Below are 111,869 nucleotides of genomic sequence, written 5' to 3'. Positions count from 1 at the left end.
GGACCTGCGATCCGTGCGATAGCCGATCCCGCTTCGCGGCCCTGGTGATGTTTCACTTTCCTCAGGAAGTGGGCGCCGGAACAGTGCTGAAGATCGGTGGTCGCGCCGACGGGAGGCACGCCTGTGCCGTGATGACGGCCGAGTCGCCCTGGTAAGGCGTTCTATCCGATGACCACGTCGCTGGACGGCGATCTGGAGGACCACTACGCCGGCCGTCCCCATGCGACAGCGGAGCGTTTCCGGGTCGAGCTGTCAGAACAGTGACATCTGCCCCGGCGTAGGGTCACGCCGGCCGCTCATGCCGCCTCGGATCACCCACGGGCGCAGATCGGGAATGACATCTTCCTCACGCGGGTCCGGGTCGCGCTGCGGGGGCACACCACCGGTCAGGGCCCACAGCGAAGGCCCCAGGTTGATGCCGCGCGCCCGCAACGCCGTGCGCATCGTGGCCAAGCTCAACGGCAGCCGCGCCGATTCCAGATCGGGGATCGGCAGGTCGGTGCGCATCCGCATGAGTCTCTGGTTCCGCGCGACTTTTTCCCGTACGCCCGCAGCAGTCAACTGTTTCGCCGCAGCTTCACCGACTGCCTCACGCACCAGGTGGCCCTGTCCGGAATCGAGCGCCGTCCACACCGTCTCAACCGAGCCGAACGCGGCGAGAAGCTTCGCGGCGGTGGCCTCGCCGAAGCCGCGCACCCCGTGCAAGTTGTCCGACGGATCCCCGCGCAGTGCCGCGAAATCACGGTACTGCCAGGACTCGACGCCGCACAACTCGACCAGGCCGGCCGCGTCCACCAGCACGGCTTCGTCGAAGCCGCCGTTGCGCACGCGCAGCACCGATGTCGACTCGTCGATCAGGGCGAAGGCATCGCGGTCACTGGTCATGAGCACCGAACGCCAGCCGGCCCCCCGGGCCGCCGCGGCCGAACTGGCCAGCACGTCGTCGGCCTCGTACGCCGGCGGCACCAGCGTGCGCACCCCCGCTGCGGTCAGCAGCTCCGGCGCGCAGAGAATCTGCTCGACCAGGTCCGCCGCCTTGTCCGGGCGATGCGCCTTGTACCCGGCGTAGTCGGCTCGGCGCGCGGAGTCCAGGGGGCAGTCGAAGCCCACGAGGAGCGCGTCGGGCCGCAGGTACGCCGCCGCGCGGGCGATGAAGCCGACCAGGCCGCGCAACGCCCAGATCGGGCGCCCGTCCTGGTCGACCCATCCGTCCCCGGCCCCGGCATGGTAGGCCCGGTGCACGAGGCTGTTGCCGTCGAGCACGAGCAGCAGGGGCGAGTCAGGCACCCAGCTACCTTAGGCCGCCGGTCGCAGCAGCGGCGCGAGGGCGCCCCCGACGCTGGTGAGCACGCCCGGCACGTGACCGCTGAACACCAGGTTCATGGTCAGGCCGGTGACACCGCGGTCGATGACCTCGCGCTGCACCCCCTCGGCGAGCTGCTCGGGCGTACCCACGATCGCCCGCTTGCGGCGCTCCGGGGCGAGCTGTTCGAGCAGCTCCTTGCCCTCGGCCTCGGTCTCGGCGGCCAGCACCGTGGCGTGGTAGCTGACGGCCAGCGTCTGCGGGTCGCGCCCTGCCTCCTCACAACGCTGACGCAGCGCGGCGACCTTGCGCGGCAACTCGTCCAGGTCGCAGATGATGTTCAGGTGGTCGGCGAACTGGGCCGCCAGCCGGAACGTCTTCTTCTCCCCGCCACCGCCGAGCATCACCGGAATGGTGGACCGGATACGCGGATTGTTCATGGCGTTGCGGGCCTGATACCACTTGCCCTTGACCGTCGGCTCCTCGCCGCGCAGCATGGGCGTGATGATGGACAGCGCTTCTTCGAGGCGTTCGAAGCGCTCGGAGAACGTACCGAAGGCAAATCCGTAGTCGTGGTGCTCGCGTTCGAACCAGCCCGCGCCGATGCCCAGGATCGCACGTCCTTTCGAGACCACGTCGAGAGTGGTGACAGTCTTGGCCAGAAGAGCGGGATTACGGTACGTGTTGCCGGTGACCAGCGTGGACAGTTGCACCGACGAGGTGACCGTCGCGAGCGCGCCGAGCGTCGTGTAGGCCTCCAGCATCGGGTTGTCCGGCGTGTTGATGCCCGGCAATTGGTAGAAGTGGTCCATCACCAGCACGGTGTCGAAACCCGCCGCCTCGGCCTCTTTCGCCTGCGCGGCGACGGTGTCGAACAGTTTTTCGACCGGCACCCCGGGATAGGTGAAGTTCGGAATCTGGTATCCCAGCTTGATGCTCACAGGGGGCCTCCACGTCTCAGCGTCGTCCGGCAGGGCAGGGCCCTCATGTAAGAGAGCTATTACTTGTTAATGTAAGAGGCCTCTTATCGGCACGCAAGGCAGGAGGTCACCGTGTCCGCCGACCGCAAGTACCATCACGGTGACCTGCCCGCCGCCCTGATCCGGGCCGGCTTCGAGGTGCTCGCCGACTGTGGCCTGCAACGCTTCTCCGTCGCCGCGGTCGCACGCCGCCTCGGGGTGAGCACCGCCGCGCCTTACCGCCATTTCCCCGACCGCGATCATCTGCTCGCCGCCGTCTCGGCCGCCGCCGCCACTGCCCTCGCCGCCGATATCAGCACCGCCGCCGGCCAGGCCGGATCCGATCCCGGCGACCGCTTCGCCGCCGCTGGCGCCGCCTATGTCGCGTTCGTCTCCCGCACCGGCGCGGGCTTCGATGTGATCTTCGCCGCCGGCCTCAAGGAGCTCGCCGACAGGACGCGCTCCGACGCCACCCGAGCCTTGATGACTGTGCTGGTCGATCTGGCAGCCGCCACGGGTGCGCGCCCGGCTGCCGACTCCCTGCGCCTCGTCGAGGAGACAGTCGCGCTGGCGCACGGCTACACGGCGCTCTACCGCGACGGCTTCTTCCGCCGCCGGCCCGGCATGCTGGCCGAGCTCGCCCCCATGGTCACCCGGGCCGCGCGGAAACTGATCGACTGAAGTCGCTTCGCCGATCGACCAAGGTCGCTCCGTCATCGACCAAGGACGGTATCGGCACCGACGGATCCGATGGCACGATGGGCCTGCGCCAACCGATCCACTCATCAGGAGGCCGGATGTCCGCCAAAACCGTGCACAACGTCATCGCCGGGCAGAGCGTGGAGCCCGCGGACGGCCGCTATGCCGACCTGGTCGATCCCAGCACCGGAGAGGTCTTCGCCAGCGCCGCCGTGTCCGGAAAACATGATGTGGATCGCGCGGTACGCGCCGCCGAGAAGGCCTTCGAGGGCTGGCGGGACACCACACCCGCCGCGCGGCAGCTCGCCCTGCTCAAGTTCGCCGACGCCATCGAGGCCCGCGCCGGCGAGCTGGTCGCCGCGGAATCGCAGAACACCGGCAAGCCGATGGGCCTGACCGCCAGCGAGGAGTTACCCCCGTCGATCGACCAGATCCGTTTCTTCGCCGGAGCCGCGCGCTTGCTCGAAGGCCGCTCCGCCGGGCAATACCTGACCGGATACGAAAGCTATGTGCGCCGCGAGCCGGTCGGCGTCTGCGCCCAGGTCACCCCGTGGAACTACCCGCTGATGATGGCGATCTGGAAGATCGCACCGGCGCTCGCGGCCGGCAACACGGTGGTGCTCAAGCCCTCCGACACCACGCCGGTCACCTCGGTGCTGCTGGCCCAGCTCGCCACCGAGGTGTTCCCGCCGGGCGTGTTCAACGTCATCACCGGCGACCGGGACACCGGGCGGGCACTGGTCGCGCATCCGGTGCCGCAGATGGTGTCGATCACCGGGTCGGTGCGCGCGGGCAGGGAAGTCGCCGGGGCGGCCGGCGCCGCCCTCAAACGCACCCACCTGGAGCTGGGCGGCAAGGCGCCGGTCGTGGTGTTCGACGACGCCGACGTGGAAGCCGCGGCCGCCGGGATCGCCGAGGCCGGCTACTTCAACGCCGGCCAGGACTGCACCGCCGCGACCCGGGTGCTGGCCGGCCCCGGCGTGCACGACGACTTCGTGGCGGCGCTCGCCGAGCAGGCCAAGGGCACCCGCACCGGCGCGCCCGGCGACGAGGACGTGCTCTACGGCCCGCTCAACAACGCCGGGCAGCTGGAGCGCGTGACCGGGTTCCTCGACCGGCTACCCGATCACGCCACCGTCGAGGCCGGCGGATCCCGGCAGGGCGAGCGCGGCTACTTCTACACCCCGACCGTGGTGTCGGGCCTGCGCCAGCAGGACGAGATCATCCAGGAGGAGGTGTTCGGGCCGGTCATCACGGTGCAGCGCTTCAGCGACGAGGACGAGGCCGTGGCGTGGGCCAACGGCGTCGACTACGGATTGGCCTCCAGCGTGTGGACCCGTGATCACGCCCGGGCGATGCGGATGACCCGGCGGCTGGACTTCGGATGCGTGTGGGTCAACTGCCACATCCCGGTGGTCGCGGAAATGCCGCACGGCGGGTTCAAGCATTCCGGGCACGGCAAGGATCTCTCGGTGTACGGCCTGGAGGACTACACCCGCCTCAAGCACGTCATGCACTACACCGGCGATTGACCGCGACGTCGTCGCAAGAGGCCCACAAGCGCCGCCTGCTCCGAGGCGCGGCCGCATCCCGCGCCCGCCACGCAATCGCGGCCCGCCGTCGAGACAACCAAATCCCTGTTCACGTCCACCCTCGTCAACGGAAACACTTGTCAGAAGCCGCCGAAGGTGCGATAAACGTAGTCACCACCGGCAACGGCGCCGGCCCGTGGATGGCACAATCTTGACGTGACGGATCAAGCGCTCGACGACATCAACAAGCGGATCATCGAGCATCTTCAACGGGACGGGCGGATGTCGTACGCGACGCTGGCCAAGGTCATTGGGCTTTCCGAGGCTGCTGTGCGGCAGCGGGTGCAGCGGCTTCTCGACGGGGGGCTGATGCAGATCGTTGCGGTCACCGACCCGTTGACGCTGGGGTTCGCCCGGCAGGCGATGGTCGGGGTCAAGGTGCTCGGGGACATGCGGCGGGTGGCCGACGAGATCGCCGCCATCCCGGAGGTCGACTACGTCGTGATCTGCGCCGGGGGGTACGACATGCTCGTCGAGCTTGTCTGCACCGACGATGAGCATCTTCTTGCCCTGCTCAACGACAAGATCCGGGCCGTCGAGGGGGTGTCGGCCACCGAGACCTTCATGTACCTGAAGTTAGCCAAACAGACCTACGCCTGGGGAACAAGATGAGTCAGGATCTTTCCGCCGCGGCCCGCGACCACCTGTGGATGCACTTCACCAGGCTCTCGGCCTACACCGGGCCCGGCGCCGGCGAAGTGCCGGTCATCGTGCGCGGCTCCGGTCCGTACATCTTCGACCAGCACGGCAAGCGCTACCTGGACGGCCTGTCCGGGCTCTTCGTGGTGCAGACCGGGCACGGGCGCACCGAACTCGCCGAGGCCGAGGCCAAGCAGGCCGCCGAACTGGCCTACTTCCCGGTCTGGTCGTACGCGCATCCCACCGCCGTTGAGCTGGCCGAACGCCTCTCCACCCTGACCCCCGGCGAGCTCAACCGGGTGTTCTACACCACCGGCGGGTCGGAGGCGGTGGAGAGCGCGTGGAAGCTGGCTCGCAGCTACTTCAAGCTGACCGGCAAGCCGATGAAGACCAAGGCCATCTCCCGCTCGGTGGCGTACCACGGCACCACCATGGGCGCGTTGTCGATCACCGGGTTGCCCCTGCTCAAGCAGCAGTTCGAACCGCTCGTGCCGAGCACCTTCCGCGTGCCCAACACCAACTACTACCGCCGCCCGGACGAGTCGATGAGCCCGGAGCAGTTCGGCCGGTGGGCTGCCGACCGCATCGCCGAGGCCATCGAGTTCGAGGGACCCGACACGGTGGCCTGCGTATTCCTCGAACCGGTGCAGAACGCCGGCGGATGCTTCCCCCCGCCGCCGGGATACTTCCAGCGGGTTCGCGAGATCTGTGACCGTTACGACGTCCTGCTGGTCTCCGACGAGGTCATCTGCGCGTTCGGGCGGCTCGGCGAATACTTCGGCTCGCAGCGCTACGGCTTCACACCGGACATCATCACCTGCGCCAAGGGCCTGACGTCCGGGTACGTTCCCATGGGCGCGATGATCGCCTCGGAGCGCCTGGTCGAGCCCTTCCTCACCGGCGCCACCTCGTTCGCGCACGGCGTCACGTTCGGCGGGCACCCGGTGGCCGCCGCCGTTGCGCTGACCAATCTCGACATCTTCGAACGGGAAGACCTCAATTCCCATGTACGTTCCCAATCGCCGGTGCTGCGCTCGTACCTGGAAAAGCTCCTCGATCTTCCGATTGTCGGCGACGTGCGCGGGGACGGCTTCTTCTTCGGCATCGAGCTGGTCAAGGACAAGGCCGGCAAGAAGACGTTCACCGACGCCGAGGCCGATCGGCTGCTGCGCGGTTTCCTGTCGCCCGCGCTGTTCGACGCCGGGCTCTACTGCCGGGCCGACGACCGCGGTGACCCGGTCATCCAACTGGCCCCGCCGCTGATCTGCGAGGAACGGCATTTCGCGGAGATGGAACAGATCCTGCGCAGCGTGCTGAGCGAGGCATGGACCCACATCTGAGTTTCTGGCTGCAGTCCCTCGGCCCGATCGAGCATCGCGCACCTCTGCCCGGCGACACCAGCGTTGACGTCGCCGTTGTGGGCGGCGGCTACACCGGCTTGTGGACGGCGTACTACCTGGCCGTCGCGGCCCCGCACCTGCGCATCGTTGTGCTTGAAGCCGAGTTCTGCGGGTTCGGCGCCTCGGGACGCAACGGCGGCTGGTGTTCCGGGCTGTTCCCCGTGCCGGTGGACAAACTGGCCCGCCGCTACGGCGAGGACCGGGCCGAGGCCATGCTCGCGGCGCTGGCCGGCGCGGTCGACGAGGTGGGCCGGGTCGCCGCGGCCGAGGGCATCGACTGTGACTACGCCAAGGGCGGCACGATCAGCCTGGCGCGCCCCCGGGCCCAGTTGCGCCGCGCCGAGTCCTCGCCGGACTTCATCGACGCCGCCACCGCCGTGAAGATGTGCGGGGCCAGCGGTGTGCTCGGCGGCACGTACAGCGCGGACTGCGCGGCGTTGCACCCGGCCAAGCTGGTGCGGGGCCTGGCCGAAGCCGTCGAACGCCGCGGCGTCACGATCTTCGAGCAGACCCGGGTCCGCTCGTTGTCCCGCGGGCTCGTCGACACCGACCGCGGCACCGTGCGAGCCACCACAGTGGTCCGGGCCCTTGAGGGATACACGGCCAGCTTGCCGGGCCATCGGCGTACCCTCGCGCCGGTCTACTCACTCATGATCGCCACCGAGGTGCTGGACGCCGCGACCTGGGAACGTATCGGGTTGCGTCGGCGGGAGACCTTCACCGACGAACGACACCTGATCGTGTACGGCCAGCGCACCGCCGACGACCACCTCGCCTTCGGCGGACGCGGTGCGCCTTACCATTTCGGGTCGGCCGTGAAGCCCGCGTTCGACCGGGTTCCGCCGGTGTTCGCGGCGCTGCGGCGTACCCTCCGGGAGTTCTTCGGAATCGACCTGGAGATCGTCCATGAGTGGGGCGGGCCGCTGGCCGTGCCCCGCGACTGGATGCCCTCAGCCGGGATCCGCGACGGACTGGCCTGGTCCGGTGGCTACGTCGGCGACGGCGTCGCGGCGGCGAACCTGGGCGGGCGCACCCTGGCCGACCTGATCTCCGGGCAGCTCAGCGAGCGGGTGACGCTGCCGTGGGTGGGGCATCGCTCGCGGCGCTGGGAGCCCGAACCGATCCGCTGGCTCGGCATCAACGCCGCCCTGCACGCCACCACCGCCCAAGACGCCTGGGAGCGGCTCGTCTGAAACGCCTGCCGGCGCCCGGCTCTGAAAGCGCGCCCGGCTCTGAAAGCACCGGAGGGAACTCAGGAGCCGGTATGGGTCGGCGGCACGATGTGGGCGCGGAGGGTCTTCGCAGCCTCCCGCTCCTCGGCGGCCACACGCCTGTCCTTGGCGGCATGCTCAGCAGCGCCGGGCAGTGTTTCCCGCATCGCCTCATGCACCTCGGCGCTCTTCTCGATCGTCGCGGAGAGCGCCTCGGCGTTGCGCGCCGAGCGCTCGAACTGCTCGCTGAGTTCTTCCCGTCCCACAACCATGTCTGGTGAATGCCCGATTGAGACTGAGGTAAGCGTCACGCTTCTCCGTCTCGCACCCGGAGCTACTGTCAAGAAATCATGACTACGCCTCTCTCGCTCCTCGACCTCGCGCCCATCGCCCAGGGGCAGAGCGCGCGTGACAGTTTCCAGGCCAGCGTCGAGCTGGCCCGCTCCGCTGAGCGCTCCGGTTACCAGCGCGTCTGGTATGCCGAGCACCACAACATGGCCACCATCGCCTCCTCGGCGACCAGCGTGGTCATCGGCTACGTGGCGGCGCACACCGAGTCGATCCGCCTCGGTGCCGGCGGCATCATGCTGCCCAACCACTCGCCGCTGGTGATCGCCGAGCAGTTCGGCACCCTGGCCAGCATGTTCGGCGACCGCATCGACCTGGGCCTGGGCCGCGCCCCCGGCAGCGATCAGAACACCATGCTGGCCCTGCGCCGCGACAACTCCTCCGCCGAGTCGTTCCCGCAGGACGTGCAGGAGCTGCAGGGCTACCTGACCGGCCACTCGCGCATCCCGGGCGTGCAGGCCGTGCCGCGCGCCGAAGCCCCGGTCCCGCTGTACATCCTCGGCTCGTCGCTGTTCGGCGCGCAGCTAGCCGCCCTGCTCGGCTTGCCCTACGCGTTCGCCTCGCACTTCGCCCCGGACGCACTGCACCAGGCGATCACGGTTTATCGCGAGACGTTCAAACCGTCGCAGCAGTTGGCCGAGCCGTACGCCATCGCCGGGGTCAACGTGATCGCCGCCGAGGATCACGACGCCGCGGTCGCGCAGATGCAGTCGGCCTACCGCTCGCGCACTCGCAGCTTCCTCACCCGGGGCCCGGGCGCCCGCAACCTGACCGACGCCGAGCTGGACACGTTCCTGGCCTCGCCGTCCGGGCGCCAGCTCGCCTCGATGACCCGCTACACCGCGGTCGGCACCCCGGACGAGGTCCACGACTACCTGGAGTCCTTCGCCAAGGAAGCCGGCGTCGACGAGATCATCACCGCTCACCACGCCGAACGTCTGCAGGACCGGATCCGCTCGATCGAGCTGACCGCGCAGAAGTAGCGCGGTCGCGTGGCCGGCCTGACCCGGCACCGCGATGGAAGCGGCGGATGAGAATTTCCGCGACGATCAGGTTGATGATCCAGGCCGCAGTCTGCCCGACCGGGATGAGGTCACGGGCCAGGGCCGCCGGCTCGGCCCCCGACGACGCCGTCCCAGACAACCCGGCCCCGCCAGACGCGACCTGCACCAGCAGGAAGATCGGCACCAGCGCCCGAGCCGTCAACGCCAGCAGGGTCAGCGCGTAGTTGCGCATCATCCAAGCCCGATGCCCGGCGAAGTCGCGACTCCGAGCCGACCGGTAGGCCAGCACGGCAGTGACCACCCACAGCATCGCCGCCGTGCTCAGGCTGACCTGCGTCAGCAGCCGCCCCGACCACAGCGCCACCGGCACCGCAGTCACCGCAGCCGGCAGCACGCCGCCCAGCAGGTAGGTCCGGCCGGCCGCGCGGTGCAGGCGCCGCCGGGCCCGCACACCGGCCAGGAACTGCAGTGGCCCCAGCACCAGCGCCACGGCCGCCGTGAAAATGTGCACCACCAGCACGGTGTAGGGCAGCGAGCCGCTCACCTCGATGCGGCTCTGCTCCGGATTCAGGCTCAGGTACGGCTCGACCAGCACCGCGCCGGCGACGATCGTGATGATGAGGGCAGCAAGTCCGCGCTTGGTCACCGCAGCAGCATGTCCCCACAGGCCGGGCACCCGCGTCCCCCGCAAGCAGCAGCCCACCTACGCAAAGCCGCGTACACGAAAGCCAGGAGTCGAAGCCCAGCCCCAACCGGTCCAGCGCCCGCAGCCACACATTGCGCCCCGAGACCGCCCACCCCGCCGTCCCGGCCTCCACGACCACCACGTCGGGGCCGGGATCGCGCTCCTTGGCGCACAACGCCGTCCACAGTCCGGGATCGCGTCGGCCAGCGGGTCCACGGCTAGACCCGGTGACGGAGCCTGCTGCGCATACTCGTCGCGATCGCGATCACCACGCCGGCCGCGAAGATCAGCGTGCCCATCACGTTCACCTGCGGCGGCAGCCCGAGGCGGGTGGCTCCCCAGATCCACAGCGGGAACGTGGTGGTGGTTCCGGCGGTGAAGTTGGTGACCACGAAGTCGTCGATCGACAGCGCGAAGGCCAGCAGCATGCCCGAGCCCACCGCCGGGCGGATCAGCGGGAACGTCACCGTCCGGAACGTCGTCCAGGGGCCGGCGCCGAGGTCGGCTGCGGCTTCCTCCAGCGAGCGGTCCAGGGTCAGCACCCGGGCCCGCACGATCACCGCGACGAACGAGATCGAGAACATCACGTGCGCGATGGTGATCGTCACCGCGCCCAGGCCCGCGTCCAGCGACACGAACAGGGTCAGCAGCGAGGCGCCCATGACCAGTTCGGGTGAGGACATGGTGGCGAACATGACCAGGTTGAGCGCCCCCGACCCGCGGAAGCGGAAGCGGCCCAGCGCGTAGCCGATGCCGGTGCCCAGCGCGCCCGCGAGCAGCATCGTCACCAGGGCCACGACCAGCGACACGACCAGCGCCTGGGTCAGGTCGTCGAGGGCGAACACGCGGCCGTACCACTTGAGGGTGAAGCCGTCCCAGGTCTGGTTGTAGCGCCCCGGGGTGTCGTTGAACCCGAACACGATCATGACGAGCACGGGCAGCGTGAGCCAGGCGATGACCGCCCAGGTGTAGACGCGCAGCATCCTCATCGCTCGCTCACCCGCATGACGGCGTCGGTGCCCAGCGCCCGCGCGTAGGCGAACACCCCGATCAGCAGCACCGCCATCAGCGTGAACGACAACGCCGAGGCCGTGGGGTAGTTGGAGCTGACCAGGTACTGCGACTGGATGACCTGCCCGATCATGGTGGTCGACGAGCTGCCCAGCACCGCCGAGTTCACATAGTCCGAGCTGGCCGGCACGAAGGTCATCAGCACGCCGGCGAACACCCCGGGCAGGGCCAGCGGGAACACCACCTTGGCAAAGGTGACCAGCGGCGCGGCGTACAGGTCGCGGGCGGCTTCGACCACGCGCGGGTCGATGCGTTCCAGGGCCACATAGATGGGCAGCACCATGAACGGCAGGAAGTTGTAGATCAGCCCGCCGATCACCGCCACCGGCGTGCCGAGCACGTGAAAGCCCGGCGGCAGCAGCCCGGCGTCCTTCAGCGGCCCGAGCAGCAGGCCCTCGTCGGTGAGGATGTAGCGCCACGAGATCGTGCGCAGCACAAACGACACGAAGAACGGCAGGAGCAGCAGGAACAGGTACGTCGCCTTGCGCCGCCCGCCGTGGAAGGCAATCCAGTACGCGACGGGGAACGCCGCCGCGATCAGCACGAGCGTGGCGATCGCCCCGTAGATCAGCGAGCGGGCCAGCTGGGTGCGGTAAGCGGCGATGGCGTCGACGTAGGTCTGCCAGTGACCGGTGAGAACGTACCCGGAAACGACGTCGCCTTCCTGCAGTGACAGCGACAGCATGGTGACCATCGGCACCACGAAGAAAAGCAGGAGCCACAACCCGCCGGGCAGGATCAGCAGGTACGGCGTCAGTCGGCGACGCATCGGGTCAGCCCAGCACGATCGGTTCGAAGATGGCCTGATACTCCTGGTGTTCGGCGGTCGTGGCGAACTCGCGGTAGTAGTGCAGCTTGGCGTAGTCGGCGGGACCGGGGAACACCAGCGGACTCTGCGCGACCGCCCGCAGCGAGGCGTCCTTGGCTGCGTCCTGGGCGATCCGGTCCTGCGCGCCGGGCACCGGGCACACGAAGTTGATGTACTCGGCCAGCGACGCGGCCACGTCGACCTGGTAGAAGTAGTCGATCAGCTTGATGGCGTCGAGGGGGTTCCTGGCGGTCACCGGGATCGCGAAGTTGTCCGTCCAGATCGTGCCGCCGTCCTCGGGGATCACGAACGTGAGGTCCGTACCGTCCGAGACGTTTTTCTGGAAGATGTCACCGGACCACGCCTGGGTGATCCACACCTCGCCCTTGCCGAGCGCGTCGACGTAGTTCTGCTCGTAGTAGCTGCGCACCAGGCCCTTGTTCTTCTGCTCCTTGAGCTTGGCGGCGGCCTTCTTCCAGTCCTCGGGCGTCGAGCGTCCCGGGGCGATGCCCAGCGCCAGCATCGCGAAGTTGCCCAGCTCCTGGGTGTCGGCGAACATGCCGACCTTGCCCTTGAACGCCGGGTCCCACAGGTCGGCCAGCTTGGTGATGGGCCGCCCGGTCCTGGCTTGGTCGTAGGCGATCCCGGTGATGCCCGAGGTCCACGGCACCGAGTAGACGTTGCCCGGGTCGAAGGTCTCCTGGGTGTAGGCAGGCCCGGCGTTCGCCGCGTAGTTGCTCAGCTTCGAGTGATCCAGCGGGGCCAGGTAGCCGGCGTCCTTGAACTGCTTGAACTGGATGCCGTTGGTGATGACCATCAGGTCGTACCCGATGTCCTGCCCGGCCTTGAGCTGGGGCTGCACCTTGGCGAACCAGGGCCCCATCTCCTGGATGACCTCCTGGTAGCGCACCTGCACGCCGGTGGCCTCGGTGAACTTCTTGAGCTGGGGGTGACCGTCGGCCATGTACAGCGGCCAGTTGGCGAAGTTCACCGTGCCGTTGCTGGTGCGCCCGGCCCAGAACTTGGCCACCTCGCCGGCCGCGGGGGCGCTGGCGGCGGGGGAGCCCTGGCCCTTGACCCCGCAGGCGGACAGCGCCGCGCCGAGCCCGGAGAGCCCGGCCATCTGCAGGTAGGAACGCCGGTTCATCAGACTCCGATCGGGTACGAGTGCTGCGGTGCCCAGGTGAGGAACACGTGGTCGCCGGGTCCGGCCAGGTCCTCGGCGGAGAACGCGTTCTGGTCGAAGACCACCAGATCGGGTCCCGCCGTGGTCTTGACCGTGTAGTTGGTGGAAGTGCCGTGGTAGACGACGTCGGTGACGACTGCGCTGAGCACGCTGCAACCGGGGTCCGTGGGTTCTTCGCGGCGCAGGCCGATCTTCTCCGGACGTACCGAGATCTCCAGGTCCTGACCGGCCGTGACTCCCGCCGGGACCGGGACCAGCACGCGCTCGCCGGGTCCGAACGTGACCAGCGCGATTCCGTCGTCGATGCGCTGCACCGCTGCATCGAGCAGGTTGGAGGTGCCGATGAAACCGGCCACGAACCGTGTCGCCGGGCGTTCGTAGATCTCGCGGGGCGTGCCCAGTTGCTCGATGCGCCCGTCGCGCATCACCGCGATGCGATCGGACATGGTCAGCGCCTCACCCTGATCGTGGGTGACGTAGACGAACGTGATGCCGATCTCACGCTGGATGCGCTTGAGTTCCAGCTGCATCTGCTGGCGCAGCTTGAGGTCCAGCGCGCCCAGCGGCTCGTCGAGCAGCAGCGCCCGCGGGCGGTTGACCAGCGCCCGGGCCAGCGCGACCCGCTGCTGCTGACCGCCGGAGAGCTCGCGTGGCGAGCGTCTCTGCATCCCGTTCAGCGAGACGATCTCGAGCATCTCGCCCACCCGGCGGCGGATCTCGCTGCGGGCGACCTTCCTGCGCTGCAAGCCGAAGGCGACATTCTGGTACGCCGTCAGGTGCGGGAACAACGCGTAGGACTGGAACACCATGTTGACGTCGCGGTGATGGGCGCTCACGCCGGTCACGTCCGTGCCGTCGAGGCGCACCGTGCCGCCGGTCGGCTCCTCGAAACCGGCGATCATCCGCATCATCGTGGTCTTGCCGCAGCCCGACGGGCCGAGCAGGGAGAAGAACTCCCCCGGGCGGACCGCGAGGTCGGTGGGGCACACCGCGTGCACCGTCTCGCCGTGCGAGACGAAGTCCTTGTGGACGCCGGCAAGCTCGATCGCGGCCTGCTCAGTCATGGCGTTGTTCATTCAGCCGGGTCCTCATTCCGCCGCGTCTCAACCCCCATTCGTGACGGACCTTGACACATGAACGCTTATCAAAACAAGCCCGCCGGCGCTGATGCGCGCGGCGGGCTCGGTGGTACAGCGAGGAGCAGACTACAGGGCGCCCAGCGCCTTGCCGGCCTCGCGGGCCGACTGCTCGGCGCCGGCCTGCATCTCGGCGGCGAGGTCCTTGAACTGCTCAAGGTTGGGGTCCACGCCCACAAGGGTGAACTCGCGCTCGATCACCGTGAGGTCGGCGCCCCAGGAGTCGGCCAGGATGCGGGTCAGGAACGGCGTCGAGTGGTCCCAGCCCGCGCGGGGGGTGCCGGCGCCGTACGCGCCGCCGCGGACCGTGGCCAGCACGACCTTCTTGCCCTTGAGGAACTGCTGGCCGAAGGCGCGCCCGTCGGTGGCGACCAGGTCGATCCAGGTCTTGATGTGCTGCGACGGGCCGAAGTTGTACAGCGGCACGGCCAGCAGGATCGCGTCGGCGTTGGCGAGCTCGTCGAACAGCGTGGCGGCCAGGGCGATGGCCTCCTTCTGCTCGGGGGTGCGGTCGGCCTCGGGGGTGTACCCGGCGAACGCGGCGACGGCCCATACGTCGCTGGGCAGCGGCTCGGTGCCGATGTGGCGGCGCACGATGGCGTCGCCGGGGTGGGCGGCCAGCCATTCCTGCTCGACGATGTCCGCGATCTCGCGACTGGCGGAGCCTTCGACGCGGATGCTGGCGTCCAGACGGAACAGGGTCATGGAAAACGGTCCTCTCAGCGGGTCAAGCTTCCCAGTGGTTCAAGCTTGAAGCTAACCCTAGCACCAAAGCTTCAACCTTGAACCGCGGTGGGATATTGGTCACTTGAGCTGTGCGGATACGCCGTATCCTGGTCGCCATGGCGCAACCGCGGTGGCTCAACGACGACGAGGTCTCGGCCTGGATAGCACTGTCCGGGCTGATGTTCCGGCTGCCCGCCGCCCTGGACGCCCAACTGCTGCGCGACAACAACCTGACCTTCTTCGACTACATGGTGCTCAGCATGCTGTCGATGAAACCGGGCCGCACCGCGCGCCTGAGCGACCTGGCCGCGGCGGTCTACGGCTCGCTGTCGCGGCTGTCCAACGTCGTCAAGCGCCTCGAGCAGCGCGGGGTGCTGCGCCGCGAGCCCGACCCGGAGAACGCCCGCTACACCCAGGCCGTGCTCACCGACGCCGGCTGGGACCTGGTCGTGCGGGCGGCCCCCGGGCACGTCGAGGCCGTGCGGCACTACGTCATCGACGGGCTGGACAGCCAGCAGATAGACGTGCTCCGCCAGGTCGCCTGTCACGTCGCCCGCAAGGTCGAGGAACAGCCCCCCACCTGCCCCGAGGCCGGCTGCTAGAAGTTCGGCACCACCGGGCGCGCCCTCAGACCATCACCACCCGCGGCGGGGCGAAACCGTTGAAGCGGGAGGCGTACACGCTGGTGTAGGCGCCGGCCGAACCGACCAGCAGCTCGTCACCCTCGCGCAGGTCGGCTGAGAGCAACACGTTGCGGGCAAAGGTGTCCTGGCTGTCGCAGGTCGGGCCGGTCAAGTGGAACGCGCGCCGCAGCCGGGCGCCACGGGTGTCGTGGATCGGGTAGCGCAGGTTGCCGGCCGACTCGAGCACCTCCATCATGCCGTGGAAGACGCCCAGGTCGGTGTGCGCCCACCAGCCCGAAGGGCGCTCGGCGACGCCGATCACCCGGCAGCGGAACGTCCCGGCCTCGGCGACCAGCGCACGCCCGGGTTCGGCGACGACTTCCACGGGGTACGGCAACCGGGCGATCCCGGCGGCCGCGGCGCGCCCGAACTCGGCCAGATCGGGCACGGGCTCGTCGTAGCGGGCCGGGAACCCGCCGCCGATGTCGACCATCTGCAGCCTGATGCCCACCTGAGCCAGCCGGTGCATGGCCGCGCCGACGTCGGAAAGGGGTCGCTGCAGCGCCGCGGGTTCCAGCGACTGCGACCCCATGTGGAACGTGATGCCGTACGGGGTGAGCCCGAGTTCGCGCGCCTGCACCAGCAGGCTCACCGCCTGGTGTACGTCCACACCGAACTTGCCCTCGCTGGGCACCACGCTGTCCTCGGGGCCGGTGATCAGCCGGGCGTACACGCAGCTGCCCGGTGCCTCCTCGGCCACGCGCCGGACCTCCTCGAAGGAGTCCACGCTGAACCGGTAGACCCCGGCCGCCGCGGCCCGGGCGGTTTGCTCGCGGGCTCGTACGGGGTTGCTGAAGATCAGGTCGTAGGGTTGCACCCCGGTCTCGGCCAGCAGCTCCACCTCCTGCACGGAGGCGACCTCGAAACCGCAGGCCGCGGCGTGCAGGGTGCTGAGCACGCCGGGATGGGTGTTGCACTTGGTCGCGTAGTAGGCCCGGACGCCGGGAAAGGCGGCCCGGAAGTCTTCGAGCGCTTGCTCTATGCGGGCGGCGCGCATCTCGAGCACGGGTCCGGGGTGGACCTGGCGCACCGGAGCGGGCGTGGCAACGATCGCGGATGAAAGGCGCACAGAGGCCCCTTACGCTAAGTGGTCTCGTCAATGCGGAGAGTGCGCCAACAGTATGCCCCGAATCCCGGAAAAGGGCTATGAGCTGCGCGCATGGAGATCGATCCGTACATGATCACCTGCAAATTGCAGTTCGGGGCGCCCAACCGGACGCCCCGAATGCATTGTGCACCGGCCTGAACTGCACCTTTGCACCATCTTAAATTGGATCATGGAACAACGGGAAGTTGACGTTGCGTATCCACTTCCCGGCTGTGCGTGCCGATCGGTAGTGTCTCTCAGCGGTTGATATCAAACTCGCCGCTCTGAACCGAGTTCACGAACTCGGTCCAATGCGCCGGGTTGAAGATGAGAGCGGGACCCGAAGGGTTCTTGCTGTCACGCACGGCAACGGCTGTGTCGAGGAAGGCGACCTCGACACAGTTGTTGCCGCCGTTTCCATTGCTACGACTGCTTTTTTTCCATACGGCAGCTTCGAGATGGTGCGCTGGCATGCCCATGCACCTCCCTTCAATATGCGATTGTGCGAGCTGCTTAGGCGATCGAGCCTCCTACGACCGTAGGAGGCTTTCGATCATCTTAAGGGTCATCCGGGGATCCAGTGCCCTTGTGCTCAGTCGCTCGAACTCCGCACGGTAACGGGCGACCTCTGAATGTTGCTCTTCGTAGAGGTCACCCGCAAGTCCCTCCAAGTAAACTACATCCAAATGAGTGGTCTCGGGAAACTCCAAAAGCGCTGCTGAGCCACCCAGGAACTGATGCTCGCCGGCATCGAATGACAAGATCTGCAATGTCACGTTGGGTAATTTAGCCATATCGATGAGATGGCGAAGTTGATCGTCCATCACCTCGGCGCCGCCTACGGAGCGTCGCACCACCGACTCGTCGACGATCGCGGCGAGCTGCAGCGGGTTCGCTCCGGTCAGCCGGCTCTGCCGCTTGAGGCGCAGCGCGACGCGCCGGTCCATCAGTGCCGGCGGGTCCCAGGAGCGCCCGGTGCGCATCAATGCTCGGATATATGCCTCGGTCTGCAGCAATCCGGGCACGATGATGGGTTCCCAGGCGCGCAACATGACCGCCTCGGCCTCCAGGCCGACGTAGTTACCCGGCCGCATGATGTCGCGGTAGTCGGTCCACCACGTCTTCTGCTTGGACGAGCGGGCGAGCTCCAGCAGCGCCTCGCGGTACTGCTCGTCCTCCACGCCGTACAGGGTCAGCAGGTCCCGGACGTCACGGGGCGTGACGGCAACGCGGGCCGTCTCGATGCGGGTGACCTTCGCGGCGTGCCATTCGAAATGCCGCGAGACGTTTTCCTGGGTCAGCCCCGCCCGCTCCCGGCACCGTTTCAGTTCGGTGCCCAAACGTCGCCGGCGCAGCGTAGGACCCTCGTCCATGGACACCCTGACTCCCTCGTTAGCAAGCTTGTCGAAACTCGCGGGTGCATCTCGTCGTCAAATTGCTCAAGATCCACCGTGGACACCACCGATGGATTCGGAGTCTAGTACTTCTTGCGTTGACCTCAGAGTCGGGTACATGATGCTCTCGACAGCGAGTTATTGCCTTCTATACAGGTAGTTGCCCGTCGACTATTCGCGTCGATGTGTTTAAGGAGTGGCGGCGTGCTGGCTGACCAGTTCTTTCTGATCGCACACGAGGATCGGACCGGCCGATCCCGGCTGCACCCCCGGGCCACGGGCCTGGGTCTTGCCGCCGCCCTGCTGGGGGAGTTGGTACTCGAAGGGCGGTTGCGCATATTCGACGGTGACCTGCAGATCGAAAGCCGTCAACCACCACGGGACTCCCTGTCGCATTCTGTACTCGAGTTGCTGATCGCGCAGCCGCAACATCGTGATGTGCGAACCTGGCTCGCTTATCTGTCGCAGGATGCGGCCGAGCGGGTGGGCGAGCGGCTCATGCGATCGGGCGCCGTGGAATCGGTGACCCGGCGCCGGATGCTGAGCGTACAGACCTTCTACATGCCCAATAACGAGGCCCAGCGCAATGCCGCGGCCTGGGCCCCCATGCGACTGGCCAACATCATGGTCCGCGGGCTCGACATGTCGACCAGCGACCGGCTGCTGGCCGGGGTCGTGGTGGCGACCGGTCTCACCCGCTTCGTGCTGTGGGACTTCGAGGTCCACCGTCAGGCCCTCACCCAGCTACCGACCGCCATCGGCACGCTGCCCGAGGACTTCCGCCAGCTCATCGAGCACACCGAGGGGTCCGTCGGGTCCGTGCTCGCCGTCGGGAGGCGGTGAGAACTCATCGGCCGTCATCACCGCCGGCGGGACAACATCGATCAATGGGCTGGGAGGCTCTTGATGGCGCGTAAGGACATGTCCGAGCCGGACATCGTTTCCACTGCTCTAGCCCGGAACCGGCTCGGCGTTCCTTCGGTGGTCTTCTTCGGCGTCGCGGGTGCTGCCCCGCTCACGGTCATCATCGGCAGCATCACCACGATCTACGCCGTGGTCGGCAACACCGCCGTCCCGATCGTCTACCTGGTCGTCGCGGGCATCCTGTCGATCTTCACCGTCGGCTTCGTCGCGATGAGCCGGCACATCGTCAACTCGGGGGCCTTCTACTCCTACATCAGCCACGGCCTCGGCCGGATCCCGGGTGTCGGTGCGGCGTTCGTCGCACTGCCGGCGTACGCGCTGATGCAGATCGGTCTGTTCGGTCTGTTCGGGGTGGTGGCCTCGGGGATCCTCGAGGGTCTCGGGTTCACGGTCGGCTGGTTCACCTGTGCCATCGTGGCCTGGGCCCTGGTCGCCGTGCTCGGCCTGCTCTGGGTCGACCTCAGCGGCAAGGTGCTCGCCGTGCTGCTGGTCGCCGAGATCCTGATCGTGCTGATCTACGACGCGGTGATGGTGGCGAACCCGGCCACCGGCTCGGTCGACTTCTCCACGCTCAACCCGGTGCAGGTGTTCACCCCCGAGGTGGCCGCGATGATGGTGCTCGCCATCGCCGGCTTCGTCGGCTTCGAGGCCACCGTCGTGCTTTCCGAGGAGGCCAGGGACCCCAAGCGCACGATTGCCCGCGCCACCCACCTCGCGGTCATCCTCGCCGGGCTGCTGTGCGGGCTGTCCGCCTGGGCGATGTCGGTCGGTGCCGGCCCGCGCACCATTGTGGCCCAGGCCAAGACCGACCAGACCGACCTGGTGTTCAACCTGGTCAGCCCGCACGTGCCGGCCGCCCTGATCAACATCGGCTACCTGCTGTTCATGACCAGCATCTTCGCCGCGCTGCTGGCCTTCCACGCGGCGGTGTCGCGCTACCAGTTCGCGCTGGGCCGCGAAGGCGTGCTCGGCCGCGCCTGGGGCTACACCCACCCGCGCACCGGCGCCCCCGTCGTCGGCTCGATCACCCAGAGCCTGCTGGCCCTGGTCGTGCTGGTCATCTACCGGCTCACCGGCGCCGACCCGCTGGTCTACCTGTTCGCCTGGCTGACCGTCGTGGGCGGGCTCGGCGTCCTGATCCTGATGTGGAGCGCCTCGGCCGCGGTGGTCATGTTCTTCGTACGCCACCAGCACCAGGAGAACGCCTGGCGCGGCAAGATCGCTCCGATCGTGGCGTTCGTGCTGCTCAGCATCATCCTGGCGGCCACCGTGATCGGCCTCGGCGATCTGCTGCAGGTCGAGTCGGGCTCGATGTTCCACTGGCTCTTCCCGACCGGCTACGTCGTGTTCGCCCTGGCCGGCTTCCTGTGGGCGGTGATCATGCGCAGCCGCCGGCCCGACGTGTACGCGGCAATCGGCCGCGGCGCGGACGGGAGGTCCATCGCCGACGCCCCCCGAGTGAAGGGCGGCTCCAGCCCGGAGCCGCTGAGCGCCCGCGCGATGCTCGCCGCCGGCCGTGAGCGCGAACAACAGGCGCTGCCGATGGAGCAGGGCTGGGCGGCCCCGCCGGCGCCCGCCGGTCAGTACGGTGCGCCGCCTGCTTCCGCCGACCAATACGGTGCGCCGCCGGCTTCCGCCGGTCAGTACGGTGCGCCGTCCTGGGACGAACCGGGACGTCAGCCGCAGTGGAACGACCCCGACCCGGAATCGGCCTGGCACGGCTCGGGCCGCGAACCGCAATGGGACGGAGCCGACGCGGACACCCAGACCCAGCAGCAGGTGCCGCAGCAATGGGAGGGCCCGAGCGAGCCGTCGCGCTGGGAGGCCCCGCCGGAGCCGTCCCGCTGGAAGTGAGCAACCCGCAGTACACGCCGAACCGCCCGCCGGCCGCGCAGAAAGGAGGTGCCGCACCGATCGGGTCCACCAGCCCCCCAAGAGCTAGGACATCGATCGGATCCTGACCGAACTGGTCCGCCAGCCCCCCAAGAGCCCGGATCAGAACGAAGCGGCGGGCGGTAAGCGGCGGGTATCCGCCGGGAGCAGGTGAGAAGCGCGGCCGGCCCGGGATTCCCGGGCCGGCCGGCTCGTTCCCTCAGGGGGGGTGCGCTCCACCGCGACGGCTGGCGACTGGCTCACGCGGCCTGAGGGAACTGATAGATCCAGAACTGCTGCGCGTCCATCATCTCGGCTTCGCAGTTGCCGGAGAAGCGGTGCAGCATCAGCCGGATCACCCGGCTCATCTTGCGCGTCTCGTCGTTGTGCCCGCAGAAGTCGAGCCCGATGATCCCGTTCTGTGCCGCGGCGAACAGGTACATGGCCTCGACCAGGTCGGCGAACGACGCGTTGGCCCGGCCCGACGGCAGAACCGCGACGAACCCGCAGTACCAGATCTTGTGCTGGGCGTAGAGGTCGGGCCAGCGCCGCTCGAAGTACTGCGGCGAGATCAACGGCATCGCGTCCAGGTCGTTGGTGTACGTCGACAGCCCGACCAGGGTGCCCTCGTCATCGAGGCTGAGGTATTTCTGCACCCGGGCGTCGCGCATCACCTCTTCGAACTCATGCTGGAACATGAGGTGCCGCTGGACGGCGAGGGCATTGAGGCCGCGGAACGATTCCTCGTACATCTTCCATGCGGTTTCGATGAGCTCGTCGTCGTTGATCTGCTCGACAACCTTGATAACCATGCGATGCTCCCCGATGGGCTGATGGACGAGGCCACCACGGCATTGAAGACGCTCAACGGCCCGGCGCTCGACAGGCTTGAGAACTCAAGCCAATCGATGGGCTCTGGTCTTCAGAGTACGGAGAGTGATTCGTGGATTACAAGCAGTGATTTATGCCAAGGTCAACGTGTCCTTTTATGACCCTTGCGGCGATCACCGGCTCGGCTAATCCGCTGTTCACGGCGGCGAGCGCCCGGGCTGGCGATCGTGTCTCGAAAGGACGGTCACACAACCCCGGCGGCCAGGTCAAGCGTCCACGACTCGAAGTCCAGAACTTGTGACCGTTTTCGATCAGGTGAATCGATCTCCAGTCAGCGTCCGGGACGGCCCGGCGGACGTTTTGGATCTTCACGCGGGGCGGTCTCGGCGGCCTCCTCTGCGTCGTCGCGGTCCGTGCCGGCACCGCCGGCGGAGGCGCGTTCGGCGGGGGCGCGTTCGGTGGGGGCGCGTTTGGCGTAGTGATGGCGGCGGTCGCCGAAGAAGGCCACGGCGGTGAGCCAAATGCCGCCCAGGGCCAGGAATCCCAGCCACCCCGACAGCAGGATCATCCCGCGGATCTGGCCCTTGGCCCACTGCATGCCGCGCGGCCGGCACCCCGCCGGGCTGGTGTCGAGCACGTCGCAGGGCGGGTCGACCGGTTCGGCCGTCGCCTCGGTGACCGCCGCCTCCGCCGGGAAAGCTGTCAGCCGCGGTCGCAGCGCATCGAGATCCAGTGGCAGCCAGGTCTGGAACGCCTGCACCATCGCCGCGTGGCCGCGCTCGTTGGGGTGCAGGCTGCTGTGCGACCAGTTCTTCGGGTTGAACCGCTGTTCAGCGACCCCGCGCACGCTGCGGATGCCGATGAAGTTCAGCCCCGGGCGGCCCTGGTTGCGCGGGTCGCACAGCTGCAGGTGGGCATCGGCCAGCGCAGTCTGCATGCCGCTGAGATAGTAGAAGCCGAACTCGTTGGCGGTCTGCGCGATGATCCGGTTGAGCCCGTCGGTCACGAAGCGGTGCAGGAACAGCCGCTCGCGCCGGGTCAGCGAGACATCGGCACACCGGCCATCAAGATCAATGGGATCCGGGTAGGGAACCACGACCACCGGTGTGTGCGGAAAAAGACTGTCGAGTTGCCGATAGGTGTCCCGCAGATTCGCCTGAACCTGGGGGAGCGCGTCGGTCCACAGCTGCGATTCGTCGTCACAGTTCCCGGGGGCCAGGCACATCAGGCCGATCGTGGAGAACCCCGCGTCGTTGCCGCCCACTCCGGCCACCACGAGACTCGGCCGGTAGCCGGTGCCGTAGTCCTTGAGGTAGCGGTCGAGTTGGGTGCTGCCCTCACCCGTCTGTGGTGCGGGGGACGGGGACCGGGGACGTACCGGAAGCGTCGTTGTCTGAACGTTTTCGGTCTTCGCTCCCGAGCAGGCGAGGAATTCGGCGCGGCCGAACGGGCGTTGCTGACCGGCTATCGCCGCCCAGGCCGTGGGGGAGCGCCGGCACTGGTTGCCGCCACCCTCGTCGGTGCCGCGATAGTAGGTCGACGCGCCCTCGCCGGACATGTACGAGTCGCCGAGCGCTACCAGCAGCCGCCGCCCGTCGCGCTGCGGTTGCAACTGCTCGGGCTGGTCGGCGGGCAGCGGGGTGACACCGAGCAGGGCGATCACGCTCATGGCGAACGCGATGTCGGCCTGGGTCATCGACGTCATCGCGATCACCAGCAGTGACAGGACGATGACGGCGCCGAGCAGCCAGGGCGATCGGGTCCACCACCACAGCGCACTCACCGAGCCCAGGTGGACCACCGCGCCCGCGAGGCCCACCCGCAGCCGGTGCGGCGATGGTCCCGCGCACAGCCGGCGTACCGCAAACTCCGAGAAAATCGCCAGGCCGACGGGCACCAGAACAAGACCGGCGAGGCCGAGCAGGCCCAGTTCCACGATGACGCGTACGGTCCCCGCCCCGCCGCCCAGAAAGTTACCACCCAAGAGCAGGACGCCGGCCACGCCCAGGACCGCACCGCCGCCGAGCAGGCCCAAACCGAGCACCAGCCGGCGTTCCTCGGCCATCGGTCCCTGGCGCACCCACGTGATCGCCGACCCGCTGAGGAAGTAGAGCAGCAGAATGCCGAAGATCGCGGTCCCGGCGCTGTGCCACACCAGGTAAGAGGCCACCAGAACGACCGCCACGGCCAGCATGAAGGTGCCGGTGCGCCGCGAGATCAGCCACTGCTCGTCGTCCAGGCTGTCAAGATACTGACCGCGGATCCACAGTGTCGCCGCGATCACGAACAGCGTGAACACCGCCTGGATCGTCAGCGACGAGGACCCCGAGCGGGCCACCAGCAGAAGCCCGATCAGAGCCAGGGCGAACACGACGGTACGCCGCCCGCCCCACTGATCTCTTACGGTCACCGCCAGCCCCTCCCCGGTTCTCCACCATCCGGGCGCCGCAATCGACATTGGACGATAGGGTAGGGCATCGAACTCGACGGGGAGGCGCCACCGTGAAGCGACCACTCTCGATACTTGCGGCCATCGTGCTCGCCGTGACGTCCGGCGCGTTTTCCTCCGGATCCCCGGTGTCGGCTGCCACACCGGCGGCGGCGCAGTCGGCGGGCACGCAGCCGATCTATGACTACGCGCAGGCGATCCGTGAACAGGTGTGGGTGCAGACCCCCGTCGACAGCGACGCCGACGGCAGCCCCGATCGCGTCGCCGTGCGCATCATCCGCCCCCGCGAAAGCGACTCCGGCGTCAAGGTGCCGGTCATCTTCCAGCCCAGCCCCTACTACGCCGGGCTCAACGACGTACCGAATCACGACGACATCGACCGGGACGGCGCCGACGCCCGGCGCAGCGCGTCTTCCGGCAGCAACCGCGCGGCCGAATCGATCATCTTCTCCGGCTACCTGGACAACTATTTCGTGCCGCGCGGCTACGCCGTGGTGTTCGCCGACAGCCTCGGCACCGGCGGCTCCACCGGCTGCCCGACCTCCGGCGGCCGCAACGAGACGCTGGGCATGAAGGCCGTCGTCGACTGGCTCAACGGCCGCGCCCAGGCCGTGGACACCGCCGGAGCCCCCGCGCAGGCGAGCTGGTCCACCGGCCGCACCGGGATGATCGGCGTGTCCTACAACGCCACCCTGCCCAACGCCGTGGCCACCACCGGCGTGCGCGGGCTGGAAACGATCGTGCCCATCGCCGGCATCAGCAACTGGTACGACTACTACCGCGCGAACGGCGGCGTCGTGGCGCCGGGCGGTTTCCAGGGCGAGGATCTCGACGTGCTCGCCAAGGCCGTGCTCACCCGGGCGAACCCCGAGGTCTGCGCGAAGGTCATGGCCGGCATCGAGGCTCAGCAGGACCGGGTCACCGGCGACTACAGCCGCTTCTGGGACGAACGCAACTACGTCAAGGACGCCGGCAAGGTCCGGGCGAGTGTCCTGCTGGTGCACGGACTGCACGACGACAACGTCCGCACACAGCAGGCCGGCCAATGGTGGGACGCGCTCGCCCGCAACCACGTCCCCCGCAAGATCTGGCTGCACCAGGCCGCCCACACCGACCCGTTCAACGTGCGCCGCGACGTCTGGCTCGACACCCTGCACCGCTGGTTCGACCAATGGCTGTACAAGATGGACACCGGCATCATGCGCGACCCCATCGCCGACGTCGAAGTCGCGCCCACCGTCTGGCGCACCTCGCGCACCTGGCCGGTCCCCGGCACCCGGCCCACCACGTTCTCGCTGACGGCCTCCGGCGCCCTCAAGCCCGGCTTGGCGCTGCCCGGACCCCGCCGGACCTTCACCGACAACCCGGCGCGCACCGCCGAGGAGCTGGCCGCCGACGCAACCACCGCCGCCCCCAACCGCCTCGCCTACCTGTCGCAGCCGCTGACCCGCGAAACCCGGCTGTCCGGCACCCCGAAAATCACCGTGCGCGCCGACCTGACGGGCAAGTCGCCGTACCTGACCGCGCTGCTCGTTGACTACGGCCCCGCCGGGCGCTACGCCGGTCTGCGTTCCCTGCCGACCCAGGACTGTATCGGCCCCGGCATTCCCGAGGACCCCGGCTGCTTCGCCCAGCGCCAGTACGTCACCGTCACCACCCCGTCCGAGATCGTCACGCGCGGCTGGCTCGACGTCCGCAACCGCGTGTCCCGCTCGGTCACCACGCCCGTCAGGCCCGGCAAGCCGTACACGTTCACCTGGAACCTGCAGACCGAGGACCACGTGTTCGCCGCCGGCCACCGCATCGGCGTGGTCATCATCAGCACCGAACGCGACCACACCCTCAGATATCCCGCCGGCACCGAGGTGGGCGTCCGCTCCGGCATCTCCCGGGTGGTGCTGCCCCTGTCCTGACGCCTGTTTCTGCCACAACGGGAGCCATCGTGAGGGGGCCCGCGCGTTCGGGCATCACCGGCCCGACCGCCGGGTCCGAAGCCGCAAAAGCAGCGGGCCTCTAGGCAGCCACGTGGGTCCGGGCAGGTTCGGCGGCGGGCGGGGGAGCTGCGCCGTCGAGGCGAGCCGCGGCCACGGCTGCCAGGGGCAGCATCAGGGTGGCCGCGCCGGGAATGAACGACAGGCCGTCAAAGGAATATCCGCTGCCGTCGATGGCGAAGGTCAAGTCCGGTACGAAGGTGAGCAGCAGAGCGCCCGCGGCCGTGACGAGAATCGATGCCGGCACAGCGGCGATGGTCAGGGCGGTCCACACGGCGGCGGTGCGGCGGGAATGGCGTGGACGGTGTCTGCGCAGCAGGGCGAGGCAAACGACTGCTGTGGGGGCTCCGGCGAACGCGGCAATCTCGGCGGGTCCGCCGGTGTCCTCGGACAGCGGTGCCGGCATCAGGGCGGCGCTGACGGTCAGCGCGACCGGCGCCGCGATCAGCAGCACCGCTGCCCAGCCGGGAACCCGGTGACGGCCGAGTGCCAGCGCCGGGACGATCGCAAGCAGCAGGCCGGTTACCGCAAGGCCGGTCGTGGTGAGGATCAGGCCGGGCGGCAGGAACGGATGGTTGACGCCCGGGGTGCCCTGCAGCGTGATCATCGGCAGGACGCTGCCGGCGACCAGGACGCCGACGGTGGCGCGGCGCAGGGCCGTGCCGGGCAGCCGGTCGTGCAGGGAACGGCCCGCGATGATCCAGCCGATGACCACCGGGGCTGCGCCGGCCATCAGCGCGAGCCGCATCCCGCCTGCCCCGGCAACATCAAGACGGTGCAGCACCGCATTGGCCAGCGTCAGCCCGGCGCCGACGACCAAGGTGCCGGCCACCCCGAACCGGCGGTCCGCGGTGGCGATCAGCATGCCGAGCGTTGCCAGCAGGATCGTGGCTGCCCGCAGCTCAGCGGTCCACATGTACAGCTCGCCATCGCCGCCGGGCATGGGCGCCGACGCCGACACGTTCGACATGGCGGGGGTCAGGATTGCCAAGGTGTAAGCCCAGGCAATGACGGCAACGGTGAGCGCGGTTGCGCCGGAGACGACCACTGCGGCAGGCAGCGGGCGGGGAGCGCGGGAGGTCCGCGCCGTCAGTGGTGCCCGCTGTGCGGCGGGGCCCAGCGCCGCTAAGCCGTACGCCACGGTGAACGCCCCGAAACAGGCGAGGGTGAGCGCCCATGGACCCTGGTAGTAGAAGGCGCGGCTGCTCAGGCCGTCGACGATCACGTCGAACTCGGCGGGCGGCCCGGCCAGGGTGAGCGAGGCCAGCAGGGTGCCGCCCCGGTCGTGGGCGCTGAGGGCGAACGCGCCGGCGGACGTCACCGCGCCGAGCGCCCCGGCCAGCGGTAAGCCGAGCAGGACGAGGGACGCAGCCCGGCGGCGCGCTGCGGCGCGCACAGCGGCGACGCCGATGACGGCGGTGCCGGCCGCCCACACCGCCAGTCCGGCCAGGACACCGAGCAGGTATGGCAGGTCGTCGCCGGTGAGCAGAGCGGCGACAAGCACCATCGGCGCGAAGGCAACCGGCGCGAGCGCGGCGGGACCGGCGTCACCGAACCGGCCTTCGCGTGACAGAGCCAGGCGCCGGCCCAGCCATCGGCCCGCCGTGACGCACCAGGCGAGGGTGATGACAGCCGAGATCGCGGCGCCCGGCCAGCCGCCGCCGGGCCAGCCGGGTGTCACGCCGGTCAGGTCGAGCAGCCGAGCGGCGAGACCGTCGGCGAACGCGGACACTGACAGCGTGATGACCGCGGCGACCAGCAAGGCAACGGCGGGCGCACCGGGCGCCAGGGACTCGCCCCAGCCGCGCGGTGCGCCGGTCACGTCCCGCACCGGGGGCGCGGTGAGCAGGCTGACGGCAAAGCCCAGGCGGTCCTTGCGGGAGCCGCCGTCGGCCTCGAGGGCAGCCAGCTCGGCCAGCCACTCCGCGTGCATCTCGTCGCGCAGCGCGGCCGGCCAGCGGCGGGCTGCGCGCGTCAGGCACCAGCGGGTGAAGTGGTCGAGGGCTGTCACGACGTCCTCGCTTTCCGGGCACCGCCGGTGGTGAGCCGGTAGTAGCGGTCGACCTGCGGATCGTCAAGGAAGACCGCCAGCACCCTGGAAACGGCCGCGGTCACCCGCACGGAACCTGCCATGCCGGGAACAATAGCGGACCCACGCTCGGTTCTCTACATAGGGTGTGAGGTGTCGGGGAAACCGCCCGCGGTCAGAGCAAGCGACGTCTCCGGGTCATAGAACCGCAGCGTCGCATCCGCGAACGTCAAGCGGATCCGATCGCCCGCTGCCGCTCGGAAACCCGGTCCGGCCTGCACTTTCAGCTCGCCGCCGGCCCACCGTACCGTCAGAAGCATGGCCGCCCCCGTTGGCTCCGCAACCTCCACCTCGGCCGCAACGCCCGCCGGCCCCGCATGTGGATCCCCCGGAGAAGCCACCGCGGTGATGTTCTCGGCCCGCACCCCCACCAGCGCCTTCTTGTCCTGCCAGCCGGGCACCCGAACCGCCAGCGCCTCATCGCCGACCACCAGCCGCGAGCCTTCGACCGTACCCAGAAAGAAGTTCATCGGCGGCGCCCCCAGGAACCCACCCACGAACTGCTCGGCAGGCCGGTCGTAGACCTCCATCGGCGCGCCGGCCTGCGCGATGCGGCCGTCGCGCATCACCGCGACCCGGTCGCCCAGCGACATCGCCTCCGCCTGGTCGTGCGTCACGTACAGCGTCGTCGTGCCCAGCCGGGCCACGATCTTCTTCAGCTCGGCCCGGAACTGCAGGCGCAGCAACGCGTCCAGGTTGGACAGCGGCTCGTCCATCAGCAGCACGTCGGCGTCGACCGCAATGGCCCGGGCCACCGCCACCCGCTGACGCTGACCACCGGACAACTGGGCGGGGTAGCGGTCGAGGTAATCACTCAGGTCCAGCAGGTCGGCGGCGCGCTGCATGCGCGAGGTCTGCTCGGCCTTGGCGACTTTGCGCATGCGCAGACCGAAGCCGATGTTGTCGCGGACCTTCAGGTGCGGGAAGATGGCGTACGACTGGAAGACCATCGACAGGCCACGCTCGCGAGCCGGCAGGGCTGTCACGTCGCGCCCGCCGATCCTCACCGAGCCGCTGTCCGGGGTCTCAAGGCCGGCCACCATGCGCAGCAGCGTCGTCTTGCCGCAGCCGCTTGGCCCGACCAGCACCAGGAACTCGCCGTCGGCCACTTCCAGGGAGATGTCGTCGGTGGCCCGGCGGCTGCCCGACGGGTAGGTCTTGACGAGACGGTCAACCACGACTGCGGCCATGGCCCTCCTCCGATCAGCGCAGGGTCGTGCCCCACATGTTGAGCAGATAACGACGAGCAACAGCAATGAACAGCAGCGCCGGTACGACCAGAGCCAAGCCGCCGGCGAACCGGAACGCCAACGGCGAGTCGGCCAGCGTGGCCAGCACCTGCGCGGGTAGCGTGCGCCGGTTGAGGGTCAGGATGCTGGCCCCCAGCACCTCGTTCCAGGACAGCACGAAGGTGAACATCGCCGACGCCGCGATCCCGGGCAGCGCCTGGGGGACCACGATCCTGGCGAAGGCCGACAGTGCGGACGCGCCGAAGATCATGGCAGCTTCCTCCTGTTCGCGCGAGACCCCCAGAAAGATCGCCGACGTGATCAGGATCGTGGTCGGCAGAGCCAGAGCCGTGTGCAGGAGCATGACGCCGTACGTGGTGTCGTACAGCCCGGTGTCCAGAAAGATCCGCGCAAGCGGCACGCTCAGCACGACGATCGGCAGCGCCCGGGTCAGCAGCAACGCCAGCTGGTAGGGGTCGCGCCCGCGGAAGGCGAAGCGGGCGATGGCGTAGCCGGCGGGCAGGCCGATCAGCAGGCTCAGCGCCACCGTGGCCAGCCCGATGGTCAGCGAGTTGAGCAACCCGCCGAGGATGCCGGTGGACTGCAGGAACGTCGACATGGTCTCGCCGTTGACCGAGGCCGGCAGCAGCGGGAGCGGGAACTGGTTGAGCGAGTCGCGGCTGGAGAGCGCGGCCAGCGTGATCAGGTACAGCGGTACGCCCATGAACAGCGTGACCACGATGCAGGCAAGCTGCACCCAGGTCCGGTTCCTGCTCATCGGACCTCCGGGTGCCGGCGCATCAGCCGCAGGTAGCCAACCGCCGCGATGAGGCTCAGCGCCAGCACGACCAGGGCGATGGCGGTCGCGACGTTCGGGTTCTGCAGCGTGTAGTACCACTGGTAGGTCTCGCCGACCAGCAGCGGGAAGTTGCGCCCGGTCAGCGCCTGGGCCACCGCGAAGGCCTCCAGCGCCAGGATGGTCCGCAGGATCAGCGCCACCTGCAGACTCGGCCGCAGCTGGGGCAGGATCACGTAGCGCACCCGCTGCCAGTACGTGGCCCCGAACACCTCGGCGGCCTCGTCGTAGTCGCGGGGCACCCCCTGCAGCCCGGCGATGACGATCACGAAGACCAGCGACGTGGCCCGCCACAGCTCGGCCACCACCACGGCCAGGAACATGGTGCCCGGGTGCTCGAACGACAGCCACGAGTACGTGCCGATGCCCAGCGAGTCGAGCACCGAGTTCAGGTAGCCGCGGTCGGTGAAGATGGACAGCCAGACCAGCCCGGCGGCGAGGTCGCTGATGGCCAGCGGCACCACCCAGATGTAGAAGTGGAACCCGGCGAGGCGGGGGCGTTCGCGCAGCAGCAGGGCCATCAGGATGGCCAGCGCGAACTGCAACGGGATGAGCACGACGATGAGCAGCGCGGTGTTGCGGGTCGCCTCCCAGAAGTACGGGTCGTCGACCATGCGGCTCACGTAAGCCGTGGTCGGGCCGTCCGGGCCGGTGAACGCCTGGGTGATGCCGGCGATCAGTGGCCACAGGAACAGCGCGGTCATGAAGATGATGGATGGAACGATCAGCAGCAGCGCCGCCGGTGGCCGCCGGCGCCGGTGGGGCGGCGTCGCGGCGGGCCGGACCGGCTGGTCGGTGGCGCTGCGCGCGGTCTGCACCATTCAGGCCGCCCGGCAGGTCGCGCCGGCCGGGTCGGGCTGCCAGCAGGGAATCTTGAGCTCGTCCATGATCTTGTTGAGCTCGGTGGCCTGGGCGTCGAGGACCTGCTGGACCGGCTTGGCGTCGAGGCAGATCTCCTTGAAGCAGTTCTTGAAGATCTGGCCCACCTCGCCGTCTCGGGCCCCCAGGCCCACCGGCGGCAGCGACAGAATCGCGTTCGACGCCTCGCGCTGGGCTCGTACCGCCCGCTCAGCCAGCGCCACCGCGCCGGGCAGGTCCGTGGGCACCTTGGCGTTGGTCACCGGGAAAAACGCGTTCTGACGCAGCACGTCGACCTGAACCTCGGACGTGGTCAGCTGCTTGATCACGTCCTTGGCCTTGGCCAGCTCGGGGGCGCCCTTGGGGATGCCGAGCCCGGCCAGCACCAGCATGTAGCCCAGCCCCTTGGGCCCGCTGGGTGCCGGCACCATCAGCCAGTCATCGGGCTTGCTCGCGGGCGCGCCGACCAGCCGTGCCACGTGGTCGAAGCCGACCAGCACCTCCCCGCGCTGCAAGGGCTCCTGCAGGTTGTCGTAGTTGGTGGAGGCCCGCGCGGTCTGCGCCCACAGTTGCTTCATGTACTCCCACGCCGTTGCCGCTTCGGGGCTGCGGAACGTGGTGATCTGCCCGCCGGTGAAGCTGGGCAGCAGGAAACCCTGGAAGAAGCGGTGGTACAAACCCTTGACGCCGGCCGGGATGCCGAAGATCGGCTTGTTCCCGTTGGCCTGGCGTCCCGCGGTCATCCAGGCGAGCAACTGGTCGTAGGTCAGCTTCTGCACGTCGGCGCCGCTGGGCAACCATTGCAGGGCCTTCTTGTTGACCGCGAGCACGTAGCTGGCCTGCATCCACGGGATGTACTTGGTGGTCGTGCCGCCGAGCTTGGCCAGATCGGTCAGCTCGGCGGCGAACCCGCGATCACCCAAGCCACCGAGGACGTCGTCCAGGTCGATCAGCCGTGACGTGTGCTGCGCCAGGTCGCCGTGCAGTGCGCCGACCATGCTGACCTGCACCTTGCCCGCGTCCACCTGGGTCTGCAGCGTGGAGGAGAAGATGCCGGTCTCGACCTGGTTGAACGCGACCTTCTCGCCGGTGACATGGTCCTTGAGGATCTTCTCGAAGTGTTGCTTCTCCTCGACCGGGCTGAACTGGTTGGACATCAGGGTCACGCCGCCGTCGCCGGCGTCCGCGCCGCTTGTCGAAACGCCGCCGCACGCGCTCAGCAGAGGAGTGGCGGCCACCCCGGCGCCCAGGGCGAGAAGGGAGCGCCGGCTCAGCCGTGCCGCCGCGCCCGGGTAGTCATCGGATCCGATTCGGTGCGTCATCGTCGACCCCCTGTCGTCAAGACCACAATCTATGCGACAGGTACGGAATTTGGGTGCCCGCGCCCGGAGCTTTCCCGTATCGCGATGGACTGTCCCCATTGATCGGTCAGCTCATCGGCCTCAGCGCCTCCCCACCGGAAACGCCCCGCAGGCCGAACCCGGCCCACGGGGCGTTGACCAACCAACCGTCCTGCTACAGCGTGCCCTTACGCGCATCGGCCCACAGATCCACCGACGTCGTCCCCGACGACAGAATCCCGTCGATCGCGGCCAGCTCCTCCTGCGACAACGCCACATTCTCCAGCGCCGCCACGTTCTGCTCCAACTGCTCCACGCTGCTGGCCCCGATCACCAGTGACGTCACCCGCGGATCACGCAACGCCCACACGAGCGCGAGCTGCGCCAGACTCTGGCCGCGCGCCGCAGCGATGTCGTTGAGGCCGTTGAGCCGGCCCACCAGGTCCTTGTCGAGCCATTCGGGGTCCAGCGACTTGCCCTGCGTGGCCCGCGAGCCCTCCGGGATGCCGCCCAGGTACTTGCCGGTCAGCAGGCCCTGCGCCAGCGCGGTGAAGCCGATGACCCCGGCGCCCACCTCCTGGGTCGTCTCCAGCAGGCCCTCGGTTTCGATCCAGCGGTTGAGCATCGAGTACGACGGCTGGTGGATCAGCAGCGGGGTGCCCAGCTCGCGCAGCAGGCCGGCCATGGTGCGGGTGTGCTCGGCGTCGTAGGAGGAAATGCCCACGTACAGCGCCTTGCCCGCCCGCACCGCCGCGTCCAGGGCGGTGGCGGTCTCGTCGAGCGGGGTGCCGGGGTCGAAGCGGTGGGAGTAGAAGATGTCGACGTAGTCCAGGCCGAGCCGGGCAAGCGACTGGTCGAGGCTGGCCAGCACGTACTTGCGGCTGCCGCCACCCTGGCCGTAGGGGCCGGGCCACATGTCCCAGCCGGCCTTCGTGGAGATGATCAGCTCGTCGCGGTAGGGCTTGAGGTCCTCGGCGAGCAGGCGGCCGAAGTTGACTTCGGCGGCGCCGTAGGGCGGGCCGTAGTTGTTGGCCAGGTCGAAGTGGGTGATGCCGAGGTCGAAGGCGCGCCGGGTGATGGCCCGCTGGGTCTCGAACGGCTTGTCGTCGCCGAAGTTGTGCCAGTAGCCCAGCGACAGCAGAGGAAGCTGCAGACCCGAGCGCCCGGTCCGCCGGTACTGCATCGTGCTGGTGTAACGATCCGATGCCGCGACATAACTCATGGGCTCTATGATCGCCCATGGGCCGGGTTCGCGAAAATCCTGCAGAAGCCACGCTGAGCTGCCGATTCACCGGGCAGACCGGAAACTGTGGCGGAGGAGACACCCGTGGTGTTTGGCAGGAAGACTCAGAACGAGCAGGTCACCGCCGCCGCGGACGACGCTCCGCTGCGCGCGGAGATCGAGTCGCTGCGCCGCGAGCTGGAGGAGGCCCGCGCCGCGCACACCGCCGAGTCCGAGCGCCGCGAGCTGCTCGTCCAGGCCGCCGCGGGTGAGCTGTGGGAGACCGACGGGTCGGCGCACCCGGCATGGGTGGCCGATCTTCACCCCGATGACGCATCGCGTACGACCGAAGCCCTGCGCGCGTTGCTGACCAGCCGGGTCCCCTTCGACGTGGAGTTCCGGCTGCGCCCGGCCGGCGGCGACTACCGCTGGTTCCGGGCCGCCGCGGTCACCCACCGTGACTCCGCCGGGCGTACCGTCCGCGTGGCCGGTACGCTGCGTGACGTCGACAACGAGAAGCAGCTCCTCGAGCGCAACGAGCAACAGCTGCGCCAGGTCACTGAGGCCACCAGCCAGCTCGCCGGCGTGAGCACCGACCTGAGCAGCTCGGTCGACGCGGCAGTGGCCCGGGCGACGACCGCCGCGCAGACGATCGCCGCCCTCGACGCCAGCAGCGCCAAAATCGGCGAGGTGGTCAAGCTGATCACCGGCATCGCGTCGCAAACCAACCTGCTGGCCCTCAACGCCACCATCGAGGCCGCCCGCGCCGGTGAGTCGGGCCGCGGCTTCGCGGTCGTGGCGCACGAGGTCAAGGAACTGGCCACGGAGACGGGCCGGGCCACCGAGAGCATCTCGGAGCAGGTCGACGGCATCCGCGCGCAGACCAGCGACGCGGTGCGCAGCATCCAGGAGATCGAGGCAGCGATGCAGACGCTCACCTCGACCCAGCGCGCCATCGACTCGCTGGTCTCCGGAGCGGCCGCCTAGTCGCGGCTGTGGTAACCGCTCTTGGCGGCGGCCTGCACGGTGCTGACATCACGCTTGGTGCTGTCGACGGCCGCAGTGGGCGCCGGCGGCACGGCCTGTGTGACCTGCTTCTTGCCGAGCAGCGCGGCGACGCCGGCGATGGCGAACACAACCACGGCCACCACCAGGGCGGCCAGCCACGCCGGCCACACCAGGGCGAGCAGCGCGCCGATGGTCACCAGCAGCGCGCTCACGCCGTACAGGGCCAGCACACCTGCACCACCCAGAAGGCCGGCGCCGGTGCCGGCCTTCTTGCCTTTCTCCACCATTTCCGTGCGCGCCAGCTCCAGCTCCTCGCGCACGAGCGTGGACATCTGCTCGCTCATCCGGCTGACGAGGTCGCCGGTCGACGCCTGCTCGTCAAGCTTCATCTGTGTTTCCGACATCCTTCTGAGCTACCCACCCTGACCAGCGATAATCATGGGCCACCCGGACGGGGCCGGGCCGGCACGACCAGCAGGGCGGCCAGCGCGGGCGCGCAGCACCGCCGGGGATCTGGTTGGGCTATTTGGTGGCGCGCCCCGTCAGCTTGTCGCGGAGGCGATCCACCAGGCCGACGCCGGCGCCGACGGTCTTGTGGAACAGCTCGTTGTTCGGCGCGCCCGGGTGGGGCCGGGTCGGCGCGAGCTTCTTGGCCGTCTCCACCTTGGCGGCCAGCCCCACGAGTTCCTCACCCGGGATCCGCCGGCGCAGCTCCGGGAACTGCTCGGATTCCTCGTCCTGAATGTGGTCGGCCAGGATCTCATCGAGTTCTTGCAACGCGGAGGCGAACTCGGCGCTCGACACCTCGGCGCCTTCGAGCTTCTTCATCGTCACCTCGAGTTCCTTGTGCTCCCCGGTGTCGTGCTCCACGGCTTTCTCGCCGTCCGGCAGGTACTTCTTCATCGCCGGGTACACGTACATTTCCTCGGCAACGGCGTGGCGCACCAGCTCACTGATCATGGTGTCGGTCAGGTCACGCTTGATCATGGGATCGTTGACCGAGCGGATCTCCCCGATCAGGGCGGTGAAGTCGCGGTGGTCGCTGGTCAGCACGTCAACGACGTCTTTGTCGGTCATGGCGACGGTGTACCCGCCCACCGCCCCGGTACACCCGTCGATCCCGCTTGCGGGCCGTGCCGGCAACAGCTAGGCCCGTGGGCATTTGGAGTTGTGGCCAGGTCGGCTGCGGCGCGGGCGGCCCGGTCGAGTTTTCGGCGGGCGATGCCGGCAAACCCGCGAAAGGCCGGGCTTGCGGCCCAATGCTTGTATGCCGCGTCGAAAGCTGCGGTGCCGGCCAGCCCGGCCAGTTCAGCGGTAGCGGTGGTGACTCCCCGAGCCTGCGCACGCCCCCATCTCGAACTCCACCGCCCGAGGCCGGCCGCCGTCGAGCAGCCCCAGCTCGGGCAACAACACCGTCGGCCACTGCTGGATCCGCATCCCGCTCAGCAGCGCCCGCTCGCACGCCGCCCGGTTGCGATGCGGCCGCCAGCCCCGGAACCCCTCGTCCAACCCCTGCGCCGCCAGCCCGCTGGGCCTTCGGAGCGTTGGAAAAGAACAGGTACATCGGAACCCCGCGAGCGATCGACGACCATGAGACACGCAAATGTCTCTGGAGAACCACACCACCTCGGCTCGGGGCGGGTCGGTTTCGGCTCGTTTGACACCATCGGCCGTACCCGTCATTCCCGGGTGACCGCAACACCCGCCGCCTGATTGATGCCGGTAGCTTGTCCGCCATGCGCTCCATCGTGGAACCCGATCCGGCCTGGGACGCAAGTACGGACGAGAACGGTGTTCTCACGGTGGAATTGAGCTGGCCGCCCGACGCGCTCGCCGGGCGGCAGGAGGAACTCGTGATCAGCCCCGGACTGGCTCAGGCCTTGACCGGTGCGGGGCTGACCGGGTTCACAACCGCAGCGGCAGCGGGCGTCTATCTCGATCAGACCTTCGGTGTCGAGCCGGGCGATGTTCCGCCGCCGTTGCTGCGACTGGTGCCCGGTGACGATGCGTTGGCGGATCTTGCGTACGTACCCGGAAAAGGTTTCTCGGTCAGTGAAAAGGCTTTGCAGGTCCTGCAGGCGCACTGCAAGAGCTTGATGGTGGGGCCGCACTCCCAGTAGCGGTTTTGCCGGCGCTTTCAGCGGCGGCGCAGCAGCTTTCACCGGCGGCGCAGCAGGAAGCCGTGCTCGGTGAGCTGTGTGCATCGAGGAGGGTGGCGCGGTTGGTGAGGCCAAGTGGTGGCTGAGCTGGCGGCGAGGGCATGGTCTGGCGGGCGGGGTGGGTCAGGGGAACAGGCTGGCTGTGGCCAGCAGGGCCATGCCGATGCCTACCGCGAGGATGACGGAGGCGGTAGCGGCGGGCATGCGGGGGGTCAGCAGACGGTGCCAGCGGCCGGAGCCCAGGTTCTGCAGACGATGTCCCCAGCGAGCCAGGGCGAACCCGATGCCGGTCAGGGTGGCGGCCAGGCCGATGCCGTAGGCGATGACGAGGACAACGCCGTACCAGGCCCGGCCGAGGGCTGCGGCGCCCAGGAGGACGACGACGGCGGAGGGGCTGGGGGACAGGCCGCCGGCGAAGCCCATGGCGAGCAGGGTGCGCACCCGCAACGGTTCATCGGGGGCGGGGATGTAGTGGGTGTGTGGGCGGCCGTCGCCGTGGTCGTGGGTGTGCAGCGCGCCTTGACCGTCCGGCGCGTGACCGTGAGGCGCCTCGTGGAAGTGAGCTCCGTCATGAGAGTGAGGCTCTGCGTGAGTGTGAGGCGCGGCGTGAGTGTGAGGCGCGGCGTGAGTGTGAGGCGCGGCCTGGGCGTGCGAGGCCTCATGAGCGTGCGAGACGCTGGAAACCAGCGAGGCGTGGGTGTGCGACACGTCAGAGATCAGCGACGCATGGGCATGCGACACGTCAGCAACCCCCGAGTCGTGAGCGTGCGACACCTCCGCAACCCGGTGCGAGTGGCGGCGGTTGCGTAGGGCCCTGCGCAGGAGCTGCGCTCCGATCAGGGCCACCAGGAGGCCGCTGATCAGTTTCAGCCAGGTGTAGAGGGTGTCGGGGGCCAGCTCGACCGAGGTTGCCAGGATGACGCCCAGGGTGAGGACGCCCAGGGTGTGTGTGACGGCTACCGAGCCGGCGACGGTGAGGGCGGGGGCCAGCCTGCCCTTGGCTCCTACCAGGTACGCGGCCATGATGGTCTTGCCGTGGCCTGGGGCTACCGCGTGGGCGCTGCCGAGGACGATGGCGATCAGCACCGCCAGCAGGCCAACGCCCAGGGTGAGCGTGGGATGCCCCACCAGCTCGGTGAACCAGGTGGTGAGGCGATCCACGTCACGAGCCTGGGCGGCCGCGCCGGAGATGTCGAAGGTGGGAACGCCGGCGGGAGCCGGTGGGCCGCCGGGGCGAACGGTCAGGGTTGCGGTGCGCACGCCGGCAGTGGGGGCGCCCGCGGGGTAGGCGGTCAGGCGGTTGCTGATGCTGGTGGCGGGGACATCCGAGGACGTCAGCGTGTAGCGGTCGCCGATGGCGGTCACCTCACGCCAGCCGATGCGGTCGGGGTAGAAGTTGGTGGCGAAGGCGATCCCGGCCCCGGCACTCAGGCGGGCGGGGGCGTGCAGGACACATTGCAGGCGCAAGGTGGTCAGGCCGCCGGCGCCCGGGCGGAGTTGCAGGCCAGCGGTGCGGTTCTGGACGGGGACGCTGCTGCCGTTGATGGTCACGGTGGTGGCGGCGGCTGCTGCGGTGCAGGTTTTCTGGGCGTACGACATCTGCTCGGCATTGTCGGTTGCGCCGTTGTGATTGGCGTCGATCTCGTCGGTTGTCGCCTGGTACGCCGGCAGCTCGGCCAGATCCAGCACGTAGTCGACGTCCACGCCGGTGGCAGCGATGCGCAAACCGGCATAGACGTTGGTGGTGAAGTTGCCCAGCGGATGGGCCTGAGCGGGCAGCGGCAGCAGCAGGGCGACGGTCAGGCCGGCCAGGCCCGCGGTGACAAGGCGGCGGATCATGCGGGGCCTTCCAGGCTGGCGAGTTCGGTGCGGGCGCGAGGGGCATTGCGCAGCGAGAAGTACGGGTTGAGGGCGAGGGCTTCGCTCAGGTCGGCCCGTGCGCCACGGCGGTCTCCCAACGCCCGGCGGATCTGGGCCCGCTGGTAGTGGGCGCGGGCGTCCTTGGTGCCCAGCCGCAGACCACGGTCGGCGTGGGTGAGGGCCTCCCGGTCGCGGCCGGCTGCGTGCAGCGCCCAGGCGTACGCGGTTTCGACGCTGACGCTGGGGCGCGCGGCGAACAGGGCGCGGGCCTTGGCCACGGCGGTGCCGGGCTCACCGCGGTCGGCGTAGAAGAGCACGAGGTCGATGTCGGTGGTGGCGCCGGTGGCCCCGGGCAGCCGGGTGGTGGCCCGGATCAGCGTGTCGATGGTGGCCGCCTCGCCGGGGCGCCCGGCGGCGGTGAGCGTGTCGGACAGGGTGACCAGGTGGTCGACGGTGGGCAGGACAGCGGTGGCGGCGCGCAGGTCGTCCAGCGCGGAGGCGTAGTCACCGCGGGCGGCGCTGACCTTGGCGCGGTCGGCCAGCAGGGCGGGTTGGCCGGGCGTGCGGGCCAGGCCCCGAGCGAAGTAGCCGGCGGCTTTGTCGAGGTCACCCTCGTTGAAGGCCAGCTCGCCCAGGTGGGTCAGGGCGAACGTGGCGTCGGCGGGGCTGCCGGCCACATCCAGGGCGCGCTGCATCAGCTCGGTGGCCCGGTTGCGGTTGCCGCTGAGCTCGAAGACGTAGGAGGCGCGGCCGAAGGAGCCGGTGTCCGGGCGCAGGTCGAGCATGCGCTGCACGGCCGCGGTGGCTTCGGGGTAACGGCCGAGTTCGACGCAGGCGTCGGTGAGCACGCCGTACGCGTCGGCCGAGAACGCATCGGTGGCCACGGCGCTGTGGGCGTACCGGAAAGCCTCATGAAAGTTGTGGCGGGCCGCAGCCAATGCTCCCAGGCCGGTCAACGCGGCGGCATTGCCGTGGGGCTGGACCGTCAGCGAGCGGCGCAACGCGGTCTCGGCGGGCGGGTAGTGGCTCGGGTCGGCGGTGATGCGGGCCAGCTGGACCTGCGCCATGCCCAGCTGCGCCCAGCCCTGCCAGTCGCCCGGCACCTTCGTGAGGTGATCCGTGGTCCGGGTGACGTAGCGGTCGAGTTCGGAGGACGCGGGGGCGCTGGCCGGGGCGGGCTTGTCCGCATGCCGCGGCACCAGCAGGACCCCGGCTCCCAGCAGGGCGGCCGCGGCCGCGGTGATCACCAGAACCGGGCGGAGCCATCGTCTGTGCACCGGCAAATAGTGCATCACGGACGGTTCCTTTCAGAAAGGACACGAGTAATAAAAGTGGAATAACCGGCGATCCATCCGATTTACCGCTACGAAGTCACATGGGGCGGTGGCAACGGTGCCGACCGCCCATGTGATTCCGGGGGAATGATGAAAATTGCCGTAACCCGCCGGCGCCTGACCGCGCTGGCGGCCATCGGTGCGTCGGCGGCCTGCGTGGCGTCGCTCTCGCCGATGCAGGGCCACGCGTCCTCGCACCGCGAAGCTCCGCTGATCGCGCAGACGCCGAGCCTGGACAACACCGACCTGTACGCGTTCGTCAGCCCTGACCAGCCGGACACGGTCACCCTGGTGGCGAACTGGACGCCGTTCGAGGAGCCGAACGGCGGGCCCAACTTCTACCCGTTCGCCGAGAACACGGCGCACGACATCAACATCGACAACGATGGTGATGCCAAGGCCGACATCATCTACCGGTGGACGTTCAGCACCACGTACCAGAACGACGGAACGTTCCTGTACACCACCGGCCCGGTCACCAGCCTGGCCGACAAGGACCTGAACATCCGTCAGACCTACCAGCTGCAGCGGATCACCCCGGCGGGGGCCAAGACGATTCTCAAGGCGGCCCGGGTGGCGCCCTCGTTCACCGGCAAGGCTTCGATGCCGGACTACGAGACGCTGTCCAACGCGGCGATCACCTCGGCCGGCGCGGGCTCCAAGTCCTTCGCCGGGCAGGCCGACGACCCGTTCTTCGCTGACCTGCGGGTCTTCGACCTGCTGTACGGCGGTGACCTGTCCGAGGTCGGGCAGGACACGCTCAAGGGCTACAACGTCAACACGGTCGCGCTGCGGGTGCCCAAGACCCAGCTCGCGCTCAAGGGCGATGCGACCCGCAACCCGAACGTGGGCATCTGGACCACCACGTCGCGGCTGGGCGCCAGCATGAACGGCAAGCCGGCCACCGAACGCCAGGTGTCGCGGCTGGGCATGCCGCTGGTCAACGAGGCGGTCATCCCGCTGCGGGCGAAGAACGAGTTCAACGCCACGAAGGCCAACGACGACGCGAAGTTCCTCAATTACGTGACCAAGCCCGAGGTTCCGCGGCTGATGCAGGCCATCTACAACATCCCGGCCCCGGCCACCCCGCGCAACGACCTTGTCGAGGTGTTCCTGACCGGTGTGTGCAAGGCCTGTGGCCCGGTGAAGGCGGACCTGAACTCGCAGAAGCTCAACAAGGACGCCAACGCCAAGAAGTTCGCGCCGAGCGAGCAGCTGCGGCTCAACATGTCGGTGGCCCCGGCGGCCACGCCCAACCGTCTGGGTGTGGTCGGCGGCGACCTGGCCGGGTTCCCGAACGGGCGCCGGCTCACCGATGACGTGCTGGACGTGACCCTGCAGGCGGCTGAGGGAATTCTGCTGCCCAACCCGCCGGCTGCGGTGGCCACGCTGGGCGACGGGGTGGACGCCAACGACCACGCGTTCCGGTCGGCCTTCCCGTACGTGTCGCTGCCGAACATGGCCGCGGTGAACCAGAACTGAGGTGGTAAGCGGGAAACGGGGGTCGCCGGGCGGCCCCCGTTTCTCCTTCGCTGGCGGCCGAGTCCTGGCGTAGCAGCAAGTGCCCGCGGAGCTTGCGAGGCAGACGGCTTCCAGGCAGGGGCGCATTTGTTCTTCGCCTGGCCGGTGAACGTGGTGACGTCGAGGTTGCGTTTTCTGCGGTTGAACGCGATGGCCAGCGCCCATGACGGCCGGGGGCGGGACTCTGGGATCATCGGGGGATGCGACTGCTGACAGCCCTGCACGAGGACCCGGACGTCGAGCGCATGATCACCGCCCCGGCCGGGTCGGTGTCGCGGCACGACTTGCTGGCTCGCGCGGGGGCGCTGGCCGCCGAGCTGCGGGGCGTACCCGTGGTCGCGGTGCAGGCCACACCGGATCTGGCGACCATCGTGGCGGTGACGGCGGGGTTGCTGGCCGGGGTGCCGATCGTGCCGGTGCCGCCGGATGCCGGCGAGCTCGAACGGCTGCACGTGCTGCGCGACTCCGGCGCGGCGCTGGTGTTGTCCGACGATCCGGGCGCGGCCGGGACGAGCGGGGTGCCGGTGATCGCGATCAGCGGTGCCCGGCGCGCTGCGGGCGTACCGGATGAGCCACCTGAAGCGACGCCTGCCTTGATCCTCTACACCAGCGGGACCACCGGCCCGCCCAAGGGTGTTGTTCTGTCGCGCTCGGCGATCGCCGCCGACCTGGACGCCCTCGCCGAGGCGTGGCAATGGACCGCCGGGGACACGCTCGTGCATGGCTTGCCGCTCTATCACGTGCACGGACTCGTGCTGGGCGTGCTGGGCGCGCTGCGCATCGGATCACCGTTGGTGCACACCGGGAAACCCACCCCGCAGGGGTACGCCGAAGCACGTGGATCCTTGTACTTCGGTGTGCCGACCGTGTGGTCGCGGGTGTGTGCCGCCCCCGGCGCCGCGCGGGCCCTGCGATCGGCCCGGCTGCTCGTCTCCGGCAGCGCGCCGTTACCCGTTCCCGTCTTCGAGAACCTGACGGCCCTGACCGGGCAGGCCCCCGTCGAGCGGTACGGCATGACCGAAACCCTGATCACCGTGAGCACCCGCTACCACGGCGAGCGCCGCCCCGGTTCGGTAGGGCTCCCGCTGGCCGGCGTGCAAACCCGGCTCGTCGGCGAGGGTGGGCAGATCCCGCACGACGGCACCACCATCGGTCAGTTGCAGGTGCGCGGGCGCACCCTGTTCGACGGCTACCTCGGTGCCGGCTCGGCCCTGACCGCCGACGGCTGGTACCCCACCGGTGATGTCGCCACGATCGGGCCGGACGGCTTCCACCGCATCGTCGGGCGCGCCGCCACCGACCTGATCAAAACCGGCGGTTACCGGGTCGGGGCGGGCGAGGTGGAGGACGCGTTGCTGCTGCACCCGGGCGTGCGCGAGGCCGCCGTGATCGGCACCCCGCACCCCGACCTGGGTGAGCAGGTGAGCGCGTTCGTGGTGGCCGAGGGCTGCACCGGCGAGGAGCTGATCGGGTTCGTCGCCGAGCGGCTGGCCGCCCACAAACGCCCGCGCGTGGTGACCTTCGTGGCCGAGCTGCCGCGCAACGCCATGGGCAAGGTCCAGAAAGGCCGTCTCCCGTGAGCCTCACCCTTGATGACATCCGCGCCGCGGCGAAACGACTCGACGGCGTGGTGCACCGCACGCCGGTGCTGCGCTCGCGCACCCTGGACCGGGCCGTGGGTGCCGAGGTGCACATCAAGGCGGAGAACCTCCAGCGGATGGGGGCGTTCAAGTTCCGCGGCGCCTACCATGCGATGTGCCGGCTCGGCCCCGAGCAGCTGGCCCGGGGCATTGTCACGTTCTCCTCGGGGAACCACGGGCAGGCAGTGGCGCTCGCCGCCCGGGAGCTGGGCACCACCGCTGTGGTGCTCATGCCCGCCGACGCCCCGGCCTCCAAGCGCGCCGCGGTCGAGGGCTACGGCGCCGAGGTCATCGCGTTCGACCGCTACACCGACGACCGCGATGACCTGATGACGCGGCTGGCCGCCGAGCGGGGGCTGACCATGATTCCGCCGTACGAGCACTGGGACGTGATGGCCGGGCAGGGTACCGCGGCCCTGGAGTTGATCGAGGATGCCGGGGAGCTGGACGCGCTGCTCGTACCGGTCGGCGGCGGGGGGCTGCTGGCCGGCAGCGCGGTGGCGGCCAAGGGGCTGCTGCCGGGCGTCCGGGTGATCGGGGTGGAGCCGCGTGCCGGCAATGACACCGAGCAGTCGCTGCAAGCCGGGCGGCGGGTGCGGGTGGCCGTGCCGCGCACGATCGCCGACGGGCAGGCCGTGGCGACGCCGGGGGAGCTGACCTTCTCGGTGAACCGGCGGCTGACCGACGAGATCGCACTGGTGGACGACGACGAGATCCGCGACGCCATGCGGTTCGCCTTCGAACGCCTGCGGATCGTGATCGAACCCAGCGGGGCCACCGTGCTGGCCGCCCTGTTGTCCGGCCGGGTGACGCTCACCGGGCGGGCCGGCGTGATCATTTCGGGTGGGAACATCGACGTCGCGCGGTTCGTGTCGCTGTTCTGACCGGGCCCGTTGAAGAGCATCCCGCCGGTCCCTCCGGCGGCCAGTGGCGCGTGGCGATCCAACGTGCCGGCCGAGATTGCCTGCGCCTTCTCGTTTAGCACTCCGGGCCACTGAGTGCCAGTCTCTGCCCGAAACTTAGGTTGGGTTCATGGCGACACTCGTGGACCGTGCGGGCCGGCACTACCCCCTCGACGAGCCGCGCTGGCGAGGCGAAGACGGATCACCGCTGCTGGTCACGCCGTTGCCGGGGATCACGCGGGCAGACATCGATCTACCGGTACGTTCGCAGTGGCGCTACGCGGCTGCCCTGCCGGTGCCGATCGAGCACCCGGTGAGCCTCGGGGAGGGCCTGACGCCGCTGCTCCCCCTGGACGTGGACGGCTTGGCGCTGCACGTGAAGCCGGAATGGTTCAACCCCACGGCCAGCTTCAAGGACCGCGGCACCACGGTGATGATGTCGGTGCTGCGGCAGCAGGGCATCACCGCGATGCTCGAGGACAGCAGCGGCAACGGCGGCTCGTCGGTGGCGGCGTACGCGGCGGCGGCCGGGATCGCCGCCACCATCCTGGCCCCGCAGTCCACCTCCACCGCGAAGATCCAGCAGAGCCGGGTGCACGGAGCCGCGGTGCGGCTGGTGCCCGGCACCCGGCAGGCCACCGCGGACGAGGCGGTCCGGCGTTCGGCAACCACGTTCTACGCCAGCCACAACTGGCACCCCTTCTTCCTGCAGGGCACCAAGCTGCTGGCGTACGAGATCTGGGAGGACCTCGATTTCACCGCCCCCGAGGCTGTGGTCGTGCCGTGCGGCGCGGGCAGCCTGGTCCTGGGCCTGCACGCGGGTTTCGGCGAGCTGCTCGCCTCCGGTGCGATCACCCGGCGCCCGCGGCTGCTGGTTGCTCAGCCGGCCAACTGCAGCCCGGTGACCGCGGCTTTCAACGCCGGCGCCGCCCGGGTCAGCGCCGCCGCCTGGGCTCCCACCATGGCCGAGGGAACCGCGATCGCCCAGCCGGTGCGTGATCGCGAGGTGCTGGCGGCGATCCGTGAATCCGGGGGCTCGATGACGGCGGTCGCCGAGCAGGACATCGCCCCCGCCACTTTTGAGCTGGCCGCCCGGGGCCTGTACGCCGAACCGACCAGCTCGATCGTGTTGCCGGCGATCCGCACGTTTCGTGAGCAGGGAGTCATCGAGGCTGGTCAGGGGCCTGTGGTGGTGATTCTGACCGGCACGGCGCTCAAGGCCGCGGACACAGTGGGACGACTGCTGACCACGTCCGAGTGATATGTCGTCGTGTGCCCATGATGCATGGCACCCCACATGGCACGTCGTTTAGTCGCATCGGTCGTTGGGAATGGTGTGCAGCCCCCTTACCTCTTTGATCGATTCGATCCGGGCCAAGGCGAAGGCATTGCCGCCACCCTGGACGTGGAAAGCTCGGTGGTCACGCTCGCGGTGCACGGCTCCTGGGGGCCTCACCTGCGGCGTGATGTGCATACTGCCGTACACAAAACCATGAGTGAGCATCCCGCGGCGCTCATCCTCGACCTGCGGGCGCTGGCCGACCCGCGCGGGGTCAGCGTGCCCACCTGGACCACCGCCCGCCACCACGGCGCCGCGATGGACCCGCCGGTGCAGGTCATGGTCTGCGCCGCGGCGGACTCGGCGGTGGCCCTGCGGCTGACCCGGATGGGCGCCACCCGCTACATGCCGGTGATCTCCACGATGGCCCAGGCGCACGCCGCGGCCGCGGAGTGGCTCCCGCTGACCGGACGCCTGCAGGTGCGCCTGGCCCCCGAACCCAGCGCCGCCCGGGTGGCACGGGCCGTGATCTCCGACGTGTGCAGCGCCTGGAACCTCGGCGACCTGCGCGACCGGGGCCGGTTGGTCGCCTCCGAACTGGTCAGCAACGCAGTGGAGCATGCTGCCACCCAGCTGACCCTGACCCTGTCGCGCCGCGGCCAGGGGCTGCACCTGGTGGTCCGCGACGGTGACCCGCGGCTGCCCCGCATCCACCCGCTGGACGACCCCACCTGCGAGGTCCGCGGCCGTGGCCTGCACACCGTGCACGCCACGGCCACCGCGTGGGGGGCGATGCCATCGCGCACCGGGGGCAAGGTGGTCTGGGCGACGATCTGGTCGTGGCGCCGGTTCCCGGCCGAGGATCCGGTCGGTGCTGTCGACTTCCCCGCTGAGAGCGGGCCCGCCTTGGGTTTCCGGGGACGGCTGCGGCCCGGTCGCGGCTGACGCTCTTGCCGCTATCTGGCACGGCGGATCTTGGAGCGGACGACTCGGCGGGACAGCGGGCCCAGCTCCTCGACCAGCTCGACAAGCGTGCCGAGCTGGTCGATTGCATTCAACGCGGTGCTGCCGCCGGCCGGGTCCACGCCCTCGTACAACTCCAGACCGATGAACGCCGCGGAGATCGCGCGGCTCAGGCTCGGCGGGTCCACGATGTCGGCCAGCGGCGAGTCCCGCAGCAGCCTGACCAGCACCGCCTCGATCTCGTTCACCCACAGCGCGAGCCCGTCCGCAGTGACCTTGCCCAGCGCGGGGTCGGTCTGCCCGGCCGCGAGCAGCTGCGCCAGCACCGCGACGTTGCCCTCGGCCTGCTGACCGGCGTGCATCTCCCGGCCCACCGCGAGCAGCTCCCGCAGCGAGCCGGCGGTGGCGAACCGGTCCCGGTATTTGGCCACCTGCCGCTCGGTGGTGCGCCGGCACGCCTCGGCCAGCAGGTCCTCCATGCCGCCGAAGTGGTAGAAGATCAGCGCCTGGTTGGCCCCGGCCGCCGCGGCGATGGTGCGCGCGGAGGTGCCCGCGATGCCCCGGGTGCGCAACGTCTCGATGGCGCTGTCGATCAGGCGGTCGCGGGTGTCGGCCTTCGTGCGGGGCTTCGAGGGCTTGCGGTCCTGATCGTCATCGCTCATGCCTCAGGGTTTACCAGAGTCCACCGGGCACTGAGCGCGGCGCCCGCCCCGGCGAGTCCGGCGCGGACGTGGGTGCGCCGGGCGATAGGGGTGCGGGGGGTGATCCTTGACTTATTGACGCGGGTTGGTCACGAATTTATGATCATCTTCATTCGCGATGATCAACGCTGCGTATCCGGGCCGTCTCCTGTGGTGTCCGGGGTGGGACGGGGTGAGGCAACACGTGGGCACGCCCGGCTATCGGGATCATCCCGTACCTGAGTGGGATCCGGACGCAGCGGTGGACTGGGCCGAGGCCGAGGATTTCCTGCGCCAGTACCATGCCGAGAACCCCGGCACCGGCGCGGTCGAGCCCCGGCTTGCCGAGGTACGCGCCGAGATCGCAGCCACCGGCACCTACGAGCACACCGGCGACGAACTGACGTACGGGGCGAAGCTCGCATGGCGCAATGCCAGCCGGTGCATCGGACGGCTGTACTGGCGCAGCATGCTGGTGCTGGACCGGCGCTCCGCTCGCACCCCTCATGAGATCTGTGCCGAACTGATCCGCCACTTGGAACTCGCCGGCGGCACGGACGATCGTTCTGGCTCGCGCGTGGGCCGGCAGGGCGCCGTCCGGCCAGTGATCAGCGTGTTTGCGCCGGCCAAACCGGGGGAGCCGTTCGCGCGCGTGTGGAACGAGCAACTGGTGCGCTACGCCGGTCATCGGATGCCGGACGGCTCGGTGGTCGGCGATCCGGCGCAAGTGGACTTCACCGCGGCTCTGGAGCTGCTGGGCTGGAAGGGCAAGGGCACCGCGTTCGACGTGCTGCCGCTGATGATCGAGTCGCCGCACCACGGCGTGCACATGTTCGACCTGCCCGAGCGCGCGGTGCTCGAAGTGCCGCTGATCCACCCCGAGTACGGCTGGTTCGCCGAGCTCGACCTGCGCTGGTACGCCATCCCGGCGATCGCCAACCAGCGGCTCACCATCGGCGGTGTCAACTATCCACTGGCGCCGTTCAACGGGTGGTACATGGGCACCGAGATCGGCGCTCGCAACCTGGCCGACAAGGACCGGTACAACCTGCTGCCGGTGATGGCCGAGCGGCTCGCGCTGGACACCAGTTCGGAGGCCACGCTGTGGCGTGACCGGGCGCTGGTGGAGCTGAACCGGGCGGTGCTGCACTCGTACGCCCGAGCCGGGGTGAAGATCTCCGACCACCACACCGAGGCGGCCCGCTTCCTCGAGCACATCCGCCGCGAGGAGAAGGCCGGGCGTGAGGTGCCGGCCGACTGGAGCTGGATCGTGCCGCCGATCTCGGGCGCGGCCACGCCGGTCTTCCACCGCTACTACCACGAGGCCGACCAGCGACCGAACTTCTACCTCGATGAGGAGGCGCGGCAACTGGCCCGGACCGGACGGCCCTGGACCAGCCTGCCGCTCTAGTTCTTCTCGCCGAGCATGTGCGCGGCCATCCAGTCGTAGACCCAGATCCACGCCGAGCTGGTCGCCACGGTCCAGTCACCGGTGACGTCACGCACGGCCCGGACCAGAGCATGCCCCACGTACGGATAATGCGCCGGCACCACGGCATACCGGCGGGCGTGCTGCGCGCCGAGGCGGTAGAGCACCCGCTCCATGTCGACCGCATAGCGATCGGGTTCGACCAAGGCCCGGACGCTGTCGAGCAGGGCCCGGCACAGCTTCTCGTTCTGCGCCGTCATGTCGGCCGGGAACATGTCGCGCACGCTCGGCGCCAACTGGAACAGGTGGTCGTAGAACGCCTCGGCGAGAGCCACCGGGCGTTTGGCCACCACGGCGGCGGTGCGCTGCACGATCTCCAGGGCCTGCGGGTCGGGGCGCCGGTTCGGACCCGGCCCGCGTGACGCCTTGGGGGCGGCGGCCGGCGGCTCGACACGCTCGCCGTGGCGCTGCTCCGGAACGGCGTACTGGCTTTCCTGGTACTGGTTTTCCCGGGGAGGGTACTGCTCGTACTGCGGCTGCTGCGGGGGTTCGTACTGGTGGGCCGGGCGTCCGAACTGCTCGGCCGGGGGCTCGTAGCGGGGTTCGCCGGGGCGCTCGTACTGCCCCGGTCCGCGCGATTGCGCCGGCATGTTTCCCGACCCGTAGACGCCTTCGGGGAGGTACGCATCCCGCGACCCAGACTCGATCATGGGAGCTAACTTAGCGTTTGCGCCTCATGACTTAAAAAGCGGTACAAGGTGATTGTCCGCACAGCCGGACCCGGAGGTGCATTCGGGAAGGAATCCGGTCCGAACTCCCCCGGGGGCTAGGTGTCAGATGTCCTCGGAAACGGCGGTCGCGATCATCGGCCACAAAGGAAGCCGAGCCCCCAGCGTGGCCTGGAAAGCGTGGTACAGATCGGCTTTGCCGGGCCAGACGGTGTCGGTGGGCACGTTGGCGGCGTCGAGCTGGTGGAACCAGGAGCCGTGCTCGTGGTCGATGAGGTGCTGGGCGGTGTAATCCCACCAGACGCGGTAGAGCTCGGCGTACCTCTGCTCGCCGGTGCGCGCGTACAGGGCGGCCGCGGCGTTGATGCCTTCGGCGGCAACCCAGTGCATGCGGTCGCGGACCACCGGGCGCCCGGTCCAGTCGGTGGTGTAGACGAAGCCGGGCTTGCCATCGACGTCCCAGCCGTCGGCGACCGCGCGGTCGAAGAGCTGCACCGAGGCGGCAACCAGGTCGGGCTTCTTGGGCGCACCGGGGGCTGCGGCCGCGTGCAGCAGGAGCCGGGACCATTCCAAGCCGTGGCCGATTGTGGCGCCGTACGGCTTGAACTGATGATCCGGCTTGTCGGCGTTGAACTCCAGCACCGGGTTCCAGTCGCTGTCGTAGTGCTCGGGGATCCGCCAGTTGTGCGCCGAGGCGACGGACACCACGAAGTCGCAGATGCGCAGGGCGCGCCGGGTCCACTCCTGATCCCCGGTGACGCCGACAACCGAGAGCATCGCCTCCACGGTGTGCATGTTGGCGTTGATGCCGCGGTAGTCGTCGAGCTTGGTGAACGAGGAGTCCCAGGTGTCGACGCACATGCCGGCCTGCTCGTCCCAGAACTTGTCGAGGAAGAACGAACTGGCGTCCTCGAGCAGCTCGCCAGCGCCCGGCAGGCCCGCCTGGGTGGCGGTGGAGGCGGCGAGCACCACGAAGGCGTGGTCGTAGCAGGACTTGCCGGCCTCGGCGGTGCCGTCGTCGGCGATCGAGGAGAACCAGCCGCCGTGCTCGGTGTCGCGCAGCCGGCCGGTCAGCCCGGCCAGCGCCTGGCTCGCAATCAGCCCGGTGCCGGGAACGCCGAGCAGCGCACCGATGGCGTACACGTGGGTCATGCGCGAGCTGATCAGCGCCGACAGCGGCCGGCCGGGCACCGGCACCCCGCGGGCGTCCAGCCAGCGGGCACCACCCTCGGGGTCGGCGGTACGGCGGCCGAAGGCCAGCAGGTCGCGGCTGTGCTGGTCCAGCCAGCGGTGATGGGCTTGACTCGTCGGCCACACGGACATGTCGATCACTTTAGGTCAAAGCATGGCCGGGCTCGCCACCGCCCGGGATGACCCGCGGGGCCGTACGGCCGCTATCGCGTTTCGTGGCGCTGCAGCATGCCTTCTCGTGGCGCTGCCGCGTGCCTTCGCATCGCTACAGGAGGCCGGACCGTCGCCACAGGATCAGGCCGGGGCCGCCTATGAGGCCGAGTTCGCGCAGGTAGTCGACTACCTTGCGGCCGGCCCATCGCAGCGTGGCCTGATGGCTTGGGTTCTCCCGTGCCGCCCGGGCGCCGGCCTGCGGATCGATGCCCACACTGGCGTACACCTCGGGGGCGATCAGCCGCCGGCCGGTCAGGTAGGCCGCCCGCGCGATGATGAGGCGGTCGCAGGCCAGGCGCCGGCGGCCCGCGGCCCGGACCTGACGGGCCAGTTCCGCACGGGCGTAGCGGACGTGGCGTGCCTCCTCGATCACGTGGATGCGTGACACCATGCGTACCAGCGGCTGCACGGTCTCGTCGGCCGAGGCTTCGCGTTGCAGGGCGTCGAGCAGTTCCTCGGCGATGAGGATCGCGGCGTACATGCGGGGGCCGGTGGCCGTGGCGGCGATGAACTTGCCGAGCTGGTTGTCGAATCCGCCGACGCGGTAGACCGGGCAGTCCAGCTTCTCGATCATCCGCCCGAACATCACCGAGTGGCGGCACTCGTCGGCGACTTCGGTGAGCGCGTACTGGGCGTGCGGGTCGGTGGGGCTCTGCGTGTAGTACTCGCGGAGCAGCAACTGCATGAGAATCGTCTCGAACCACACGCCGAGGCTGGCGATGCTGGCGGCTTCGTGCCTGGTCAGGGTGCGACGCTGCGCGGGGCTCAGGGCGTGCCAGAGCGGGGTGCCGTACAGCGAGGAACGGGTTTCCGGCACGAACCAGTGGTCCGGCAGCAGCGGGGCATCCCAGTCGATCTCGACCTCGGGGTCGTAGGAATGTGCCGCCGAGGATGCGAGCAGCCGGGTAGCGGTAGTCGAACGATCCACGCCTGATCCTCTCTTCGCGCCGACTTGACGTTACGAGCGGTAACAGCTACTTCTCGTACTATGAACTCACGCTCGGACGCCGTCAACCGCGAGGACGGGCGCAGCCGCCGGTGGGAGATCCATCGCCGGCAGCGCCGGGCGGAGCTGGTGGAGGCGGTCATCGCGGCGATCCGCGAGCTCGGACCGGAGCCGGGCATTGACGCGGTGGCGGCGTACGCGGGTGTCAGCAAGCCCGTGCTCTACCGCTATTTCGCGGACAAGTCGCAGCTGTGGGAGGCGGTCGGCCTGCGTGCCGCCGAAGAGCTGGTTGCGGCGATAGGTCCCGCCGTTGCATCGGTACGAGCGGAGCGCGACATCGTCAACGCTGCCGTCAACGCGTACCTGCAGTTCATCGAGGGTGACCCGCACTTGTACAAGTTCGTGGTGCACCAGCGCGGGATCGCCCGTGATCGTGACGTGGTGGCTGACGCCGTGGACATCGTTGCCGGGGGCCTGGCCCGGATCCTGGGAGACCGGTTGCGGGCGCTCGGGTTGGACTCGGGGGCTGCGGTGCCGTGGGCGTACGGCATCGCCGGGTTTGTTCAAACAGTGGGTGACTGGTGGGTGAGGCAGCACCAACCGGTGAGCCGCGAGGCGCTCGCGGATTACTTGACGACGTTCCTGTGGGGCGGTGTGGCGGGAATGGAGCGTGCCGCTGATCTGCCTGGCGGGCTGGCTTCCGGTGGCGTGCCGGATGGGCTGGGGTGTGCCGGGGGCGCGCGGGCCGGTGAGAGGGAGGAGCTGTGACTGACCCGGGCCAGGAGGTTGGCGGCGAGCAGTACCGCGGTTCGGCGGCGATCCTGGCGGGCGCGGAGGTGGTCACGGTGTCGGTGCGGTTGTCGGTGCGATTCGAGCCGGTTGAGGGGCGCTATCGCTGGGGTGGTCGAGCGGCTCCGGATGAGACGCTCAGCGCACGGCTGCGCGACGGTGCTCGTGACGTCACCGTGCGGATCGGCGACCGTGAGGCCGCGGCCCGGCTCGGTGAACCGGATCCCTGGGGTGGTGTCCGGCTGACGGGGACCGGCCGTCCACCGTGGATGAGGGGTGCTGCTGAAGCCTAGCGCCGTGCTGCCGGCCCTGCCGCCTCGAGGAGCCTCCTCGGCGGAGCTCTGCTCGTACCGAGTCTCACCGCATTTTCAGGGCAAACCCGGCGCGATGTGACGCCTGACTCTCTGATTTCCCCCATTCGAACGTTGTGCCAATATGGACGTGTGATGGCGACGTTGGAACACCTTCGCGGGGATGTGGCGGACCTTGCCGCAGCCCCGCGATGGTCGCTGTCCGACGAGGAGCGTTGCGACTGTCTGCGCGCCGCCTATCGGCTGCGGGAGACCGCGACAGCCTTACTCCTGACGATGGCGTACGAGACGGAAACCGCTGGTACGCCGGCGCATCGAGGTCATCCCGACTTGATCGGTTTCCTACGCGGTGAGCTGCGTGTGGACCCGGCTCAGGCGCGGGAGCTGGCGACGCAGGCGGCGTTGGTGTCCCGCTGGCCCACGGTTCAGCAGGCACTGATCGGCGGCCGGGTCGATGTCCGGCAAGCCGCGGTGATCGCTGCTGCAGTCGATGAGATGCCGGCGACGCTGGCTGAGGTGGACGACGGCACTCTGACGGATCAGCGGCCGCACGCCGAGATCGTGCAGGCGGCACAGGACCGGCTGATCGCTTTGGCCGGCGACTTCCCCGCGTACCAGGTGCGCAGGCTCAGCCAGCGGATCCTGGACCATGTGGCCCCGGAGATCGCTGAGCGGGCCGAGGAGCTGGCGCTGCGGCGTCAGGAGGAACGCGCGTGGGGTCAGCGGGGTTTCACCCTGGCACTGCCGCAAGCCGGTCTGGTGCGGGTGAGTGGCGCTCTGACCGTGGAAGCCGCAGCCACCGTTCGGGCCGCCCTCGAGCCGTTGTGCGGCCCGAAGACTCGCGAGGATCGCACGGCTGCCCAGCAACGCGCCGACGCGCTCATCGACGTTTGCCGGCTGGCGCTGCGCACCGGGGAGCTACCGGACAACGGCGGTGAACCCCCGCAACTGGCCCTCACGGCAACGGTCGACGCGGTGACCGGCACAGTCGGCATCGGCACCCTGGACACCGGCGAGCGGGTGTCCGCCGAAACGGTGCGGCGGCTGGCCTGTGACGCCCAGGTGGCGTCGTTCCTGCTCGATGGCGTCGGGCAGATTTTGTACGCCGGCCGCAAGCGCCGCAAGGCAACCGGGCCGCTGCGCAGGGCGGTCCTGGTCCGCGACGGCGGCTGCGCGTTCCCGGACTGCGACAGCCCACCGCGCTGGTGCAGCGTGCACCACATCCTCTCGTGGTGCGACGGCGGAACCTCGGATCTGCCGAACCTGGTTGCCCTGTGCTCCCGGCACCACAAGCTCATCCACGACGAGAGCTCGGGCTGGCAGGTTCGCACGGGCGCCGACCGGCTACCGGAGTTCCTGCCTCCGGCGTGGATGGACCCGGCCCGGACACCTCGGCGGAACGTGTTCCATCCGCGCAAGTGACACTGGTCAGCGAACGTGCGCGTTTCCCGTCTCGGCGTGGCTGCTCGGCGGCGTTCACGGCGTCCGCTGCGGCGTGGCGGTCCCGGAAGAGCGCAGTTGCCGGGGCGTCACACCGAACCAGCGGCGTACTGCCCGGCTCAGCGCCGACTGTTCGGCGAGGCCGATCATGGCGGTGATCTGGGTGAACGGCAGCGGCGTCCCGGTGATGAGCCGGTGCGCGGCGGCTCGGCGGACGTCGTCGAGCAGGGCTTCGAACGTGGTCTGCTCAGCGGCCAGCCGGCGTTGCAGGGTGCGGGGGTGAGTTCGCAGGCGGCGGGCGATGGCGGTGACGCCGGCCGGTGAGGTGCCCAGCGCTTGGGCGAGCAGCAGACGTACCCGGTCGGCAACGCTCTGCCCTGGCTCGGGGAAGTGGCTGGTCAGATAGTCGAGGGCCAAGTCGCGCAGGAGCTGGTTGCCGCCCGGAACCGCGGTGGCGAGCAGGCCGCCGGGTACGCGCAGCACCGCGTCGGGACGGCGGAAGCGCACCTCGGTGCCGAAGAACGCGGTGTACGCGCCGGGCGCGGCGAGCGGGGCATGCGGCAGGTGCACCGAGCGCAGACCGTACGGGCCGTCGTGCAGCAGCAGCACGGTGCGGTGGATGAGGCCGAGCCCCAGGTCGGCTACCTGCGGCGGCAACGGCGCGGCCGTACCGCGATAAAGCAGACCCACCACGCCGGGACGCCCCGACGGATCGGGAATCTGGGCGACGGTCAATGTGGGACTGTGCACGAACAGGAAGCGGCGCGTCGTCTCCAGCGCCTCACCCAGCGTGGCCGCATTCTCGATCGCCAGTGCAAGCGGCCCAAGTACCGACGCGTTCTGCAGCCCCGCCAGGCGTAGTCCCAGGTCACCGCGGTCACGATCGGCGGCGGCGGCCTCGAGCAGGCGACCCGCGGTCACTGCGGGAATCAGCTCGTCGTCAGAATCAAGAGCAGCCGGGGGTACGCCGAAACGCGCGAGCATCGCCGATCCGTCACCGCCGAGCCGGTCGAGCAGAGCCGGCAGCCCCCGCAGACCGGCGGCACGGACCATGGGCTCCATGCCAGCCGACGATAGCGAAGCCACCGATCACCCCGGCCGTGCCTGCGTCCTTTGGACTTGCTGCCGTCGCTGATGGGCCGGCCTTGCCGTCCTGTTCACCTGTCACCCTTGCCCGCTCACCCTTGCCGCTGCGCCACCGTCGCTGTCGCGCCGCCTTCGCCCCAATGTCGCGCGAAGATAAATTCGTGTCGCGTGGGGGCAAGTATTGGGACGGTATCTGGAGTTCACTGGCGGTATGGCGGACCACTTCGACGTGCTCATCATCGGCGCTGGGATGTCCGGCATCGGCGCGGCCTGGCGGCTGCAGCAACTGCGGCCCGGCACCTCGTACGCGATTCTGGAGAGCCGTGACGATCTCGGCGGCACATGGGACCTTTTCCGATATCCCGGGGTGCGCTCCGACTCGGACATGTTCACGCTCAGCTACCCGTTCCGGCCGTGGCGCGGCGAGCAGTCGATGGCCTCGGGCGAGTCGATCCTCAGCTACCTCCGCGACACGGCGGTCGAGGGTGGCATCCTGCCGCACATCCGCTTCGGCACCCGCGCGGTGGCGGCGAACTGGGACGGCTCCCGCTGGACGGTCGAAACCGAAAAAGGAACACTGACCTGCAATTTCTTGTACGCGTGTGCGGGTTATTACAACTACGAAGCCGGCTATCAGCCCGACTTTCCCGGCCTCGGTGACTTTGCGGGGCGCCTCGTCCACCCGCAGTTCTGGCCCGAGGACCTCGACACGACCGGTAAACGTGTGGTGGTCATCGGCAGCGGTGCGACCGCGGTGACGCTGGTTCCTGCGCTGGCCGCGACGGCGGAGCACGTCACGATGCTGCAGCGCTCACCCACGTACCTGACAGTTCTTCCAGACCGTGACGCTTTTGCCGATCAGGCCCGCAAGCGGTTGCCACCAGGTCTGGCCCATAAAGTGGTACGAACAAAGAACGTCCTGGTCACGCAGGGCTTCTACCAGTTGGCGCGGCGCCGCCCGGACCGGGTCAAGTCGCTGCTGCGGCGCCTGGCGCTGCACTTCCTCGACGACCCGGCGTACTTCGCCGAGCATTTCACTCCCAGTTACGAACCCTGGGACCAACGGCTGTGCGTGGTACCGCGTGGCGACCTGTTCAAAGCGATCAACGATGGCAACGCCTCCGTGGCGACCGCGACCATCGACCGGTTCGTCCCCGAGGGCATCCGGCTCACCGGCGGCCGCGTGCTCGAGGCGGACGTGGTGGTCAGCGCCACCGGCCTCGACCTGCTCGCCGTCGGCGGCATGACCCTGACAGTAAAGGGTCTCAAGATCGAACCGGGTCACTCGATGACGTACCGCGGCCTGATGCTCGGCGGCGTACCCAACTTCGCCTTCTGCATCGGCTACACAAACGCCTCCTGGACGCTTCGCGCAGACCTTTCGCACCGGTACGTCGCCAAGTTGCTCGGCTACCTGGCCAAACACGGCTACACCTGGGCCGTCCCCAACGAAGCCGCCGGTGAACGCCGCCCGCTGCTCGACCTGTCCTCCGGCTACGTGCAGCGAGCCCTCGACAAGTTCCCGGCCCAAGGCACCACCGACCCGTGGCGAGTGCGTCAGAACTACCTGATCGACGTCGTACGCACCCCCCGCGCCGACGTAACCCGCGACATGACTTTCGGTCGAGGCTCCACATATTTCGGCCCGCCGCAAGAAGACAGCTCATCCGCGTCTGGTGCTTCCAACGCGTCGCCGGCTGCTTGCAGGTCTGCACCGGCTGCTTCCACGGCACCCGGAGAAACCCGATGACCCGCCTCCACCCCTTCCGATTCGCCGGCCGCACCGCCGTAGTCACCGGCGCCGCGGGCGAGTTCTCATCGCACCGAGCGCCAGGGTCCCCGACGTGCTGGCCCGCCTGATGCCGGTCTTGCACCTGCGCGTGCTGGGCAAGCTCACGGCGGCGGCCGCGGCTCGGGCGTCACGATGATCAAAACCTTGACGGTACGAGGAAGCACCGTCCGCGTGCACGACACCGGCGACCCGGCACACCCGCCCGTGCTGTTGTTGCACGGTATCGGCCGCAGCCTGGAGGACTGGGACGCAACGCACGAACGGCTCTCCGGCACCTACCGCGTGATCAGCGTCGACCTGCCGGGCTTCGGGTTGTCCGGTCGCATGCCGGAACGGGCGTCGCTGGAGTCGTTCGCCAGCAGCGCGCTGGCCACGGTGGACGTGCTCGGCGAGCACCGGCCCCTGCACGTGATGGGCAACTCGCTGGGCGGCGCGGTGGCGATGCGGCTGCTGGCCGGCGCCCCGGACCGGGTGCGCACGCTGACCCTGGTAGGCAGCGCGGGATTCGGCCGCGAGGTGATCTACACCCTGCGAGCGCTGGCGATCCCGGTGCTGGGCCGGCGGCTGCTGACCAGGATGGACGAGCGAACGATGAAACAGGTGGAGCGCAGCCTGTTCCACGACCCGGCGCACGCGACACCGGCGCGCATCGAGTTCGCGATGAAGGCGTTCGCCCGGCCGGACTTCGTGGCGGTGTACCTGGAGACGGCAAAGGCGCTGGGCACCTTCCGCGGGGTACGGCCGGCTTGGCGTCGTACCTTGCTGGCCGACGTCTCCCGGCACAACCGCCCGACCCTGATCATCTGGGGTGAACGCGACCTGATCCTGCCCTCGGCGCACCTCACTGCCGCGTGCGCGGCGTTCCCCGAAGCCGAGCAGCACCTGTTCCCCGGCACCGGCCACATGCCGCAGATCGAACGCGCCGACGAGTTCGCCGACCTCGCGGGTGGCTTTCTGGCCCGTTACCGCTGACCGGCCGTACTCCTTCGCCGCGAGACCGGGGTGCGGCTGGACGGGTGGGGGCGGTTCGTGATCGACGACGTGGTGCACGGGCCGGTAAGGCTGCGCTGCTGATCGGCCTCCGGCCCGGTCACCACGTCGTGGGTGACGGTTCAGCAGAACTCAGCCCAGGCCGTTGGCGGCCAGCCACTCGGGGTCGGGCGCGATCCGCTGCAACAGCTCGACCAGCACGCCGTCGGGGCCGGCGACCTGGAAACGGCGCTGCCCCCAGGGCTCGGAGACCAGCGGCATCACCACGCTCACCCCGGCCGCGCTGAGCCGCTCGTGCTCGGCGTCGACATCCTCGACGATGAAGGCCAGCAGCGTGCCGGCCACTGTCGTACCGCGGGTGACGGCCGGCCACGACTCGTGATTGCGCTCGATGAAGTCGAGGCTCAGATCGGGGTGCGCGGGGTGCTGGGTGGTGACGTACCAGCCGAGGTCGGCGCCGACGACGAAACCGAGGTGCTCGGTGAACCAGGCGGCCGCCGCGGGCGGGTTCGCGCAGGCGAGGGCCGTTCCCATCATAGTCCATTTCATGGGTCCATCCTCACCCATGGTCCAGAAGCGACGGGCACGGCGGGGATGCCGGTGCCGGTCAGGCGCCGGCCTTGTGGGCGGTGGTCAGGGCCTGCAGGAAAACCTCGGCGGGCTGGGCACCGGACACGCCGTATGCACGGTCGAGGACGAAGAAGGGTACGCCGGTTGCCCCGTACTCCTGGGCCTGGCGGATGTCCGCGTTGACGTCGGCGGTGTACTCGTCGGTGTCCAGGACGTGGCGGGCCTCGTCGCCGGGTACGCCCACCTCCTCGGCCAGCTTGACCAGGGTGCCGGTGTCCATGCGGGCGCCCTCGATCAGGTTGGCGCGCATCAGGCGTTCATGCGCCTCCCCGCCGGCCCCGTGCTTCTTGGCCAGGTGCAGCAGGCGGTGGGCGTCGAAGGTGTTGAAGCTGACCGCGTTGGCGAAGTCGTAGTGCAAGCCCTCCGCTTCGGCCAGCTCGGCCACCTGGGCGGTCATCTGCTTGACCTGGTCCTTCGAGCCACCGAACTTCTTGGCCAGGGCGTCGTACACCGGCTCGTAGCTGTTCTTGGGGGTGCGCGGGTCCAGCTGGAAGCTGCGCCACACGATCTCGACGTCGGCGGCGTGCTCGAACGACGTCAGCGCGGTCTCCAGGCGCCGCTTGCCGATGTAGCACCACGGGCAGACGACGTCGGACCAGATCTCGACCAGCACGAACTTGTTCCTCTCAGAAACAGTTGCCATCCGAGCACGCGTCGGCGTCCCCGGATCCGAGCACGATGAGCCCCTTGAGCGGCTCGGCGGGCGTGACCTCCGGAACTTCGGGAGAGTCCTCCACCGCAGCCGGGGGCTCGAAGTCGATCTCCACCATGCTCCCAGGCTACTGCGCCCGGACCCGCCCGCACCGTGCCCGCCTTTGTGAGCTTCGTCGGCCTTGTGGTGTCGGGGATCATCCCGGCGCTCCCGGTGAGCTAGCGTCGGGCGCTGAGGCGGCTTAGGAGGTCAGGTGCGCAAGCCCGGGGGAGTGTTCTGCGTCGAGGGCCAGTGGGAGGACGACCTGACCGAGCGGGGATCCGTGCTGCCCACCCTTGAGCTGCTCGAACGCCTCGGATCGATCCGGTTCATCCACCGCGACACGGCCACCACCGAGGAGCTGCACTACTACCTCGACACCTGGCTGTCGCGCAAGTACCAGGACTACAAGGTGGGGTTCTTCGCGTTGCACGGCCAGCCGTCGCAGCTGTGCCTGACCGCCAGGACCACGGTCGAGCTGGACGAGATCGCGGCCTGGATGTCCGGGCGCTGCGGCGGGCGCAGCCTGTACTTCGGCAGCTGCTCGGTGCTGCGCGCCTCGGATCGGGTGCTCAAGGAGTTCCTGCACGAGACCAAGGCGGCGATGCTGTGCGGGTTCACCAAGGCGATCGACTGGGTGGAGTCGGCGGCCTTCGAGACGGTGGTGCTCAACGCGCTGGTCAACGGGGGGCGCATCGACAGCGTCGAACGGCTGGTGCGCTCCGGGCGGTGGGCGGCCCTGGCCGAGCACCTGGGCTTTCGGGTGGTGTACGCGAACGGGCGCACGGGTTGAGCCCGAACGGGTTGCGCTTAAAGTGAAACCCATGGATGTCCGTGAGGCGGCTGTGGCGCAGTGGGACCTGCTGGTGGCACGTGCAACGGGGCTGGAACCGCCGGATCTGCAACAGCCGACCCGGTTGGAGCCGTGGCGGGTGCGCAACCTGCTGGCCCACGTGGTGCGCAACGTCATGGCGGTGACCTCGGCGTTGCGGCGGCCCGCGCCGGAGTCCCGATCGGTGTCGCTGGCCGGCTACTACGACGAGTCGGCCAAGGTTGCCGCGGCCATCCGGGACCGGGCGGCGGGGGAGACGGCGTCGGCGGAAGGCCTGCGCGAGGCGGTGGAGGCGGCCGGGAAGGCGCTGGCCGGGGTGCCGGACACCCGGCTCGTGGCGGTCCGGCTGGGCAACGTCACCTTGGAAGAATTCCTGGTCACCCGGTGTGTCGAGGGTGTCGTGCACGGCACGGACCTGGCCCACGCGGTGCTGGCCCACCCGCATGCGTGGGTGGAGCCGGCGGCGGTCGGGGTCTGCGCGCAGCATCTGGCCGAGCGCGTGGACCAGCAGGTGCACATAACTGACCGGTACGCCCACTTCTCCGCGTGCGCCGTGCCGGTCCTCGACTTCGTGGAATGGGCCAGTGGGCGCATCCCGGCCCCGCACCCCGAGCTGGCCGCCATCCGGCCCGTCATCACGTGAGCGACCACACCTGATCGGCGGCGCCGGTGCACGCGCTGACCCTGACCGTGGCGCCCGAGGATCCGGGGTCGGTCAGGCACAGCCCGCCGGCCTGGTTGACCAGCGTGCCACCCGGCCCCCGCCGCCACTGCGCGCTCGCGCGGTCGTCGCAGCCCACCGAGCGCACGGTGGCGTCGCCGGTGGCCTGGGTGCAGTGCCCGGCGACCCGCAGCGTGCCGTCGGTGGCCAGCGTGAAGCTCTGGTAGCTGACGCCGCTGCAGCCCGACGTGATGATCGGGGTGCCGTCGACGCCCAGCAGGCCACCCAGCGCCAGGCACCGGTCGCTGCCGGAGGTGATCGGGCCGGTGAGGGCGCTGGCCGGGGGCGGGGCCTGCGTCGGGTCGGCCGGGGCCACCGAGGTGGGAGCCGCGCTGGGCGGTGGCGGGACGGCGTAGCCCGCGCTCGGGGTGCCCGCCGGTTGGCCGGAGGCGCCGGGCTGACGGGACGCGGTGCTGCGCTGCGAGGGGCGCGAGGCCGGGGCCGAGGCGGGGGCCGCGGCTGAGGCCCGGCTGATGGCGATGCCGGGGGTGATCGTCGCGCTCGTGGGAACGTACGAGAAATCGGTCCCTGGCATTGTCGCTCGTGAGGGTTTGTCGTCGTGCGTGGTGAGCAGCAGGACACCGGCGGCGCCGAGGGCGAGGATCACGATGCCGGACAGGACCAGCAGGCGCTGGCGCAGCGGCGAGGGACCACCGGGGCTCTCGGATGGCGGCGGCGCGGGCGCGACGACGGGCAGGGAAGCGGTGGCCTCCTCCGGGGGAAGCGTGGCGCTGCGCGGCCAGGCGGCCGTGCCCGGTTCGGTGGTGATGTACGGCCGGACCAGCACCGGGTCCGGGGGCGCATCGTCGGTGCTGTCCGCCATGTGAATCTCCGCAACCTCGGGTCCGATGCGACACAATACGCGCGGATGACCACATTGGATCATTCAGAGGGACAAGATCTCCGCCGCCGCGAAGGACACCTTGCCAGGGCCGAGGTCGGGGTCGCGCTCCACGCCGAAACTGACCTGACCGGCGACCAGTGTGGAGTCGGTGATCGGAGCCTGGAAGGCGGGATTGCCGTCGAGCGACACCGTGGCCGTGGCGCCGCGCAGGTCGATCTGCAGACGGTGCCTGCTGCCGGGTTGGAAGTCGCCGCCGGCCACCGAGGTGAGCGTGGTCTTGTCGCCATCGTTCTCCAGCGCCAGTTCGACGCCGGTGGGGCAGGCCGACAGCAGGTAGCCGCTGGAGCCGTTGCGCCGGAACCCGATCAGCGCGCAGCTACCCGCGGCGAGCACGGTGATGTCGGCGGCGATGCGCTGATCACCGGCGAAAGTGTCGGTCGGGCCGGGACAGTCGAACGAGCCGCCGTCGCCGGTGCTCATCTGCAGAGCGCCGCCGGTGAACGTGCAGGCAGCGCCGTCGTCGCCGCTGCGGGCGCGCCACTGGCCGGGCCGGTCCAGCGGGTCGATCACCGACAGTCCCCGGACCTGGCGGGGCGCCGGGGCAGCGATCGTGAGCAGCGGCTGCGCCGCCGGGGGATCGCCGCCGCGGTTCAGGGCGAGGATGACGCCACCGGCCGCGGCGGCAACGGTCAGCGCGGCGGCGAACGCCACCCGCCGGCGGCCCGGCCGGGGACGGTTGCGGCGCACAGCGTCGGCGGCCTTGCGCAGCTCGGGGCTGCGGGCCAGGGTGCGGGCCTCGGTGGAGCCGTCGGACAGCAGCATGTCGAGCAGCTCGTGCGCGGTCGGGCGCTCCCGCGGGTCCTTGGCCAGCGAGCGGGCCACCACGGTGCGCAGCGGATCGGGCAGCCCGTCCAGGTTGGGTGGCTGGGTGAGGATCTTCGCCGCGGTCACCGCGGGGGTGTCCCCGGCGAACGGGGTACGGCCGGTGCCCGCATACGTGACCACCGCACCCCAGGCGAACACGTCCGCGGCCGGGCCGGTGGCGCTGCTGTCGGAGTCGAAGCGTTCCGGCGCCATGTAGGCCACCGTGCCGACCATCTGATCGGTGCGGGTGTGCTTGCTGGTCAGCTCCATCGCCCGGGCGATCCCGAAGTCGATGACCTTCGGCGCACCCAGCGCGAACAGCACGTTCGCCGGTTTGAGGTCGCGGTGGATGACCCCGGCGCCGTGGATCGCGGCGATAGCGGTGGCCACGCCGACCGCCACGCTGTGCAGGTTGCCGCCGGTCAGCGGGCCGCTCTCACCGATGACCTGACCCAGGTCGGGCCCGTCGACGTACTCGACCACCAGGTAGGGCGTCTCGTGCCCGGGGTCGGCGTCCAGCACGGCGGCGGTGCAGAACGGCGGCACTTGCCGGGCCCGGTTGACCTCGCTGCGGAAGCGGCCGCGAAACTCGTCGTCGGCGGCGTACTCGGGGCGGATGACCTTGATCGCGGCCAGCGTGCCGGCCGCGTTGCGCCCGAGATAGACCGAGCCCATGCCGCCCTCGCCCAGGCGTGACAGCAGCCGGTAACCGCCCAGCTCGCGTGGGTCACCGGGGCGCAGGGGCCTGCTCACGGAGGTGCACACTATCGCGTGAATCGCCCGTAGGATGACCGGGTATGAACTCCGGTGACGGAGCACCGTCGATGGCGGCCCGGCTCTCGGCGAGGCTGCCGGCGATGCTGACCGATATCGAACGCCTTGTCACCTGCGAGTCGCCGTCCACCGATCGTGCCGCGCTGGCCGCGAGCACCGAGGTCGTCGCCGAGCTGGGCACCCGGCTGCTGGGCGTGGCGCCCGACCGGGTCGAGGCCGAGGGGCGGGTACACCTGCGCTGGCGGCTGGGTGAGGGGCCGGCGAAGGTGCTGCTGCTCGGCCATCACGACACGGTGTGGCCGCTCGGATCCCTGGCCTCACATCCGTACTCGGTGCGCGACGGCGTGCTGCGCGGGCCTGGCTGCGTGGACATGAAGGCCGGGCTGGTGCTCGCCCTGTACGCCGTGCACCACCTGCATGCGCCGGCCGGGGTGACGCTGCTGATCACCTGCGACGAGGAGCTCGGCTCGCCGACCTCGCGGGCGTTGATCGAGAAGGAAGCCGCCGGGTGCGTGGCCGCGCTGGTGCTGGAGGCGGCCGCCGCCGGGGGCGCGCTCAAGACAGAACGCAAAGGCGTCTCACGATATCGGGTACGGGCACACGGGCGCGCCGCGCACGCCGGCCTGGAACCCGAGCGCGGCACCAACGCAACCATCGAACTCGCCCACCAGGTGCTGGCCCTCGCCGCGTTGAACGCCCCGGGGCGGGGCACGACTGTCACCCCGACCCTGCTCAGCGCGGGCAGCTCGGAGAACACCGTACCGGCCGCCGGAGAGGTGGCCGTCGACGTGCGCGTGCGCGACACCGCCGAGCAGCAGCGGGTAGACACCGCCGTACACGCCCTGCGCCCGGTGCTGCCCGGCGCCCGCCTGGAGATCCTCGGCGGCCCGAACCGGCCACCGCTGACCCGCGACGCCACGGCCGCGCTGTTCGAGCGGGCCACCCGGGTCGCTGACCGACTTGGCTTACCCGCCCCCACGGCCGCCGCGGTCGGGGGCGGCTCGGATGGCAACTTCACCGCGGGCATCGGCGTACCCACCCTGGACGGGCTCGGCGCGGTCGGCGGAGGCGCGCACGCCGACGACGAGCATGTCCTGGTCGCCGAGCTGGCCGGGCGGGCGGCGCTGCTCGCCGGGCTGATCGAGGAGCTGGTCCGGCCATGAGCATCGAGGTTCGTACCCTGTCCGCGATCGCCGATCTGGAGGCCGTCGACCGGGTTCTCGGCGCGGTCTGGCAGGGCGAGCCCGTACCGCTGCTGGGCACCGAGCTGCTGCGGGCGCTGGCCAAGGCCGGAAACTACATCGCCGGTGCCTACGACGGCGGTGAGCTGCTCGGCGGCTGCGTCGCGTTTTTCGGCCCACCCGGCGAGCGGGAATTGCACAGCCACGTGACGGGCGTTGCGCGGGCGGCAATCGGGCGCAGCATCGGGTACGCCCTCAAGCAGCATCAGCTCGGCTGGGCCCGCGACCGGGGCGCAGCCGCGATCACCTGGACCGTCGACCCGCTCGTGGCCCGCAACGCGTACTTCAATCTGGCGAAACTCGGCGCCGAGCCGGTGGAGTACCTCAGCGACTTCTACGGTCCCATGCACGATCGGATCAACGGCGACGACCCGTCCGACCGGCTGCTCATGCGGTGGGACGTCGCCCGGGCCGCGACGCCGCGGCCCGGAACGCCGGATCCCATCGGGCCGCACGCGGTCGTGGCGCTGGACCGCGACCTTCGGCGTGGCCCGCTGACAGGAGAGCAGGTGCTGGTCGCGGTGCCCGAGGACATCGAGGTGGTGCGGACCACGGATCCCGCCGCCGCCCGTCGGTGGCGGCTCGCGGTCCGCGAGGTGCTGGCCGGCCTGCTGGCCGAGGGAGCGCAGGTCACCGGGTTCGACCGCGCCGCCGGATATGTGCTGAGGAGGCCGCAGTGAAGCTCACCGGGGTGGAGTTGCGGCGCGTGGCGATGCCGCTGGTCGCGCCGTTCCGCACGTCGTTCGGCACCGAGACCGAGCGCGACGTGCTGCTGGTGCGCGTGGTCACCGAGGACGCCGAGGGCTGGGGCGAATGCGTGGCGATGGCCGACCCGCGCTACTCCTCGGAGTACGCCGCAGCCGCCGCGGACGTGCTGCGCCGCTTCCTGATCCCCGCGGTGCTGCAGCAACCCCGCCTCGACGCCATCACCGTGGCACCGGCGCTGGCCCCGTTCAAGGGTCACCGGATGGCCAAGGCGGCGCTGGAGACCGCGATCCTCGACGCCGAGCTGCGCGCCGCGGGCCGCTCGTTCGCCCGGGAACTCGGTGCGGTGCACGACCGGGTGCCCTGCGGGGTGTCGGTGGGCATCATGGACTCGATCCCCGAACTGCTCGACGCGGTGGACGGCTACCTCGCCGAGGGCTACCTGCGGATCAAGCTGAAGATCGAGCCGGGCTGGGACGTCGAGCCGGTGCGGGCCGTGCGCGAGCGCTTCGGCGACGAGGTGCTGCTTCAGGTCGACGCGAACACCGCCTACACCCTGGCCGACGCCCGGCACCTGGCCCGCCTGGACCCGTTCGCCCTGCTGCTGATCGAGCAGCCCCTGGACGAGGACGACGTGGCCGGGCACGCCGAGCTGGCCAGGATGATCGCCACGCCGGTGTGCCTGGACGAGTCGATCACCTCGGCGCGTACGGCCGCCGCGGCGATCTCGCTGGGCGCCTGCGCGGTGGTGAACATCAAGCCGGGCCGGGTCGGCGGTTACTTGGAGGCACGGCGCATTCACGATGTGTGCGCGGCGCAGGGGATCCCGGTGTGGTGCGGCGGGATGCTGGAAACCGGGCTCGGTCGCGCGGCCAATGTGGCGCTCGCCGCGCTGCCGGGCTTCACCCTGCCGGGGGACACCTCGGCCTCCGGGCGCTACTTCAGCACCGATCTGACCGAGCCTTTTGTGCTCGCTGACGGGCATTTGGACGTACCGGATAAGCCAGGTCTGGGGGTGGCACCGCGCCCGGACGTCCTGGCCGAGGTAACCACGCACATCGATTGGATTTCTGCCTGAACCGGGCAACCGATCCGGCCCCGGCGGCCACTGATGGGGCATGACCCGGTCTTTTCGCTGCGCCACCGTGCCCGGCGTCCACCGCCACCGCGACTTTCTGCTGCTCACCGCGCCGACGCCGGAGCTCACCCCGCAGCTGCGGCGCGACGCCTACGACCTGCTGCGCACCTTCGACGTGGTCATCGGGGCCACCACCGACGGCGGATGGTACGCCTTCGGGCTGCGCGAACCCGCGTTCGCCGACGACCTGGACACCGGGGCCGGGTCGAGCTCGCTGACCTTGGCCGCGTTGCGGCTCGGGCTGCGTGTCGCGCTGCTGCCGACGCTGCCCGCCGTACCGTGAGGAATGCGAGGTTTGGTGGGGTCCGGGGGTCATCCCATCGGTGTAAAGAAGCTCACGATTCAGCGTGAAAGTTTGCCGACAACCCCCCGGACCTGGTTAACGTCGGCCGGTCCGCTGACGCGGGCCCCACGGTCGGTAACGCCGAGTCCTGCCGCCGACCGGATCGGGACCTCAACCTCAAGGCATGGAGCGGGGGACCCACACGTTCCTCGGCGCGCCACGGCGCGCCTCGGGGTGAAGCCGCCATGAGCGGCCGGGCTCCTCGGCCCGAACCCGACAGCTGACCTCGCAGGCGTGGAGGGTCGTTTTTCATGGGAAAGCATCACGTTCGCAAGACCAGTACGTCGCTGCGCGCCCTCGGGCTGATGGTGGCGGGAGCGGCCGGAAGCGCCGTCCTGCTCGGCTCCGGTGGCGCAGCCCAGGCCAAGTCCAGCGTGAACTGGGACGCCGTCGCGCAATGCGAGTCCGGCGGCAACTGGGCCATCAACACGGGCAACGGCTTCTACGGCGGCCTGCAGTTCACCCGCAGCACGTGGGCGGCGTACGGCGGCACCAAGTACGCCAGCACCGCCAACAAGGCCAGCCGCTCGCAGCAGATCCGCATCGCCGAGAAGGTGCTCGACGGTCAGGGCATCGGCGCGTGGCCGGTCTGCGGCAAGAAGGCCGGCTCGACCAAGTCGTACTCCGCCAAGAACGCCGGCGGATCGTCCTCGTCGTCGCGTAAGTCGTCTTCGTCCTCGTCTTCTGCGCACAAGTCGTCGTCTTCCGCGCACAAGTCGTCGTCGTACAAGTCGTCTTCGGCGGCCAAGAAGGCGACGAGCAGCCGCAGCACCGCGCACCGCAGCAGCACCAAGGCGGCGGCCTCGGTGAAGGCCACCGGCAAGACCTACGTGGTCAAGTCCGGCGACACCCTGGCCAAGATCGCCAACACCCACGGGGTGAACGGCGGCTGGCGGGCGCTGTACCGCCTCAACAGCTCCACGATCAGCAACCCGAACCTGATCTTCCCGGGTCAGCGGATCGCGCTGTAGCTCGACCGCCCGGCCGCCCTACCCCCGTGGGGCGGCCGGGCCCAGCTTGTAGCGAGTTCAGCGTTTCTGAAAAAACTCGACGGCCCGAGCAACCTTTCGCCCCCGCCGGCGCACTGAGCAGATGTTCGCCCGCGGAGAGGTCGTTCCCGGACCTCCGGCCTCTCCGCAGGCGGGCTGACCCTCCGGCCCCGCCGGCGGGCTGATCCACCGGCCCGCTGGTGGGCGACTCCTGTGGCGAGATGAGTTCGATGTCCTGTGATCAAGACACCGGTGAGTGTGCCGTTCGACTCGGCTGACATACTCCGGCTGCCCCGGTCTTCCTGTGCCCCGGAGCGGGGCAGCCGGTCCGAAGCTTCAGACGCGTCGTCTCCCGGGAAGGACCGCGTGACCGATCTCGATGCCGAGCGCGCGTTCCGCCGCTTCTTCGATGAGTGTCACGCGGATCTGTCGCGCCAGGCGTACCTGGTCACCGGGGACGCGGGCAGCGCCGATGACCTGGCTGCTGACGCGTTCACCGAGGTGTGGAAGCACTGGGCGCGCGTGGCGGCTGCCGACAGCCCGGTGGCGTACGCTCGCGGCATCCTCACCAACCTGGCCCGGCAGTGGATCAAGAAGCAGACCCGGGAGCGGCGCGGCCTGCTGCGGCTGACCCTGATGCGCCGTGACCGCGCCGAGCCGGACACCCCGGCGGTGCTGGACGTGCGCGCCGCGCTGGCCAAGTTGCCGGTGCGCCGCCGTGAGTGCGTCATTTTGCGGTACGCGTTCGACGTGCCGGAGCGTGAGGTGGCCGAGATCCTGGGCATCTCGGTGGGCGCGGTGAAGAGCCAGACCTCGCGCGGTGCCGCCCAGTTGAGCGCCTTCCTGCAGGACCTGCCCGAAGCCACCGGATTCCCCGTGAGCAGAACCGTGAGCAGAACCGTGAGCGGCAGCAAAGGAGGACGCCGTGCGTGAGCAGGACGAGCGCGACCTCCGCACCCGGCTGCGCGAGGAAGCCGAACACCACCGGCCCGACCGTGACGCCATGCTCGAGCGCATCATCCGGTCCCGCGCCGAGCAGCGCCGGCCGGCGCTGATCCGGTTGCGGCCCCTCGCCGCGGCGGCCGGGGTGGCGGCCGTGCTGGGGATCAGCATCGCCGGCGTACGCCTGGCCGGCAGGGACAACGACACCGATCACGTAGCGGCGCCGGTGACCTCGGCAGCGCCCACCGCCTCGGCCTCGGCACCGGTGCACGCCTCCGCGTCGCGAGGGGCGGCGTCGCGGTCACCGGCGGCCTCGTCTCCGGGGCCGGATGCAACGAAAGAGGGGACCACCAACCGGCCCAGCACGCCAGAGAACCCACCGGCCGGCCATAAGACAGCACCCGGCAGCAAGGACGGCTATCTGAGCGCCGAGGCGACGCTGAACACCAACCCCAACCCGAACTGGTCGGAGAGCGACCTGGTGCTGACCACCACCCGGCCGATCACCGAGCTGGACGTGACGATCACGATCGCCAGGACGGGGCAGGCCGGCAACACCGGCAAGTTCACGACGATTCCGCCGGAGATGATGACCTGCACGGTCACCGAGCACGCGGACATGATCGTCTACCGGTTCGTGCTCAAGGACGGGCACTCGCTGGCGCCGGGGCCGTACACGTTCGCGGCGCAGTACAACCACGCGGCCAAGCGGTCCATCAAGGGCGACCGGTACACGGCCACGACCTCGGCGGCCAAGGGTGCGGCGGCAGTCGCGGGCGGGTTCCGTACTCAATAAGAGATCTTCAGGGTCCGCAGCCGCTGCATCATGACGATCGTCGTCCGGGCGGACAGCTCGCCGGGCTCGAAGCCGCTGGACGGCAGCATGTCACCGACCGCGGCGCGGATGCTGGGCGACTCGGCGTCGATCAGGCCCATCGACCAGTCGGGGAAGCTGCGCTCCTCGATGTCACGCACCGACATCAGCGCCACCTGCTGGTGCCGGTCGTCGCCGCTGATGGTGCAGAAGGTGCGGGTGACCACGTCGCGCTCGCCCTCCAGGCACTGCACGAAGTGCTCGCGGTTGAACAGCAGCACGCCGGTGACGTCGTGCCGGGCGTTGTTGGTCCGGGCCTGGTCCCGGATGCCGAACATGCTGTCCGGGCGCAGGGCGTCGCTCTTCACGCTGCTGTAGATCAGCTGGTTCAATCCCATTTGTCGAAAATAACCCGGTCGGGGCCGCTGGTGGGTGCGCTTCCACAGCGGCGAGCCCTTTCAGGGGTACCGGCTCGGAGCTGAGCTGTCAACATAGGCGCTGATCGATGGCTTTGGCGCCCTCCCTTGACAGCGGGAGGAACGGTCACGACAGTCATGGGAGCGCTTCCATGGCGACGGTTCCCGTCCCTGCAGAGAGGCTGATGTCCTGGTACTACGCGGGGGGTGGGGCGACCGACACCGCCGCGGGCTGGGCCTGGCGCATCGATTCCAGCACGAGTCACTTCGGCTATCAGAACCCCATGGCCGCGTACGTCCTGAGCACCTCGGCCGCCCTGACCCCGAAATCACCGACTGCCAAGGCCGACTGGCAGGCCAGCCTCACCCGGCAACTGGAGTTCTACCAGTGGCTGCAGTCCTCCGAGGGCGCCATCGCCGGTGGGGCCACCAACAGCTGGGGCGGGTCGTACCAGGCCCCGCCGTCGGGCACGCCCACCTTCTACGGTTTGGCCTACGTGGAAGCCCCGGTGTACGAGGACCCGCCGTCCAACCGCTGGTTCGGCATGCAGACGTGGTCGCTGGAACGCCTCGCCGAGTACTACTACCTGTCCGGCGACGCCAGGGCCGAAGCGGTGCTCGACAAGTGGGTGCCGTGGGCGCTGGACAACTCCACGATCGGCGCCACCAGCTTTGAGATCCCGTCCGACCTGGCCTGGAGCGGCAAGCCGGCCACCTGGAACCCGTCGAGCCCGGCGGCCAGCACCGGCCTGCACGTCAGCGTGACCAGCAAGGGGCAGGACCTCGGGGTGGCCGGTTCTTTCGCCAAGCTGCTCACGTATTACGCGGCGAAGAGCGGAAGTGCGCGGGCGAAGACGGCGGCCAAGGGACTGCTGGATGCGCTGTGGTCGTACAAGGATGCCAAGGGTGTGTCCGTCACCGAGACGCGGGCGGACTACAACCGCATGGATGACACCTACAACGCCTCCACCGGTCAGGGCGTCTACATCCCGCCGGGCTGGAGCGGCACGATGCCCAACGGCGACGTCATCAAGCAGGGGGTCTCGTTCCTCGACATCCGCTCCTTCTACAAGAACGACCCCGACTGGGCCAAGGTGCAGGCCTACCTCAACGGCGGCCCGGCGCCGACGTTCACCTACCACCGCTTCTGGGCGCAGGTGGATGTGGCCACCGGCTACGCCGAATACGCCCGGTTGTTCCCGAACGGGTAGCACCGGGAGAAGACTGGGTCCGGGGCGCGGCTTCCATCCCCGCGTTCCGGGCCCCCTCTTGCATTTCAGGCGATTTGCCTCGATCATTTCCTGGCGCATCTCCGCCGCCACGGAATGGAAGTACATGTCCACAGAGGATCAGCCGACGACCGAACTGCGGGTCGGCGGTTGGGTGCCCCCGCCTCCGCAGGCCCCCGCCGGTCACCCTCCGCTGCCGGATTCCTTCCTCGCCGCCGCCGCTACCGCCACCGAAGTGCCCCCGCCCGGTGCTTCCGCGGGCGTGCGGGCCTCCCGCCAGCGCCGCACGGTAGTCATCTGTGCCGCGCTCGGAGTCCTGCTGGTGACCAGCGCGGTGGCCTGGGAGTCCACCCGTCAGAGCCAGGCCGGGACACCCCGCTTCGTCATGCTGCCCTCGGTGCCGGCGCTGCCCGCGCTGCCCCTGGCCCCCGGCTCGTCGGCCCCGGCCCCGGCTTCGATCCCGGCCTCCGGGTCGGCGTCATCGTCACCGTCCGCATCGGCCTCCCGCTCGCCCTCGGCGTCGCCGACGTCCGCGCCTCCCTCGAAGGCACCCTCGGCGACCCCATCCACGACCGCCCCCAAGCCGGCCGCGCCGCCGGCCAGGGCCACCACCGCCGCCCCGGCCCCGTCCGGCCCGTTCACCGCCGGCACCCCGGTCAGCCTCGAATTGGCCAACTACCCCGGCTACCGGCTGCGTCACCAGAACTACCGCGCCCGCGTGGACCGCGTCGCCAGCCGCAGCTCAGCGCTCGACCGCGCCGACTCGCGCTTCACCGTGCGCGCCGGCCTGGCCGACGCCGCCTGCGTCTCGTTCGAATCGTTCAACTACCCGGGCTACTACCTGCGCCACCGCAACGGCGAAGTCTGGCTCGACCCGCGCGACAGCACGGACCTGTACCGCGCGGACGCCACCTTCTGCCCGGTCGCCGCGGGTGCCGCCGGCACGGTCACGTTGCGCTCCAAGAACTACCCCGACCGCTCACTGTCCGTGCGCCGCTCCCGCGTCGACCTGGGCTCCCGCGCGACCACCTTCACGGTACGTCCACCGCTCTGACACCCGCGGCCGGTTCAGCGCCCGGGTCCTTGGGACCCGCACCCGCGTCGGTGACCGTGACCAGGATGCGGTCGGGTGCCGACCAGACGCGCAGGCGCACCGGTGACCGGCCGTGGCGGGCCGCGTTGGTGACCGTCTCGCTGACCGCCACCACCAGGTCGCTGATGTCCTCGGGGCGCAGTCCTTGATCGGCTGCCCGCACCGCGTGCCGGGCCTGCGCCGGGGTGGGTTCGCTCAGCTCGGCCGTGGGCGGGCCGGCCTGCAGCGGGTCGGGCACCGGGAGCCGGTCCTGGGTCAGGAACACCCTGGGCTCCGCGAACGCCGGGTTGCCCACGTGCCGGTCACCGGGCTCGGCGAAGCGGGGGTGGGTGCAGGCCACGTCGCGCAGCACCGGCTCGGAGGCGACCCGGGTGTCGTACGCGCACATGCTCCACAGCGGGAAGTCGTCGTAGGCGACGTTGATGGCCGACTCGTAGCGGGCCCACCAGTCCCACCTGGCGCCCAGCTCCGGCTGCGGCACCTCGCCGATGACCCGGATCTGCCGGGCCCCGGCGGCCACGTACGAGGCGAACCGTTTGCGATACCAGCGGATGGCCGCGGCCGGGCGGGTGTACACGTCATCGCCGGTCAGGAACTCGACACGTGGAAGTAGCCGTGGTGCCCGGCGGCTGCTCCGGTTCTCACGAGGTCAGCTCCACGCGCCGGACGGTCACCTCCAGCAGATCGGCCGGATGAGCCCGCCGCTGCCATCTTCCGACTATCACTCCGGTGCCCGCGGCGCCTATTCGCCCAAGATCCAGCCGTGCGGAGCGGCGAGCTTGCGGGCCGCCTTCGGACCCCACGAGCCCTGGTCGTACCGCTGCAGCCTGGGCTTGTTCTCCAGCAGGGGAGTGACCGCCTTCCAGGCCGCGGCGAGGCCGTCCGGACGCGTGAACAGCGAGCGGTCGCCCAGCAGAACATCATGGATCAGGCGGACGTACGGCGGGAGCGGCTCGGCGGCGGGCAACTGCGACAACGGCAGAACGGTGCTCGCGGGCTCGACGTCCAGCGCAACGCCGGGCTTCTTGACCAGCATCGTCAGGCTGATCTCACCGTTGCCGCTGAGCGAGAACATCAGCACATTGGCCTGCTCGGGCAGGTGCGCGAACGGGCCTTCCGGCGTCTTGAGCACGATGCTGACCAACTGCTCGGAGCCGGCCATCCGCTTGCCGGTGCGCAGCAGGAACGGCACGCCCCGCCAGCGCGGGTTGTCGATCCAGAGCTTGGCGGCGACGTACGTGTCGGTGCGCGACCGCGCCTTGATGCCCTCGACCTCGCGGTAGCCCTCGAACTGCCCCAGCACGACCTCGCCCGGATCCAGCGGCCGGAACGAGCGGATCACCTTCTCCCGCGCGCTCTGCAGCCCGGCGGCATCCAGCGTCGCCGGTGGTTCCATGGCCACCTCGGCGGCCACCTGGAACAGGTGCGTCACGAGCATGTCCAGCACCGCACCGGTGGCGTCGTAGAACTCGGCCCGGTCGTCGATGCCCAGGTCCTCGGGAACGTCGATCTGCACGCTCTCGATGTGCTTGCGGTCCCACATCGAGGCGAACAGCTCGTTGGCGAAGCGCAGCACATGCAGGTTCTGCGTCGCCTCCTTACCCAGGAAATGGTCGATGCGGTAGACCTGCGACTCGTCGAGCACCTTGTGCACCGTGCGGTCCAGCTCGCGGAAGCCCTCCGGTGAGGTGCCGAACGGCTTCTCGAACACCACCCGGGCGCCCGCGGCCAGGCCGTGCTCGCCCAGCGCCTTCGTCAGTTCCACGAAGGCTGACGGCGGCACGGCCAGGTAGTGCACGAGCTGGGCGTCCTCGCCGAGTTCCTGGCGGGCGTCGGCGATGACGTCGAGCAGGCTGCCGGGGGAGTCGGTGTTGAAGCCACCGCCGGCGAACAGCAGGCGCTGTTCGAACTCCTTCCACGGCCCCTGATCGGGGTGCGGCCCGAACTCGGCGAGCGCGTGGTGCACGTGCCGGCGGAAATCCTCGTGCGCCACATCGCCGCGGCCATTGCCGACCAGCACCCACTGCTCGGGCAGCAGCCCCTCGATCGCCAAGGTGTAGAACGCCGGCAGCACCATCCGCTTGGCCAGGTCCCCGGTCGCGCCGAACAGCACGAACACGGTCTTCGTCGTCGCCATGACCCCTGTGTCACCGCCGGAAGGGCTCCTTAACCCTGTTGTGCCCCACCACACCGCCCCGGCCCGCGCAATTTCTTCAAATTAATTCGTCCGGAATTGAACCCCATCGAAGCTGAACCGGCCGTTGCTCCCGGCTCGTACCGACCCCCGAACACCGGCTTAGCTACCGAAACTCAAGGAGTGGTGATGAGAACGCGCCAGCGACGGGGTACTGCCATCAACCGCAAGGCGATCAGCGCGGGGGTGTTTGCAGCGGTGCTGGTGGCGGGCGCGGTGACAGGTCTGCAACTGGCCTCCGCAGGGGAGCAGGCCAAGGCCGCCGAGATCGTGGTGGTCGACGGTCAGAGCTTCGACATCGCCGGCTGCGAAAAGCTGGAAATCAACGCCGGTGCCGTTGTCTGCGACGGGGAGAATTTACAGCCGGAGCAGGTTGCGGGCGCTGCTGAGGTGGCTGCGGCTTCGGCGGTGGCGCTGGAAACGGCTTGCGACCAGTTCGCGGTGGACCAGGCGGCTGCGGACGCCGAAGCCGGCCAGCAGGCCGGGGACGACGCCGGTGCTGATGACGCGGCTGGCGCTGATGACGCGGCTGGCGCTGGTGACGACGCTGGTGCTGATGACGCGGCTGGCGCTGGTTCCGATAAGGCTGCCGGTGGAAAGTCTGGCGCGAAGGCGGCCGAGCACAAGGCACTGACGAAGAAAGCCAAGCGTGCGATTGCGAAAAAGTACGCCAGGAAGATGCAAGCCGCTGACAAGGGCGGCAAGGGTAACGGCGGCGGAGCCGCAAACGGTGGCAAGGGCAATGCCGGAGCCGCGGATGAGGGTGCGGCCGCCGGTGACCTTGAGGCTGCGGTGACTGCTGGGCGTGAGGGTCTGTTGAGCGCTTGCTTGACGCTGGCCGACGCCAAGGCTGCCGCGGGCGCTGCTGCCGGTGACGATGCCGGCGCGGGTAACGAGGCGGGCGCGGGTGACGCGGGCGGTGACGCTGGAGCTGGTGAAGCGGGCGCGGGCGACGAGGCTGGTGCTGACGACGCGGGCGCTTCGGCCAAGCCCAGCGCGGCCGCCAAGAAGTAAGGCTGGTGGGTGGCGCGGCCTCGAGCTGAGGCCGCGCCATCGGAAAGCCCGGTGTCGGCCGCGGCATTCCTCGCCGGGACCGGAGGGCCGTGAAGGCCGCGCGCCTCTCCCGCCGCATCCGGTCATTGATGGGCAGGCGCGCGGACTACGTCTGTTGTGGGTTTCCAGTCGGCGCTGTCGCGGCTGTCGGCGGTCAGGCCGGCGGGCGTGCTCGAAAGCCTTGACGAACCGCCCGGCGGCTGCTTGAGGAGACCGACCTGGGGGTGGACGCGATCGCGCTGCGTGCCGGGTTCGGCAATGCCGCGACGCTGCGTCACCCACTTCGGGCAGTGACTCGGCACCACTGCCTACTCGTACCCGGTGACCTTCCGTGACCGGGACGCGGTGAGCGTGCCGGTCCAGCGAACGCCGGCCTGAGCCAGGTGCCGCACCAGCGTCGCGTCCTGCGCGCGGCGACAGCGAGCCCGGCGCAGGCGAACCACCGCGTACCCGCTGAGCAGAGCCGTACCGATCAAACCGGTCGTCAGCAGCTGGGTCCGCGGCAGCCGCCCGGTCAGCACGGGCAGATCGCACGAGCCGGCTCCGGCGGACATGACCGGCACCACCTCGCCGGCCTGCGGCCAGTCACCGGCGAACGCGCTGCGCTCGACGCGGCACTGCACCTCACGCTGCGGATCCGACACGCGCAGCAGCACCGTGTCCTTGCCCCCGGTGACCTCGTACGCGACGACCACGGCATCGGTCAGGTCGCGGCCCTGGCTCTGCAGCTGCGGGTCGTCACGCCCGGCTATGCCGGTGACCAGGGCCATGACGCTGAGCAGGGCGGCCAGCACCAGTCCGAAGATCTTCACCAGCTGGGGTCCTCGAGCACCTTGCGCAGCAGCGTCGGCGCACCGCCGCGCTTGCCCCACTCGCGCGGGTAGCCCAGCGACACCTCCTGGAAGCGCACACCGTCCTGCCAGGTCGTGCGTGGGATGTGCAGATGACCGTAGACCGCGGTGGCGGCCCGGAAACGCTGATGCCAGTCGGCGGTCAGCTCGGTGCCGCACCACTGGGCGAACTCGGGGTACCACAGCACCTCGGTGGGATGCCGGTGCAGCGGCCAATGGCTGACCAGCACGGTGGGCAGCTGCGGGTCGATCGCGGCCAGGCGTTTCCCGGTCTCGGCGACGCGGGCCCGGCACCAGGATTCGCGATCCGGATAGGGGTCGGGGTGCAACAGCTCCTCATCGGTGCAGACGACCCCGGTGCGGTAGGCGTAGGCCAGTGACTCCTCCTTCGTGGAGGTGCCGGGCGCGCGGAACGTGTAGTCGTACAGCAGGAACAGCGGTGCCACGACGGCCGGACCGCCCTCGCCGCGCCAGACCAGATATTCGTCCTCGGGGGTGCGCACGCCCAGGTGGCGGCACATCTCGACCAGCTGCTCGTAGCGTTGCACCCCACGGGTCTGGTTGGTGTCACGTGCGTGCGTCCACAGCTCGTGGTTGCCCGGCGCCCAGATGACCTCGGCGAACCGTGAGCGCAGCAGCCGCAGCGTGGTCTCGACGTGGCCGAACACCTCGGCGACGTCACCGGCCACGATCAGCCAGTCCCCGGGGTCGCGCGGGTGCAGTTCGCCGAGCAGTTTCCGGTTCTCCTCGTACGCGACATGCAGATCGCTGACCGCGTACAGCGTGCCCGCCACCGGCGCCTCCTCGAACCTCATCGTCAGCAGCCGATCTTGCCAGGCCCACCGCCCCGGTGGGGACACCGCCTGCCCCGACCGGGGTACCCGGAGTCGGACTCCCGATAGCGTGACCGCTTCGTGACGCTGAGGGCCGTGACCGAAAACGCATATGCGTGCCGGCGGTCGAGGTACTGCTGGCGCCGTACAGTCCATCTCGGACGCTGTGTTCTCCCTGGCCGAGGCCGCCCATCGTGGAGGTCTCGATCGAGGCCGCGCCTGCCCGTCGTTTGCAGTGACCGAAAAGAATCTTGGTTTCGGCTGTCACGCCGGGGGTCCTGCCGGGACCTAACTAGGTGGAGGTTCGACGGCGGACGGAGGCAATTGGTGGTCGACGCGCACGGCGTGGGTGCCGAACCACCCCCCATCACGTCGGATCCACCCAGCGGTTCCGGCGCGGGTGCCCTCCCGGCTGCTCCCATCGCGGCTGCGCCACCGGCCGCGGAGATCGAGGACTTCTTCCGGCGCTACTGGGAGGGCCTGGTCCGCAACCTGATGCGCGAGGGCGCCAACCGCTGGGAAGCCCAGGACGCGGTGTCCGAGGCCATCCGCGAGGCGCTGCGGCGCTGGCGTGACCTCACGCATCCGGTTGCCTGGGTACGAACGGCTGCCCGCTCCCACTGGCTCAAGCAGCGCCGGGCCAGCACCCACGGCGACATCGAGGTGCTGGTGCCCGACGTTGCCGAGCTCAGCGAGGGCCGCGCCGACGACCCCGAGCTGGAGGCCTACGAGCTGGAGGAATGGTTCTCCGGGGTGCTGGCGCAGCCCCCCCCGGCCCGCCGCGAAGCCCTCGAGCTGTCCGCGCAGGGGCTGACCCCCTCCGAGATCGCCGCCCACGTCGGCAAGACCCCCGAGGCGGTCCGCACCGCTCTCAAGCTGGGCCGCAAGCAAGCCGTGGCGCTGTGGCGGGCCATCCCGACGCAGCGCACCCCGCGCCCTGCCACCCCCGGGGAGGACTGATGGGCGAGCCCGAACCAGACGACGCCGTGGTGACGCACGCCATGATGATCGCCGCGCTCAACCAGATCCTCGGCGAGTGCGGGTACCCGCCGGTCGCCGACGACACCGCCGACCACCTGATCGAAGAGGCGCGCAGCCGGGCCGACGGCATAGTGGCCGCCGCGCTGCAGACCGCCGTGCAGTACACCGACGCGGCGCTCGAGCAGGCCGCCCGGACCGTGCTCAGCGCCCGTCGTACCGCCGCGGACCTGCCGGCGCCGGTCCCGCTCGCCTCCCGTCCCGCGCCGGTGGGGCAGGGCGCTTCGGCCGGGGCGCGGTGGCTGGCGGCGGCGACCGCGGCGGGCGTCTACCTGCCCTTGGCCGAGCCGGTCGCCACCCGCACCCTCGACGTGTACGCCCACTGCCTGCGCGACGCCGCAGCCGCCGCGCCTCCCGACGCCGATGCGGCGTACCGGATCGGCCTCGACGTCGTGGCGCTCGGCGTAGCCCGGCCGGAGGCGCTGAGCGCGACCATGGGCGTGGTGCTGGACCACCTCGGCGACGGCGACGTGCTGACCCCGCCCGCCCGTGAGGTGGCCGCGGCCTTCGCCGCCGGGTTCGCCGCGGCGCTGCAGGCCCGCACGCTCGCCCAGCAGGAATCGCTGCACCGGGCCACCCAGCGCGCCGCCCGCGACTTCCAGGTCGCCCTGCAGAACAGCGAGGCCCGCTACCGCCGGCTGGCGTTCTACGACCCGGTCACCGGGCTGGCCACCAAGGCCCGGCTGGTGCAGCGGCTGCGGCAGGCGGCCAACACCACCGACGCACGCCGGCACACCGGGTTGTGCCTGGTCGACATCGGCGGCTACCCGGCGGTGTGCGAGCAGTTCGGCGCGGAAGCCGGCGACCACGTGCTCACCGAGGTGGCCCGCCGCCTGCGCGCGGTCGCCGCGCACCCGGATTACCTCCCGGCGCGCCACGGCAGCCACTCGTTCACGCTGCTCGTGCAGGACAGCGGCGGGCTGGTGCACCTCGCCGACCTCGCCGAGCGGGTCAGCCACGTGCTCGCCGAACCGGCTTCGCTGCCCGGGACCAGCCTGAGCGCACCGCTGGCCGCCCACGTGGGTGCGGTGGACGTGGCGTCCGGGGCTCTCGACCCGGCCCGGGTGCTGGTCGACGCCGAGATCGCGTTGCGTCAGGCCCGCGCCGGCACCAGCGGGTGGGCGGTGTACGACTCGCGGCCCGGTGGCGCGGCGGGCGGCGGGGCCAGCGTCACCGGGCTGGTCACCGGGCCTGCGACGTACCAGCCGATCGTGGGTCTGAAGACCGGGCGCGTCGCCGGCCTGCACGCCCGCATGCTCTGGCGCCACCCGCACCTCGGCACGCTCGACCTGGCCAAGATCGGCCAGCTCACCGGGGACCGCGAGACCACCACCCGGCTCGCCGCCACGCTCGTGCAGCAGGCCGGCCGGCAGGCTGTGCAGTGGGACGGCAGCGGCGCCGGACCGTTCGTCGGCGTGGACATCCCGCTGTACCAGATCGGCTACCCCGACGCGGTCGAGCTGATCCACGAGGCGCTGACCGTCACCGGCCTGCCGCCCGCCCGGCTGCACCTGTACCTGTCCGGGCTCGACGCGGTGCCCGCGGGCGAACACAGCCTCACCGTGCTGACCGCGGTGGCCGAACTGGGCGTCCGCCTTGTGCTCGACGACTTCGGCACCGGCTTCTCCTCCCTGGCCTACCTGCGCGAACTGCCCGTGCACGGCCTCCGCACCCCCGCCGCGCTGCTGCACACCACACCCGAGGGCACCGACGCCGACCGCAGCCTGCTCAGCGGCATGGCCCGCACCGCGCACGCCCTCGGGCTCACCCTCACCGTGCACGGCGTGGACGACGACCTGCGCGCCGCGGCGCTGTTCGGCACCGGGTGCGACGGGGCTCAGGGCCTGCGCTACGGCGCCCCGGCCACCCCGCACCAGGTGCCGGCCCTGCTGCGCCGCACCGGCCCGCTGCTGGCGGCCTCGTGAGCGACAACATCCACAGTGGAGTAGGCTTTCTCGGCATGGCGAGCGGCGACTCCGACTTCAGCAGCAGGCCCAGCAGCGCGCGCATCTACGACGCCCTGCTCGGCGGCAACCACAACTTCGCCGCCGACCGCGAGGCCGCGCAGAACCTGCTCGCCGCGATCCCGCTGGCCGGTGACATGGCCCGGGCCAACCGGGCGTTCCTGCACCGCGCCGTGCAATACATGCTCGACCGCGGGGTGCGGCAGTTCCTCGACGTCGGCAGCGGCATCCCGACGGTCGGCAACGTGCACGAGATCGCTCAGCGCCGCATCCCCGACGCCCGGGTGATCTACGTCGACATCGACCCGGTGGCGGTGGCGCACAGCAACGACATCCTCAAGGACAACCCGTGGGCCGCGGCGATCCAGGCCGACATGCGCTTTCCCGAGGCGGTGCTCGAACACCCCAGCGTGCGCCGGCTGATCGACGTCAACGAGCCGATCGGGCTGCTGCTGGTCGCGATGTTGCACTTCGTGCCCGAGGACGACGCCTACCAGGCGGTCGACGCGCTTCGCTCGGCGCTGCCGCCCGGGTCCTACGTGGTGATCTCGCACGGCGTGCTGGACACCCCGGCGGACGCGAAGGAGCAGGAGATCACCGCGCTGTACCGGCGCACCGACGTGTCGGCGGCGCGTGGGCGTACGCGCGAGCAGATCCTGCGCTTCTTCGGCGACGCCGAGATCGTCGAACCCGGGCTGGTGTGGGTGCACGAGTGGCCCGGCGGCGGCAACGGCGACCCGGCGGGCATGGCCGTGGTCGCCGCGGTGGCGCAGGTCTGAGCCTCAGCGGTCGAACGGGATCGTCTGCAGACCGGTCCAAGCGCCGCCCTGGTCCTCCGGGACGAGGCGCTGGTCGATGGTGAGGATGCCGTACTGGCCCCTGAGGTTGAACTGACCCGAGTCACCGGCCGCAACCACCTCCCAGAGCTGGGCTTCGGTGCCGCTGACGCATTGTTGCAGCGCGAGGACGGTGCCCTCGGTGTCGGTCACGCACCACCCGGGCCGGGCCGAGGGGTTGATCGTCACCAGGTTCGGGACCCGCGTTGCGGCGCGGCGCAGCTGCATCCGGGTGGAGTCGTCCTTTGCGGTGCCGGTGAAGTCGGCCACGTCACCCGCGCCGGTCTGCAGCCAGCGGTCCTGCCCGTCGTCGGCCACGTCGATGATGACGTCCTTCTCGATGTCGATGCCCAGCTCACCTAGTTGCGACACGTCCGACAAGGCGGTGCCGGGGCGGTACGACGGGAACGATGTGGGCTCCGGCGACGAGGAGACCGGGAGCGGTCCGGCCGGACGCGGCTGAGGGTTGGGGCTGCGATGGAACGCCGTGCCGAGTCCCAGCGCCGCGACGAGCACGGCGGCGAACGCCAGCCCGGCCGCGCGGTTGCGGCGGCGGTGCGCGGCGCGGCGGCGGATCTCGGCGGCAGGCGGCGGGGTGGCCGAGCGCTGCAACAGCCCGGCGTACGCCTCCAGGCCCCGGTCCAGGTGATCCTCGGCGGGCATCTCGTCAGGCATCGTGGTGCTCCCGGCCCGTCTCGAAGGTGTCGCGGTCGCTCAGCTGGGCCGCCATCGCCCGGCGGCCGCGGGCCAGCCACGTGGTGACGGTACCGGCCGGGATGCCGGTCTCCTGCTGGATCTCGGCGACGCTGCGCCCGGCGATGTGGTGCAGCACGATGACGCGGCGCTGGTCGACCGGCAGCTTGCGCAGCGCCGCGACGATAGCGACGTGATCCGGGCCCAGCGCGTCGACGGCATGCCCGGGATGCGCGCGGCGGTGCGCGGTCAGCCGGTTGACGGCCTTGCGCCATGAGCTCACCGCGTGCCGGTAGGCCACCTGACGTACCCAGGCCTCCGGGTTCTCATAGGTGGCGATCTTCGACCAGCGGTTCCAAGCGCGCAGGTAGGCCTCGGCCACCGAGTCCTCGGCCTCGGCGGGGCTGCCGACCATCATGGTGACGTGCGCCAGCACGCGACGGCAGGACGTCGCGTAGAAGGTGTCGAAGTCGGCGGCATCGCGCATGAGTATCGAGGTTCAGCTGTCGAAGGGGATCGTCTGCAGGCCGCTGCGCCCACCGCCGGTGGTGATCCGGCCGTTGCCGACGCTGATCACGCCGTGACTGCCGCGCAGCTCGAACAGCCCGGAATCACCGGCCGGGACGACGGTCCAGATCTGCGCGGGGCGGGCGGGATCACAGGTCTCCAGCTTCAGCGGGCCGCGGGCGGTGGCGGCGACACAACTACCCGGGCCAAGATCCTCGTGGTAGAACGACGGCACGATCAAGACCCGATTCTTCTGCCGTACGGGCGCAGATTTCAAAGACATCATGGTCGAGTCACCCTTCGAGGTGCCGGTGAAGTCGACACCGCTCCTGGTGACCTGCAGGTAGCGGTCCTGCCCGTCGTCGGCGACGTCGATCAGCACACCCTCGTCCAGGGTGATGCCGAGGTTCTCCAGCTCCTTGAGATCCGAGCTCGTCGTGCCCTTCGACGGCTTCGAGGCCTTGGGGGTGGCCGGAGTCGACTCCCGGGTGGCCGACGGTGCAGGGGAAGTGGTGGCCGACGGTGCGGGAGAAGCGAGGGCAGCCGACCGCGTGGGGGAGGCAGCGGTAGCGGACGGCTGCCCTCGCTTCTCCCGCACGCTTGGGCAGGACCCGGTCGAGCAGGGCGCGGGTGGGCGGGAAGGAAAGTCCGGCGAACATGGCGCCGGTGCCGAGTTTCAGGGCGGTGGCGAGCAAGGGGGAAAAGGGGCTGGTGCCGGTGCTCATGGTCTCGCGGTAGCGCAGCGTGCGGCCGTAGGCGTAGCCGAGCAAGGCGTTGCTGCGGCGGACCACGCGGGTGTTGTACGACGCCATGACGAACGGGGCGAGCGTGCCACGCAGGCGGGGGTTGACGTCCTTGGCGTCCAGGGTCACCAGGTCGGGTTGCCGCCCGAGGTCGGGTTCGGCGGCGAGGTCCGGGGTCAGCGAGTAGGGGCTCGCAGCGATCCGGCGGGCGGCTTGGTCGGCGCGCACCTCGTCGAGCTGGTTGCGCATCGAATCGATGGTGCCGCCGCTGAAACCGCCCCTCAAGCTGGTCACCACGAGCGTGGTGTCGGTCAGGTCACCGGCTCCGGCCTCGCGGGCCGCAGCGTGCAACAAGTGGACCCCGATATCGGAAGGGATCGAGTCGAAGCCGCAGGAGTGGACAATGCGAGCCCCGGTTTTCGCGGCGAGTGCATGGTTCTCATCGATGCTGCGCCGGACGAACAGCACTTCACCGGTCAGGTCGGCGTAGTGAGTGCCCGCCTCGGCGCAGGCGTGCACAAGCGCCTGCCCATATTTGACGAAAGGTCCAGCAGTGCTGATCACGACCTTGGTGGAAGCGGCGAGCCGGGACAGGGCGGCAGTGTCACCGGCCTCGGCGATCACGATCGGCCACCCGGCGGCGGCAGGCGCGGCGGCGCCCAGCTTCGCCCGGGTAGCAGCGAGCCGGTCGGGGTTGCGCCCGGCCAGCGCCACCCGGGTACCGGCCGGGGCATGGTGAGCCAGGTGCTCGGCGACCAGCGCACCCGCAAACCCGGTGGCGCCATAGATGACGATGTCGTGATCCCTCATCGCCCGATTGTCCTCCGCCGGCCGCCTCACCGCTCGCGGAGCGCCCGGCCGGCCAGCGACCCGCCGGTCAGCACAGCAGTAGCGCTCTCACCCGACATGCACATGAGGCCGCCGGCTTCGCACCGGCTCGGCCTGCCGGATCATCTCCCGGGTCACCGGCGCCACCTCGCCCTGCCCGAAGATGAGGTAGCGCACGAAGTTCGCCACCGGGTTTCCCTCGGTCCATTCGAAGTAGATGTGCGGGCGGCGGCCTGTTTCGTCTCTGAGGTGCAGGAGCAGGGCTGCGATGGCGCTGGATACCGAGGAGCTTTCCATGGTCAGCACCCGGTAGCGGTGGTGCAGTAGCTCTCCCTTGAGCTTCAACTCGGTTTCGAAGTCCGAGGCATCGGTCACCGTCACCTCAACAAAGATCAGGTCCCGGTCATCGACCAAGTCGTTGTCGGCGATGATCTGGGCGATTTTGTCGCTGTACTCGTGGGCGTCGCGGCGGTCCGGTTCGTTGGCGATCAGGCGGATGCGGCGGCGTCCACATTCCTGCAGGAACTGCGCTGCCAGGTCGTCCTTTTCGATGCTGGTCACACGCAGCTCGAAGGCTCGGTACAGCCGCGACAGCAACGAGATCACCAGGATGCCGGCGATGAAACACGCAGCGATCTTCACGCCGTCCGGGCGTTCCACCACGTTGGCCACCGTGGTGTAGGCGAACACCACCGCGACCACGCCGAACGCCCAGGTCCGTCCCCGCTGGGCTCGCCGGTGGGCCGACAGCGTCACCGCGGTGGCCGCCGAGGTGATCAGCACGAGCACCCCGGTGGCGTAGGCACCGCCCTGCGCGTCGACGTCGGCCTTGAACAGCACCGTGATCGCGAACGCGGTCAGCGTGAACACCAGCACCATGGGGCGGACCGCGCGGGCCCATGACGGCGCCATCCCGAACTTCGGCAGGTACCTCGGCACCAGGTTGAGCAGCCCGGCCATCGCCGACGCGCCGGCGAACCACAGGATGGCGATGGTCGACAGGTCGTACACCGTGCCGAAGACGCTGCCCAAGTGCTCGTGCGCCAAGAAGGCCAGCGCCCGCCCGTTGGCCTCGCCGCCCGGCCGGAACTCGTCCTGGGGGATGAGCACGGTGGTGACCACGCTGCTGGTGATCAGGAAGCAGCTCATGATGACGGCGGCGGTGGTGAGCAGTTTCTTCGTACCGCTGATCCGGCCCTGGAGGTTGCCTTTGACGTGCGGCATGACCGCAACGCCGGTCTCGAAGCCCGACAATCCCAGCGCCAGCTTGGGGAACACCAGCAGCGCGATCGCGACCATCATTGCCGGGTTGCCATGCTCGGCGGTCAGTGCGGTGGTCCAGTCGCTGACCACTGCGGGGTGGGTGAGCACCCGGATCAGACCGTCGCCCACGACCACCACGTTGAGAACCAGATACACCCCGACCAGGCCGACCGCGATACCGATCGCCTCGGTGAAGCCCTTGAGGAACACCGCCCCGAGCAACGACACCAGCACCAGCGTCACGATGATCTCGTGGCCGCGCAGCGACTCCGGCCAGAACGGGTTCTCGTCGATGTGCGCTGTCGCGTCCGCCGCCGACAGCGTGATCGTGATGATGAAGTCGGTGGCGGCGAAGCCCAGCAGGACCAGGACGAACAGCTTGCCCTTCCAGAACGACAGCAGCTTGACCAGCATCGCGATCGAGCCTTCGCCGTGCGGGCTGTCGGCGGCCACCCGGCGGTAGACCGGCAGCGCGCCCAGCAGGGTGACCAGCACCAGCACCAGCGTGGCGATGGGGGAGAGCACTCCGGCGGCCAGGGCGGCGATGCCCGGCTGATATCCGAGCGTCGAGAAGTAGTCGACGCCGGTCAGGCACATGACCTTCCACCACGAGTGGGGTCGTTCCCCGCCGTCACCGTGCGGGCCCTGATGCTGCATGCTCTGCTCGTTGAGCCCCTGCAGCAGCCACTCGCTCATCACCACCGGTCGATCGTGGCATCGCGGGAGCGTCCCCGGCCGCCCGCAGGCGTTAAGAACGCGTCTAGATTCGGCTCAGCGCAGCCCGGCGCAGCTTAGGTCCCGCAACGGCGCCGCACACCCCAGGGTGCCCATCATTCATTCCTCGCAGGCCAGACAGCCGCACGAGCGGGAACGCGGCGTCGGGGAGGCGCAGCACCGGCTTGCGAGAACCGAGGTCGCCGCCGGGGTCATGAGGGTCAGCCGGCGGGCAGGTCGTTGTAGCCGGGCGCGCGGGGCTGGCCGGACAGGGCGGCGATGGCGTCCATGATCTCGTCGGTGGCTTCGCGGCGGGCCTTGGACATGCTGCCCGAGGGCTGCGGGAAGAGCATCGGCGCGCCGAAGCGGACCGTCACCTTGCCCGGGCGTGGCAGCACCGTGCCGATCGGGTGGACCTTGTCCGTGCCGATCAGGGCCACCGGGACGACGGGGGCGCCGGACGCGATGGCCAGCCAGGCCACGCCGGTGCGTCCACGGTAGAGCCGGCCGTCGCGTGAGCGGGTGCCCTCGGGGTGGATGCCGAACGCGCGCCCGTCCTTGAGCACGGCCAGCGAGGTTTCCAGGGCTGCCTGCGCAGCGCGGTGCCCGCCGCGGGGGACCGGGATCGCGCCGAGGCCGGTGATCGCGGTGCGCAGCAGCGGGTTACCGGTGAAGTATTCGGCCTTGGCCAGAAAGTGCACCGGGCGCGGGCTGACCAGCGGGATCAGGAAGCTGTCGAGCGCCGAGATGTGGTTGGCGGCCAGGATCACCGGACCGGACTCGGGAACGTAGGCGAGGCCTTCGACGGTGGGCCGGAACGAGAGGTGCGCGGCCGGGATCAGCGCGGCGCGTACCAGGCTGGGGATCAGCACGGCGCTGGCGTGGTGTAGGCGGCGACGGCCGTGCGCAGCATCGCGTCCAGGTCCTCGTGGTCGGTGGCCATCTGCAAGCTGTTCCAGAGCCACAACTGGGCAATGCCGTGCAGGTTGGCCCACAGTGCCCCCGCCACGACCGCCGCGTCCGGGCGATCAACCCCCAGTCTTTTCATGAGTACGCCGAAAAGTGGCTTGCTCGCATCGCGGAGCCCTTCCTTGTTGCCGCGCAGCAGTTCGTGGCGGAACATCAGCTCGAACATGCCCCGGTTGCTGCTGGCGAACTCGACATACAGCCGCGCGAGGTCGAGCAGGTCCCGGCCGGGGTCGCCGTGTTCGGGCAGCGCCGCGACCCGGGCGGTCAAGTTGTCGTAGCCGACCCGGGCCACGGCGGCCAGCAGCTCGCGGTGGGTGGGGAAGTAGCGCCGGGGTGCCCCGTGCGACACCTCGGCGCGCCGGGCGATCTCGCGCAGCGACAGCTCACCGGTGCCCTCGGCCACCAGGGCCACCCCGGCGGTCACCAGGCGGGCACGTAGATCCTCGGACATGGACACTGTCTACCAGATTGCCGTAGACAGTGTCTACGAGGCCGGCCCGTACGCTGGGCGGCTGGTTGCCGCAGCCGCGCCGCACCGGCCGGCCGGGCAGGTGGGCGTGGTGGCGCTGGGCTTACGATGACGGGGTTTCCGGGGACGCGAGGCCCCCGGAAGCCGGGATTCAGCCGGTGACGGCAACCTTGGGGAAGGCCGGACTTGGCCCGTCGAGCAGATGCCCTCGCCGGTGCCGCAGGTGCAGGTCGAAGAACGCCACGGGAAACGCCTGCTGGATGCGCACCGCAAGCCCCGGGTCCAGCGCGCCGATCAGCTCGGCAAGATCCTTTTCGCTCAGCCCCACCACGGGCGCCAACTGCGGATAGAACCACTGATAGTCCATGTACGACGTGTGCACCGCCCCTTCGGCATGAACCTCGCGCCGCCAGCCCCGCAACTGCTCCCAGAACTCAGGCACGACGTCGCGGGGGTTCTCGGCCGTCAGCATCAGGAACGGGCGCTGCAGCGGCGCCGTGATCACCGGGATCATCGGCGCGTCCAGGCTGAGCCCGGCTCGCACCCGCGGGTCACGGCTCATCGCCCACGCGGCCGCCGTCCCGCCCTTGGACCAGCCGGCCACGCCGACGCGCCGGGTGTCGAGGGCATGGCCCAGCCCGGCCGGCAGCACCCCGGAGCGGCTCAGCACGGTGTCGATGACATGGGACAGGTCGTCGGCGAAGTCCAGCGATCCCAGCGACTCCGGGCTGGGGCTCAGCACGCGCCCGCCGGGCAGCTCGGTGTAGGCGTCGCCGGTGTGGTCTACGGTGATCACCACATAGCCGTGGCTGGCCAGCTCCTGAACCATGATCGTGGTGTCGGCGCGGTGGCTGTGCGCACCATGCGAGTAGAAGATCACCGGGTGGGCCCCGCGGCGTACGGGAGCGTTGCGATGTCCCGAGGTGTACGCCGGAAGTACCGCGTCGGCCGGGAAGCCCGCGTCGGCGAGCAGGACCGTCAGCACCTCCGGCAGCATCCATAGGGATCGGGGATGGCGGGCAGTGTCGCGGGCGGGGTACCAGATGTGGGCCGGGAGCAGCCGGTCGTCGCGGGTAAGGGTGAACGCAGCGGTGCCCACCGGGTGCGCCCCGGTCGGCCGGGGCAGGGTCAGCCGCGGGGTGCCGGGGGCGGCGAAAGCCTTGCCGCTCAACGCAATGCTGGTTCCCGCCGCCAGGGTCGCGGCGAGCAGGTGCCGTCGGGTCAGGGTCGTCATGCGATCAACTATAACCCAGGCGTATACGCTGAGAGTATAGTGTGAACAAGAGAAGCAGATGCATCGATGGACTCCGGCGGGAGCCTTAGATCAAGGTGCTGAACAATTAGCGAGCTTTCCGGTTCCCCCGCTTGTCCGGAGATACCCTGGGAAAAACGTCGCGTGCTTGCGATCCTCGTTCCCGCCGTCGTTGCCGCCGGCCCCGGTGTCGCCGGCATCACCAAGGCGCTGGCCACCACCACGGGCTCGGTGGTCAGCTCGGCGAACAACATGCGCGCCCCCGAGCGCGTCGATCTGGACGTCGTGCACGAGGGCCCGCGCAAGCCGGCGGACGGGCCGATCGTTGCGGTGAGGTGCACGGCGGGGTTCGGGAGACACAATGTGGCTTTGACGTCTCGCAGCGCGCTCACGTCTGATCGCAGCAGTTCGGCGGCTGCTTGTCGCCGACGTTCGAATCGCCCTTGACGACGTAGACCTCCCAGGACTCGTCGCCGGGGCCGTGCACCCACACCTTGTCCTGCAACGCGTAGCAGCACTCGGTGCCGCCCTCCGTCAGGGTGATCAGGCCTGCTTCGGTCAGCCGGGCGGTCGCCGCTTCGACTGCCTCACCGGTGTCGACCTCGACCCCGAGGTGGTCCATCACCGTCGGCCGGCCCGGCTCACCCTCCAGCAGAACCAGCTTCAGTGGCGGCTCCTCGATCGCGAAGTTCGCGTACCCCGGCCGGCGCTTGGCCGGCTCGACGCCGAACACCTTCGCATAGAACGCCACCGACGCCTCCAGGTCGGCCACCCGCAGCGCGAGCTGAACACGAGACATACCTGACCTCCAGCCGATTCGACCATCATCTAATTCGCAGCTTGCCATCGGATTCGACATCCGTCAAACTCAACGAGTGTCGAATCCAGGTCTGCGTGTACTCCCGGCCGAAGGCTGCTGCAACACGCCGATGGTCACCGAGCCGGTGAGCGAGTCCGACGCTGGTGTCCTGGCGCAGAGCTTCAAAGCCCTCAGCGACCCGGTACGGCTGCGCCTGCTGTCGCTGATCGCCGCCCGCGCCGGGCAGGAGGTGTGTGTCTGCGATCTGCTCGACGCTTTCACCCAGACCGCGCCGACCATTTCGCACCACCTCAAAGTGCTGCGCGACGCCGGCCTGATCACCGGCGAGCGCCGGGCGTCCTGGGTCTACTACCGCGTTGTCCCGGCTGCTCTCTCCGCGCTGTCGCAGCTGCTCGACGCGTCCGCGATGACCCCCCGGCAGACACCCGCATGACCAGCACACCCAGCGTCCTGTTCGCTTGCGTCCAGAACGCCGGCCGCTCCCGGATGGCCGCCGGTTGGCTGCGCCAGCTAGCCGCGGCGACACGTGCCCCATCCTCCCCGGCGAACGCTAGGAGGACTGGAGCCTCAACGACCCCGCCGGCCAGGGCCTCGACACGGTCTGCCCCAGCCGCCGCCCTGCACCGGCTGGTGGAGTCGCCGTTCGGGCTCTTGTTCCGCTGCGTGCGCAGCTACCCCGCGCCCCCTGCCCGGGGCAGCGTCCGTCATGACCTCGTTTCGCGAGGTCCCTCTGCCACCTCAGCCCGGCCAAGAGCCACCTCGGGGACAATGGCAGCATGGACAGCGGCGAGGACGGCGCACCAACGGCAGACGGCCGCTACCTGCTCGGATCCGGGTCCCGGAAGCGAGCCCCCGACCCGGCCGTCCCCGACCCCCTGCGCCGCGAACTGGCAAAAGAGCTGACCGCAGCCCGCCAGCTAGCCGCCACCGACCCGGACGCGGCCCGTCCGCGAGTCGAGGATGCCGAGACAGCGCTGGGCGAGAGCGGCGAACCCTGGTGGGAACCGACCCTCGAAGGCCGGCAGGTACGCCTGGCCGCCACGATGCGCGCCCTGTTGCGAAACCGGCGTCCCGAGTCGACCATCTGCCCGAGCGACGCAGCCCGGGTGGCCGGCGGCAAGGACTGGCGGGAACTCATGGACCCGGCGCGCGACGTGGCCGCGGAGTTGGCGCGCAAGGGGATCATCGTCGTCCGGCAGGGCGGCAACGACGTCGATGTGGCCACCGCGACCGGCCCCGTCCGCCTCGCTCGTGGCCCCAACTGGCAGAACAGCCCCGAGCGGCAAACCAGCCCCGAGCGGCAAACCAGCCCCGAGCGGCAAACCAGCCCCGAGCGGCAAAGCGGCCCCGAGCGGTGAAGCGGCCGGACCGCAAAGGCAGAATCACCCCGTGAGAGTCGTAGCCGCAGCCCGCCGCCATTCCCTGGGCCTGCGATCCGATGGCACAGTAGCCGCAGCAGGCTCGAACACCTCCGGCGAGTGCCGCGTAGCCGAGTGGACCGGCGTAACAGCCATAGCGGCCGGCAACGTTCACACCGCCTCCAACACCGGGCGCTCCCACAGCGTCGCCCTCCGCGCCGACGGCACCGTGCTGGCCACCGGCTGGAACGGTGACGGGCAGTGCGACGTCGGGGGCTGGCGCGGCATGACGGCGGTGGCAGCCGGGTGGCGCCGAACCCTGGGCCTCGCCAGTGACGGCACGGTGCTGGCGGCGGGCCGGCGCTCCGAGGGCGCGTGCGAGGTCGGCGATTGGCGGGACATCGTGTCGCTGGCTTGCGGGGATTGGCATTCGGCAGGAGTCCGGGCGGACGGGACCGTTGTTGCTGTGGGTAACGGGCGTCGTGGGCAGTGCGCTGTGGACACATGGCGTGATGTCCGGGCGGTTGCTGCGGGTCACCTGCACACGGTTGGGCTTACCGGAAGTGGGCGGGTGCTGGCGACCGGAGATGGTGGGGAGGTTGGCGGCTGGCGGGACATCGTGGCCGTGGCCGCCGGGAGTTGTCACACCGTTGGGGTCACCGCCGACGGGCGGGTGGTGGCTGCGGGCGGCAATGACGCGGGTCAGTGCGAGGTGGGGGCCTGGCGGGGGATCGTTGCGGTGGCGGCCGGATCCGCCCATACCCTGGGGGTACGGGCGGACGGCAGCGTTGTTGCCACAGGCGCCAACGAGCACGGGCAGTGTGACCTCAGCTGATCGCGGCTTCGGCCCGGGGCCGGGGTCGTAGCGCCGCCGGTCGGCCGGGTGGCGGCGGCGTCCGACGTGCTGGTTGCTGCATCTCGTCGAGCACGGGGGCCACCGTGGCCGGGTCCAGGTTGAGCAACCGGCTGAGATCCTGCTGCGACAGCCGCGGGCCGCCGGCGTGCGAGGCCAGAACGAAGATATTGCGGGTACGCATCCCGGCCGCCGCCAGTGCCCGCTCGACATCCTCGACCAGCAGCAGCGCGGCCTTGTGGAACAGGAACTGTCCCCGGCTCGGTGCTCACCGTCCGGCCATAACTCGCTTCCGCCCCGGCCCGGCGTGCCCGATAGTGGACCTGGTGCAACCGGTTGCCGATCAGGTCGAGGTCATCGTCGCCCACTCCGAGCGGGCCACTCTGCGCGTCGGCGACGTCTTCCTCAAGGTTGACGCCCATCCCACCCGCACCGGCGTCGAGGTCCAGGCGATGGCCCTGGCGCCGATCCCGACTCCGCCGGTGTTGTGGCGCAAACCGCCGGTCCTTGCGATCGGCGTGGCCACCGGCACAGCGCTCGGGCGCCTGGGGGAGCCGTCACCCGCGTCCCCAGCGGCGTGGACGGCCACCGGTGCCGCCATCCGCACGCTGCACGAAGCGCCGCTGCCGCCGTGGCCCGGCCCGGACGTCGACGGCATCGCCGCGGACCTGAAACGCGAATGCGAGTGGCTCATCAGCTCCGGTGCCCTTCCCGCTGAGCTGGTCAAACGCAACCGCGAGATCGCCCGGGCGGTGTTCCGGCCGTACCCCCCGGTCTTCGCGCACGGCGACCTGCAGATCACCCACGTCTTCGTGGTCGGGGACGAGGTCACCGGCGTGATCGACTGGTCCGAGGCGAGCCGGGGTGATCCGCTGCACGACCTCGCCACCCTGACGCTGGGCCACGAGGAGCACCTCGACGACGTGCTCGCCGGCTACGGCACCGACGTCGATGTCGAGGTGATCCGCGCGTGGTGGTCGGCGCGCAGCCTGCTCGCCGCGCGCTGGCTGATCGAGCACGGCTTCGACCCCGACTCGCCGGGCTGCGAGTTCGACGTCCTGCGCGCCCGGATGTGAGGGCTCAGAGCTTGTTGTAGCTGCGCCGGGCCCACAGGTAGCCGCCGAGCGCGATCACCGTGCACCACGCCAGCGACCACAGCAGGTCGTGGGTGGCCGGTGCCGAGCCGTGCAGCGCGGCCCGCATCGCTTCCATGAACGGCGTGAACGGCTGGTAGTCAGCGAACTGGCGCAGCCCGGCCGGCATGGTGCCGGTGGGCACGAACCCGCTGCCCAGGAACGGCAGGAAGGTCAGCGGCATGGGGGTGTTGCTGGCTTCCTCGACGGTTTTGGCCACCATGCCCAGGGCCACGCCCAGCCAGGTGAAGGCGAAGGTCACCACGGCGGCCAGGGCGACGAAGCCGAGCCAGGCCAGCGGGTTGGCTGTCGGGCGGTAGCCGATCGCCAGGGCCACGGCGAGCACCAGGGCCAGCCCGATGAAGGTCTGGATGATGCTGCCCAGCACATGGCCGGTCAGGATCGAGACGCGGGCGATGGCCATGGTCCGGAAGCGGGCCACGATGCCCTCGGTCATGTCGGTGGCCACCGACAGCGCGACGCCGGTGGCGCCCGAGCCGATGGTCAGCATCAGGATGCCCGGCACCACGAAGTCCAGGTAGTCAGCGCGGGTGCCGCCCAGCCCGGCGCCCAGCGTGGCGCCGAAGACGAACACGAACAGCAGCATGAAGATGATCGGCAGGGCGGCCAGCATGAGCGTCAGCGACGGGTAGCGCAGCAGGTGCCGCAGGTTGCGGCGCAGCATGGTGTTCGAATCGCGGACGGCGTACGCGAGCGAGGTCATGGCACCGGTTCCTTGGCGGTGAGGGCGAGAAAGACGTCGTCCAGGTCGGGGGTGTGCACGCTCAGCCCGTCGATCTGCACGCCGGTGGAGTCGAGCGTGGCCAGCAATGTGCGCAGCGAGTGGACGCTGCCGTCGCTGGGAACATCCAGCGTCAGGCCGTCGCCAGGGGCCCCCAGGTCCAGGGCGCGGGCGGCGGTGGTGACGTCGGCGGTGTCGAGGAACGTGAGCGTGACGTGGCCGCCGGGGACGAGACGCTTGAGCTCGGCGGGGGTGCCGGAGGCGACGATCCGGCCGGCGTGCAGCACCGCGATGCGATCGGCGAGCTGGTCGGCCTCCTCCAGGTACTGCGTGGTGAGCAGAATGGTGACGCCGGCGGCGGCCAGCGCGCGCACGGTGTCCCAGACGGCCCGCCGGGCGCGCGGGTCCAGCCCGGTGGTGGGTTCGTCGAGGAACACGATGCGCGGCGTGGCGACCAGGCCCATCGCGATGTCCAGGCGCCGCCGCATGCCGCCGGAGTAGGTGGCGGCCGGGCGGTTCGCGGCGTCGGTGAGGTCGAACTGGGCGATCAGCTCGGTGGCGCGGCGCCGGCCCTCGCGGCGGCCCAGGTGGTGCAGGTCGGCCATCAGGATCAGGTTCTCGGTGCCGGTGAGCAGGCCGTCGACGGCGGCGAACTGGCCGGTGACGCCGATGGCGCGGCGCACCGCGTCGGGATCGGTGACCGGGTCCGCCCCGGCGACGCGAAGATGGCCGGCGTCGGGACGTACCAGTGTGGTCAGGATGTTGACTGTTGTGGTCTTGCCTGCGCCGTTGGGGCCGAGCAGGGCGAAGATCGAACCCGCGGGCACGTCCAGGTCGATGCCGTCCAGCACGACCCTTCCCCCGTACGATTTCAGCAGCCCCCGCACCGCGATCATGCCGCTGCCCGCACTATGTCGATGTTGCCGAACGCGGTCCGTGCCTTGATCTCGACGCTGCCTTCGCCGTGCTCGGGGCCGTCGGTGGCCGACAGTTCGCTGCGCACCTTGCCGAACGTGGTGTTCAGGTCGAGGTACGCCGCGGTGCCGGGGGTGACGCCCACGTGCAGCGAGCCCGCGGCGGTCTGCACGTTGACCGAGCCGTTGCTGACCTGGTCGAGGCGGATGCTGCCGTTGGCCGTGGTGGCGTGCACGTCAGCGCCGGCCGAGTGCACGACGATGTTGCCGTTGGCGTTGCTGATCTTCAGGTTGCCCGCGACCCGGCCGATGCGGCTGTCGCCGTTGGAGTTCTTGACCACGGCCGAGCCCTGCACCTCGCTCAGCTCGGTCACCCCGTCGGCGGTGCTGATCCGCACGTCACCGGCCGCCTGGCTGAGCGTGACGGCACCGCTGGCCGTGATGATCTCCACTGCGCCGGTGTGTTCCAGCTGCACAGCCCCGGTGGCGGTCTTGATGAAGGTGTCGCCGAGCGTGCCGGTGGCGTGCACGGTGCCGATCGCTGCGTTGAGCCGCAGCCGCGAACCGGTGGGCAGGGCGATGTCGACGTCGACCGAGCCGGGCTTGCCGAGCAGGCCGAGCCCGCGGGGGCGGGGGGTGCGCACAGTCAGGCGCCCGTCGGCGAACTCGACGCGGGTCTGCTCGGCGGACTGCACGTCGCGGTCGGAGGCGGGGTTGGCCGGGCGGATGCCGACGACGGTGTCGGTGCGCTCGGAGGCGGTGAGGCGCACGTCGCCGACGTTGAGCTCAAGGGTGACGTCGATGGGTTCGAGGGTGTCGAAGGCAGGCATGGCGCGATCCTTTCCGGGACGAGGAGATCAGCGGGCCCAGCCGGTGAAGCGCTGGCCGGTGAAGGGAGTGCGGGGGGTCTGCCGGCGGGGGTTCTGCTGCACCGCGGCGGTGGCGGCGCGCACGAGCCAGGCGTTCACCGACAGGCCCTCGCGGCCGGCGGCTTCCTCGATGCGGCTCTTCAACTGGTCGGACAGGCGGAAGTTGATCCGCGACACGGCGCCGTCGTCCGGCTCGGGAGCCGATGGTGCCACGGTGGCGTCATCTGGCACCTTGTACGGCTCCGGCGTCTCGGCCGGGGGAGGGGTGACGACGAACCCGGGGTCGCCGCCGCGCAACCGCAGCTCCACCGAGCCCGGGGCCAGGTCGCGGGTGATCTCGTCAGCCGCTGCGGACAACGCATCCAGCATGGCGAGCCGGAAAGCCGAGTCCATCGGGGCAGTCAAGCGCTCGGCCAGGGCGCGGGCGTCCGGGCCACCCAGCTCGGCGGCATTCGCCAGCTCCTCCCGAAGGTGGGCGATGTACGTGGTCAAGTTCATGGCACCACTATGGCACCACAATGACGCCATGGCAATGCCTGGCGGATGATTCGCCGGTCGGCGTTGTCGGCTGTCTGCGCTCCGGGCCGGCCGCCGGGATGCTGGTGCGCGACGTCGCCGATCCCAAGCTGGAGACCTTCCGGGTGGTCGAGCATTTCTGAAAGGCCCGGCCCGGGTGTATCTCGGTGCTTGATCACCGGCTCTCCCTCTCGCACCCACCGGTGAGAGACACGGGAGGACCGGTATGCAACGCAATCCGCAACACCTGGCCGCGCGGGGACCCATCGACGCGGTGAACGGCTTTCCGCTCTGGTACAAGGACGCGTCCGGGCAGCGGCTCGAGCTGGCCGTTGACCCGGGCGACCCGAACACCCAAGCCCTGGGCGATCTGCCCGATCCACTCGCACCTGTCAGCTTCCCCGGCAACTTCCCGGACGAAGCGTTCTACTTTCTCGCCGAGGCCGAGATGCCGGTCGGCGGTCAGCCCCGCCACGGACGGGCCCGCCTGGTGCTCGCCCTGGAAGCCGCCTTCGCCGGTACGGGCGCCGTGGCCGACGGCCAGCAGCAGGTCTTCGCCCGCGTCCGGGTACGGCTCGACGGCGGGATCCCCGGCGCGTCGTACACTTTCACCCACCCGTACGGCCAGACCGACCCGTTGCCCGCCGACGAGAACGGCCGGGTCTTCGTCACCGAGGACATCGGCGCCGGCGCCGGGCTGTTCGACCTCGCGGTCACCGACGGCGAGGTGGCCCCCTTCCTGCGCTGGGACACCGGGGCCCCGGCCGGCTACCTGGGCGACGGCGCCACCGAGCACACCATCACCGGCAGCCCGCTCGGTTTCAACTTCCTGCGCGTCGAGGGCCCGCAGGTCGCCGGTGCCGGAGCCGGCCCGGACCCCGATGACCCGGCGAACCCGGACAAGATATTCACCAACCTGTTCACCGTGCAGGGCCGCATCTCCACCCTCGCGGGGGTCGAGGTGACCCGCGCGGTCTACGCCCGCTCGGCCGGCACCACCGTGGTCGACGTGTTCGCCACCAGCGAGCCCGGGCAGAGCCTGCACGCCGCCGGCTCCACCCTCACCACAGCCGCCACGCTCACCCCGGCCGGCGCCGTCTACCACGTCCGCGCGGACGTGCCGGACGTCCCGGACACAGTGGACGTGGTGAACGCCACCGACCAGCCGCCGAGCGTTGCCACGGCGGTGGTCACCGACGCGGTCACCGTGGAGGTCGCCGCGTACGACACCGCCCAGGGCCAGCTCACCGTCGAGGCCTCGTCCAGCGACCTCGACGACGTGCCCGTGCTCACGGTCACCGGGCTCGGCCCGCTGACCGCCGGCAAGGCGATGTTCGCCGGCCTCGGCGCGGCCCCGGCCACCGTGCAGGTCGTGTCCTCGCACGGCGGCTCGCACACCCGCCACGTGCTGGTCGCCGGCCCAGCCGCGCCCGGCGACCCGGTGCGAGCTGCCGCCGGCCCGGACCGCCTCGCCGCGGCGGGGGAACTGGTGACCCTGGACGCCCGGGCCAGCACCGGCGCCGGGGTGAGCTTCAGCTGGGCGCAGATCGACGGCGCGCCGGTCACGCTCACCGGCGCCGACCAGCCGGTTGCCACGTTCACCGCACCGGCCGGCGGCGCGGTGGAGTTCGAGGTGAGCGTGCAGAACGCCGGAGCCGTGGACACCGACAGCGTCTCCGTGCAGGTCGACCCGGCCGGGCCGGGCACCGACACGCTGGCCACCACGCTGGTGGAATTCCGCACGAACTCGGGCCGCTGGCGCATCACCGGTACGGCCACCGCGCCCCTGCCCGACCGGGTCACCGTGGCGCTGGCCGGGGTGGAGATCGCCAGCGGGCCGGTCGACGCGCTGCACGAGTTCGACATCCGGCGCACGGTCATCCCCGGCGAGGCCGGTGTCACCCCGGCGGCCGGGGCGAGCGTGACCATCACGTCCAGCCGGGGCGGCGCTGTGACCGTACCCGTATCGATCCGCAACTGAGGGGCGGAACCATGGCCTATCTGCTCTCCGGCGTCTTCACCGAGGCGTGCGACTGCACGCTGATCTGCCCCTGCTGGCTCGACGACGCGCCCGCCGAGGACCACTGCACCGGCCTGTTCGCCTGGCAGCTCGACGGGACCGCACGCATCGACGGCGTCGCCGTGGGCGGGCTCGACGTGGTCAGCGTCTCCACCCACAGCGGCGGGCGCCGCGCCGGCACCACCAGCACCGCGGTGTTCGTCTCCGAGGCCGCCACCGACGAGCAGTTCGAGCTGCTCGCCGCGGGCTTCAGCGGCAAACTCGACGGGCTGCTGGCCGGCCTGGCCGACGTCAGCGGCGCGGTGCTGACGACCGCGCGCGCCGCTATCGCCATCACGGCGGACAACGCGGGCTGGCACATCTTCGTCGGCAAGCCGGGGCAGGCGAGCGTGGCGGGAACAGGGCGTGTCGAGGTCACGGGATCGGCTGCCGCCTTTGCCGGGGAGGACGAGCCGCTGACCCTGACCGGCACCGCGCTCAGCAAGGAACTCAGCGTGGCCGGCAACGGCCAGGTGGTGGCACACCGCACCGACGTGCTCGCCGTGCGGGTGCCCGAGTTGCCGGGCGCGTACCTCGACGTGGAGGGACGCTCGGCCATGCGCGGGCGCTTCCAGTACGCCTCACGATGAAAGGTTTCGTGGTCGCCCTCGGCGCGGTGGCGTGGCTGGTGATGATCTCGCTGCACGGCGGGACCACCCATCACCACGGCGCCGCGATCGGGCCCGCGCTCGCCGGCTGGGCGGTGATGGTCGTGGCGATGATGCTGCCGGCCGCGCTGCCGCTGTTCGAGCTGATCCGCCGGTTCACCCCGGGCCGTCCGGCGACCGTCGCGCTGGCCATGGGCATCTATCTGGGTGCCTGGACGGCCGCGGGGGCCGTCCTGGTGTCGGCGAACCTGGCGCTGAGCCGGTGGGTCGCGAGCTGGTCGTGGACCTGGGAGCACCCGCACGCGCTGCTCGGCTCGGCGCTGATGCTCGCGGGTTCCTACCAGTTCAGCTCGCTGAAGGATCGCTGCCTGACCGCGTGCCGCACTCCCCGCGGGATAGCCATGCTGCACTGGCGCGGCCTGCGGGCGCCCTGGCGGGAAGCCGGCACGGTGGCCGCCGTGTACGCCGGGTCCTGCGTCGGCTGCTGCTGGCTGCTCATGACGACCGGCCTGGTCAGCGGGGCCGGCTCGTTGATCGCGATGGCCGTGCTCACCGCCGTGATGGCCGCCGAGCGGCTGACCCGCCAGGGCCGCGTGCTCGTACGCCCCGCGGGTGCCGCAGCCATCATCACCGGCGCCGCGTTTCTGCTCGGCGCCGTATAACCAGGAGACCTCACATGCCTGACCTGACCTATGACGTCGTAGCCCGGCAGTTTCCCATCGTCTACACCAACGACGGCGACCACGACCCCGGCGGCCTGCTGTACACGTTGCGCGCCTACCAGCCGCTGCTCGACTTCGCCCAGGCCCGCTGGGACGACGACGAGCAGTTCCTGCCGCGCATGCACGAACGCTCGCAGTGGATGCAGATCGTCGTGGACGGGCTGTGGCGCTACGAACGCATGCTCGAACACCCGGCCCCGGCCACCCCGGCCGCGACGCAGAACTTCACGGCGACCGTCGACGAGGTCGAAGCCGCGCTCGCCCTGATCACCGGCGGGCAGGTCACCGCGATCTCGCCGGACCCGGTGATCCGCGCGGCGTGGGCTGAGCTGTACCAGGACGCGCTGACCAGCACCCTCACAGCGATCGAGGAGCGGCTGAGCAAGCTGGAAGCCGGCGACCACGTCGAGTTCCAGCGCCTGGCCACCGAGAGCGGCCTGAGCGTGACCCGGGTACGCCGCCTGCTGCTCAACGACCACCGCGAGAACGTGCGGGGCCTCGCCGAGCACACCCGGGCCTACGACAGGTTCAACCCGCTGCGGCCGATCCCGGTGGTACGCCCGCTGGTGCTGCGCGCCGCGCTGGGCCAGCAGGTCGACGTGCACCTCGAGAACCAGATCCGCGACCGGGCGGTGGGGCTGCACGTGCAGGGTGACCTGCTGGGCTCGGTGCTGGAGAACGACGGCGCGCAGGTGGGCCGCAACGAGGCGAGCACCGTACTCCCCGGGCAACGCCGGACCTGTCACTGGAAAGCCACGCATGAGGGGGTGTGGCCGGTCAACGACCTGGGCGACGTGCGCGGCACCGAAGCCGGTTCCAACGTGCACGGGCTGTTCGGGGCGTTCATCGTCGAACCGGCCGGGGCCACCTGGAGTGACCCGGAGACCGGGGAGCTGCTGACCGGCACCGGCTTCGCCGACGGCCCGTACGTGGACATCATCATGCCCGGCGCGCAGCACACCGGCGACTACATCGATCTGCACACCGGCGGGCCGCACCACCACCGCGAGTTCACGGTGTTCCTGCATGACGAGCCGGAGGTGCACAGCGGCCTGCATCCGGCCGGCGAGCACGACGTGATGCCGTTGTCGTACCGGGCCGAGCCGATGCCCAACCGGCTGCCGCACCGGATGCGCCGCTACGCCGAGCAGACCCTGGACCGGCCGCTGCCGCAGGGCAACGACGTCGACTTCGCGGCCGTGAAGATCGAGATTGACGACGAGTTGAGCGAGGTGTTCCACATCGGGCGCACCGCCGACGGCGAGTTCCTGGAGATCGTTGCGGGCGAGGAGCAGCACCACAGCTCGTGGCTGTTCAACGATCCGGTGACGCCGATCTTCCGGGCGTACAAGGGTGATCCCGCGCGCGTGCGGCTCGTGCACGCCGGGGTCAAGGAAACCCACGTCTTCCACCTGCACGTGCATCAGTGGCGGGCCGTTCCGCAGGACACCGCAGCCGCGGGTACGGCCAAAGGCTCGCAACTGCTGGATTCGATCTCGATCGGGCCGCAGACCGCCGTGACGATCGACCCGCTCTACGGCTCCGGCAGCCGCCAGCACGCCCCGGGCGACGTCATCTGGCACTGCCACCTGTACCCGCACTTCCACCACGGGATGTGGGGGCTGTGGCGCAGCTTCGACCGGCTCGTCGACGCGGTGGCGGTCACGGCGTACCCCGACGCCACGCCCGTGCACCCGCTGCGGCCGCTGCCCGGGCGTGACCCGGACCGCCGCGACGACCGGCACCCGGGTTTCCCCTGGTTCATCGACGCGACCTTCCCGCGCAAGTCCCCGCCGGTGCCCGCGGTGGTGCCCGAGCTGCTCGGCGGCCGCCGGCGTCTGCTGCGCATGCCGCTGCACTCGGCCACCGAGCTGGCCGCGTTCGCCCCCGGCGCGGTGGCCAACCCGCAACCCGCGCAACTGTTCGTGGACCTCGACGGCGACGCCGCCATCTGGAACGCCCGGGCCGGTCAGCCGCCGCCGCGCATCCTCAGCTACGACGTGCGGGTCAGCGCGGACGAGGTGCCGTACAACAACCGGGGCTGGAAGGACGACAACGGTCACCACTACCAGATCACCCGGGTCCGCGTGGACGGCGAGGACTTCGAGCCCCCGGCCGGGAAGATCGAGGCGTTCTTCCCGCGCGCCAACCACGGCGACGTCGTGGAGTGGCGGCTGTTCAACGAGCTGGGCTCCATCGCGGCGGACGGGTTCGACCTGCCCACACCGCCGGTGGAGTGCGGCCTGCACGTGCACCTGGTCAAGTTCGATGTGCTGGCCGCGGACGGCTCCTCGACCGGCTTCAACTATCTGGCCGGGGCCAGCTGCCCCGAAGCGGTAGCCGCCGTGCCGCACTCACCGGACAACCTGCCGGTCAACGTGGGCCTGCACCGCTGGGTGGTCGACGAGGAGTTCGGCCCGTGCTTCTTCCACGACCACCTGCTGGCCAACTACCGGCAGAAGCACGGGTTGTTCGCCGCGCTGATCGCCGAGCCGCACGGCTCGCGCTGGCTGCTGCCGGACCAGCAGAGCGTTGCCTGGTCGGGGCCGCAGGCGGTGGTGCTGCCGCCGGTGGACAGCGGCATCGCGCCGTTCCGCGAGGCCGGGCTGGCCGTCGGGGACTTCGTGCCGCTGGTGGACGCGACCGGCAAGCCGCTCAACCCGCCCGGCGAGCTCAGTGGCGACGACGACCCGGGTTCGATGGCTGTCAACTACCGGTGTGCGCCGCTGACCTTCCGCGGTGACGACCCGTCGCAGTGGTTCGCCAGCAGCGGTACGCCCGCCGCCGCTGAGGAGGAAGAAACCGAAGAGCCTGAGACTCTCGCGGCCGCCGGAACGCCGGTCGAAACCGGGGACCCGGAGACCGAGCTGATTCGCACCTATCCCGGTGAGCGGCTGCGGCTCCGGCTGGTGCAGGGCTCGCACGAGGAGTCGCACAGCTTCGTCACGCACGGGCTGCGGTGGCGCCGCGAATGGCACAACGACGCGTCGGTGCTGGTCAACCAGCAGACCATCGGGATCTCCGAGGCGTTCACCCTCGATGTCGACGACTACGGCATCGGTGATCACCTGTGGCACCTCGCCGCCATGGACGACCTGTGGCTCGGCTGCTGGGGACTGGTCCGCGCGCTCACCCCGCACGAATCCAACCTTGAAGACCTACCGGCGCTTCCGGGTACGGCCAGAGCCGGCACTCTGCCGCCGCGACCGCTGACCGGCACCGGGGTGCGTGAGTACGTGGTGCGGGCCCGGCGAATCGAACACGAGTACGACGGGCGGCACCTGACCGATCCGTGGGGGCTGATCTTCGAGGAGGCGGGCGGGTTCGTCACCGATGACGAGGGCAACCGGCGGGCCGTGAACGTACGGGAAACCCGGGAGCCTTTGGTTCTGCGGGCCCGGCGGGGGGAATGGGTGAAGGTGACGCTGATCAATGAGCTACTGCCCGGTGAGGATCCGTTGCTGCCGGAGTTCGGGGTGGAGCCCGAGCCGCCGCGGCTGCCGCTGGACGAGGATCAGCGCACGGTGACGCCGAGGGTGTCGATGCACCCGAGCCTGCTGCGCTACGACGTGGTCAGCGATGACGGGGCGTTCGTGGGGCGCAACCATGACGGCACGGTGGCGCATCTGCAGGGCGAGGAGCACGGGCACGGCGAGGCGGTGGATCCCGAGGCGGCCGGGCGGGTGGTGCTGCGCGACGGCCCGCGACACGACCACGACGAGAACAACTGGCGCGAGTACTGGTGGTACGCCGACGAGGATCTGGCGCCGGGGTCGTACCAGGAAGGGCCCGGTCAGGTCTGCTACCTGCAGGATCTGGCCGATGTGCGTAACCACCGCCACCACGGACTGATCGGCGCCCTGGTGGTCGAACCCGGCGATGTCACCGCGTTCGACCCGCGCACCGGCATCGAACGCTGGACCGGCGGCAACGTTCTGCTGCGTAACGAGCACGGCCACCTGGTCGCCAACGAGCAGGTGCTGCTGATCCAGGACGGCCTGCGGCAGTTCGTCAACGGCAACCCCGACCTTCCGGTACGCGACATCGTGCCCGACGACGACCCGGAGGACTCCGGCGAGAAGGGGTTCAGCTACGGCTCGGCCATGGTGCACCCGCGCGACGTGCTCCGCCGCGACACCCCGCCCACGCCGATCTGGCACGCCCGGGTGGGGCAGACGCTGTGGCTGCACCTGGCCGGCGCCTCGGACAAGCCGCGGGCGCACACCTTCACCGTGCACGGCATGGCGTGGGAGCACGCGCCGTGGGTGCCGGGCGGACCGCACGAGGGTTCGCTGTCCGGGTTCACCGCGGGTTCGGCCCGCACCATGGTGATGCAGGCCCGGCATCGCGGGGACCATGCGTACCGGTCGGGTGCGTTCCGGTGGGCCGTGGAGAACGGCGCATGGGGAGTAATCAGGGTGCAATGATGGCAACTCGGGAACAGTCCACCTGCCAGGACCTGCGAGTGGCAGTGGTGATGACCGGCGGGGTGAGCCTCGCGGTCTGGATCAGCGGCGCAACCACCGAGCTGTACGACCTGGCGATGGCGCGCCGCGCGAACGTGGCCAGCGGGTCAAGCCGATCCGCATGATTTTCGGTGCGCTGCGGGGGTACCTGCTCGCGGTGTGGGCCATGGTGACCGCGATGAGCCTGGGCTCGTTCGGCCGCAGCGCCGTGGAAGCCACGGTCGGTGCCGGGGCGGCGCTGCTGGCGCTGGCCATCGTCGTGCCGGGCGTGCCGCTGGCGGTGACCCTGACCGGGGTGCTGTTGCTGCTGGCCGGGGTGTCGGCGGCGGCGCTGCGAACCAGGGACGGCTGGGGCGTGGGCTGGCGGGTTGCGGTGGCAGCGGTGGTGGTGCTCGCCGCGCTGATCTGCCAGGTGGTGCTGCCCTGGCACGGCAAGGTGCCCTGGGACCAGATCATCAATGCGGGCATCAAGGTCGGCATCGTGCTGGCGGTGGTGCTGCTCGGACGTTGGATCGCGGGCACCCGGCCACCTCGGCGCGCCGCTGTGGGCGTACCGCAAAAGGCTGCTCCCGCGACGTCTCCGCGTGCCCGTTCCTACCGCCTGCTGCCGCTGCTGCGCCGCCGGCAGCAGGTAGACGCTGACCTGTGAGCGTCACCCGGCGGTGAACTCGCCGCCGGGTGAACGCCCGCGTGGTTTGTCAGGCGAAGCGCCCCCACGCGTGCCCGGTTACGTGCACGATGTGGACCGGTTCGTGAGCGGGATCCAGGCGTACGAAGTTGTGCTCGCCCCAGTTCCACTGCTCGCCCGTGATCAGGTCATGGGCCACGAACCCCTCGTGCCAGTCGCGCCCGAGCAGCGGCATCGTCAGGTGGATCCACGTGTCGCGGGTGTGCTCGGGCGCCAGGTTGGCCACCACCACGATCACGTCGTCGCGGTCGTGGACCCGGCGGGCCTTGGAGAACACCAGCACGTTGTCGTCGTCGGCGTAGTGGAAGCGCAGGTTGCGCAGCCAGTGCAGGGCGGGGTGGGCGCGCCGGATCTGGTTCAGCTTCGTCAGGTACGGGGCCAGGGTGTCGCCCGCGGCGTCGTGCTCGGCCCACTGGCGGTTCTTGTACTCGTACTTCTCGTTGTCGATCTGCTCCTCGGCGCCGGGGCGAGCGACGTGCTCGTGCAGTTCGTAGCCCGTGTAGATGCCGTAGCTGGGCACCAGGGTGGCCGCCAGCGCCGCGCGCATCTTCCACGCCTCCGGGCCGCCGTGCTGCAGGAACGGCGTGAGGATGTCGTGCGTGGTGGGCCAGAAGTTGGGGCGCATGTACGCGGCAGCAGGCCCGGCCAGTTCCGTGCAGTATTCCTGGATCTCGCTCTTGGTGTGGCGCCACGAGTAGTAGGTGTACGACTGCTGGAAGCCCACCTGGGCCAGGGTGTGCATCATCGGCGGGCGGGTGAACGCCTCGGCCAGCCAGATGATGCCGGGGTGCTCCTCGGCGACCTCGGCGATCAGCCGTTCCCAGGACCACAGCGGCTTGGTGTGCGGGTTGTCGACCCGGAAAATGGTGACGCCGTGGCTGATCCAGAGCAGCACCACGCGGTGGATCTCGGCGTACAGGCCTTCGGGGTCGTTGTCGAAGTTGAGCGGGTAGATGTCCTGGTACTTCTTCGGCGGGTTCTCGGCGTAGGCGATGGAACCGTCGGCGCGGGTGGTGAACCATTCCGGGTGCTCGGTGACCCACGGGTGGTCGGGCGCGCAGTTGAGCGCGAGGTCCAGGGCGACCTCGAGGTTGAGTTCGCGGGCACGGCTGACGAACGCGTCGAAATCGGCGAAGGTGCCCAGGTCCGGGTGGATGGCGTCGTGGCCGCCGTCGGAGGAGCCGATGGCGTACGGGGATCCGGGGTCCTGCGGCTCGGAGTGCAGCGAGTTGTTGCGGCCCTTGCGGTTGACCCGGCCGATGGGGTGCACGGGGGTCAGGTAGATGACGTCGAAACCCATGCCGGCGACCGCGGGCAGCCGTTCTGCGGCGGTGGCGAACGTCCCGCTGACCCACCGGCCCGCGGCCTCGTCGAAGTGGGCGCCCTCGGAGCGCGGGAAGAACTCGTACCAGGATCCGTAGAGCGCCCGGTCGCGTTCCACCAGCCACGGGTAGCCGGGGGAGGGCGACACGAAGTCGCGCAGCGGGCGGGCGGCCAGGTCGGCGCGGACGGCCGGGGAAGCGCCCGCGCTCAGCCGCGCCTCCGGGGTGGATTTGGTGTCGCGCAGGCAGGCGATCGCGTCGGTCAGCGCCGCGGTGCGACCGTTGGCCGCGACGGCCCGCTCCAGCACGAGCGCGCCTTCTTCGAGCATGAGCTCGACGTCGACCCCGGCGCCCACCTTGATGACCGCGTCGTGGTGCCAGGTGCCGTACGGATCCGACCAGCCCTCCACCCGGTACGTCCACAGCCCGGTGCTGCTCGCGCTGACGGTTGCCGCCCAGGCGTCCAGCCCCGCGTTGACCCGGACCATGGGGATGTGCTGTTCGCGACCGTCCGGGTCGGTGAGCACCACCGTGGCGTTGACGGCGTCGTGGCCCTCGCGGAACACCGTCGCGGTGACCTCGAACTCCTCGCCGACCACCGACGTGGCGGGCCGGTTGCCGCCGTCCACCACGGGAGTCACCCCCACCACGGGGATCCGGCCGATGGGTCGGGGCGTACGCAAGCTCGTCATAGGACGAGACGTTATGTCACATCAGGCCTGCGTGCAGCGCAGCGACCGCCATGTCGTGCGCGCCTTCGGCCTGCTGGTTGTGATGAGCGCGCCACAACGCCGATTCCACCTTGCGCGCCACGCACCACGCCGAGATGCGCGCCGGGTCCAGATCCAGTTCCGCCGCGAGCACGGCGGTCAGCTCCCGCAGGTCGGTGTCCGAGGTCGCGGACTGTAGGAGCAGCGGGGGTACGTCGTAAGCGGGGTCGCCGATCAACGGTTTCGGGTCGATGGCCACCCACCCGTCCCCGGCCGAGAGGATGTTGCCGGGGTTGAAGTCGCCGTGCAGCACCACCTCGCGGGGAGCCGACGCGGGCAGGTCGTGCAGCAGCCGTGCGCCCTCGGCGACCAGGCCCGCGTCGTAGGCCGGGTGGATGCGGCCCATCCGCTCGGTGACCAGGTCACCCCAGTCCCCGGCCACGTCGACCAGCGTCTCGATGCTCTCCGCGTTGTGCGCCGGGCGGCCCTCGGGCACCCCGGCCGACCAGAGTTCGCGCAGCACGTCGGCGCCGAGGCGCAGCTTGTCAGCGGCCGGGAGCACCTGGGCGGCGAGCTGTTCGCCGGGCAGGCACTGCTCCAGCACCAGCGCGTGGCGTACCGGGTCGTGGCGGAACAGCCGGACCGCGCCGTGGCCGTCCCAGAGGCGCAGCGCTGCGGGTTCGGCGTACATCTCCCGGTGCGGCCAGGCGATCTTGAGGATGACAGCGGTGCCGTCGGCGAGCGTGGCCGGTGCCACCCAGCTGCACGACCCGCCGTGCAGCGGCGGCCCGAGCATCAGCCCGAACGCGTCGCTGACCTCGTCGATGAGACCGGGCAGCTCACCCAGCCAGCGCCGGCCGTCCGCGGTACGCGACAGCTCGCGCACCACCGGCAGGTCGGCGGGGATCGAGGTCACCATGCGACCGGCGCGTAATCCTTGAGGAAGCAGCCGTACAAATCCTCGCCCGCCTCGCCGCGCACGATCGGGTCGTACACCCGCGCCGCACCGTCCACCAGGTCCAGCGGCGCGTGGAACCCCTCACCGGCCAGCCGGACCTTGGTCGGGTGCGGGCGTTCGTCGGTGATCCACCCGGTGTCCACGCTGGTCATCAGGATGCCGTCGGTGAACATGTCGTCGGCGCTGGTGCGGGTCAGCATGTTCAGCGAGGCCTTGGCCATGTTGGTGTGCGGATGCCCGGCACCCTTGTACCCGCGGTTGAAGATGCCCTCCATGGCCGACACGTTGACCACGTACCGCCGCGGGAACGGTGACCGTGTCATGGCCTCGCGCAACCGGCTGACCAGGATGAAGGGGGCGGTGACGTTGCACAGTTGCACCTCGAGCAGCTCCAGCGCCCCCACCTCGTGCACCCGGTCGCTCCAGCTGTTGGTCGCGGCGAGGTCCGGAACCAGCCCGCCCGCGTCGATCGCGGTCAAGGCCGCCACCCGCTCCGGCGTGGCCGAGCCGCCGGTCAGGGCCAGCGCGGTCAGGGCGTGCGGGCTGAAGGTCTCCCCACCGCCGATCGTCAACGCCGCCGGGTGCGCGTCCGAGGCGTGCCCACCCCCGAGATACTCCAGCTCCGGCAGGGGCCCGTCGGGCAGGGCCGCGGCCTCGGCGGCGGCAATGGCAGCATAAGAACCGGGCGATCGCCGTACGGTCTGAGCCGCGTTGTTGATCAGAATGTCCAACGGACCCCGAGCCGCCACCGATTCGGCCAGCGCGATGACCTGCGCCGGATCCCGCAGGTCAAGCCCCACCACCCGCAGCCGGTGCAGCCACTCGGCGCTGTCGGGCATCGCCGAGAACCGCCGCACCGCATCATGCGGGAACCGGGTGGTGACGGTGGTGTGCGCCCCATCGCGCAACAACCGCAACGCGATGTACATGCCGATCTTGGCCCGCCCGCCGGTCAGCAGCGCGGACCGCCCGGTCAGATCGGTGCGCGCGTCCCGGCGAGCCCGGTTCTCAGCCGCACACCGCGGGCACAGCTGGTGGTAGAACGCGTCGACCTCGACGTACCGCTGCTTGCAGATGTAACAACCCCGGGGCTGGCGCAACACCCCAGCGCTCTGCCCCCGCGTAGCCGTGGACAGCGGAAGCCCCGCGGTCTCATCATCGATCCGCGAAGCCGCGCCGGTAGCGGTGGCCTCGGTGACCGCCTTGTCATGGGCGAGGATGGCGTCCCGGCGTTCCCGGCGGCGGTGCAGCTTGACGGTTTTGAACAGCCCGGCGGTGGCCCGGCGCAGCGCCACGGCGTCGGGGTGCTCCGGATCGAGCGCCTCGGCCTCGGTGATGACGGCAAGGCAGATGGCAAGCCGCTCAGAGTCAATGGCGGCCTGCTGCGGCGCGGCGGCTGTCTCGTCGGTTGTTGCGGTCATCCCGTCCCGTTCCTGAAAAGGCGGCCCTCACCACCCGGCGCGCCACGATATCCGTTCGCAGCGCCACGCGGCCAGCGCCCGTGCCCCCGCGCGTCACCGCGGCGAACCACCCGGAGGATCGTCCCGCAGCTCCCGGGGCACCCGGAAAACGGCCGTGACCTCGGTCTCGTTCTCCACCCGCCCGAACTCCCGGGTCGCATCAGCATCGACGGCAGACCGGCCGTGACTCCGCGAGCCGCCAAAACTGCCCGCGTCGCTTTCCTCCCGGCCACTGGGCCCGGCCGGCAGTTCCGGCCGCCGGGGCGCCTGCAACTCCCGGGTACCGTCACCCGGTTGCTGATCAACCGTGATCCGAGCAAGCCCCGGCCGCGGAGCCGAACCGGCGAACGGCAGCTCAGGCATGGGCGCAGCCCCGGCCACTGGCAGCTCGGGCGCCCGTGGCGGGGGACAGGCCCGCTCCCCAGCGTGCGACGAGTCCGGAGCCGGGAGGTACTCGGGCGTCAACGGCGCAGCATGCCGCCCACCCCGGACCTGTCCAGCCTCCGGTAACGCGACCTCGGACCGCCCGGCGCTGAGTCGCTCATCCCCGGGCGCCGCAACCTCGTCCTTCTCGCCCAGCCCAGCCCGCTCCTGCAACCGCCGCAGCACCCCCGGCGCCCACCAGGCCGCATCCCCCAGCAGCCGCAGCACAGCCGGCACCAGCAGCATCCGCACCACCGTCGCGTCCAGGAACAACGCGACGATCATCCCCACCCCGACGAAGCGCATCGTGCTCACCGAGCTCAGCGCGAACGCCCCCGTCACCACGATGAGCAGCAGGGCCGCCGCGCTGATCACCCGGCCGGTCCGGGTCAGGCCGGTGGTTACGGCTTCGGCGGTGCAGGCTCCTCGGGTACGGGCCTCGACCATCCGGGACAGCAGGAAGACCTCGTAGTCCGTGGACAGGCCGAACACCACCGCGGCCATCAGCACGACGATGCCCGCCTCAAGCGGCGCCGGGGTCACCGACAGCAACCCCGCGCCGTGGCCGTCCTGGAACACCCAGACCAGGATGCCGAAGGTGGCGCTCAGGCTCAGCGCGCTCATCAGCACCGCCTTGATCGGCAGCAGGACCGAGCCGAAGGCCAGGAACATCAGCACCAGGGTGGCCCCGGCGAGCAGGCCGATCATCAGGGGCAACCGGTTGCCGATGGCGGTCAGGCTGTCCACGTTGCGTGCTGTTGTGCCGCCCACCAGCAGCGTTGCGTCCAGCGGGGGGCGCAGGTCGCGGAGGTCCCGCACGGCCGAGCGCGCCGATGCGCTGAACGGGTCGGTGTCCTTGAGGGTGGCCGTCCACGTCACCACCGAACCGTTGCTGCCGGCCGGGGTCACCGACGCGACCCCGGGAACTCCGGTGACTCGTTCGGCGAAGGCGGCAGCGCCGCCGGGGCTCGGTGCCGCGCCGCCCGAGCCTTGCAGCACCACCTGGACACCGGCGCTGCTCAGGGCCGGGAAGTCAGCTTTCAACGTCTCCACAGCCTGCCGCGAAGGGTCACCCGCGGGCAGCACACGCTCATCGTTCTCGCCGAAACGCACGCCTGCGATGGGCGCCGCGAGAACCACCAGGCCGACCAGGATCGGCAGGGCCACCAGCACGGGATGGCGCAGCACGACACCGGCCAGTTTGGCCCAGCCGTTGCCGGAAAGCCGCAGCGGTAGACGTACCGGAAGCTTGTCGACCCTGGTCCCCAGCACGGCCAGCAGCGCGGGCAGCAGGGTGAGCGACAGCAGCGCCGCGAGAGCCACGGCGGCCAGGCCGCCATAGGCGAGAGACTTCAGGAAGCCTTGCGGGAACAGCAGCAGGCCGGCCAGGGCGATCATCAGCAGGGAGGCCGAGAAGACGACGGTACGACCAGCCGTCGCCACCGTGCGTGACACAGCTTGCGCCGCCGTATGCCCCGCGTCCTGCTCCTCGCGGAAGCGCCCGACCGTGAACAGGCCGTAGTCGATGGCCATGCCCAGGCCCAGCAGGCTGGCCACGTTGACGGCGAAGGAGTTGACGTCGTGGCTCGCCGCGATCGCATGCAGCACGCCGAGCGAGCCGAGCACCGCGCAGCCGCCCACCAGCACCGGCAGCGACGCGGCGACCAGCGAGCCGAAGATGAACAGCAGCAGCACCAGCACGATCGGCAACGAGATCAGCTCGGCCTTGGCCAGATCGTCGGTCGAACGGGCGGCCGAGGCGTCGTTGAGCGGCGCCGCACCGGCCAGTTGCACGGTCGCGCCGGGCACGCTCAGCTTGTCGGAGATGGCCCGGTAGGCCTCGAGTTTGGCCCCGTCGTCCTCGCCGGCGAGCGTGATCACGGCGACCGCGCTCGTGCGGTCGGCCGCCGCGAACTGCGCGACCTTGCCCGGCCAGTAGCCGCTGACCTGGGCGACCTCGGACTTGGGCAGCGCCGCGAGCCGGGCCTGGACCGCCTTGCCGAGCGCCGGGTCGTCGATGCTCGCCCCGGCCGGGCGGTAGATCGCGATCAGGTCCCCACCCTGAGAGCCCAGTTCCTGCCGTACGACCTCAGCGGCCCGGCTCGACTCCGCACCCGGGTCGTTGTAGCCGCCCTCCGACAGTTGCCCGAACACGCCCATGCCCCATACGCCGGCGCTCACGACCGCGGCAATCGCGATCAGCAGCACCGGCCAGCGGAACCGGGCCACCAAGGATCCCCACCGGGCGAACAAAGAGTTTCTCCTTACCCAGCTCCACGCGTCAGCGTAGCGTCGCCGCCTCGAGCGCCACACCGCCGCAGTCGTCGTCGAACGAGTCGTCCGTGACCCAGCTCAGGTTGAGCTTGCCGTCCTTGGGTGCCCGGTAGGTGACCACGAAGGCCGTGGTGCCCACGTTGCTCCCGCGCTCGGTGAACGTGGCCGTCGCGGTCGGGCCGCCGGTGGACAGCTTCGCGGTGAGCTTGCCTCGGGCGGCGCGCGCGCCGACGTACAGCTTGAGGGTGCGCGACGAGGTGGCCGCCGGGGCGCTGAGCGTGAAGCCGTTGCCTTCGTCGCAGGTGCGGATGCCGGTCGGCGTGCCGTCGGAGCGCTCCACCGGGTTGCCGCCGTTCCAGCGGAAGCGCTGCGGGCTCAGCCCGTGCCGGAACCGCGGTGCCGTCGGGGCGCCCTCGAGGATCGCGAACCCGCCATTGGCCTTGCGTTCGAGCGAGAACGTGCCCTGCTCGCCCCAGTGCACCCAGTCCCGGCTGCCCTCGGCGGTCAGGTCGACCACCTGGGCGATGCCCGTGCGGGCGATGCTCACCGAACCCGGGAACGGCGTCTCGCGCTTGGGCGGGGGGCTCGTCCTGCTCGGGCTGGGGCTCGGTGTGCTGGTGGGCGGCAACGACGGCGTCGGCGTGGGGG

The 111,869-nt window shown here is 70.2% G+C and carries 110 protein-coding genes, 1 pseudogene and 1 riboswitch (1 of these 112 only partly in view); of the genes and pseudogenes, 51 read left to right on the top strand and 60 right to left on the bottom strand.

All coding sequences use genetic code 11. The annotated features are described in order from the left end of the window. On the top strand, window positions 1-22 hold the 3' end of the coding sequence (locus TFC3_RS15300; protein ID WP_236718136.1) for a hypothetical protein. 1,052 nt of this gene lie to the left of the window's left edge; 22 of the gene's 1,074 nt are visible here — the last part of the coding sequence; the start codon falls outside the window, past its left edge; the stop codon is at window positions 20-22. Between the two features lie 230 nt (window positions 23-252). Here the strand turns inward: TFC3_RS15300 and TFC3_RS15295 are convergent, their stop codons facing one another. Both TFC3_RS15295 and TFC3_RS15290 read right to left on the bottom strand, forming a co-directional pair. Beyond that, complete coding sequence (locus TFC3_RS15295; RefSeq protein WP_067500252.1) at window positions 253-1,287, bottom strand: 5'-3' exonuclease H3TH domain-containing protein; 1,035 nt, start codon at window positions 1,285-1,287, stop codon at window positions 253-255. A gap of 9 nt (window positions 1,288-1,296) precedes the next feature. Beyond that, on the bottom strand, window positions 1,297-2,244 hold the full coding sequence (locus TFC3_RS15290; RefSeq protein ID WP_067500250.1) for an LLM class F420-dependent oxidoreductase: 948 nt from the start codon (window positions 2,242-2,244) through the stop codon (window positions 1,297-1,299). A 111-nt stretch (window positions 2,245-2,355) separates the two neighbouring features. Here TFC3_RS15290 and TFC3_RS15285 point away from each other — a divergent pair, with 111 nt between their 5' ends. The 5 genes from TFC3_RS15285 to TFC3_RS15265 all read left to right on the top strand — a co-directional run bounded on the left by TFC3_RS15285 (window position 2,356) and on the right by TFC3_RS15265 (window position 7,785). Then, window positions 2,356-2,943 carry a TetR/AcrR family transcriptional regulator gene (locus tag TFC3_RS15285; protein WP_067500248.1) on the top strand — a complete coding sequence of 196 codons (588 nt, stop codon included), beginning with the start codon at window positions 2,356-2,358 and terminating at the stop codon, window positions 2,941-2,943. Window positions 2,944-3,059: 116 nt separating this feature from the next. Then, window positions 3,060-4,493 (top strand): gamma-aminobutyraldehyde dehydrogenase, encoded by a 1,434-nt coding sequence (locus TFC3_RS15280; protein WP_067500246.1) that lies wholly within the window; start codon window positions 3,060-3,062, stop codon window positions 4,491-4,493. Between the two features lie 216 nt (window positions 4,494-4,709). After that, window positions 4,710-5,165, top strand: coding sequence for an Lrp/AsnC family transcriptional regulator (locus tag TFC3_RS15275; RefSeq protein WP_067500244.1), 456 nt, complete (start codon window positions 4,710-4,712; stop codon window positions 5,163-5,165). Continuing rightward, window positions 5,162-6,532 (top strand): aspartate aminotransferase family protein, encoded by a 1,371-nt coding sequence (locus TFC3_RS15270; RefSeq protein WP_067500242.1) that lies wholly within the window; start codon window positions 5,162-5,164, stop codon window positions 6,530-6,532. The genes TFC3_RS15275 and TFC3_RS15270 overlap by 4 nt, the downstream gene beginning before the upstream one ends. After that, window positions 6,517-7,785 (top strand): FAD-binding oxidoreductase, encoded by a 1,269-nt coding sequence (locus TFC3_RS15265; protein WP_067500240.1) that lies wholly within the window; start codon window positions 6,517-6,519, stop codon window positions 7,783-7,785. Before TFC3_RS15270 ends, TFC3_RS15265 begins: the two co-directional genes overlap by 16 nt. A gap of 59 nt (window positions 7,786-7,844) precedes the next feature. Here TFC3_RS15265 and TFC3_RS15260 read toward each other — a convergent pair whose 3' ends face one another. Further along, on the bottom strand, window positions 7,845-8,075 hold the full coding sequence (locus TFC3_RS15260; protein ID WP_067500239.1) for a hypothetical protein: 231 nt from the start codon (window positions 8,073-8,075) through the stop codon (window positions 7,845-7,847). A 78-nt stretch (window positions 8,076-8,153) separates the two neighbouring features. Between TFC3_RS15260 and TFC3_RS15255 the strand changes: the two genes are divergently transcribed. Continuing rightward, on the top strand, window positions 8,154-9,134 hold the full coding sequence (locus TFC3_RS15255; RefSeq protein WP_067500237.1) for an LLM class flavin-dependent oxidoreductase: 981 nt from the start codon (window positions 8,154-8,156) through the stop codon (window positions 9,132-9,134). Here the strand turns inward: TFC3_RS15255 and TFC3_RS15250 are convergent. The 6 genes from TFC3_RS15250 to TFC3_RS15225 all read right to left on the bottom strand — a co-directional run bounded on the left by TFC3_RS15250 (window position 9,067) and on the right by TFC3_RS15225 (window position 14,746). Continuing rightward, entirely contained in the window at window positions 9,067-9,801 is a 735-nt protein-coding gene (locus tag TFC3_RS15250; RefSeq protein WP_067500235.1) for a DUF2306 domain-containing protein, read from the bottom strand. The two genes, TFC3_RS15255 and TFC3_RS15250, sit on opposite strands and share 68 nt — an antisense overlap. 257 nt (window positions 9,802-10,058) lie before the next feature. Further along, window positions 10,059-10,829 (bottom strand): ABC transporter permease, encoded by a 771-nt coding sequence (locus TFC3_RS15245; RefSeq protein WP_067500233.1) that lies wholly within the window; start codon window positions 10,827-10,829, stop codon window positions 10,059-10,061. Further along, a complete protein-coding gene (locus TFC3_RS15240) occupies window positions 10,826-11,680 on the bottom strand; it encodes an ABC transporter permease (RefSeq protein ID WP_067500231.1) in 855 nt (284 codons plus the stop codon). The genes TFC3_RS15245 and TFC3_RS15240 overlap by 4 nt, the downstream gene beginning before the upstream one ends. Before the next feature lie 4 nt (window positions 11,681-11,684). Next, a complete protein-coding gene (locus TFC3_RS15235; RefSeq protein WP_067500229.1) occupies window positions 11,685-12,866 on the bottom strand; it encodes a spermidine/putrescine ABC transporter substrate-binding protein in 1,182 nt (393 codons plus the stop codon). Further along, window positions 12,866-13,969, bottom strand: a complete 1,104-nt coding sequence (locus TFC3_RS15230; protein WP_082772451.1) for an ABC transporter ATP-binding protein — start codon at window positions 13,967-13,969, stop codon at window positions 12,866-12,868. The genes TFC3_RS15235 and TFC3_RS15230 overlap by 1 nt, the downstream gene beginning before the upstream one ends. Before the next feature lie 141 nt (window positions 13,970-14,110). Next, window positions 14,111-14,746, bottom strand: coding sequence for an FMN-dependent NADH-azoreductase (locus tag TFC3_RS15225; RefSeq protein WP_067500225.1), 636 nt, complete (start codon window positions 14,744-14,746; stop codon window positions 14,111-14,113). A 137-nt stretch (window positions 14,747-14,883) separates the two neighbouring features. Between TFC3_RS15225 and TFC3_RS15220 the strand changes: the two genes are divergently transcribed. Then, window positions 14,884-15,369 (top strand): MarR family winged helix-turn-helix transcriptional regulator, encoded by a 486-nt coding sequence (locus TFC3_RS15220; protein WP_067500223.1) that lies wholly within the window; start codon window positions 14,884-14,886, stop codon window positions 15,367-15,369. Window positions 15,370-15,394: 25 nt separating this feature from the next. On the opposite strand, the gene TFC3_RS15215 is transcribed toward TFC3_RS15220, so the two are convergent. From TFC3_RS15215 to TFC3_RS15205, 3 genes are all read right to left on the bottom strand, one after another. Next, a complete protein-coding gene (locus TFC3_RS15215; protein ID WP_153040242.1) occupies window positions 15,395-16,519 on the bottom strand; it encodes a type III PLP-dependent enzyme in 1,125 nt (374 codons plus the stop codon). Between the two features lie 275 nt (window positions 16,520-16,794). Beyond that, window positions 16,795-17,010 carry a DUF397 domain-containing protein gene (locus TFC3_RS15210; protein ID WP_067506730.1) on the bottom strand — a complete coding sequence of 72 codons (216 nt, stop codon included), beginning with the start codon at window positions 17,008-17,010 and terminating at the stop codon, window positions 16,795-16,797. Window positions 17,011-17,067: 57 nt separating this feature from the next. Further along, window positions 17,068-17,910: a helix-turn-helix transcriptional regulator gene (locus TFC3_RS15205; protein ID WP_236718400.1), complete on the bottom strand. Its 843-nt coding sequence runs from the start codon at window positions 17,908-17,910 to the stop codon at window positions 17,068-17,070. Between the two features lie 225 nt (window positions 17,911-18,135). Here TFC3_RS15205 and TFC3_RS15200 point away from each other — a divergent pair, with 225 nt between their 5' ends. Beyond that, the gene (locus TFC3_RS15200; RefSeq protein ID WP_082772073.1) at window positions 18,136-18,774 is read left to right on the top strand and encodes a GPP34 family phosphoprotein; all 639 of its coding nucleotides are present in this window, start codon (window positions 18,136-18,138) and stop codon (window positions 18,772-18,774) included. A 63-nt stretch (window positions 18,775-18,837) separates the two neighbouring features. Further along, window positions 18,838-20,709 (top strand): APC family permease, encoded by a 1,872-nt coding sequence (locus TFC3_RS15195; RefSeq protein ID WP_067500216.1) that lies wholly within the window; start codon window positions 18,838-18,840, stop codon window positions 20,707-20,709. A gap of 278 nt (window positions 20,710-20,987) precedes the next feature. Here TFC3_RS15195 and TFC3_RS15190 read toward each other — a convergent pair whose 3' ends face one another. Together TFC3_RS15190 and TFC3_RS15185 are read right to left on the bottom strand one after the other, a co-directional pair. Further along, complete coding sequence (locus TFC3_RS15190) at window positions 20,988-21,539, bottom strand: hypothetical protein (protein ID WP_067500213.1); 552 nt, start codon at window positions 21,537-21,539, stop codon at window positions 20,988-20,990. 350 nt (window positions 21,540-21,889) lie between these two features. Then, complete coding sequence (locus tag TFC3_RS15185; RefSeq protein ID WP_153040241.1) at window positions 21,890-23,968, bottom strand: GDSL-type esterase/lipase family protein; 2,079 nt, start codon at window positions 23,966-23,968, stop codon at window positions 21,890-21,892. A gap of 92 nt (window positions 23,969-24,060) precedes the next feature. Between TFC3_RS15185 and TFC3_RS15180 the strand changes: the two genes are divergently transcribed. Further along, window positions 24,061-25,920: a Xaa-Pro dipeptidyl-peptidase gene (locus TFC3_RS15180; protein WP_067500209.1), complete on the top strand. Its 1,860-nt coding sequence runs from the start codon at window positions 24,061-24,063 to the stop codon at window positions 25,918-25,920. A 100-nt stretch (window positions 25,921-26,020) separates the two neighbouring features. Here the strand turns inward: TFC3_RS15180 and TFC3_RS15175 are convergent, their stop codons facing one another. The 7 genes from TFC3_RS15175 to mgrA all read right to left on the bottom strand — a co-directional run bounded on the left by TFC3_RS15175 (window position 26,021) and on the right by mgrA (window position 33,592). Continuing rightward, window positions 26,021-28,009 (bottom strand): hypothetical protein, encoded by a 1,989-nt coding sequence (locus tag TFC3_RS15175; RefSeq protein WP_067500206.1) that lies wholly within the window; start codon window positions 28,007-28,009, stop codon window positions 26,021-26,023. Further along, window positions 28,006-28,131, bottom strand: a complete 126-nt coding sequence (locus TFC3_RS40010) for a hypothetical protein (RefSeq protein WP_255363764.1) — start codon at window positions 28,129-28,131, stop codon at window positions 28,006-28,008. The genes TFC3_RS15175 and TFC3_RS40010 overlap by 4 nt, the downstream gene beginning before the upstream one ends. A 33-nt stretch (window positions 28,132-28,164) precedes the next feature. Then, window positions 28,165-29,277 (bottom strand): ABC transporter ATP-binding protein, encoded by a 1,113-nt coding sequence (locus TFC3_RS15170; protein WP_067500204.1) that lies wholly within the window; start codon window positions 29,275-29,277, stop codon window positions 28,165-28,167. Between the two features lie 13 nt (window positions 29,278-29,290). After that, a complete protein-coding gene (locus TFC3_RS15165; protein ID WP_067500202.1) occupies window positions 29,291-30,094 on the bottom strand; it encodes a carbohydrate ABC transporter permease in 804 nt (267 codons plus the stop codon). Then, the gene (locus TFC3_RS15160) at window positions 30,091-30,993 is read right to left on the bottom strand and encodes a carbohydrate ABC transporter permease (protein ID WP_082772072.1); all 903 of its coding nucleotides are present in this window, start codon (window positions 30,991-30,993) and stop codon (window positions 30,091-30,093) included. The genes TFC3_RS15165 and TFC3_RS15160 overlap by 4 nt, the downstream gene beginning before the upstream one ends. Continuing rightward, complete coding sequence (locus TFC3_RS15155; RefSeq protein WP_067500200.1) at window positions 30,994-32,352, bottom strand: ABC transporter substrate-binding protein; 1,359 nt, start codon at window positions 32,350-32,352, stop codon at window positions 30,994-30,996. A 193-nt stretch (window positions 32,353-32,545) separates the two neighbouring features. Next, window positions 32,546-33,592 carry an L-glyceraldehyde 3-phosphate reductase gene (gene mgrA / locus TFC3_RS15150; protein ID WP_067500198.1) on the bottom strand — a complete coding sequence of 349 codons (1,047 nt, stop codon included), beginning with the start codon at window positions 33,590-33,592 and terminating at the stop codon, window positions 32,546-32,548. Window positions 33,593-33,697: 105 nt separating this feature from the next. Between mgrA and TFC3_RS15145 the strand changes: the two genes are divergently transcribed. Then, complete coding sequence (locus TFC3_RS15145; protein WP_067500196.1) at window positions 33,698-34,579, top strand: methyl-accepting chemotaxis protein; 882 nt, start codon at window positions 33,698-33,700, stop codon at window positions 34,577-34,579. On the opposite strand, the gene TFC3_RS15140 is transcribed toward TFC3_RS15145, so the two are convergent. The 3 genes from TFC3_RS15140 to TFC3_RS15130 form a co-directional block, all read right to left on the bottom strand. Continuing rightward, a complete protein-coding gene (locus TFC3_RS15140) occupies window positions 34,576-34,989 on the bottom strand; it encodes a phage holin family protein (RefSeq protein ID WP_153040240.1) in 414 nt (137 codons plus the stop codon). The genes TFC3_RS15145 and TFC3_RS15140 overlap by 4 nt on opposite strands. 133 nt (window positions 34,990-35,122) lie before the next feature. After that, window positions 35,123-35,677: a hemerythrin domain-containing protein gene (locus TFC3_RS15135; RefSeq protein WP_067506723.1), complete on the bottom strand. Its 555-nt coding sequence runs from the start codon at window positions 35,675-35,677 to the stop codon at window positions 35,123-35,125. A 231-nt stretch (window positions 35,678-35,908) separates the two neighbouring features. Continuing rightward, complete coding sequence (locus TFC3_RS15130) at window positions 35,909-36,109, bottom strand: hypothetical protein (protein WP_067500192.1); 201 nt, start codon at window positions 36,107-36,109, stop codon at window positions 35,909-35,911. Between the two features lie 227 nt (window positions 36,110-36,336). Between TFC3_RS15130 and TFC3_RS15125 the strand changes: the two genes are divergently transcribed. Further along, window positions 36,337-36,720: a hypothetical protein gene (locus TFC3_RS15125; protein WP_067500190.1), complete on the top strand. Its 384-nt coding sequence runs from the start codon at window positions 36,337-36,339 to the stop codon at window positions 36,718-36,720. A gap of 162 nt (window positions 36,721-36,882) precedes the next feature. Here TFC3_RS15125 and TFC3_RS15120 read toward each other — a convergent pair whose 3' ends face one another. Both TFC3_RS15120 and TFC3_RS15115 read right to left on the bottom strand, forming a co-directional pair. After that, window positions 36,883-38,598, bottom strand: a complete 1,716-nt coding sequence (locus tag TFC3_RS15120) for a hypothetical protein (protein ID WP_067500187.1) — start codon at window positions 38,596-38,598, stop codon at window positions 36,883-36,885. Then, window positions 38,595-39,896, bottom strand: a complete 1,302-nt coding sequence (locus TFC3_RS15115) for a tetratricopeptide repeat protein (RefSeq protein ID WP_236718135.1) — start codon at window positions 39,894-39,896, stop codon at window positions 38,595-38,597. Before TFC3_RS15115 ends, TFC3_RS15120 begins: the two co-directional genes overlap by 4 nt. Before the next feature lie 147 nt (window positions 39,897-40,043). Here TFC3_RS15115 and TFC3_RS15110 point away from each other — a divergent pair, with 147 nt between their 5' ends. The 5 genes from TFC3_RS15110 (at window position 40,044) to TFC3_RS15090 (ending at window position 46,240) form a co-directional block, all read left to right on the top strand. Then, a complete protein-coding gene (locus TFC3_RS15110; protein ID WP_173745323.1) occupies window positions 40,044-41,435 on the top strand; it encodes a DUF4331 domain-containing protein in 1,392 nt (463 codons plus the stop codon). 239 nt (window positions 41,436-41,674) lie between these two features. Continuing rightward, window positions 41,675-43,054: an AMP-binding protein gene (locus tag TFC3_RS15105; protein ID WP_067500181.1), complete on the top strand. Its 1,380-nt coding sequence runs from the start codon at window positions 41,675-41,677 to the stop codon at window positions 43,052-43,054. Further along, complete coding sequence (locus TFC3_RS15100; RefSeq protein ID WP_067500179.1) at window positions 43,051-43,998, top strand: pyridoxal-phosphate dependent enzyme; 948 nt, start codon at window positions 43,051-43,053, stop codon at window positions 43,996-43,998. Before TFC3_RS15105 ends, TFC3_RS15100 begins: the two co-directional genes overlap by 4 nt. Window positions 43,999-44,146: 148 nt before the next feature. Then, window positions 44,147-45,277: a pyridoxal-phosphate dependent enzyme gene (locus TFC3_RS15095; RefSeq protein WP_067500177.1), complete on the top strand. Its 1,131-nt coding sequence runs from the start codon at window positions 44,147-44,149 to the stop codon at window positions 45,275-45,277. A gap of 231 nt (window positions 45,278-45,508) precedes the next feature. After that, window positions 45,509-46,240, top strand: coding sequence for an ATP-binding protein (locus TFC3_RS15090; RefSeq protein ID WP_161952597.1), 732 nt, complete (start codon window positions 45,509-45,511; stop codon window positions 46,238-46,240). Window positions 46,241-46,251: 11 nt separating this feature from the next. Here the strand turns inward: TFC3_RS15090 and TFC3_RS15085 are convergent, their stop codons facing one another. After that, the gene (locus TFC3_RS15085) at window positions 46,252-46,920 is read right to left on the bottom strand and encodes a TetR/AcrR family transcriptional regulator (RefSeq protein ID WP_067500172.1); all 669 of its coding nucleotides are present in this window, start codon (window positions 46,918-46,920) and stop codon (window positions 46,252-46,254) included. A 223-nt stretch (window positions 46,921-47,143) separates the two neighbouring features. Between TFC3_RS15085 and TFC3_RS15080 the strand changes: the two genes are divergently transcribed. After that, the gene (locus TFC3_RS15080) at window positions 47,144-48,349 is read left to right on the top strand and encodes a nitric oxide synthase oxygenase (RefSeq protein WP_067500170.1); all 1,206 of its coding nucleotides are present in this window, start codon (window positions 47,144-47,146) and stop codon (window positions 48,347-48,349) included. Here the strand turns inward: TFC3_RS15080 and TFC3_RS35865 are convergent. From TFC3_RS35865 to TFC3_RS15065, 3 genes are all read right to left on the bottom strand, one after another. After that, window positions 48,346-49,077: a globin domain-containing protein gene (locus TFC3_RS35865; protein ID WP_082772070.1), complete on the bottom strand. Its 732-nt coding sequence runs from the start codon at window positions 49,075-49,077 to the stop codon at window positions 48,346-48,348. The two genes, TFC3_RS15080 and TFC3_RS35865, sit on opposite strands and share 4 nt — an antisense overlap. 123 nt (window positions 49,078-49,200) lie before the next feature. Beyond that, window positions 49,201-50,418 (bottom strand): AGE family epimerase/isomerase, encoded by a 1,218-nt coding sequence (locus TFC3_RS15070; protein ID WP_067500168.1) that lies wholly within the window; start codon window positions 50,416-50,418, stop codon window positions 49,201-49,203. Between the two features lie 133 nt (window positions 50,419-50,551). Further along, the gene (locus tag TFC3_RS15065; RefSeq protein WP_067500166.1) at window positions 50,552-51,427 is read right to left on the bottom strand and encodes a diiron oxygenase; all 876 of its coding nucleotides are present in this window, start codon (window positions 51,425-51,427) and stop codon (window positions 50,552-50,554) included. A 60-nt stretch (window positions 51,428-51,487) separates the two neighbouring features. Between TFC3_RS15065 and TFC3_RS15060 the strand changes: the two genes are divergently transcribed. The 3 genes from TFC3_RS15060 (at window position 51,488) to TFC3_RS15050 (ending at window position 53,967) form a co-directional block, all read left to right on the top strand. Then, window positions 51,488-52,213 (top strand): TetR/AcrR family transcriptional regulator, encoded by a 726-nt coding sequence (locus TFC3_RS15060; protein WP_082772069.1) that lies wholly within the window; start codon window positions 51,488-51,490, stop codon window positions 52,211-52,213. After that, the gene (locus TFC3_RS15055) at window positions 52,210-52,527 is read left to right on the top strand and encodes a DUF4873 domain-containing protein (RefSeq protein WP_067500165.1); all 318 of its coding nucleotides are present in this window, start codon (window positions 52,210-52,212) and stop codon (window positions 52,525-52,527) included. Before TFC3_RS15060 ends, TFC3_RS15055 begins: the two co-directional genes overlap by 4 nt. A 153-nt stretch (window positions 52,528-52,680) precedes the next feature. Further along, complete coding sequence (locus TFC3_RS15050) at window positions 52,681-53,967, top strand: HNH endonuclease signature motif containing protein (RefSeq protein ID WP_082772449.1); 1,287 nt, start codon at window positions 52,681-52,683, stop codon at window positions 53,965-53,967. Window positions 53,968-54,021: 54 nt separating this feature from the next. Here TFC3_RS15050 and TFC3_RS15045 read toward each other — a convergent pair whose 3' ends face one another. After that, window positions 54,022-55,047 carry an AraC family transcriptional regulator gene (locus TFC3_RS15045; RefSeq protein ID WP_067500163.1) on the bottom strand — a complete coding sequence of 342 codons (1,026 nt, stop codon included), beginning with the start codon at window positions 55,045-55,047 and terminating at the stop codon, window positions 54,022-54,024. Window positions 55,048-55,282: 235 nt separating this feature from the next. Between TFC3_RS15045 and TFC3_RS15040 the strand changes: the two genes are divergently transcribed. Then, window positions 55,283-56,821 carry an NAD(P)/FAD-dependent oxidoreductase gene (locus TFC3_RS15040; RefSeq protein WP_067500161.1) on the top strand — a complete coding sequence of 513 codons (1,539 nt, stop codon included), beginning with the start codon at window positions 55,283-55,285 and terminating at the stop codon, window positions 56,819-56,821. A 174-nt stretch (window positions 56,822-56,995) separates the two neighbouring features. Then, entirely contained in the window at window positions 56,996-57,835 is an 840-nt protein-coding gene (locus TFC3_RS15035) for an alpha/beta fold hydrolase (RefSeq protein ID WP_067500159.1), read from the top strand. Window positions 57,836-57,985: 150 nt separating this feature from the next. On the opposite strand, the gene TFC3_RS15030 is transcribed toward TFC3_RS15035, so the two are convergent. From TFC3_RS15030 to TFC3_RS37995, 3 genes are read right to left on the bottom strand one after another with little or no spacing between them, the layout of a single operon-like run. Further along, a complete protein-coding gene (locus tag TFC3_RS15030; RefSeq protein ID WP_067500158.1) occupies window positions 57,986-58,402 on the bottom strand; it encodes a VOC family protein in 417 nt (138 codons plus the stop codon). Between the two features lie 58 nt (window positions 58,403-58,460). Then, the gene (locus tag TFC3_RS15025) at window positions 58,461-59,126 is read right to left on the bottom strand and encodes a DsbA family oxidoreductase (RefSeq protein ID WP_236718134.1); all 666 of its coding nucleotides are present in this window, start codon (window positions 59,124-59,126) and stop codon (window positions 58,461-58,463) included. Then, the gene (locus TFC3_RS37995; protein WP_161952596.1) at window positions 59,110-59,253 is read right to left on the bottom strand and encodes a hypothetical protein; all 144 of its coding nucleotides are present in this window, start codon (window positions 59,251-59,253) and stop codon (window positions 59,110-59,112) included. The genes TFC3_RS15025 and TFC3_RS37995 overlap by 17 nt, the downstream gene beginning before the upstream one ends. A 135-nt stretch (window positions 59,254-59,388) precedes the next feature. Between TFC3_RS37995 and TFC3_RS15020 the strand changes: the two genes are divergently transcribed. Next, window positions 59,389-59,967 (top strand): DUF6642 family protein, encoded by a 579-nt coding sequence (locus TFC3_RS15020; protein ID WP_067500154.1) that lies wholly within the window; start codon window positions 59,389-59,391, stop codon window positions 59,965-59,967. A gap of 31 nt (window positions 59,968-59,998) precedes the next feature. Next, the gene (locus TFC3_RS15015; protein ID WP_067500152.1) at window positions 59,999-60,649 is read left to right on the top strand and encodes a maleylpyruvate isomerase N-terminal domain-containing protein; all 651 of its coding nucleotides are present in this window, start codon (window positions 59,999-60,001) and stop codon (window positions 60,647-60,649) included. Here TFC3_RS15015 and TFC3_RS15010 read toward each other — a convergent pair. Together TFC3_RS15010 and TFC3_RS37080 are read right to left on the bottom strand one after the other, a co-directional pair. After that, entirely contained in the window at window positions 60,642-61,550 is a 909-nt protein-coding gene (locus TFC3_RS15010) for an RICIN domain-containing protein (protein ID WP_067500151.1), read from the bottom strand. The two genes, TFC3_RS15015 and TFC3_RS15010, sit on opposite strands and share 8 nt — an antisense overlap. Window positions 61,551-61,613: 63 nt before the next feature. Then, a complete protein-coding gene (locus TFC3_RS37080) occupies window positions 61,614-63,188 on the bottom strand; it encodes a serine/threonine-protein kinase (protein WP_153040237.1) in 1,575 nt (524 codons plus the stop codon). 44 nt (window positions 63,189-63,232) lie between these two features. Between TFC3_RS37080 and TFC3_RS15000 the strand changes: the two genes are divergently transcribed. The 7 genes from TFC3_RS15000 (at window position 63,233) to TFC3_RS14970 (ending at window position 69,363) form a co-directional block, all read left to right on the top strand. After that, on the top strand, window positions 63,233-64,372 hold the full coding sequence (locus tag TFC3_RS15000) for a M20 family metallopeptidase (protein WP_236718133.1): 1,140 nt from the start codon (window positions 63,233-63,235) through the stop codon (window positions 64,370-64,372). Beyond that, window positions 64,369-65,130 carry a GNAT family N-acetyltransferase gene (locus tag TFC3_RS14995; protein WP_067500148.1) on the top strand — a complete coding sequence of 254 codons (762 nt, stop codon included), beginning with the start codon at window positions 64,369-64,371 and terminating at the stop codon, window positions 65,128-65,130. The genes TFC3_RS15000 and TFC3_RS14995 overlap by 4 nt, the downstream gene beginning before the upstream one ends. Then, window positions 65,127-66,233 (top strand): o-succinylbenzoate synthase, encoded by a 1,107-nt coding sequence (gene menC / locus TFC3_RS14990; protein WP_067500146.1) that lies wholly within the window; start codon window positions 65,127-65,129, stop codon window positions 66,231-66,233. Before TFC3_RS14995 ends, menC begins: the two co-directional genes overlap by 4 nt. Window positions 66,234-66,273: 40 nt before the next feature. After that, entirely contained in the window at window positions 66,274-66,576 is a 303-nt protein-coding gene (locus TFC3_RS14985) for a DUF2064 domain-containing protein (protein WP_067500144.1), read from the top strand. 129 nt (window positions 66,577-66,705) lie between these two features. After that, a riboswitch (cyclic di-AMP (ydaO/yuaA leader) is annotated at window positions 66,706-66,886 on the top strand. A 1-nt stretch (window position 66,887) separates the two neighbouring features. Further along, the gene (locus TFC3_RS14980; RefSeq protein ID WP_067500142.1) at window positions 66,888-67,607 is read left to right on the top strand and encodes a transglycosylase family protein; all 720 of its coding nucleotides are present in this window, start codon (window positions 66,888-66,890) and stop codon (window positions 67,605-67,607) included. 384 nt (window positions 67,608-67,991) lie between these two features. Then, on the top strand, window positions 67,992-68,558 hold the full coding sequence (locus TFC3_RS14975) for a SigE family RNA polymerase sigma factor (protein ID WP_082772065.1): 567 nt from the start codon (window positions 67,992-67,994) through the stop codon (window positions 68,556-68,558). Continuing rightward, window positions 68,551-69,363 carry a hypothetical protein gene (locus TFC3_RS14970; RefSeq protein ID WP_067500140.1) on the top strand — a complete coding sequence of 271 codons (813 nt, stop codon included), beginning with the start codon at window positions 68,551-68,553 and terminating at the stop codon, window positions 69,361-69,363. Before TFC3_RS14975 ends, TFC3_RS14970 begins: the two co-directional genes overlap by 8 nt. Here TFC3_RS14970 and TFC3_RS14965 read toward each other — a convergent pair. Next, the gene (locus TFC3_RS14965; protein WP_067500138.1) at window positions 69,357-69,779 is read right to left on the bottom strand and encodes a BLUF domain-containing protein; all 423 of its coding nucleotides are present in this window, start codon (window positions 69,777-69,779) and stop codon (window positions 69,357-69,359) included. The genes TFC3_RS14970 and TFC3_RS14965 overlap by 7 nt on opposite strands. Window positions 69,780-69,970: 191 nt before the next feature. Between TFC3_RS14965 and TFC3_RS14960 the strand changes: the two are divergent. Both TFC3_RS14960 and TFC3_RS38745 read left to right on the top strand, forming a co-directional pair. Further along, window positions 69,971-71,008, top strand: a pseudogene (locus TFC3_RS14960) (glycoside hydrolase family 48 protein); the annotation flags it as partial. Window positions 71,009-71,132: 124 nt separating this feature from the next. Further along, the gene (locus TFC3_RS38745) at window positions 71,133-72,080 is read left to right on the top strand and encodes an AbfB domain-containing protein (protein ID WP_201787165.1); all 948 of its coding nucleotides are present in this window, start codon (window positions 71,133-71,135) and stop codon (window positions 72,078-72,080) included. Here the strand turns inward: TFC3_RS38745 and TFC3_RS14945 are convergent. Continuing rightward, the gene (locus tag TFC3_RS14945) at window positions 72,058-72,696 is read right to left on the bottom strand and encodes a sensor histidine kinase (RefSeq protein ID WP_236718132.1); all 639 of its coding nucleotides are present in this window, start codon (window positions 72,694-72,696) and stop codon (window positions 72,058-72,060) included. The genes TFC3_RS38745 and TFC3_RS14945 overlap by 23 nt on opposite strands. Before the next feature lie 165 nt (window positions 72,697-72,861). Next, window positions 72,862-74,256, bottom strand: a complete 1,395-nt coding sequence (zwf, locus tag TFC3_RS14940; RefSeq protein WP_067500132.1) for a glucose-6-phosphate dehydrogenase — start codon at window positions 74,254-74,256, stop codon at window positions 72,862-72,864. Window positions 74,257-74,442: 186 nt separating this feature from the next. Between zwf and TFC3_RS14935 the strand changes: the two genes are divergently transcribed. After that, entirely contained in the window at window positions 74,443-75,327 is an 885-nt protein-coding gene (locus TFC3_RS14935; protein WP_236718131.1) for a hypothetical protein, read from the top strand. A 347-nt stretch (window positions 75,328-75,674) separates the two neighbouring features. Here TFC3_RS14935 and TFC3_RS14930 read toward each other — a convergent pair whose 3' ends face one another. Then, on the bottom strand, window positions 75,675-76,178 hold the full coding sequence (locus TFC3_RS14930; protein ID WP_067500128.1) for a hypothetical protein: 504 nt from the start codon (window positions 76,176-76,178) through the stop codon (window positions 75,675-75,677). After that, entirely contained in the window at window positions 76,175-77,038 is an 864-nt protein-coding gene (locus TFC3_RS14925; protein WP_369819676.1) for a metallophosphoesterase, read from the bottom strand. The genes TFC3_RS14930 and TFC3_RS14925 overlap by 4 nt, the downstream gene beginning before the upstream one ends. Window positions 77,039-77,377: 339 nt before the next feature. On the opposite strand from TFC3_RS14925, the gene TFC3_RS37070 reads away from it, so the two are divergent. Genes TFC3_RS37070 through TFC3_RS14910 form a run of 3 tightly spaced genes read left to right on the top strand, consistent with a single transcriptional unit; the run spans window position 77,378 to window position 80,831 of the window. Next, window positions 77,378-78,010, top strand: coding sequence for a sigma-70 family RNA polymerase sigma factor (locus tag TFC3_RS37070; protein WP_067500120.1), 633 nt, complete (start codon window positions 77,378-77,380; stop codon window positions 78,008-78,010). Further along, window positions 78,010-80,013: a GGDEF domain-containing protein gene (locus TFC3_RS14915; RefSeq protein WP_067500118.1), complete on the top strand. Its 2,004-nt coding sequence runs from the start codon at window positions 78,010-78,012 to the stop codon at window positions 80,011-80,013. The genes TFC3_RS37070 and TFC3_RS14915 overlap by 1 nt, the downstream gene beginning before the upstream one ends. Continuing rightward, window positions 80,010-80,831: an SAM-dependent methyltransferase gene (locus tag TFC3_RS14910; RefSeq protein WP_201787164.1), complete on the top strand. Its 822-nt coding sequence runs from the start codon at window positions 80,010-80,012 to the stop codon at window positions 80,829-80,831. The genes TFC3_RS14915 and TFC3_RS14910 overlap by 4 nt, the downstream gene beginning before the upstream one ends. 3 nt (window positions 80,832-80,834) lie before the next feature. Here the strand turns inward: TFC3_RS14910 and TFC3_RS14905 are convergent, their stop codons facing one another. The 7 genes from TFC3_RS14905 to TFC3_RS14875 form a co-directional block, all read right to left on the bottom strand. Continuing rightward, window positions 80,835-81,563 (bottom strand): hypothetical protein, encoded by a 729-nt coding sequence (locus TFC3_RS14905; protein WP_067500113.1) that lies wholly within the window; start codon window positions 81,561-81,563, stop codon window positions 80,835-80,837. Beyond that, window positions 81,556-82,068 (bottom strand): RNA polymerase sigma factor, encoded by a 513-nt coding sequence (locus TFC3_RS14900; RefSeq protein ID WP_067500111.1) that lies wholly within the window; start codon window positions 82,066-82,068, stop codon window positions 81,556-81,558. The genes TFC3_RS14905 and TFC3_RS14900 overlap by 8 nt, the downstream gene beginning before the upstream one ends. A 12-nt stretch (window positions 82,069-82,080) precedes the next feature. Next, window positions 82,081-82,365 carry a hypothetical protein gene (locus TFC3_RS14895; protein ID WP_153040234.1) on the bottom strand — a complete coding sequence of 95 codons (285 nt, stop codon included), beginning with the start codon at window positions 82,363-82,365 and terminating at the stop codon, window positions 82,081-82,083. A 16-nt stretch (window positions 82,366-82,381) separates the two neighbouring features. Beyond that, complete coding sequence (locus TFC3_RS14890) at window positions 82,382-83,641, bottom strand: trans-acting enoyl reductase family protein (RefSeq protein WP_082772062.1); 1,260 nt, start codon at window positions 83,639-83,641, stop codon at window positions 82,382-82,384. An 87-nt stretch (window positions 83,642-83,728) separates the two neighbouring features. Further along, window positions 83,729-85,618, bottom strand: a complete 1,890-nt coding sequence (locus tag TFC3_RS14885) for an APC family permease (protein ID WP_067506713.1) — start codon at window positions 85,616-85,618, stop codon at window positions 83,729-83,731. A gap of 239 nt (window positions 85,619-85,857) precedes the next feature. Then, window positions 85,858-86,508 carry a 1-acyl-sn-glycerol-3-phosphate acyltransferase gene (locus TFC3_RS14880; protein WP_201787163.1) on the bottom strand — a complete coding sequence of 217 codons (651 nt, stop codon included), beginning with the start codon at window positions 86,506-86,508 and terminating at the stop codon, window positions 85,858-85,860. Further along, window positions 86,502-87,056, bottom strand: coding sequence for a TetR/AcrR family transcriptional regulator (locus TFC3_RS14875; RefSeq protein ID WP_067500109.1), 555 nt, complete (start codon window positions 87,054-87,056; stop codon window positions 86,502-86,504). The genes TFC3_RS14880 and TFC3_RS14875 overlap by 7 nt, the downstream gene beginning before the upstream one ends. On the opposite strand from TFC3_RS14875, the gene TFC3_RS40005 reads away from it, so the two are divergent. Next, the gene (locus tag TFC3_RS40005) at window positions 87,055-87,186 is read left to right on the top strand and encodes a hypothetical protein (protein WP_255363763.1); all 132 of its coding nucleotides are present in this window, start codon (window positions 87,055-87,057) and stop codon (window positions 87,184-87,186) included. The two genes, TFC3_RS14875 and TFC3_RS40005, sit on opposite strands and share 2 nt — an antisense overlap. Window positions 87,187-87,225: 39 nt before the next feature. Here the strand turns inward: TFC3_RS40005 and TFC3_RS14870 are convergent, their stop codons facing one another. After that, a complete protein-coding gene (locus TFC3_RS14870; RefSeq protein WP_067500108.1) occupies window positions 87,226-88,308 on the bottom strand; it encodes a serine aminopeptidase domain-containing protein in 1,083 nt (360 codons plus the stop codon). Window positions 88,309-88,714: 406 nt separating this feature from the next. Further along, window positions 88,715-89,125 carry an ArsI/CadI family heavy metal resistance metalloenzyme gene (locus TFC3_RS14865; protein WP_067500107.1) on the bottom strand — a complete coding sequence of 137 codons (411 nt, stop codon included), beginning with the start codon at window positions 89,123-89,125 and terminating at the stop codon, window positions 88,715-88,717. A gap of 145 nt (window positions 89,126-89,270) precedes the next feature. On the opposite strand from TFC3_RS14865, the gene TFC3_RS14860 reads away from it, so the two are divergent. The 3 genes from TFC3_RS14860 to TFC3_RS14850 all read left to right on the top strand — a co-directional run bounded on the left by TFC3_RS14860 (window position 89,271) and on the right by TFC3_RS14850 (window position 91,339). Then, a complete protein-coding gene (locus tag TFC3_RS14860; RefSeq protein ID WP_369819625.1) occupies window positions 89,271-89,579 on the top strand; it encodes an ArsR/SmtB family transcription factor in 309 nt (102 codons plus the stop codon). A 343-nt stretch (window positions 89,580-89,922) separates the two neighbouring features. Then, window positions 89,923-90,504, top strand: a complete 582-nt coding sequence (locus tag TFC3_RS39315) for a DUF3253 domain-containing protein (protein WP_067500105.1) — start codon at window positions 89,923-89,925, stop codon at window positions 90,502-90,504. Between the two features lie 31 nt (window positions 90,505-90,535). Next, complete coding sequence (locus TFC3_RS14850; RefSeq protein ID WP_067500104.1) at window positions 90,536-91,339, top strand: chromosome condensation regulator; 804 nt, start codon at window positions 90,536-90,538, stop codon at window positions 91,337-91,339. Here the strand turns inward: TFC3_RS14850 and TFC3_RS14845 are convergent. Continuing rightward, window positions 91,332-91,541 (bottom strand): hypothetical protein, encoded by a 210-nt coding sequence (locus TFC3_RS14845; protein WP_201787162.1) that lies wholly within the window; start codon window positions 91,539-91,541, stop codon window positions 91,332-91,334. The genes TFC3_RS14850 and TFC3_RS14845 overlap by 8 nt on opposite strands. 142 nt (window positions 91,542-91,683) lie before the next feature. On the opposite strand from TFC3_RS14845, the gene TFC3_RS14840 reads away from it, so the two are divergent. Then, a complete protein-coding gene (locus TFC3_RS14840; protein WP_067506707.1) occupies window positions 91,684-92,433 on the top strand; it encodes a phosphotransferase family protein in 750 nt (249 codons plus the stop codon). A 4-nt stretch (window positions 92,434-92,437) separates the two neighbouring features. Here TFC3_RS14840 and TFC3_RS14835 read toward each other — a convergent pair whose 3' ends face one another. Genes TFC3_RS14835 through TFC3_RS14820 form a run of 4 tightly spaced genes read right to left on the bottom strand, consistent with a single transcriptional unit; the run spans window position 92,438 to window position 95,513 of the window. Then, window positions 92,438-93,214, bottom strand: a complete 777-nt coding sequence (locus TFC3_RS14835; RefSeq protein WP_067500103.1) for an ABC transporter permease — start codon at window positions 93,212-93,214, stop codon at window positions 92,438-92,440. After that, window positions 93,211-94,128 (bottom strand): ATP-binding cassette domain-containing protein, encoded by a 918-nt coding sequence (locus TFC3_RS14830; RefSeq protein WP_067500101.1) that lies wholly within the window; start codon window positions 94,126-94,128, stop codon window positions 93,211-93,213. The genes TFC3_RS14835 and TFC3_RS14830 overlap by 4 nt, the downstream gene beginning before the upstream one ends. Continuing rightward, entirely contained in the window at window positions 94,125-94,976 is an 852-nt protein-coding gene (locus TFC3_RS14825; protein ID WP_067500099.1) for a DUF4097 family beta strand repeat-containing protein, read from the bottom strand. Before TFC3_RS14825 ends, TFC3_RS14830 begins: the two co-directional genes overlap by 4 nt. A gap of 27 nt (window positions 94,977-95,003) precedes the next feature. Beyond that, window positions 95,004-95,513, bottom strand: coding sequence for a histidine kinase (locus TFC3_RS14820; RefSeq protein WP_067500097.1), 510 nt, complete (start codon window positions 95,511-95,513; stop codon window positions 95,004-95,006). Between the two features lie 20 nt (window positions 95,514-95,533). On the opposite strand from TFC3_RS14820, the gene TFC3_RS37990 reads away from it, so the two are divergent. From TFC3_RS37990 to TFC3_RS14795, 7 genes are all read left to right on the top strand, one after another. Next, the gene (locus TFC3_RS37990) at window positions 95,534-95,674 is read left to right on the top strand and encodes a hypothetical protein (protein ID WP_161952595.1); all 141 of its coding nucleotides are present in this window, start codon (window positions 95,534-95,536) and stop codon (window positions 95,672-95,674) included. Window positions 95,675-95,757: 83 nt separating this feature from the next. Beyond that, complete coding sequence (locus tag TFC3_RS14815; RefSeq protein ID WP_067500096.1) at window positions 95,758-97,512, top strand: hypothetical protein; 1,755 nt, start codon at window positions 95,758-95,760, stop codon at window positions 97,510-97,512. 11 nt (window positions 97,513-97,523) lie between these two features. Beyond that, window positions 97,524-98,180: a DUF1326 domain-containing protein gene (locus TFC3_RS14810; RefSeq protein WP_067500094.1), complete on the top strand. Its 657-nt coding sequence runs from the start codon at window positions 97,524-97,526 to the stop codon at window positions 98,178-98,180. Further along, entirely contained in the window at window positions 98,177-98,860 is a 684-nt protein-coding gene (locus tag TFC3_RS14805; RefSeq protein ID WP_082772060.1) for a DUF2182 domain-containing protein, read from the top strand. The genes TFC3_RS14810 and TFC3_RS14805 overlap by 4 nt, the downstream gene beginning before the upstream one ends. A gap of 14 nt (window positions 98,861-98,874) precedes the next feature. Beyond that, on the top strand, window positions 98,875-103,347 hold the full coding sequence (locus TFC3_RS14800; protein WP_067500090.1) for a multicopper oxidase domain-containing protein: 4,473 nt from the start codon (window positions 98,875-98,877) through the stop codon (window positions 103,345-103,347). Further along, entirely contained in the window at window positions 103,347-103,511 is a 165-nt protein-coding gene (locus TFC3_RS37985; protein ID WP_161952594.1) for a hypothetical protein, read from the top strand. The genes TFC3_RS14800 and TFC3_RS37985 overlap by 1 nt, the downstream gene beginning before the upstream one ends. After that, window positions 103,508-104,035, top strand: coding sequence for a hypothetical protein (locus TFC3_RS14795; RefSeq protein ID WP_067500088.1), 528 nt, complete (start codon window positions 103,508-103,510; stop codon window positions 104,033-104,035). Before TFC3_RS37985 ends, TFC3_RS14795 begins: the two co-directional genes overlap by 4 nt. A gap of 49 nt (window positions 104,036-104,084) precedes the next feature. Here the strand turns inward: TFC3_RS14795 and TFC3_RS14790 are convergent, their stop codons facing one another. From TFC3_RS14790 to TFC3_RS14770, 5 genes are all read right to left on the bottom strand, one after another. Further along, window positions 104,085-106,088 carry an alpha-1,4-glucan--maltose-1-phosphate maltosyltransferase gene (locus TFC3_RS14790; protein WP_067500084.1) on the bottom strand — a complete coding sequence of 668 codons (2,004 nt, stop codon included), beginning with the start codon at window positions 106,086-106,088 and terminating at the stop codon, window positions 104,085-104,087. A gap of 16 nt (window positions 106,089-106,104) precedes the next feature. Continuing rightward, window positions 106,105-107,025 (bottom strand): aminoglycoside phosphotransferase family protein, encoded by a 921-nt coding sequence (locus TFC3_RS14785; RefSeq protein ID WP_067500083.1) that lies wholly within the window; start codon window positions 107,023-107,025, stop codon window positions 106,105-106,107. Then, window positions 107,019-108,485: an SDR family NAD(P)-dependent oxidoreductase gene (locus TFC3_RS14780; RefSeq protein WP_067500082.1), complete on the bottom strand. Its 1,467-nt coding sequence runs from the start codon at window positions 108,483-108,485 to the stop codon at window positions 107,019-107,021. Before TFC3_RS14780 ends, TFC3_RS14785 begins: the two co-directional genes overlap by 7 nt. A 93-nt stretch (window positions 108,486-108,578) precedes the next feature. Then, window positions 108,579-111,176 carry an MMPL family transporter gene (locus TFC3_RS14775; protein ID WP_067500080.1) on the bottom strand — a complete coding sequence of 866 codons (2,598 nt, stop codon included), beginning with the start codon at window positions 111,174-111,176 and terminating at the stop codon, window positions 108,579-108,581. Window positions 111,177-111,228: 52 nt separating this feature from the next. After that, a partial coding sequence (locus TFC3_RS14770; protein WP_067500078.1) for a hypothetical protein occupies window positions 111,229-111,869 on the bottom strand: 641 nt, incomplete at its 5' end.

It is taken from the genome of Actinoplanes sp. TFC3 (genome assembly GCF_001553785.1).
Taxonomy (GTDB): domain Bacteria; phylum Actinomycetota; class Actinomycetes; order Mycobacteriales; family Micromonosporaceae; genus Actinoplanes.
This window is presented reverse-complemented; position numbering and strand designations above follow the sequence as displayed.

Excerpts from the sequence above, each read along its gene's own strand:
- TFC3_RS14805 (WP_082772060.1), top strand. The coding sequence starts at position 98,177 with ATGAAAGGTTTCGTGGTCGCCCTCGGCGCGGTGGCGTGGCTGGTGATG.
- TFC3_RS14965 (WP_067500138.1), bottom strand. The coding sequence starts at position 69,779 with ATGGGATTGAACCAGCTGATCTACAGCAGCGTGAAGAGCGACGCCCTG.
- TFC3_RS15280 (WP_067500246.1), top strand. The coding sequence starts at position 3,060 with ATGTCCGCCAAAACCGTGCACAACGTCATCGCCGGGCAGAGCGTGGAG.
- TFC3_RS14815 (WP_067500096.1), top strand. The coding sequence starts at position 95,758 with ATGCAACGCAATCCGCAACACCTGGCCGCGCGGGGACCCATCGACGCG.
- TFC3_RS14780 (WP_067500082.1), bottom strand. The coding sequence starts at position 108,485 with ATGACCGCAACAACCGACGAGACAGCCGCCGCGCCGCAGCAGGCCGCC.
- TFC3_RS15260 (WP_067500239.1), bottom strand. The coding sequence starts at position 8,075 with ATGGTTGTGGGACGGGAAGAACTCAGCGAGCAGTTCGAGCGCTCGGCG.
- TFC3_RS14865 (WP_067500107.1), bottom strand. The coding sequence starts at position 89,125 with ATGTCTCGTGTTCAGCTCGCGCTGCGGGTGGCCGACCTGGAGGCGTCG.
- TFC3_RS14890 (WP_082772062.1), bottom strand. The coding sequence starts at position 83,641 with ATGAGGGATCACGACATCGTCATCTATGGCGCCACCGGGTTTGCGGGT.
- TFC3_RS37995 (WP_161952596.1), bottom strand. The coding sequence starts at position 59,253 with ATGGTGGAGATCGACTTCGAGCCCCCGGCTGCGGTGGAGGACTCTCCC.
- TFC3_RS15205 (WP_236718400.1), bottom strand. The coding sequence starts at position 17,910 with ATGGACGAGGGTCCTACGCTGCGCCGGCGACGTTTGGGCACCGAACTG.
- mgrA (WP_067500198.1), bottom strand. The coding sequence starts at position 33,592 with ATGAGTTATGTCGCGGCATCGGATCGTTACACCAGCACGATGCAGTAC.
- zwf (WP_067500132.1), bottom strand. The coding sequence starts at position 74,256 with ATGGCGACGACGAAGACCGTGTTCGTGCTGTTCGGCGCGACCGGGGAC.
- TFC3_RS14885 (WP_067506713.1), bottom strand. The coding sequence starts at position 85,618 with ATGAGCGAGTGGCTGCTGCAGGGGCTCAACGAGCAGAGCATGCAGCAT.
- TFC3_RS15140 (WP_153040240.1), bottom strand. The coding sequence starts at position 34,989 with ATGAAGCTTGACGAGCAGGCGTCGACCGGCGACCTCGTCAGCCGGATG.
- TFC3_RS14825 (WP_067500099.1), bottom strand. The coding sequence starts at position 94,976 with ATGCCTGCCTTCGACACCCTCGAACCCATCGACGTCACCCTTGAGCTC.
- TFC3_RS14810 (WP_067500094.1), top strand. The coding sequence starts at position 97,524 with ATGGCCTATCTGCTCTCCGGCGTCTTCACCGAGGCGTGCGACTGCACG.
- TFC3_RS15050 (WP_082772449.1), top strand. The coding sequence starts at position 52,681 with ATGGCGACGTTGGAACACCTTCGCGGGGATGTGGCGGACCTTGCCGCA.
- TFC3_RS14820 (WP_067500097.1), bottom strand. The coding sequence starts at position 95,513 with ATGAACTTGACCACGTACATCGCCCACCTTCGGGAGGAGCTGGCGAAT.
- TFC3_RS15040 (WP_067500161.1), top strand. The coding sequence starts at position 55,283 with ATGGCGGACCACTTCGACGTGCTCATCATCGGCGCTGGGATGTCCGGC.
- TFC3_RS15135 (WP_067506723.1), bottom strand. The coding sequence starts at position 35,677 with ATGACCGACAAAGACGTCGTTGACGTGCTGACCAGCGACCACCGCGAC.
- TFC3_RS15095 (WP_067500177.1), top strand. The coding sequence starts at position 44,147 with ATGGCGACACTCGTGGACCGTGCGGGCCGGCACTACCCCCTCGACGAG.
- TFC3_RS14915 (WP_067500118.1), top strand. The coding sequence starts at position 78,010 with ATGGGCGAGCCCGAACCAGACGACGCCGTGGTGACGCACGCCATGATG.
- TFC3_RS15010 (WP_067500151.1), bottom strand. The coding sequence starts at position 61,550 with ATGGCGGACAGCACCGACGATGCGCCCCCGGACCCGGTGCTGGTCCGG.
- TFC3_RS15105 (WP_067500181.1), top strand. The coding sequence starts at position 41,675 with ATGCGACTGCTGACAGCCCTGCACGAGGACCCGGACGTCGAGCGCATG.
- TFC3_RS15025 (WP_236718134.1), bottom strand. The coding sequence starts at position 59,126 with ATGGCAACTGTTTCTGAGAGGAACAAGTTCGTGCTGGTCGAGATCTGG.
- TFC3_RS15070 (WP_067500168.1), bottom strand. The coding sequence starts at position 50,418 with ATGTCCGTGTGGCCGACGAGTCAAGCCCATCACCGCTGGCTGGACCAG.
- TFC3_RS40005 (WP_255363763.1), top strand. The coding sequence starts at position 87,055 with ATGGACACTGTCTACCAGATTGCCGTAGACAGTGTCTACGAGGCCGGC.
- TFC3_RS14800 (WP_067500090.1), top strand. The coding sequence starts at position 98,875 with ATGCCTGACCTGACCTATGACGTCGTAGCCCGGCAGTTTCCCATCGTC.
- TFC3_RS15240 (WP_067500231.1), bottom strand. The coding sequence starts at position 11,680 with ATGCGTCGCCGACTGACGCCGTACCTGCTGATCCTGCCCGGCGGGTTG.
- TFC3_RS15160 (WP_082772072.1), bottom strand. The coding sequence starts at position 30,993 with ATGGTGCAGACCGCGCGCAGCGCCACCGACCAGCCGGTCCGGCCCGCC.
- TFC3_RS15000 (WP_236718133.1), top strand. The coding sequence starts at position 63,233 with ATGAACTCCGGTGACGGAGCACCGTCGATGGCGGCCCGGCTCTCGGCG.
- TFC3_RS15085 (WP_067500172.1), bottom strand. The coding sequence starts at position 46,920 with ATGAGCGATGACGATCAGGACCGCAAGCCCTCGAAGCCCCGCACGAAG.
- TFC3_RS35865 (WP_082772070.1), bottom strand. The coding sequence starts at position 49,077 with ATGATCGAGTCTGGGTCGCGGGATGCGTACCTCCCCGAAGGCGTCTAC.
- TFC3_RS14875 (WP_067500109.1), bottom strand. The coding sequence starts at position 87,056 with ATGTCCGAGGATCTACGTGCCCGCCTGGTGACCGCCGGGGTGGCCCTG.
- TFC3_RS15015 (WP_067500152.1), top strand. The coding sequence starts at position 59,999 with ATGGATGTCCGTGAGGCGGCTGTGGCGCAGTGGGACCTGCTGGTGGCA.
- TFC3_RS15235 (WP_067500229.1), bottom strand. The coding sequence starts at position 12,866 with ATGAACCGGCGTTCCTACCTGCAGATGGCCGGGCTCTCCGGGCTCGGC.
- TFC3_RS37985 (WP_161952594.1), top strand. The coding sequence starts at position 103,347 with ATGGCAACTCGGGAACAGTCCACCTGCCAGGACCTGCGAGTGGCAGTG.
- TFC3_RS15045 (WP_067500163.1), bottom strand. The coding sequence starts at position 55,047 with ATGGAGCCCATGGTCCGTGCCGCCGGTCTGCGGGGGCTGCCGGCTCTG.
- TFC3_RS14870 (WP_067500108.1), bottom strand. The coding sequence starts at position 88,308 with ATGACGACCCTGACCCGACGGCACCTGCTCGCCGCGACCCTGGCGGCG.
- TFC3_RS15210 (WP_067506730.1), bottom strand. The coding sequence starts at position 17,010 with ATGCCAGCGCACCATCTCGAAGCTGCCGTATGGAAAAAAAGCAGTCGT.
- TFC3_RS15030 (WP_067500158.1), bottom strand. The coding sequence starts at position 58,402 with ATGAAATGGACTATGATGGGAACGGCCCTCGCCTGCGCGAACCCGCCC.
- TFC3_RS14935 (WP_236718131.1), top strand. The coding sequence starts at position 74,443 with ATGAGAACGCGCCAGCGACGGGGTACTGCCATCAACCGCAAGGCGATC.
- TFC3_RS14845 (WP_201787162.1), bottom strand. The coding sequence starts at position 91,541 with ATGCGTACCCGCAATATCTTCGTTCTGGCCTCGCACGCCGGCGGCCCG.
- TFC3_RS38745 (WP_201787165.1), top strand. The coding sequence starts at position 71,133 with ATGTCCACAGAGGATCAGCCGACGACCGAACTGCGGGTCGGCGGTTGG.
- TFC3_RS15110 (WP_173745323.1), top strand. The coding sequence starts at position 40,044 with ATGAAAATTGCCGTAACCCGCCGGCGCCTGACCGCGCTGGCGGCCATC.
- TFC3_RS15255 (WP_067500237.1), top strand. The coding sequence starts at position 8,154 with ATGACTACGCCTCTCTCGCTCCTCGACCTCGCGCCCATCGCCCAGGGG.
- TFC3_RS15090 (WP_161952597.1), top strand. The coding sequence starts at position 45,509 with ATGAGTGAGCATCCCGCGGCGCTCATCCTCGACCTGCGGGCGCTGGCC.
- TFC3_RS39315 (WP_067500105.1), top strand. The coding sequence starts at position 89,923 with ATGGACAGCGGCGAGGACGGCGCACCAACGGCAGACGGCCGCTACCTG.
- TFC3_RS14900 (WP_067500111.1), bottom strand. The coding sequence starts at position 82,068 with ATGCGCGATGCCGCCGACTTCGACACCTTCTACGCGACGTCCTGCCGT.
- TFC3_RS15220 (WP_067500223.1), top strand. The coding sequence starts at position 14,884 with ATGGCGCAACCGCGGTGGCTCAACGACGACGAGGTCTCGGCCTGGATA.
- TFC3_RS15060 (WP_082772069.1), top strand. The coding sequence starts at position 51,488 with ATGAACTCACGCTCGGACGCCGTCAACCGCGAGGACGGGCGCAGCCGC.
- TFC3_RS40010 (WP_255363764.1), bottom strand. The coding sequence starts at position 28,131 with ATGGCAGGTTCCGTGCGGGTGACCGCGGCCGTTTCCAGGGTGCTGGCG.
- TFC3_RS14905 (WP_067500113.1), bottom strand. The coding sequence starts at position 81,563 with ATGCCTGACGAGATGCCCGCCGAGGATCACCTGGACCGGGGCCTGGAG.
- TFC3_RS14835 (WP_067500103.1), bottom strand. The coding sequence starts at position 93,214 with ATGACCTCGCTCGCGTACGCCGTCCGCGATTCGAACACCATGCTGCGC.
- TFC3_RS15155 (WP_067500200.1), bottom strand. The coding sequence starts at position 32,352 with ATGACGCACCGAATCGGATCCGATGACTACCCGGGCGCGGCGGCACGG.
- TFC3_RS15195 (WP_067500216.1), top strand. The coding sequence starts at position 18,838 with ATGGCGCGTAAGGACATGTCCGAGCCGGACATCGTTTCCACTGCTCTA.
- TFC3_RS15265 (WP_067500240.1), top strand. The coding sequence starts at position 6,517 with ATGGACCCACATCTGAGTTTCTGGCTGCAGTCCCTCGGCCCGATCGAG.
- TFC3_RS37990 (WP_161952595.1), top strand. The coding sequence starts at position 95,534 with ATGACGCCATGGCAATGCCTGGCGGATGATTCGCCGGTCGGCGTTGTC.
- TFC3_RS14995 (WP_067500148.1), top strand. The coding sequence starts at position 64,369 with ATGAGCATCGAGGTTCGTACCCTGTCCGCGATCGCCGATCTGGAGGCC.
- TFC3_RS14795 (WP_067500088.1), top strand. The coding sequence starts at position 103,508 with ATGATTTTCGGTGCGCTGCGGGGGTACCTGCTCGCGGTGTGGGCCATG.
- TFC3_RS15170 (WP_067500204.1), bottom strand. The coding sequence starts at position 29,277 with ATGGCCGCAGTCGTGGTTGACCGTCTCGTCAAGACCTACCCGTCGGGC.
- TFC3_RS15230 (WP_082772451.1), bottom strand. The coding sequence starts at position 13,969 with ATGACTGAGCAGGCCGCGATCGAGCTTGCCGGCGTCCACAAGGACTTC.
- TFC3_RS14785 (WP_067500083.1), bottom strand. The coding sequence starts at position 107,025 with ATGGTGACCTCGATCCCCGCCGACCTGCCGGTGGTGCGCGAGCTGTCG.
- TFC3_RS15190 (WP_067500213.1), bottom strand. The coding sequence starts at position 21,539 with ATGGTTATCAAGGTTGTCGAGCAGATCAACGACGACGAGCTCATCGAA.
- TFC3_RS14830 (WP_067500101.1), bottom strand. The coding sequence starts at position 94,128 with ATGATCGCGGTGCGGGGGCTGCTGAAATCGTACGGGGGAAGGGTCGTG.
- TFC3_RS15270 (WP_067500242.1), top strand. The coding sequence starts at position 5,162 with ATGAGTCAGGATCTTTCCGCCGCGGCCCGCGACCACCTGTGGATGCAC.
- TFC3_RS14985 (WP_067500144.1), top strand. The coding sequence starts at position 66,274 with ATGACCCGGTCTTTTCGCTGCGCCACCGTGCCCGGCGTCCACCGCCAC.
- TFC3_RS14790 (WP_067500084.1), bottom strand. The coding sequence starts at position 106,088 with ATGACGAGCTTGCGTACGCCCCGACCCATCGGCCGGATCCCCGTGGTG.
- TFC3_RS14980 (WP_067500142.1), top strand. The coding sequence starts at position 66,888 with ATGGGAAAGCATCACGTTCGCAAGACCAGTACGTCGCTGCGCGCCCTC.
- TFC3_RS15125 (WP_067500190.1), top strand. The coding sequence starts at position 36,337 with ATGCGCTCCATCGTGGAACCCGATCCGGCCTGGGACGCAAGTACGGAC.
- TFC3_RS15225 (WP_067500225.1), bottom strand. The coding sequence starts at position 14,746 with ATGACCCTGTTCCGTCTGGACGCCAGCATCCGCGTCGAAGGCTCCGCC.
- TFC3_RS15165 (WP_067500202.1), bottom strand. The coding sequence starts at position 30,094 with ATGAGCAGGAACCGGACCTGGGTGCAGCTTGCCTGCATCGTGGTCACG.
- TFC3_RS15035 (WP_067500159.1), top strand. The coding sequence starts at position 56,996 with ATGATCAAAACCTTGACGGTACGAGGAAGCACCGTCCGCGTGCACGAC.
- TFC3_RS15120 (WP_067500187.1), bottom strand. The coding sequence starts at position 38,598 with ATGATCCGCCGCCTTGTCACCGCGGGCCTGGCCGGCCTGACCGTCGCC.
- TFC3_RS15245 (WP_067500233.1), bottom strand. The coding sequence starts at position 10,829 with ATGAGGATGCTGCGCGTCTACACCTGGGCGGTCATCGCCTGGCTCACG.